Raw genomic sequence first — 99,711 nt, 5'->3', positions numbered from 1 at the left:
AATAAAAAGACTAGTCATTCAATGACTAGTCTTTTTTGTTTCTAAAAATTACAGCGTGAATTTAACTTTTAAATTATGTTACACTATAGTGGATTCATTTAATTTTTGTTATAAAAGTTCTTTTTGACGTTGTAAGAAACTTTTTTCGAACTGGAGGCTGCATTTTGGGTAAGAAATCAAAAAAAGTACTGTATGAATTACAAGAAAATGAAACAATCGCAAGTTGTTTAGATCGGATGAAAAAAGATGGGTATATGCCCGTTCGACGAATGGAAAAGCCTATTTTTGAAGAAAAAGAAATAAATGGTAAAAAGGACTATGTTCCGGTAAAGCAACAGATTGTTTTCGAAGGGAAAAGTCTCTAAATACGAACATTTTAATGATAAAAATAGTAAACATTCGATTTTTAGGTTGACTTTTTTCTAGTTTGGCTGTTATTATTAAGTTGTCAATTGAGATATCCGAAACCTCATATAATAGTGGGAATATGGCCCACGAGTTTCTACCCGATGACCGTAAATCATTGGACTATGAGGAGAGTACAATTACTAAATAGGTAAACATGATTCCTTTTCAAAAGGAATGTTGATACATGAAACCTAGGGTAGTTGTGGCTTTCCTTTAGTGAGCCATAACTTACCCTAGGTTTTTTTATAACGTGAAAAAGGAGCTTTTATTCATGAATGTAAAAGTTGCTGTTGTAATGGGCAGTCAGTCAGACTGGAGCACTATGAAATATGCGTGTGACATTTTAGATGAATTAAATATTGAATATGAAAAGAAAGTTGTATCAGCACATCGAACGCCGGATTATATGTTTGATTATGCTGAAACTGCTAAAGAACGAGGGATTAAAGTTATTATTGCTGGCGCTGGTGGCGCTGCTCACTTACCTGGTATGATTGCTGCAAAGACAATTTTACCTGTAATAGGTGTACCCGTTAAATCAAGTAACTTAAACGGCTTAGATTCACTTTTATCGATTGTTCAAATGCCAGGCGGCGTACCGGTAGCTACAGTAGCTATTGGAAAAGCTGGTTCTACGAACGCTGGGTTGCTAGCAGCACAAATCTTAGCAACACAGGATCCAACGTTAAGTGATCAACTTGAAAATCGTAGAGAGTCTATTAAATCATCTGTGTTAGAAAGTAGTGATCAACTTGTCTAATTTACTTATACCTCCTGGTAAAACAATTGGAATCGTAGGCGGTGGACAGCTAGGAAGAATGATTGCACTATCTGCTAAAGAAATGGGTTATTACATTGCAGTGCTTGAACCAACAGAGGATTCTCCTTGCGGTCAAGTAGCAGATATTAAAGTCATTGGCAACTATGATGATAGAAAAGCGGTTGAACAGCTTGCTGAAGTGTCAGATGTCATCACTTATGAATTTGAAAACGTTGATGTTGAGATGATGAAATGGCTAGAAACAAAATGCTACGTGCCACAGGGCAGTCATTTACTAGCCGTTACACAAAATCGTCGTTTAGAAAAAGAAATGATTACAAACCTTAATCTAGATGTTCCTGATTACGCAATCGTTACGACTGAAGAAGAACTTTTAAAAGCTGTCGAAACAATTGGTTATCCATGTGTCGTAAAAACTTGCCGAGGCGGATATGACGGTAAAGGGCAAGTTCTAGTGAAAAATGAGAATAATATTCGTGAAGCAGCTGAGCTATTAGCACAGTCGGAATGTATTGTAGAACAGTGGATGAACTTAGATAAAGAAGTATCAGTTATTGTACACCGCAATGCAAAAGGCGAAACGGTATGTTTACCAGTAGCTGAGAACATTCATAAGCATCATATTTTGCACCAAACGATTGTTCCGGCACGTATTACAGCAGATCAAGAAGCGAAAGCTCTTCAGTATGCGCAAGAAATAGCAAAAGGATTAGATTTAGTTGGTACATTAGCAGTTGAGATGTTCCTAACTGAAGAAGGTCAGCTTTATATAAATGAAATGGCACCTAGACCTCATAATTCAGGTCATTATTCAATCAATGCTTGTGATCTTTCTCAATTTCAGCAGCATGTAAGAGCCATTTGTAACTGGACCCTAGCACAGCCGACTTTATTAAAACCTGCTGTTATGGTTAACCTATTAGGGGAACATATTGAGAACACAATGGCAAAAATCGAATGTTTAGATGATATGCACTTACATTTGTACGGAAAAAAAGTTGCAAAAGAGAAGAGAAAAATGGGACATATCACGGTATTAGCTGATAAGATAGATGAGGCGATAGAAAAAGCCGAATCTCTAGGAATTTGGGAAAGAACGGAGGAAGTAACAACATGATTGAACGTTATACGAGACCAGAAATGGCAGCTATTTGGACAGAAGAAAATAAATTTAAAGCTTGGTTAGAAGTTGAAATTCTAGCTTGTGAAGCATGGTCAGAATTAGGACATATTCCGAAAGAAGATGTGAAGTTAATTCGTCAAAATGCATCTTTTGATATTAACCGCATCAATGAAATTGAACTAGAAACGCGTCATGACGTAGTAGCTTTCACTCGTGCAGTATCTGAAACGCTTGGTGAAGAGCGCAAGTGGGTACACTACGGTTTGACTTCAACTGACGTAGTTGATACAGCTCTATCTTATTTATTAAAGCAAGCTAATGAAATCTTGCTAAGTGACGTAGAGCGCTTTGTAGAAGTACTAAAGGAAAAAGCTCAAGAACATAAGTATACGGTTATGATGGGACGTACGCACGGTGTACACGCTGAGCCAACGACATTTGGTTTGAAAATGGGATTATGGTATGAAGAAATGAAGCGTAACCTAGAGCGTTTAAAACGTGCTGCAGCTGAAGTAGAATTCGGTAAAATGTCAGGAGCAGTTGGAACGTTCGCTAACATCGATCCTTTCGTTGAAAAATACGTATGTGAGAAGTTAGGAATTTCACCAGCACCAATCTCTACACAAACATTACAGCGTGACCGTCATGCACACTATATGTCAGTACTAGCGTTAATTGCGACATCTATTGAGAAATTTGCAGTAGAAGTTCGCGGTCTTCAAAAGAGTGAAACACGTGAGGTTGAAGAGTACTTTGCAAAAGGTCAAAAAGGATCATCTGCAATGCCTCATAAACGTAATCCAATCGGTTCTGAGAACGTAACGGGACTTGCTCGCTTAATTCGCGGCTATATGGTTACAGCTTATGATAATGTACCGCTTTGGCATGAGCGTGACATCTCTCATTCATCGGCAGAGCGTGTCATCTTACCTGATGCAACGATTGCTTTAAATTACATGTTAAATCGTTTTGCAAATATTGTTAAAAACTTAACAGTATTCCCTGACAACATGAAGCGCAACATGGATCGTACACTAGGGCTAATTTACTCACAGCGTGTACTGTTAACACTAATCAATAAAGGCATGGTACGCGAAGAGGCATACGACTTAGTACAGCCAAAAGCAATGGAAGCATGGGAAACGCAAGTTCCTTTCCGTTCTTTAATTGAAGGCGAAGAGCGCATTACTCGCCACTTATCACCAGAAGAGATTGAAGATTGCTTCGATCATAAGCACCATTTAAAAAATGTAGATATGATTTTTGAACGTTTAGGTCTTTAATAAAAAAGGCAAGGCACGTCCTTGCCTTTATCTAAGAACGTGTATCTGAATATTCTGTATGTAGAGGTGACAGCATGGAAAAGCAAGAGTTACTTTATGAAGGAAAAGCGAAAAAAATTTACGCTACTGATGAGCAAGATGTATTGTGGGTTGCTTATAAAAATGAAGCTACAGCATTCAACGGTCAGAAAAAAGCAGAGATTAGCGGAAAAGCACAGTTGAACAATCAAATTAGTAGTTTACTATTTTCAATGTTACATGAGCAAGGGATTACAACTCACTTTGTGAAGCAGCTTTCAGATCATGAACAAGCGGTGAAGAAAGTAGAAATTGTTCCGCTTGAAGTTGTTGTACGAAATGCTACAGCAGGAAGCCTTGCGAAGCGAATTGGCGTAGAAGAAGGTATTCGTTTTGAACAGCCAATCGTTGAACTTTACTACAAAGATGATGCGCTTGGTGATCCATTAATTCTTGCAGAACATGCGATTTTCCTTAAGGCTGCAACTCAAGAAGAGATTGATAGTTTAAAGGCACAAGCACTTCAAATCAACGAAGTATTATCGAAATTTTTCAAAGATAAAGATATTTTCTTAGTGGATTTTAAATTAGAATTCGGCCGTACTTCTCAAGGCGACATTATTTTAGCGGATGAAATTTCACCTGACACTTGCCGCTTCTGGGATGTTCATACGAACGAAAAATTAGATAAAGATGTATTCCGCAGAGACTTAGGCGGTTTAACAGAAGCATACGAAAAAATCTTACAGCGAATCGGAGGATAACCCAACCATGTATAAAGTAAAAGTATTTGTCACATTAAGAGAAAGTGTATTAGACCCTCAAGGAGTAGCCGTTAAAAATTCATTGCACCGTATGTCTTATGAAGAAGTTCAAGAAGTACGCATCGGTAAATTTTTAGAGCTAACAATCGACAGCACAGATTCATTAGATGAACGCGTAAAAGAAATGTGTGAAAAGCTTTTAGTTAATACAGTAATTGAAGATTACCGTTACGAGGTTGAGGAGGTTGTCGTACAGTGAAATTTGCTGTAATTGTTTTTCCAGGATCAAACTGTGACGTAGATATGTATCATGCTATCAAAGATGAGCTTGGTGAAGAAGTAGATTACGTTTGGCACGATACAGAATCATTAGATCAATATGATGGTATCCTACTTCCGGGTGGTTTCTCATATGGAGATTACCTTCGTTCAGGTGCTATCGCTCGCTTCTCAAATGTAATGGACGCTGTAAAAAAAGCAGCAAGTCAAGGAAAGCCAGTACTAGGTGTATGTAACGGATTCCAAATTTTATTAGAAGCAGGATTACTGCCAGGTGCTATGCGCCGTAATGAAAACTTAAAATTCATCTGTAAAACAGTGAATTTGAAAGTAGCTAATAACGAAACAATGTTTACAAATGCTTATGGCAAAGATGAAGTAATTGCTATTCCAGTGGCACACGGTGAAGGCAACTACTATTGTGATGAACAAACGTTACAAAAATTGATTGAAAACAACCAGATTCTTTTCCAATACGCAGGTGATAATCCAAACGGAAGTCTTCAAGATATTGCAGGGATTACGAACGAAACAGGCAACGTATTAGGAATGATGCCTCACCCAGAAAGAGCGGTAAGCGATCTTTTAGGAAGCGCGGACGGACTTAAATTATTTCAATCAATCGTAAAGCAGTGGAGGGAACAAAATGTCGTTACTTCTTGAACCAAATGTAGAGCAAATTAAAGAACAAAAGTTATATCGAGATATGGGATTAACAGACGAAGAGTTTGCAAATGTAGAGCAACTGCTTGGTCGTACTCCTAACTATACAGAAACAGGCTTATTCTCTGTTATGTGGTCAGAGCACTGTAGTTATAAAAACTCTAAGCCTGTACTGAAAAAATTCCCTATCACGGGTGAAAAAGTATTACAAGGTCCTGGTGAAGGAGCTGGTATCGTTGATATTGGTGACAACCAAGCCGTTGTATTTAAAATCGAAAGTCATAACCATCCATCAGCGATTGAACCTTATCAAGGAGCTGCAACTGGTGTAGGTGGTATCATTCGTGACGTCTTTTCAATGGGAGCAAGACCGATTGCACTTTTAAACTCTTTACGTTTTGGTGAATTAACATCTCCAAAGGTTCGTCATTTGTTTGAGGAAGTAGTAGCGGGAATCGCAGGTTACGGTAACTGTGTAGGAATCCCAACAGTAGGCGGAGAAATTCAGTTTGAAGCTTCATATGAAGGAAATCCACTTGTTAACGCTATGTGTGTTGGTTTAATTAACCACGAAGACATTCAAAAAGGTCAAGCTAAAGGCGTCGGCAACACGGTGATGTACGTAGGAGCAAAAACGGGACGCGACGGTATCCACGGTGCTACATTTGCTTCTGAAGAGCTATCTGATCAGTCAGATGAAAAGCGCCCTGCTGTACAAGTAGGAGATCCATTTATGGAAAAACTTCTTCTTGAAGCTTGTTTAGAGCTTATCAAGTGTGACGCTTTAGTTGGTATTCAAGATATGGGTGCTGCGGGCTTAACAAGTTCTTCAGCAGAGATGGCAAGTAAAGCAGGTTCTGGTATTGAAATGAACCTTGATCTTGTACCTCAGCGTGAAACAGGTATGACACCATATGAAATGATGCTTTCAGAATCTCAAGAGCGCATGCTCATCGTTGTTGAAAAAGGCCGTGAAAATGAAATCGTCGAAATCGTTGAAAAATACGGATTAGAAGCTGTTTCAGTTGGTCACGTAACCGACGATAAGCGCCTTCGTCTAACTCATAGCGGAGAAGTAGTAGCAGATGTTCCTGTAGATGCATTAGCAGAAGATGCACCGGTATACCACAAGCCATCTCAAGAACCAGCATACTATCGTGAGTTCCAAGAGCAATCAGCATATGCTCCTACTGTTGAAAATCACAGTGATATGTTAGTAACGCTTTTAAAACAGCCTACTATTGCAAACAAAGAGTGGGTTTACAACCAATATGACTATCAAGTGCGTACAAACACAGTTGTATCTCCTGGATCTGACGCGGCGGTTGTTCGTGTACGTGATACAAATAAAGCATTAGCGATGACAACAGACTGTAACTCTCGCTATTTATATCTAGACCCTGAAGTAGGCGGCCGCATTGCAGTGGCAGAAGCTGCTCGTAACCTTGTATGTTCAGGTGCACAGCCTCTTGCGATTACAGACTGCTTAAACTTCGGTAACCCTGAAAAACCAGAAATCTTCTGGCAAATTGAAAAAGCAACAGACGGTATGAGCGATGCTTGCCGTGAGCTATCGACTCCGGTTATCGGTGGTAACGTATCTCTGTACAATGAAACAAAAGGTGAAGCAATTTACCCAACTCCTGTTATCGGAATGGTTGGTCTAATCGACGATATCGACCATATTACAACTCAATATGCGAAGCAAAAAGATGACTTAATCTATGTTATTGGTAAAGCTGAAGCAGAATTTGCAGGTACTGAGCTTCAAAAAGTACTAGAAAACGGTACGGTATTCGGCCGTTCACCTAAATTAGATTTAGCAGTTGAAAAAACACGTCAAGATCAGCTTCTTCAAGCAATTCGTGAAGGTGCAGTTCAATCTGCTCATGATATTGCAGAAGGAGGATTCGCAGTAGCCCTAGCTGAAAAAGTGATGAACGGCAGCGGGTTAGGCGTAAACGTAACGGTAGACGGTGAAGCAACAGCAGAACTATTCAGTGAAACACAATCACGCTTTGTCGTAACGGTTTCACCAGAGAATAAAGAAAAATTCGAAATGCTTGTACAAGATGCAACATTAGTAGGACGCGTAACAGAAGACGCAACATTAACTGTTAAACATCAAGAAAATGTTCTTGTTCAATTATCAGTTGAAGAATTAACTACTGCTTGGAAAGGAGCGCTTCCATGCTTGCTGAAATCAAAGGCTTAAACGAAGAATGTGGCGTATTCGGTGTATGGGGACATGAAAATGCAAGCCAAATTGCTTATTACGGTTTGCATAGCTTGCAGCACCGCGGACAAGAAGGCGCTGGTATTGCTGTAACAGACGGTGAAAAAGTAACAGTAATGAAAGGTGTTGGTCTTGTTAACGAAGTATTTGGCCACGGAGAGTTAGAGCAACTAAACGGTAAAGCAGCAATTGGACACGTTCGTTATGCAACAGCTGGAGGCGGAGGGTTTGAAAATGTTCAACCCCTTCACTTCCGCTCTCATAGCGGAAGCCTTGCGTTAGCTCATAATGGAAACTTGGTTAATGCAAATGCATTAAAGCATCAGCTGGAAAACCAAGGGAGTATTTTTCAATCAACATCTGATACAGAAGTACTGGCTCATTTAATTAAACGAAGCGGCTATGAAGATATGAAAGATAAAGTGAAAAATGCTTTATCTATGGTTAAAGGCGCATATGCATTCGTTATTTTAACAGAAGATACAATGATGGTTGCACTCGACCCTCACGGACTGCGTCCGTTGTCAATTGGACGATTAGGTGATGCTTATGTAGTAGCTTCTGAAACATGTGCATTTGATATTGTTGGAGCAGTTCATGAGCGTGATGTAGAGCCTGGTGAATTACTCATTATTAACGATGAAGGTATTCAATCAGAACGTTTCACATTAAACGTAAACCGCGCCATTTGCAGTATGGAATATATTTATTTCTCAAGACCAGATAGCAATATTGATGGAATCAATGTTCACTCTGCTCGTAAAAACCTTGGGAAACAACTTGCAGTTGAGTCACCAATTGAAGCAGATGTTGTAACAGGCGTTCCGGATTCAAGTATTTCAGCAGCAATCGGTTTTGCAGAACAGTCCGGGATCCCATACGAATTAGGTTTAATTAAGAATCGATACGTAGGCCGTACATTCATTCAGCCTTCACAAGAACTGCGTGAACAAGGTGTAAAAATGAAGCTGTCTCCCGTACGTAAAATTGTAGAGGGTAAGCGTGTTGTCATGGTAGATGATTCTATCGTTCGCGGCACAACAAGCCGTCGCATTGTTCGTATGCTTCGAGAAGCAGGAGCAACTGAAGTACATGTACGCATCAGTTCACCACCTATTAAAAATCCATGTTTTTATGGAATTGACACGTCGTCATCCTCTGAGCTAATCGCTGCTACGCGCTCTGTTGAAGAAATTCGTGAATTGATTGAAGCTGATTCACTTGTTTTCTTAAGCAACGAAGGGTTAGTAGATGCAATCGGCAGACAGTATGAAGGCAACGGCGGACAGTGTATGGCATGTTTCACTGGAAAGTATCCAACTGAAATTTATCCAGATACTGTACACCCTCATGAAAAGGTAACTTGTTAGTTTTAACGTAAAAAAGGAGTGACAACATGTCATATTCATATAAACAAGCTGGAGTTGACTTAGAAGCAGGATACGAAGCTGTTTCACGTATTAAAAAGCACGTAGAACGCACTGCTCGTGCAGGTATTATGGGAACAGTCGGCGGCTTTGGCGGAATGTTCGATTTATCTACATTGAATTTAAAAGAGCCTGTTCTTGTTTCTGGTACAGATGGAGTAGGAACAAAATTGAAACTTGCTTTTCAAATGGATAAGCATGACACAATCGGTGTGGATGCGGTGGCCATGTGTGTAAACGACGTGTTAGCACAAGGAGCAGAGCCTCTTTACTTCTTAGATTATATTGCTTGCGGCAAAGCAGTTCCTGAAAAAATTGAATCGATTGTGAAAGGAATTGCAGACGGCTGTGAACAATCCAACTGTGCGTTAATTGGCGGAGAAACAGCTGAAATGCCAGGTTTATACGAAGAAGATGAATATGATCTTGCAGGATTTACAGTAGGAGCAGTAGAAAAGTCAGAAATTATTACTGGAGATGAGATTAAAGCTGGACAGCTGTTGATCGGTATCTCATCTAGCGGTATTCACAGCAACGGCTACTCTCTTGTACGTAAAATTGTTGATGATCAAGGATTAAATCTTCACGAAACTTACGCTGGTTTTAATGAAAAGCTCGGAGTTGAGTTATTAACGCCAACAAAAATATACGTGAAGCCAGTCCTAAAAGCATTACATGCAGCTAAAGTTGCAGGTATGGCTCATATTACTGGAGGCGGATTTGTTGAAAATATCCCTCGTATGCTTCCTGAAGGTTTAGGTGTAGAAATTGATTACGGTTCTTGGCCAATTCCATACGTGTTTGATTTCCTTGAAGAGCAAGGCAAGCTAGACCGTAAAGAAATGTTTGAAGTATTCAACATGGGAATCGGATTTGTTTTAGCTGTTGAACCTGAAGATATGAATAAAGTCATTGAAGCAATTGAAAACGAAGGCGAAAAAGCATTTGTTATCGGACGTGTAAACGAAGGAACAGGTGTTGAATTTGCTGGAGGGACGTTTGCATGATAAATATTGCAGTGTTTGCTTCTGGAAACGGCAGTAACTTTCAATCCATCTATGAAGCAACTCAGTCAGGTCGATTAAAAGCAAATATTGCGCTTGTTGTTTGTAATAAACCGGATGCATACGTAATTGAACGAGCAAAAGCATGTGGAATACCATGCTTTGTTTGTTCGCCTAAAAACTATGAAAATAAAGAAGCGTATGAAGCAGCCATTCTTGCAGAGCTTACATCAGCTAAAGTAGAATTTCTTGTTTTAGCAGGATATATGCGATTAGTTGGTTCGACGTTGCTTAAGCCATACAAAAATCGTATTGTTAATATTCACCCTTCGCTTTTACCTGCATTTCCTGGGATTGATGCTATTGGTCAAGCTTTTGATGCAGGAGTAAAAGTGATTGGAATTACCGTGCATTTTGTAGATGAAGGCATGGATACAGGACCAATTATTGACCAGCAGGCTATTCGCATTGAAAAAGGCGATACAAGGGAAACAGTTGAGGCCCGTATTCATGAAATTGAACATCAATTTTATCCCGCGGTACTGAATGAATTATTTGAACAAGCCGCAGTTAAATAAATAGGATGGAACCTTGTCAAAAAAGTTTTAATCCTTTACTATGGTAGAGTAGTAGTGAAAGAAAGATTTTAAATGAGAGATCGGATCAGGAGGAGTTTACAAAATGACAGCAAAACGCGCGCTTGTTAGCGTATCTGATAAAGAAGGTATTGTTTCATTTGCACAAGAATTAAAGGACTTAGGAGTAGAAATTATTTCAACTGGCGGTACGAAGCGTACCCTAGAAGAAAACGGCATTGACGTTATCGGAATCTCTGAAGTAACTGGTTTCCCAGAAATTTTAGACGGCCGTTTAAAAACATTGCATCCTAACGTTCACGGTGCTTTATTAGCGTTACGCGATAATAAAGAGCATCAAGCTCAAATGAAAGAGCATAATATCTCGCCAATCGACTTTGTAGTTGTAAACTTATATCCATTTAAAAAGACAATTGAAAAAGAGGATGTAACGCTTGCTGAAGCGATTGAGAATATTGACATCGGTGGACCTACAATGCTTCGTTCAGCTGCGAAAAACTATCGTTCTGTCTCAGTTGTAGTAGATCCAAGCGATTACGCAACCGTAGTAGAAGAGTTAAAAGCGGATGGCAATGTTTCATTTGAAACCAACCAACGATTAGCAGCAAAAGTATTCCGTCATACGGCAGCTTATGATGCATTAATCGCTGAATACTTAACAAACATTACAGGTGAAACAACTCCTGAGAAATTAACAGTAACGTATGAGCGCGTTCAAGGCTTACGATACGGAGAAAACCCTCACCAACAAGCTTCTTTCTATAAAAAGCCATTAACACAAAAAGGTTCTATTGCAACAGCTACGCAGCTGCATGGAAAAGAGTTATCATACAATAATATCAACGATGCAAACGCAGCTCTTCAAATCGTAAAAGAATTCAAAGAGCCGGCTATCGTAGCGATCAAACATATGAATCCTTGCGGTGTAGGTGTGGGTGAAACAATTGCTCAAGCTTATCAAAAAGCATACGAAGCGGATCCTACATCTATCTTTGGCGGCATCGTAGCAGCTAACCGTCCTATCGACCGCGAAACGGCTATTCAGTTAAAAGAAATCTTCTTAGAAATCATCATTGCTCCTGCGTTCGATCAAGAAGCATTAGATGTATTAACAGCTAAGAAAAACCTTCGTTTACTAACGATAGAGCTTGATGAAAAAGCAGAAAAAGAAGCTTTCTTAACATCTGTAAAAGGCGGCGTGCTTGTTCAGGATGAAGACGTATTTGGATTTGATGATGCAACGATTACTGTTCCAACGAAACGTGAGCCAACAGAAAAAGAGTGGGCAGATTTAAAATTAGCATGGAAAGTTGTTAAGAATGTTAAGTCTAATGCTATTGTACTTGCAAAAGATGACATGACAATTGGCGTCGGGGCTGGTCAAATGAATCGTGTAGGCGCTGCAAAAATTGCAATTGAACAAGCTGGTGAAAAAGCACAAGGTTCAGCTTTAGGTTCAGATGCGTTCTTCCCAATGGGCGATACAGTAGAAGCAGCAGCTAAAGCAGGAATCACAGCTATTATTCAGCCGGGCGGATCAATTCGTGATGAAGAGTCAATTGCAAAAGCAGATGAATACGGCATTGCAATGGTATTTACAGGCGTAAGACATTTTAAACATTAATGAGGTGAAGAACGTGAATGTTTTAGTTATTGGAAAAGGCGGAAGAGAGCATACAATTGCATGGAAAGCTTCAAAAAGTCCACTTGTTAACGAAGTGTTTGTAGCACCAGGAAACCCAGGCATGAGAGATGTGGCAACGATTGTACCAATCGATGAAAGCAGCCAAGAAGAGCTTGTGCAGTTTGCAAAAGAAAACAAGATTGGATTAACAATTGTTGGACCAGAGAATCCGCTAATTGAAGGCATTGTTGATCGATTTGAACAAGAAGGTCTTCCAGTCTTTGGACCGCGCAAACAAGCAGCGATGATTGAAGGAAGCAAAAGCTTTGCAAAAGAGCTCATGAAAAAGTATGATATTCCAACCGCAGCGTATGAAACATTTACGTCTTACGAGGAAGCAAAAGCATATGTGGAAAAGCAAGGCGCTCCAATTGTTATTAAAGCAGACGGCTTAGCAGCTGGTAAAGGTGTAACTGTTGCTCTAACAGTAGAAGAAGCCGTAGATACATTACGTGATTTTCTAGTTGACCAAAAATTTAAAGAAGCAAGTGCAAAAGTAGTTGTAGAAGAATTTTTGGATGGTGAAGAATTTTCATTAATGGCATTTGTACGCGGTACAAATGTATATCCAATGGTAATTGCACAAGATCATAAGCGTGCTTTTGACGGCGATCAAGGTCCGAACACAGGAGGCATGGGAGCTTACTCTCCTGTTCCGCAAATCAGTGATGCAGAAGTACAAGAGGCTGTAAAAAACATCTTACTTCCAATGGCTAAAGGATTAGCTGAAGAAGGCTGCGAGTATACAGGAATTCTATATGCTGGTCTGATTCAAACACAAAAAGGACCAAAAGTGATTGAATTTAATGCGCGTTTTGGAGATCCTGAAACACAGGTTGTACTGCCGCGTATGAAAAGCGATTTAGTCGATGTGCTTCTTCGCATTTTGAAAGAAGAAAAAGTAGAAATTGAATGGGATGACGAAGCGGCTATCGGAATTGTATTAGCAGCAGCAGGCTACCCAGAAGATTATCAAAAAGGTGCGCCAATTAACGGGTTGGATGCGATTAGTGAAGACGCGCTTGTTTTCCACGCTGGTACAGCTTTAGAAAACGACACATACGTTTCAAACGGCGGCCGCGTTCTATTAGTAGGTGCCAAAGGAGCAACCCTTCAAGAAGCGCAGCAAGAAGTATACAAACAAATGGCTCATATCGATGTAGAAAAAGGCTTTTTCTATCGCAAAGACATCGGCCATCGTGCATTAACAAAAGCAGCTTTAAAATAAAAAAGGAGAGCTCCGGCTCTCCTTTTTACTTTATGAAGGATTATACGTTTCTTCGTTTCCGTTTGGATGGTGTTCATGTTCATCATGTTTTTGACATGAATCATATGCGTACGTAAGGGGACAAAAACGCGTGATGCCTTCTGCAACTTTTAAAGCGCCCATTAACCCTAAAAAGATGTATGAATCTTTGTACGGTCTGCGAGATAAACGAGATGTTGTCCAAGAAAGAAGGGTAAAGCCCAGCGTAAGTCGAATTAATGCGTTAACAATGCCGATATTTGGTTTCATGTTTTATCACCTTTATTCATAAAATTAATAACAGTTTCTGAATGCGTTTACATCACGGATGTGTTACGATAAAAATACATAGTAAATTAGGGGGAATTTAGCATGCCGGAACAAAGATACCGCTGGAAAAGCAAACATATTAGACAGCAGCTTTTAGTATTAAACGGTCAAAAAGCACCAACTATTGTCTTAAAAGATGCAACATATTTGAACGCTCGAATGAAGCAGTGGAAAAAAGCACATATTTGGGTTTACCAAGATCGTATTGTATACGTTGGCTCAGAGATGCCTAAGCACACAGACGCTTCTACAGAGATTATAGACTGCAGTGAGAAATATGTGGTTCCTGGGTATATTGAGCCGCATGTTCACCCGTTTCAGTTATATAATCCCCAGACTTTTTCCCAATATGCAGCCAAGCACGGAACAACGACTTTATTTAATGATAATTTAATTCTTGCTTTACAGCTTGAACAAAAAACGGCATTTTCATTGATTGAAGAAATGAAAACGTTACCACAATCACTGTATTGGTGGTGCAGGTTTGATTCGCAGACAGAAATTGATGAAGAGGCTGATATCTTCTCACATACAAACATTACTTCTTGGCTACAAAATGAAGCTGTCTTACAAGGAGGCGAACTGACAAGTTGGCCGAAGCTTTTAGACGGAGATGATTTAATGCTTCATTGGGTTCAAGAGACAAAGCGGATGAGGAAGCATATTGAAGGACATTTCCCGGGAGCGTCAGCATTTACCTTGGCAAAAATGAAATTGCTCGGGGCAGACAGCGATCATGAGTCTATGACAGGGGAAGATGTTGTTGCTCGGTTAACGCAAGGCTATGACGTTGCTTTGCGCCACTCTTCAATTCGGCCAGATTTGCCAAAATTGCTGCAGGAGTTAAAAAAGCTGCAGGTAGATTATTTTGACCATATTACGATGAATACAGACGGTTCTCCGCCTTCTTTTTACCGAAACGGCGTGTCAGATATGTTAATTACATTAGCTATTTCAGAAGGAGTTCCCGTGTTAGATGCTTATAATATGGTGTCTGTAAATATTGCCCGCTATTACAACATGGAACATTTGCATGGGCATGTAGCAACAGGCTGTGTGGCTAATATTAATATTTTAGAAGATCCTATGCGGCCTACCCCGGTATCTGTACTAGCAAAAGGAAAGTGGATGAAAAAAGAAGGCAAAGAACAAGCATTAGCCTCGGTAGAATTTCCTTGGGAAAAGTTTGGTTTTTCACCGTTAAAGTTAGACTTTGATTTAACGATGGACGATTTTCAATTTTCAATGCCAGTAGGCGTCAAAATGAAAAATGCTGTTATTATGGAGCCGTATTCAATTCACTTAAATGTAAGCGGAGATGTATTAACCTCTGATCATGATGAAAGCTTTTTAGTGCTGGTGGACCGAGAAGGCAAGTGGCGCATCAATACGCTGTTAAAAGGATTTGCGACAAATGTATCGGGAATGGCGAGTTCGTTTTCAAATACAGGTGATTTTATTTTAATTGGAAAATCGAAAAAAGATATGATGTGTGCATTCAAACGTATGAAAGAAATTGGCGGCGGTATCGTTATTACAGAAGGTGAGAAAGTAGTATATGAACTGGATCTTACGTTAAAAGGAGTCATGTCGAATCTGCCGATGGAAGAGCTAAGTAAACGAGAGGTGGAACTCAAGAAAGTGCTGGGTGAGCGAGGATACAAACACGATGATCCTGTCTATTCACTGCTATTCTTTTCGTCTACACATTTGCCTTATATTCGTATCACGCCAGTAGGAATTTATGACGTTATGAATAAAAAAGTACTTTTTCCGTCTATAATGCGTTAAAATATAAAAGTATCAAAGGAATTTGAAATTTGTATGAAATTGGCTGTCTTCATACAGAATGAATGTATGTGCAAATAAATATAGAAACTGTATTTTATAGATAGAAATAACCAGTAAAGAAAGCCAATGATAAAGGAGTTCGATACGATGCAAATCAACAAACTACGAGGAAAAGAATTAGATCAGCTATTTCAAGCGATTTTATCATTAGAAAACATTGAAGAATGCTATCAATTTTTTGATGACCTATGTACAGTTAATGAAATTCAATCATTAGCACAGCGCTTAGAAGTGGCAAGAATGCTAAGAGAAGGCAACACGTACCATAAAATTGAGACGGAAACTGGAGCAAGCACAGCGACTATTTCCCGTGTTAAACGCTGCTTGAATTATGGAAGCGATGCGTATCAAATGGTGTTAGAACGCCTTCAAGAAGATTCAAATCAAAAGTAAAGCGTATGGCTGAAGCAGCCATACGCTTATTTTTTTAATTAAAATTGAGTTGCTTCTTCAATGATATTTTTAAGGTCGCTAATTGCTACACGTTTTTGTTCCATTGTGTCGCGGTTACGGATTGTTACTTGATTGTCTTCTAATGAATCGAAGTCGAATGTAATACAGAACGGCGTACCGATTTCATCATGGCGACGATAACGTTTACCGATTGAACCAGCATCATCGTAGTCAATCATAAAGTATTTTGCTAAATCTTCAAAGACAGCGCGAGCTTCGTTAGAAAGCTTTTTAGAAAGTGGTAATACAGCAGCTTTAAATGGTGCTAAAGCAGGGTGAAGCTGCATCACTGTACGAGAAGAGCCGTCTTCTAACGTTTCTTCTTCATACGCATCAATCATATAAGCTAATGTTACACGGTCAGCGCCTAAAGAAGGCTCGATGCAGTAAGGTACATAGCGTTCGTTTGTTTCTTGATCAACATATTGGAAGTCTTCTCCAGAGTGTTCCATATGCTGCTTTAAGTCATAGTCTGTACGAGAAGCTACGCCCCACAGTTCGCCCCAGCCGAATGGGAACTTATATTCAAAGTCTGTTGTTGCATTACTGTAGTGAGAAAGTTCATCATCATCATGGTCGCGAAGACGAACGTTTTCTTCTTTCATACCAAGAGAAAGAAGCCATTTGTTACATGTTTCTTTCCAGTAGTTAAACCACTCTAATTCAGTGCCTGGTTTACAGAAGAATTCAAGTTCCATTTGTTCAAATTCACGCGTACGGAATGTGAAGTTACCAGGTGTAATTTCGTTACGGAAGCTTTTACCCACTTGGCCGATACCGAATGGAAGCTTTTTACGCATTGAGCGCTGAACGTTTTTAAAGTTTACGAAAATACCTTGAGCTGTTTCAGGACGAAGGTAAATTTCATTTGTTGATGTTTCAGTTACACCTTGGTGCGTTTTGAACATTAAGTTAAATTGACGAATTTCAGTGAAGTTAGCTGAACCACACTCAGGACACGTAATTTCGTGTTCTTTAATTAAGTCAGCCATTGCATCAAATGAAAGACCGTCCACGATCATTTCAATGCCTTTTTCTTGAAGTTTTTCTTCAATTAATTTATCGGCACGGTGACGAGCTTTACAATCCTTACAGTCGATCATTGGGTCATTAAAGTTTCCTAAGTGACCAGAAGCTTCCCATGTTTTTGGATTCATTAAAATCGCCGCGTCTAAACCAACGTTGTATGGAGATTCTTGAATGAATTTTTTCCACCATGCTTTTTTAATATTGTTTTTTAATTCTACGCCAAGCGGGCCGTAATCCCATGTATTTGCAAGACCGCCGTAAATTTCAGAACCTTGAAATACAAAGCCGCGATGTTTGGCGTGAGATACGATTTGATCCATTGTTTTTGACATTCTAATTCCTCCTGTAAATGGTAGTAATTCAAGCGAAACAAAAAGAGCGGGTACAAAAAAACTCTCGTCCCTGGGCATATCAACAATATGCCCAGGGACGAGAGTTTTTTCCCGCGGTTCCACCCTGGTTGATACAAAATGTATCCACCTTCGTCTGTATATACTCCAGATTGCCTTTTCCTTAAATCATTCTCTAGGCTCCCACCGTCCCTAGTTCGCTTTATGAAGAGGATTTAAGTACTATTGATCCTTCAGCGTATATCATATGAATTTTAGTAGCTATATATTAGCATATCCTATGCAGAGAAACAATAACCTTGTGCAAAATGGGCTTTTTTTGTGATGTTTTCTTTCAGAATTTGAGGATAAAACCGCATCTTTTATACATATTTTTTGAAAACAAAAAACGTGATGAAAAGTTCGGTTTTCCTTTCATTTCACCCTCCTAGTTTTGTTATAATGAACAAATGGACGAGCGCGAACTTTTAAGTGTAAAGATAAGTGTAAAGAAATGGAGGAGCATATATGTATGATATTAAAGAGTGGAGACATGTCTTTAAATTAGATCCTAATAAAGAGATTTTAGATGCAGATTTAGAGAAAATTTGCGAATCTGGCACGGATGCGGTTCTTGTCGGAGGGTCTGACGGAGTGACTCTAGACAATGTGCTGCAGCTGTTAATGCGTATTCGCCGCTACACGGTGCCGTGTGCGCTAGAAGTATCAACCATTGACTCTGTAACACCTGGTTTTGATTCTTATTTCATTCCGACCGTTTTGAACAGCAAGGATCCAAAGTGGATTGTTGACTTACATCATGCGGCGATGAAGGAATACGGAGAGATTATGGATTGGGATGAAATTTTTGTAGAAGGATACTGCGTACTTAACCCTGAAGCAAAAGTAGCTGCGCTAACGGAAGCGAAAACAGATTTGGAGGCAGAAGATGTTGTAGCGTATGCTCGCATGGCTGAACGCATGTTTCATTTGCCCGTTTTCTATCTAGAATACAGCGGAACATATGGAGACCCTGCATTAGTGGCAGAAGTGAAAAATTCGCTAAATGAGACGAAGTTATTTTACGGCGGGGGTATTGAGACAAAAGAGCAAGCGAGTGAGATGGGGGAGCTTGCCGATACGGTTATTGTAGGAAATGTTATTTATACAAATTTATCGGAAGCATTAAAAACTGTAAAAGCGGTAAAAAAGAATATTGCACAATGAAAAATAAATAAAGTAGAATAGAGAATATATGTTCGATATAGGCGGTGAAAACGTGAATTTTTTAAGTGAAAAATTATTAACAGGATTAAACCCTCAGCAGCAAGAGGCAGTTAAAACGACTGACGGACCATTATTACTTATGGCCGGTGCAGGAAGTGGAAAAACACGTGTATTAACGCATCGAATTGCGTTTTTAATGGCGGAAAAAGAAGTTGCACCTTGGAATATTTTAGCGATTACCTTCACAAACAAAGCAGCTCGTGAAATGAGAGAGCGTGTGGCAAGTATCGTTGGCGGAGTGGCAGAAGACATTTGGATTTCAACGTTCCACTCGATGTGCGTGCGTATTTTACGAAGAGATATTGATCGTATTGGTTTTAATCGTAACTTTACGATTTTAGATTCAACGGATCAGCTGTCCGTTATTAAAAACATTTTAAAAGATCAAAACATCGATCCAAAAAAATTCGATCCGCGTTCGCTATTAGGAAGCATTAGTTCAGCTAAAAATGAACTGAAAGTAGCGGAAGAATTTGATAAAACAGCAGCGGGACCATATGAAGAAGTTGTAAGCAAAGTCTACAAAGAGTATGAAAAGCGTTTAAAGAAAAACCAAGCGCTCGATTTTGATGATTTGATTATGACAACGATTCAGCTATTTAAACGAGTTCCTGAAGTGTTAACTTACTATCAGCGCAAGTTTCAATATATTCATGTGGACGAGTATCAAGATACAAACCATGCACAATATATGTTGGTTCGCTTGCTAGCTGCACGATTTGAAAATGTATGCGTAGTAGGGGATTCAGATCAGTCTATTTACCGCTGGCGCGGGGCTGATATTACAAATATCTTGTCATTTGAAAAAGATTACCCAAAAGCCAAAACCATTTTGCTTGAACAAAATTATCGTTCAACGAAAACGATTTTGGCTGCGGCAAACGGCGTCATTGCAAATAATATGAATCGTAAAGTGAAAAACTTATGGACGGAAAACGATGAAGGCCAAAAGATTTATCATTACCAAGCAATGAGTGAGCATGATGAGGCACAGTTTGTAGCACGTAAAATTAAAGAAGCAGTAGACAGCGGAAAGCGTAAATACAGCGATTTTGCCATTTTGTATCGTACAAATGCACAGTCTCGTGTGATGGAGGAAGTGCTGTTAAAATCCAATATTAATTATACAATTGTCGGCGGCATTAAGTTCTATGACCGCAAAGAGATTAAAGATTTGCTTGCGTACTTGCGCTTAATTGCCAACCAAGATGATGACATTAGCTTAGCTCGTATTGTGAACGTTCCAAAGCGCGGAGTTGGAGCTACTTCAGTCGATAAAGTGGCCAATTACGGAAACGTTCATGACATTTCTATTTTCAAAGCGCTGGATGAAGTAGAATTAATGGGGTTAACAGGAAAAGCAACAAAGGCCCTTCGTGATTTCCAATCGATGATTTCGAACTTAGCTCAAATGCAAGACTATATGTCTGTAACAGAGCTTGTGGAACAGGTATTAGAAAGAACAGGGTATCGTGAAGCGCTTAAAGTGGAAAAAACAATTGAAGCACAAAGCCGCTTAGAGAATATTGATGAGTTTTTATCTGTCACAAAAACGTTTGAAGAAGCAAGCGAAGATAAAAGCTTAGTAGCATTTTTAACGGATTTAGCCCTTGTTGCTGATATCGATAAGCTTGACGACGAGGAAGAAGAAGAGAACGAACAAGTGATTCTTATGACGCTTCACTCAGCAAAAGGTCTAGAGTTCCCGGTTGTTTTCCTAATGGGTATGGAAGAAGGTGTATTCCCTCATAGCCGATCGTTATTTGAAGATAATGAAATGGAAGAAGAGCGACGCTTAGCCTACGTAGGAATTACACGTGCTGAACAAGAATTGTATTTATTAAATGCTCAAATGCGTACACTATTTGGTAAAACCAACGTTAATCCAAAGTCGCGCTTCATTGGAGAAATCCCAAGTGAACTTGTGGAATCTTTAAATGAAACGATGCGCAAACCTGCTGCTGGTCGTTCAGGGGCTTCAGCTTCGCCGTTTGCAGCGCGCCGACAAGCGGCCGTGGCAAAAACGAAGCTTGTATCAACGGGCAGTGAATCAATTGGATGGAGCGTTGGAGATAAGGCCGAGCACAAAAAATGGGGAATTGGTACAGTTGTAAGTGTAAAAGGAGAAGGAGATTCAAAAGAATTAGACATTGCTTTTCCTAGTCCTACAGGTGTAAAAAGACTGCTTGCTAAATTTGCCCCGGTTACGAAAGTGTAATCGTGAAAAGGAGCTAGAATATGGAGTTTGAAACAGCAAAATCACGCGTTCAAGAATTACGTGACGTATTAAATCAATATGGCTATGAATATTATGTGTTAGATCAGCCATCTGTTCCAGATGCAGAATACGATAAATTAATGAATGAGTTAATTGAAATAGAAGAATCATTTCCAGAATTAAAAACAGCTGACTCACCTACTCAGCGCATCGGCGGCCAAGTGCTCGATGCGTTTGAGAAGGTTCAGCATCAAACGTCTATGCTAAGTTTAGGAAATGCATTTAATGAAGAAGACCTTCGAGATTTTGATCGCCGAGTGCGCCAAGCCGTTGAAGACGAGTTTTCTTATGTATGTGAACTTAAAATTGACGGCCTTGCTGTATCTCTTCGCTATGAAGATGGATACTTAGTGCTGGGTGCTACGCGCGGAGATGGTACGACGGGTGAAAATATTACTGAAAACTTAAAAACAATTCGATCGATTCCACTGCGAATTAAAGAACCGTTATCAATGGAAGTTCGCGGAGAAGCATTTATGCCGAGGAAATCATTCGAAGCACTTAATGAAGCAAAAATGGAAAGAGATGAAGTGCCGTTTGCTAACCCCCGTAACGCAGCTGCTGGCTCACTGCGTCAGCTAGATCCTAAGATTGCGGCAAAACGTAATTTAGATATCTTTGTCTATGCCATGACTGATACAGGAGAATTAGAAATCGACTCCCACAGCGAAAGTTTAAATCTGCTCGATGATCTTGGATTTAAAACAAATAAAGAAAGACAGACGTGTGAAACCATTGACGACGTAATTGCTTATATCGAAAGCTGGCAAACGAAACGTCCAGAATTATCTTATGATATTGATGGCATTGTTATAAAAGTAGATTCATTTGATCAGCAGGCTGAGCTTGGCACAACGGCCAAAAGTCCACGCTGGGCTATTGCTTATAAGTTTCCTGCTGAAGAAGTTGTAACCAAGCTTGTAAATATTGAGCTGACGGTAGGCCGGACAGGTGTCATTACGCCAACAGCTATTTTGGAGCCCGTTCAAGTAGCAGGTACGACGGTACAGCGTGCGTCTCTTCACAATGAAGATTTAATTCGTGAAAAAGACATTCGCATCGGCGATTATGTCGTGGTGAAAAAAGCAGGAGATATTATTCCTGAAGTAGTGAATGTGATTGAAGAGAAGCGAACGGGAGAAGAGCAAGAATTTACGATGCCTACTCACTGCCCGGAATGTGAAAGTGAACTGGTACGTTTAGAAGGAGAAGTGGCGCTTCGCTGCATTAATCCAAGCTGTCCTGCTCAAATTCGTGAAGGACTTATTCATTTCGTGTCCCGCAATGCGATGAACATTGATGGACTTGGTGAAAAAGTTATATCACAATTATTTCGCGAACAGTTAATTAAAGATGTAGCGGATATTTATACGCTGACAAAACAGCAGTTAATCGAGCTTGAGCGCATGGGTGAGAAATCTGCTGATAATTTGATTGCGGCCATCGAAGCCTCTAAAGAAAATTCGCTTGAGCGTTTGCTTTTTGGTTTGGGCATTCGTCATGTCGGAGCAAAAGCTGCAAAGACGTTAGCTCAGCACTTTGAAACCATAGACAAGTTAACAAAAGCAACGTATGATGAATTAGTGGCAATTAATGAAATTGGTGCCAAAATGGCTGATGCTATTGTCGCTTACTTTACACAAGAAGAGGTTCAAGAACTTATACATGAATTAAAAGAGTATGGAGTAAACCTTACATACAAGGGACCCAAGCTTGTAAGTGTAGAAAATGTAGATTCTGTTTTTGCTGGTAAAACCGTTGTATTAACAGGTAAGCTTGAACAGCTATCTCGCAATGAGGCAAAAGCACAAATTGAAGCACTTGGCGGTAAAGTCACAGGAAGCGTAAGTAAAAAGACAGACCTTGTTGTGGCAGGGGAAGAGGCTGGTTCCAAACTGACAAAAGCTAACGAGCTTGAAATTGAAGTATGGGATGAAGCAAGGCTACTTACGGAATTAAATAAATAAGAGGTGTGTGTAGTTGAAAAAGATATTGTTACTTTCTCTTGCGGTCATGCTTGTAACTTCAGCGTGTGCACCGAATCTTTCGGACGATAAAGAGACTGTTCAACAAACCAACAACAAGAAAGAAAAAGCAGTTATTCCGAAGTATAGTATTTCAGATGATTATTACCGAACAATTCTTCCATTTAAAGCGGGAGTGGCAAGAGGCTTAGTCGCAGCAAACTTAAACAATCGCTTGGATGCGCAAGAATTTGAAACAGGCTTAATGCGCTTATCGACAGATAGCTATTCTCCGAAAAAATATGTGTATCAAGAAGGCCAGTACCTTGATAAAGATACTATTCGCTCATGGTTAAGCCGTAAGCTGAGTGATAAACAGTTTAAAGATCTTCAAAGCAAAGCAAAAGATGATACGGCGAAAAAGAAGCTTAAAAACAATGGGTTAAACCCAATCGATACAGAAAAAGGCGATTTGAAAACTCGCAACGAAACAAGTCCAATGTACTTAGCGAACATTACTGAGCAAGACTACCTTATTCAAGACGGAGACGACAAGGTAAAACTTGGAGGCGTCACAATTGGCCTGGCGATGAATTCTGTTCATTATTATACAGAAGAAAATGGCTATGCTCGTGAAGTGAAGCTTACGAATAAAGAGATTGAAGCCCAAGGAAAGCAAATGGCAGATGAGATTGTTAAGCGTATGCGCGACATCAAAGGCTTAGAAAATGTGCCAGTTCGAGTAGCGCTATTCAAACAAAGTGCTAAGTCCTCTTTAACACCGGGTAACTTTATAGCTGTCGGAAATGCAGGTTCAAATGATACGGCCGTTGGCAGCTGGGATAATTTAGATGAGCAATATTATTTATTCCCATCATCAGATGCAACAAAAGATCACCGAGATGATGCGATGAAATTTGATGAGTTTAAAGCACAAATCGAAGACTACTTCCCGAACTTTACAAGCGTAGTAGGGAAGGGGTATTACAAAGATGGACAGCTTCAAAAAATGACGATTGATATTCCCGTACAATTTTACGGAAAAGGTGAAATTGTAGGATTTACTCAGTACGTTGCTGGTTTAATGCTTGATCATTTCCCTTCATATATGGAAACGAGTATTTCTATTAACTCAGTAAGCGGACCGGAAGCTCTCATTGTTAGAAAAGCAGATGAAGACAAGCCGTTCGTTCATATTTACGAAGAGTAAGCAAAAAAGACACTGCTCAAGCAGTGTCTTTTTCTAATTCTATTAAATTGCCTCCTATGAAGGAATGGCGTGAGAATTTTGTCTTGTAAACTTAGCAAGATAATAAGCAGCAAATGCAAATGCATCTTGTTCGGTTGTCCGCTCTTCATACGGGCGCTTTTTATCCAGCTCAAACTCTTTCTGATAATAAGGGATGTGATCTTGAATATAATGACGCAGCTCGTGAAAAATGGTTTCGACAAGCGGGAGGTAGTCATCAAACTTAAAAATAAATATAATGCCGACTTCTCGCCAGTAGACGCCTGATGCAAACTGAAGGTATTCTGCTTCTTCTTCTCCAAGAGCAGAGACAATTTTATTGGCTTCGCATGAATCACAAAAAATTATAGGAATATGAAAGGCTTTATTTAAACAAGCAAAAACATCTTTTTGCAAGGTGGGCAAATCCCACTTGAATTCTTCATCTAATACAAACCATCTTCCGTTTTGCTGATACACAGGGCGCTGGTGGATGACTGACTGTATAAGTATTTTATTCAATTTTTATAGCACCTCTTTTACGGTAAAGTAGTTATTCGTTTTCTTTACTTTCCCAAAGACTAGTGAAATTAAAACATGGTGGTGTGTTCATCTGAAGCATGTTTCTCTTTCTATCTATCTTTTCTAAAAAGAAGGTTATTTTATACCTATGCAAGAGAGAAATATTTTATGACGAAGGAAAAGTATGGAATGTTGTTTGAATGAAATAGATTTGGTATAAAATAGAAGTGATAAATGTAAGCCCTGTCTTGTCTGGCGGGGTTTTTAATATTTTAGGAACTAGTCTCAGAAATGTTGCCTGTTGCTAGTGAAGTTTGGTATTATCAGTATATTGTAGTGGGACGAATATTCGGAGGTGAAGGAACATGTCAAGAATTTCTGTTGATCAAGTGAAACACGTTGCAAACTTAGCGAGACTTGCGGTGACGGATGACGAAGCAGAACTATTTACAAAACAATTAGATGCTATTATTACATATGCAGAACAATTAGATGAGTTAGATACTACAAATGTAAAACCAACTTCTCACGTATTGGATATGAAAAACGTAATGCGTGAAGATAAGCCAGCTAAAGGCTTACCAATTGAAGACGTAGTAAAAAATGCGCCAGACCACAAGGATGGCTACATTCGAGTACCAACTATTTTAGAATAAGGAAGGAGGCTTTACGATGTCTTTATTCGATCGTAAACTTTCAGAACTACATAGCCTTTTACACAAGAAAGAAGTACGTGTACAAGATTTAGTAGACGAATCATACAAACGTATTAATGAAGTAGATGATAAAGTAGGTGCGTTCTTAGCGCTTAATGAAGACAATGCTCGTGCTTATGCAAAAGAGCTAGATGAAGCATTACAAACAAAAGATGAATTTGGCCTATTATTTGGTATGCCGATCGGTGTAAAAGATAATATTGTCACAAAAGATTTACGTACAACTTGCTCTAGTAAAATTCTAGCAAACTTTGATCCGATTTATGATGCAACAGTTGTTCAAAAATTGCAGGCAGCTGAAGCGGTAACAATCGGTAAATTAAATATGGATGAATTCGCAATGGGTTCTTCAACTGAAAACTCAGGTCTTCAGTTAACGCGCAACCCATGGAATTTAGATTATGTACCAGGTGGATCTAGCGGTGGTTCAGCTGCAGCTGTAGCAGCAGGCGAAGTTCCGTTTTCTTTAGGTTCTGATACAGGTGGTTCAATTCGTCAGCCAGCTGCTTACTGCGGTGTTGTCGGATTAAAACCAACATATGGTCGCGTATCTCGTTACGGATTAGTAGCATTTGCATCTTCTTTAGATCAAATCGGACCGATCACAAATTCTGTTGAAGATAATGCATACTTACTTCAAGCAATTTCAGGCGTAGACCCAATGGATTCTACTTCTGCTAATGTTGATGTACCGGATTATGTATCTGCTTTAACAGGTGACGTAAAAGATCTTAAAATTGCTGTTCCAAAAGAATACTTAGGCGAAGGTGTGGGCGAAGAAGCTCGCCAGTCTGTTTTAGATGCACTAAAAGTGTTAGAAGGACTAGGCGCGACTTGGGAAGAGGTATCGCTTCCACACTCTAAATACGCATTAGCTACGTATTATCTATTATCTTCTTCTGAAGCGTCTGCTAACTTATCTCGTTTTGACGGCGTTCGCTACGGATACCGTACAGATAATGCTGAGAACTTAATCGAAATGTACAAGCAGTCTCGAAGCGAAGGCTTTGGAAACGAAGTAAAACGCCGTATCATGCTTGGAACATTTGCGTTAAGCTCTGGTTATTATGATGCTTACTACAAAAAAGCACAGCAAGTACGTACGTTAATCAAGCAAGACTTTGAGTCTGTATTTGAAAACTATGATGTTATCATTGGACCAACTACACCAACTCCATCATTCAAAATTGGTGAGAAAACAGATGATCCATTAACAATGTATGCAAACGATATTTTAACAATCCCAGTAAACCTTGCTGGAGTACCTGGTATTTCTGTGCCTTGCGGCTTATCAAATGGATTGCCATTAGGGTTACAAATTATCGGTAAGCATTTCGACGAACGCACAATCTATCGTGTTGCTCATGCATTCGAACAAGCAACTGAGCATCATAAAGCGAAACCAGCACTGTAAGGGGTGAGATAAAGATGAACTTTGAAACGATTATTGGTCTTGAAGTACACGTTGAGCTTAAGACAAAATCTAAAATTTTCTCAGCAAGTCCAAACGCATTTGGTGCGGCTCCAAATGCTAACACAAGTGTAATTGACTTAGGTTATCCTGGCGTACTACCTGTGTTAAACAAAGAAGCAGTTGATTTTGCAATGAAAGCAGCGCTTGCGCTAAACTGTGAAATCGCAACAGATACAAAGTTTGATCGTAAAAACTATTTCTATCCGGATAACCCAAAAGCTTATCAAATCTCTCAATTTGATAAACCAATTGGCGAGAACGGTTGGATTGAAGTAGAAGTTAAAGGTGAAACGAAGCGCATTCGTATCAACCGACTTCATTTAGAAGAAGATGCTGGTAAGTTAACGCATACAGGCGATGGCTATTCACTAGTAGACTTCAACCGTCAAGGTACACCTCTAATTGAGATTGTATCGGAAGCAGATATGCGTTCTCCTGAAGAAGCATATGCTTATTTAGAAAAACTAAAATCAATCATTCAATATACAGGCGTATCTGACTGTAAAATGGAAGAAGGTTCACTTCGCTGTGATGCCAATATTTCTTTACGTCCAGTTGGACAAGAAGAGTTTGGTACAAAAGCTGAGTTAAAGAACTTAAACTCATTTAACTATGTGCGCCGCGGTCTTGAACACGAAGAAATTCGTCAAGAAAAAGTGTTATTGTCTGGTGGCTTAATCGAGCAGGAAACACGCCGTTTTGATGAGTCTACGGGTGAAACAATTCTGATGCGTGTAAAAGAAGGATCTGACGACTACCGCTACTTCCCAGAGCCTGATTTATTAGAATTATACATCGACGAAGAGTGGAAAGAACGCGTTCGTGCTTCGATTCCTGAACTTCCAGATGCTCGTAAAAAGCGCTATGTAGAAGAGCTTGGCTTACCTGCTTATGATGCAATGGTATTAACGCTAACAAAAGAAATGTCTGATTTCTTTGAAGCAACGCTTGCTGCGGGCGGAGATGCGAAGCTATCTTCTAACTGGTTAATGGGTGAAGTTTCTGCTTACTTAAACTCAAACCAAAAAGAACTTTCAGATGTAGCATTAACACCTGAAGGCCTAGCTGGTATGATTCAATTAATTCAAGAAGGTACAATTTCGTCTAAAATTGCGAAAAAAGTATTCAAAGAGTTAATTGAAAATGGCGGAGATGCAAAGAAAATTGTAAAAGAAAAAGGTCTTGTACAAATTTCTGATGATGCAACTTTACGTAAATTCGTAACAGATGCATTAGATGCAAACCCTCAATCTATTGAAGATTTCAAAAATGGTAAGGATCGTGCAATTGGCTTCTTAGTTGGTCAAATTATGAAAGCTTCAAAAGGCCAAGCGAACCCACCGATGGTTAATAAAATTCTTTTAGAAGAAATTAATAAACGCTAAATTTGATAACTAAATGTGAGGTGGGTATCCATCTCACATTTATTATGAGTAAGGGCGATCGCGCTGAAGGTATGAATAAAAACCGAAACGTGAATATTGTATATCAAGGTTAATTTCTTTATAATATGTTTGTTCATGCCCCCTCTTGTTGATGATGTAATGTGAGGGGGCATTCTTTCACTGATAAAAGTAGGCAAAGATTTGTGACAAATTATCATTATTAGGATGATGAATATGAAAAGAGCGAGAATTATTTATAACCCGACATCGGGCCGTGAAATTTTTAAGAAAAACTTACCGGAAGTTTTGCAAAAGCTAGAGCAAGCAGGATACGAAACATCTTGTCATGCTACAACTTGCGCTGGCGATGCAACAGAAGCTGCCAAAGTAGCAGTAGAGCGCCGCTTTGACGTTGTAATCGCAGCCGGTGGAGACGGTACCATCAATGAAGTCGTAAACGGTATTGCCGGACAGGACTATCGTCCGCAGCTAGGTATTATTCCTGTTGGAACAACCAATGACTTTGCTCGTGCCATTAATGTTCCGCGTACAATTGAAGGCGCTGTTGATGTTATTGTAGAAGGCGTAACGAAGCCAATTGATTTAGGCTGTGTAACAAACGACGGAGAAACGCATTACTTTGTAAATATCGCCGGAGGCGGCCGTTTAACTGAGTTAACGTATGAAGTGCCAAGCAAGTTAAAAACAATGCTTGGACAGCTAGCTTACTATTTAAAAGGTATGGAAATGCTTCCTTCTATTAAACCAACATCTGTTGAAATTGAGTATGATGGAAAATTCTTTGGCGGCGAGATTATGTTCTTCCTCGTTTCCTTAACGAACTCAGTCGGCGGTTTTGAAAAGCTGGCACCAGATTCTTCTTTAGATGACGGCATGTTTGATTTAATTATTTTAAAGAAAGCAAATTTAGCTGAATTTATTCGAATTGCGACACTTGCGCTGCGAGGAGAACATATCAATGATCCTCACATTATTTATACAAAAGCGAACCGTGTTAAAATTCATACGAATGATAAAATGCAGCTAAATCTAGATGGCGAGTACGGAGGGTTATTGCCTGGGGAATTTGTAAACTTATATCGCCATGTAGAAATCTTTGTTCCAAAAGCAACAGCTGAATTGATGGAAAAAAATGGGATCGCCTAATTGCGATCTTTTTTCATGCTTTTCTTTGTTTGGCTTTCGCTCTTATGGTACAATCAGTTCAGCATTTTCAAATGACTAAAAGGATGTAACGATAAATGGAAAAATTAAAACCACCTGTAGAAAAAAATGAATATATAGATGTTGCGTTTGAAGATTTAACGCATGACGGAGCGGGTGTAGCGAAAGTGAACGGATTTCCTATTTTTGTTCAAAATGCGCTGCCTGGCGAAAGCGGCCAAGTAAAAATCATTAAAGTAAAAAAAGGCTATGCATTTGGCAAGCTCATTAAGCACCATACAATTAGTGAGCAGCGTGTTGAAGCACCCTGTCCGGTCTACAAGCAGTGCGGAGGCTGTCAGCTGCAGCATGTAAGCTATGAAGGGCAGCTGCAATTCAAGCAAAAGCAAGTAAAAGACGTCATGGCGCGAATTGGTCATTTACCTGACGTTCCGGTACATTCGACGTTAGGAATGAACGATCCTTGGCGCTATCGAAACAAAGCTCAAGTTCCCGTAGCAGAGCGAGAAGGCGGGTTGGTCGCTGGGTTTTATCAGCAGCGAAGCCACGACATCATTAACATGGATGCCTGTTTGATTCAGCAGCAGGCAAATGATGATGTTGTTCAAGCTGTTAAATCAATCTGTGAAAAGCATGGGGTTTCTCCTTACCAAGAACAAAAGCATAAAGGATCGCTTCGTCATATCATGGCGCGCTACGGACTTGTAACGGGTGAAATCATGGTTGTCATTGTGACTCGTACAGCTGAGCTGCCAAACAAAAAGCGTATTATAGAAGACATTATTGAAGCCGTGCCGAACGTGAAATCAATTGTTCAAAATGTAAACAACAAGCGCACGAACGTCATTTTAGGGAACCAAACGAACGTACTTTGGGGCGAAGAATATATTTACGACTATATCGGCGATGTTAAATTTGCCATTTCAGCAAAATCATTCTATCAAGTAAACCCTGAGCAAACGAAAGTGCTTTATGATAAAGCGCTTGAGTATGCAGATTTAACAGGAGAAGAAACGGTCATTGACGCGTATTGTGGAATTGGAACAATCTCGTTATTTCTCGCTCAAAAAGCGAAAAAAGTATATGGCGTTGAAATCGTGCCTGAAGCGATTGAAGATGCAAAGCGCAACGCTGAGCTAAACGGTATTCACAATGCAGAATTCGAAGTAGGCGAAGCTGAAGTCGTCATTCCAAACTGGTACAAACAAGGCATCAAAGCGGACGTCATCGTCGTAGACCCGCCGCGAAAAGGATGCGACGAAGCTCTTTTGAATACCATCATTGACATGAAACCGAAAAAAGTTGTCTATGTTTCATGCGGACCAGCAACTCTTGCGCGTGATCTAGCTATTCTAGAAAAAGGCGGCTATGAGACGGTTGAAGTTCAGCCTGTTGATATGTTCCCGCATACGACGCATGTGGAGAATGTGGCGGTGCTTACATTAAAATAAGAGGACTTTATAAAACCCACTATCACTGGGAATGGTAGTGGGTTTTATATTGGCTTTTATTTTTAATACAGTACGGAATCTGCTAAAAAATTTATAGAGAAACAAATAAAAGCAAATATAAATGGGAGTAAAAAGATTCCTAAATATACATAAGGCAAAATGGAGGAAGCAAATTGATTACGTGGGAAACGGATGAAAAAGAGGTAAGTTTAGAAACCATTTGATGTAGAAAAAGCATGGGATGTATTATTTCCAATCGACTTTATTGAATGTGTAACAAAGTATCATGATATTAAATACTAGCTAGTTGATGGTATTTACCCATTTGGAGATGACATAGCGGATAATCATGTATGTTTTGACTACCGTTCTAACTCTCAGCGGCCTATTATCGTTTTTATAGATCATGAACTAGCATAAGAGAATCCTGAAAGCGGTATGTTTTTCGTCGCCCATTCACTTGAAGAATTTATTAATGGTCTATATGAAGAAGAATAAAATTAAAATAACTTTCCATCAAGAGGCTGGGACAAAAGTATTTTAACCCAAGTAAAAGACGAACCATTAATCAACATGTTTGATTCGTGGTTTATTTTTTTGTTAGGGCAAATAAGTGTCGTCTGTTTCGTTCCTTCTAGCAGTTGATTGGAGGGCAAGGCGAAGACTCCTGCGGGAAAAGCGGAGCAGGTGAGACCCCGCAGGAGCGCAAGCGACGAGGAGGCTCAGCGGCCGCCCGCGGAAAGCGAAGTCTTGCACGGAAATCAACTGCGGTTCCATACAAGCTCATCTATACTAGTTGTTCGCCTTTAATTTAGATTCATTTCATTATGATGTCTCAACCTCTTTTAGGTTAAATAAGTACGGAAAAGGTAAAGTTAGCATTTCTATACCAAAAGCAGCAAAAGCTTGATATAAAAGCATTATCCGCTTGTATGTCCGTTTTATTTTGCCGTTTGTCCACCCCACCAACACAGCAAATTTCTGAATATACTTTTTTTAAGGTTTTCAATATTTTAGGAATTATAATAAAGAAGCAATAAATGAAAACATTATATTTGTGGTAAGAGGTGAAGGGACATCATGTATAGAGCAATTGCTATTATAGCAGGTTCTGTGTTAATTGGATTTGCATACAATTGGTTTTTAATCCCCCATAAAGTGCTAAGCAGCGGTATTAGCGGTATTGCTATGATTATAGGAATTTTAACGCCTGCAAGCACGGGAACAATGAATTTTTTGTTGAATTTACCCCTTTTAATTATTGGTTTTATGAAGTTAGGAAAGCGGTTTGTCTTACATACGCTGCTGTCCGTTGTGGCTTTATCAATTGCTTTATACGTGATTCCCTTGAGAGCTGTTAGTACAGATCCTATTCTGTCAGCTGTTTTTGGAGGAGTTTTAACTGGAATTGGCGTAGGGTTTGTTTTTCGTCAGTCAGCTTCGACAGGTGGATTTGATATTATTGCGATGCTTCTTACGCATAAAAAAGAATTTCCTCTTGGCGCTATATTATCAGCGATGAATGCCGTAGTTGTATTTGTTTCAGGCTTCTTTGTGAATTGGGACGCGGCTTTATATACGATGCTTTCGATTTTCGTCACAGGAAAAGTAGTGGATGCGATTCATACTCGCCATATTAAGCTCACGTTAACCATTATTACGAGAAAAGGCGAAGAAATGAAGCAGCAGCTTCTTACCAATTTAGTGCGCGGCGTGACGTTAATGAACGGTGAAGGAGCTTATTCAAGAGAAGACCGTAAAATATTAATGACGGTGATTTCACGCTATGAGCTTGCAAACCTCAAGCAGTTAATTCAATCGGTTGATCCTGAAGCTTTCGTAAATATTACAGAAACGGTAGAAGTAATGGGGCTGTTTCGACGGGATGCTTATTAATATATTTGTTATTTCAGCGCCGATTTATGATAAATAGCCATTTTTATAGTATAAAAGTTATAAAAAAAGCCTTAAGAGTAGTTCTTGAGGCTTTTTTTGCGTAAAATATGAGTAAGAAAATATCGTGTATGAAAAGTATAAAAAAGGGAATTTGATAGAGTACATAAAATATTGACATCAAAAAGGAGAGACTATATGACGGTAGAATATCAGTTAACGAAAAAGAAATATTACGAAACGTTTATGCAAGAAAATGAAAATCAGCCGCCTGTAAAAGTCCTTGGACAAGCTTACTACGAAGAGCAGCAAAAAGAGTGGTACGACTTATCGCTCATTCGCTTAGCACAGGGAGAAATATACTTCCATAATCAAGATTTCGAGTCCGCGATTTATAAGTGGGAGAATGTAGATGGTGAATTTAAGCTGTGGGCGAAGAAAAATACAGCCGACGCGCATTATGAATTAGGGTTGTCTACTCAAGCTGAAGAGCTTTACCTATCCATTGAAACAGATTCAAAAGTATTGAAAGCTGAAATAGCGCTAAAGCTGTTTTTACTTTATACGGATCATAATAATATTGGACGAGCTTATGAAGTCATTAACGAGCTGGTTGCTTCTCAGCCGGATTATCCAAACGTCACGGCGATTGCACGCAGATTTTATGAAGAGCAAGAAGATTTTAACAGCGCAGTGGAGCTTGCGGTAGATGAGTGTATTCGTACGGAATCGCTGAATTGGTTTGCGATATTAAAGACTTATGTAGATAAAGGATATACAGCAAACTTTATCCCGAACTATTTTTATCAAGTGATGATTGCATTTTACAAAGTAGATCAAGTGTATTTCAAACAGCTTGTCTCAGCTTTATGGAAACAATATAAGAGCCAGCCTCCTTATCTTGCTTGGATTAAAACCATCAATGATATTTTCTTGAATATTGAAGTTGGCCTCTATGATTATTGGCAAGAGATTTCAACTCTTTATCAAGAAACGTACACCGACTTAATGGAAAGTGACCATTCTGTAAAAGAATTGCATGAAGTCATTCCAAACGTATTGACAAATTGGCTTAAAATTACAAATAAGTCACGTGCATTATTTCCGTCTGCAGCCGTGCTTTCATGGAATGAAAAATTTCCATCAACTATCGATACAATCACCATCGAAAATGCGGGCAGATTAATTTTTGAGGCGCGTAACGACATTGATGGTCTCGAATATCACTACAAGCTTTGCCATGGCATTATTAAATGGGCCAATGAAAATGGCTTAGAAGTGGGACACACATTTAAATGGTGGGTAGATTTTCTATTAGATGCTCATACGACACACTTATTAATTACAGGAACAAATGCCGCAACTTCGTCATTTGTGGGATCGATTACAGAAGAAAAGGTACCGCAAAATCACGAAACAACCTTTGTGTTCATTCATGATGATGAAGAATCCATCCAGCAAATCGCTGATCAAGAAATCATTCCGATGGAAACGATTGATGGAGCGGAACAATCTCCTGATCATGCACTTGTAGAAGTGAAAAAACCTTTTGCGTTCCTTGATAAGCATAATTGTTCATGCATTGTGACGCCAAGCTTTACAGAACAAGAGGCACGTGAGCAGGATGCATTTAAATATGCTCCTTTAGCAGATGGTTTACTGTTTGTGCTTGATGCAAAAGAATCGCTGCTTGATGAAGAAAGAGAATTATTGCTGGAGATTAAAGAGCATGCGCCAAATACGCCCGTTCATTTTGTCATTAACAATATGGACAGTCTTTATAATCAAGCAACACTTGAGCGAATTACAAAAGAATTTGAAGCAAGCATTGGAGCTGATTTCCCGCAGGCACATGTATTAGCCTATACGCCTCACTACGTCTCGAGTCAGCACCACGGAGACTTGGCTCAGTTTATTAAAGCTAATTTCTATTATGATCCAAACGACGTTGGAGTAGAAGAGCGTGCGCGCAGACTGCTGTTCTTCATTCAAAACATGCTAAAGAGCTTAGTGGAGAAGAGAAATCAAACAGAAAATCATTTGATCGAAAGTATTAAATGGAACGAAGATATGCTTGTGCGATTAAATGGCTTCTTGCATCGAGTGGATGACTTAGAACAAGAAAAAGCAAGCAGTATTGTTTCGGCTTATCACGGCATCAAAGAGGATATTAGCAAAAAGCTAAAAAATAAAATTACCTCGTTTACTCAAAAAGTCTTCAGAATTAGTGAAGGAAGACAGTGATTTTAGTACGGTTCATATTGAGCTGAATAAACAAATGAATATGCGCGTGGAAGAGCACTTGCAGCAAGATGTCCTACCTAAGTTCCGCATTTCTTTAAAGGACTGGATTGCTACATCAAATGAAGAGCTGATTGCGAGTCAAGTAGATATTGAAGAAGTAGCAGAGTCATTAAATAAGATGTACAATGAGCAAAAATTAACGTTAGCCTGCGATTTTAAAGTGCTGGACGACTGGCGCCGCGACGTTAATCGTATGGCTAATCGGGTTCAGCTGGATGAAGAAAATATTTTACTTCGCGTTAATCCAACGCAGCTCTTGTTAAAAGGAGCAGGAAAGCTGTTTTCTTCCATTCTTCAAAACCAAACGCTGCTTTATAATCAATATAAAAAGTACATTGAAAGTCAAGACTATCAAGATATTACAGAATCTATGCTGGCCAAGTTTTTTATGCAGTTTAATTTATTTGAGAAAAATTTAGAAGTTGATATTGAACTATTCTTTGAAAAGCCAAAAGAGGTTTTAAAAGAAACGATTGAAGAAACACAGGCGCATATTAATGAAAATCAAGACGTGTTAAGTCATATGAAAGCCAATCCTGAAGCTTACTATGATCCGTTAACATTATTCCAGCTTCGCTTGCGTCAGTATGAGTTAATGGTTAAAGCTACAGAAGAAGTACACTACAACGTATAAAAGGTGGAGCAGGATGTATTTAACGATAAAAGAAGCAGCAGAGTATCTATCTTTTCCTGAAGAATATGTGCAGAAATTGATTCAAGAAGGAAAAGTACGAGCTATATTTGATGGTGAAAACTACTTATTAAATAAAGAGCAGTTTAACACCCATTTAGAGCAAATGGAAAAGTACAAAAAACAAATTGAAGAATACTTAAATGAGCCTATCCCTGAAGATATGGACGTAAAAGATGAAGATTGAAGGCAGAAGCAGAAAACAGATGTTTTCTGCTTTTTTCTTTTGGAGTGAAGGTGTTAAAAAAGGTAAGATATGAAAGAAATGTCGAAAAAAGTTGGAATTTCGTTAAAGATGTAGTCTTTTTAGATGCTTTTTTTATATAATGAAAGTATGCTAAACAAAAAGGAGAAGGTCTATGCAACGATCAAGACAGTTAAGGCTGATTTTATTGCTTGCCCTGATTGTTGTCGCTTTGTTTTTAATTATTATTATTTCGAAAACACATGGGATTATAAGTCAGCAAACGACAAAAAAAGTAGAACACACAAGCGTTGCAATTCTCACCTCTGATGTACTGACGGATCAAAGCTGGGGCAGTCTAGCTTATAAAGGAAAAATCAACATTGAGCAGCAGTATCCTGTTTCGGCTCAAGTTATTAGCGAAGTAAATACGAACCAAAAAATGAAAGAAGCTGCTGAAAAAGTTATTCAAAAAGGGACAAAAGTCGTAATTGGACATGGAAGAGAATTTTCTACCGTTTTTACAGAACTAGCTCCTAAGTATCCTCATGTTCATTTCGTCACCATTCACGGTACTTCAATGTATAAAAACCAAACTGTATATACATTTGATCAAACAAAAATAGAGCACCTGGCAGGCACGGCAGCTGCCATGAAGACAAAAACGAAAAAAATTGGATTACTCGATACATTTGCAAAAGAAAAAAACCTAGGATTTGAACAAGGAATCAAAGCGTATGATTCATCGATTGCTTTTTATTATCGAGTTGTAAACAGCCGAGACGATGGAGCAAAAGCAGTAAAGCTGCTCCGTGAGTTAAAAGATCAAGGTGTCGATATCGTCTATGCTAAAGGAAATTCGTATAATCAAGAAGTTATTCAAGAAGCGAAAACACAAGGAATGTACGTAATAGGGTATTTAGATGATCAGGCGTACATGGGTAGGTCTGTTATTTTAACAAGTGTGATAAATGATGTTCCTCAAGCTTACAACGTGATTATGAAAGACTATTTCAGTAAAAAAGGTCTTCCATCTGGAGAAGTCAAACTTGACGCCAGGGACGGTGTTTATAAACTAGCGCCTTTTGGACCGATGTACAGTAAACGGGAAAAACAAATTTTATATTCGAAAGTTAGAATGTCTACACAGCCGAAGTAACTATGAAAAAGAAAGAGATGATTATGAATCAATTATTTCGCAACATGTCATTTCGTAGCCAAATATTAACGATTCTTCTTTTGATTACATTTATGTTAAGCGGGTTCTCTTTAGTTTTAGTGCATGCCATTGATAAAATGAATCATGTAAGCAACGAAATTAAAGATGAAGATGTTCCTCAAATGGTGTGGCTTTCTTATTGGGAAGAGCAGCTGAACATAAAAGAATACATTGTGAAAAATAATCTAAAGAACCCCACTGTCTCTTTGATAGAAGAATATCAATCATATGATACAAGAGTTATTGAAGACAATGAAAAGTATAAGCAGCCTGTGCCAAAATCGTTGATTCCACTGAAGGAAAAAATTGAGCTGCTTGATTTTAAGATTTCTAATAACGTGCAGGGACTGCTGAAGTACGGAGATATAGAGGGAGCAAAAGAGTATCTTAATAGAAATTATTTGCCGGATCTGCATCAGATAAAAAAAGATATTAATAGTTCAAAAGAAGAGACGGTTGATTCACTTGATACACTATCAGATACACTGTCTGTTATTATTAAAGATTCATTAATTTTACTATTGATTTTAACAGTAAGTGCTATTGTGGCTTCTCTTTATGTTTCTTATCGTATGAGTGCAAGCCTTACGAAACCAATTGAACAAATGATTGAAAAAGTGAATGACATTGCAGACGGAGAATACGGTCTTGTTCTTCAAGACACAAAGCAAATTGAGCTGAAGCAGCTTTCGGCTTCTATCAATCAAATGTCGGTTAGTTTAGAAGATTCATTTTGGAAAATCATTAAAGATAAAGCGTATCGCCAGCAGATTTTAAATTCACTGCCTGTTGGAATTATCACAATGGAAGATGAGACAAATAGTATATTTGCCAATACCTCAGCAAAGCAGTTTTTAGATCTCGACGAAAAGGATATTTGCGGGTATATGGAGGAATGTCCTGAATATAATACTGAATTTTGGAGCATGTTGAATTCGGGAGAAATTCACGAAAATAAAAAAGTGTTATTTGGAACGAAAAAGACGTGCTATTGCTTTTTAGTCTCTCAAACGCAGCTGTTTAATGAGAAGAACGAGAGCATCGGAAGAATTTTTTATTTTATTGATATATCGGATACCGAAGAATTAGAAAAGCGAATGCATCAGTCTGAGAAACTTGCCCTGGTTGGAGAAGTGGCAGCCGGAGCTGCTCATGAGATTCGTAATCCTCTTGCCGTGATTCATGGATTTATATCTCTTATGAATCAGTCTCTTTCTGATGAGGAGAAAAAGCGTTTTTACCTGCCTCTGCTTATGAAAGAGCTAGAGAGGATTAATTACATCATTGAAGAAATGCTGTTGTTATCAAAACCAGGGACTCCGGTAATGAAAAAAGTCAGCATGCAGGATATTATTAATGAGCTATTGCCTTTGATTACTCACTCAAGTAAATTTACAGAAAAAGATAAGCTTATCTTTGATGTGAAACTGCAGCCGCATATACTAAAGGTAGATGAAAAACAAATCAAACAAGTTCTTCATAATTTAATTCGAAACAGTATGGAAGCTATGGATGGAGAAGGAGTCATTACAATCTACTCTCAGGTTCATGATGATAATTATTATCTGTATATTGAAGATAATGGAAAAGGAATTCCTTTGCATATGCAGCAGTCGCTGTACCAGCCGTTTTCCACTTCAAAAGATAGTGGAACAGGTCTTGGTCTGCCAATTGCTCAGCGTATTCTAGAAAGCCACGGAGGACAGATTAAATTATTATCTACTTCTTCCCGCGGCACAGTTTTTGTTATTAAACTTCCTCTACATTAAGAAAACAGCCTCAAAAGGGCTGTTTTTTTAATGTGCTGTTAAAATAAGAGGACCGTTTTTCGTAATCGCAAGCGTATGTTCAAATTGAGCGGATAATTTACCGTCTGTTGTACGAGCAGTCCAACCGTTTTTATCCATTTTAGAATGCCATGTACCAGCGTTTACCATTGGCTCAATTGTAATAACCATACCTTCTTTTAAACGTGTACCTTTGCCAGCTTTTCCGTAGTGAAGAATTGTAGGCGCTTCGTGCATGGTATTTCCAATTCCGTGTCCTGTGAAGTCACGTACCACAGAGAATCTTTCACCTTCTACATAGCTTTGAATAGCGTGGCCGATGTCACCTGTACGATTTCCTGGCTGTGCTTGCTCGATTCCTTTTAAAAGCGCTTCGTATGTAACATCTACTAGACGCTGTGCTTCGTCTGAAATGTCTCCAACGGTATGAGTCCATGCGGAATCTGCTAAGCCTCCGTTTAAATTTACAACCATATCAATGGTTACAATATCCCCGTCTTTTAACGGTTTAGTTGTTGGGAAACCGTGGCAAATTTCATCATTTAAAGAAGCGCACGTTGCATATTGATATCCTTTGTATCCTTTTTGTTCCGGCGTTGCTCCGTGCTTTGCTAAGTACTCTTCAACAAATGTATCAATTTGCATTGTTGTTATGCCTGGTTTGATCATTTTAGCGATTTCTTTATGACAAGAAGCTAATAGTTTACCTGCTTCGTGCATTAAATTAATTTCGCGTTCACTTTTTAATGTGATCATTGTTGTTCACTCCTTTTTTGATGTAACTTTAAGAAAAAAGTTGAGCAGCGGTTATAGCGATGAAAGTCGACTATTCATCAGTTGATTCTTCTTTATTTGAAAATCTAAGAAATACAGGAACCGTCTGCTATTGGGCGATATAAAATCATCCTTAATCATAACGCCCAATAGTAGGAAAATGCAAGATGCAGGCTTAAAAAGGAAGGGTTTGACGATAGGCATGTAGGGAAAACTGATAAATGAACGTTGAATTGGAGCATTCTCTATAACAAATGCGGTATGATATAGTAAAATAAATGAAACAAAACAATTCTTTAGGAGGGGTATAGGAAAATGAGTGAACATGGAAAATTTATTGGATTTGCAGGTACATATACAAAAGCAGGCAGTGAAGGTGTCTATACATTTACTTTAGATACGAAGGCTAAAAAGATTGTAGAAGTAAAAGCCGTGGCTAAAATTGAAAATCCTACATACTTAAATGCAAGCAAAGACAACAAACATCTTTATACAGTTATTAAAGAAGGAGAAAAAGGCGGAGTAGCTGCTTTTAAGGTTGATCCAAACACGGGGCAACTAAAGTTTGTAAACAAACAGCTGCTAGACGGCGCGCCTCCTTGCTACGTTTCAGTGAATGAAGATAATACGCTTGTTTTATCTGCTAACTTTCATAAAGGGAGCGTTGAGACGTATTCTGTTAATGAAGAAACAGGAGAAATTGAATATGTAGCATCCGTAGTGGAACATCCTCATTCAGACCTCAAAAAAGGACAAAAAGGAAAACCACACGTACACTATGCCGATTTTACTCCTGGAGAAAAGCACGTGGCCGTTGTGGACTTAGGTATTGATGAAATCGTGACATATGAAGTGGAAGAGAATAAATTAAAAGAAGTCAACAGCCTTTCTACATCCGTTGGTTCGGGCCCTAGACATTTAACGTTCCATCCAAATGGCCGCTATGCCTATGCCATGACAGAATTCAGCTCTGAAGTTTTATTTTTAACTTATGACGAAAGCAAAGGAAGCTTTACTCAACAACAAGCTAATTTAGCGATCCCGGCTGATTTTACAGAAAATAATCAAGGGAGTGCGATCCACATTTCTTCAGACGGCCGCTTTGTCTATGCAGGAAACCGCGGACATAACTCAATTGCAACATTCAAAGTAGATCAGGATTCTGGACAGTTAACATTTGTAGAATGGACAGGCACTGAAGGCGACTGGCCGCGCGATTTTGTTTTGGATCCAACCGAACAATTTATTGTGGCGTCTAATCAAGAGACAGGAAACTTGGTGCTGTTTGAAAGAGACCAAGAAAGTGGAAAGCTAACGCTTCTTCAATCTAACGTTACGGTTCCAGAAGCTGTGTGCGTAAAGTTCCTCCATTATAAGTAATCGATGTAGACAATAAAGCATAATCAAAGAACGATTATGCTTTATTGTCTAGACCTAAGCGCCTGTCACTTCCCTTGCGGGTTTAGTGCCATCCGCTTAGGTGAACCTTTGAGGGAATAGTCAGGTAGTGTGTGTTTCTTAGCATCCTTTATAATCTATCTATATATGGAAGAAAAGCCCTTTTGGAGGGCTTTTTTTTCTGGGATTATAGTAGAATGAAGAGAGAAAGCATGAAAGGCTGAGGTGATAAGTGTGGAAAATATATGTGAGTATCCAATTGTACAGGCTCCCATGGCAGGAGGAGTTTCGACGCCTAAACTAGCTGCAGCGGTATCTAATAGCGGAGGGCTAGGGTTTTTAGCTGCGGGATATAAAAATGCGTGTGAATTGGAGCAGGAAATTATAGAGATGCACTCACTTACGAAAAAACCTTTTGGAGTGAATCTGTTTGTTCCGACAAATGAAAAAGTAGCAGTTGATACACTTGATTGTTATCAAAAAGAACTGTCAAAAGTAGCTGAATATTTGGAGTGTCAAGTTGGTATACCAAAGAATGATGATGATGAATGGAGCGCCAAGCTCGACATCATTCAAAAACATCGAGTACCTGCTGTGAGCTTTACATTTGGGTGCCCGGATCGAGAGGTTGTAGCAAGTTTAAAAGGAATTGGAAGCCGTGTTTTCGTTACGATTACAACACCTCAAGAAGCCGAAGTGGCTTTGAGAGCAGGAGCGGATGCGCTATGTTTGCAAGGCATTGAAGCCGGTGGCCATCGGTCTACTTTTTTAGAGAGTTCGATGGACTATCCGCTTATGAATTTGCTAAAAGAAGTTCGCTCAATCACTAAAAAGCCATTGATTGCTGCGGGAGGGTTGATGACGGGGTCTGACATCAAGCGCGTGCTACAAGAAGGAGCTTCTGCTGCACAGTTAGGTACGGCTTTTATTTGTTGTCCAGAAAGCGGAGCGAGTGCTCTTCATAAAGAAAGCATTCTTCAAAAGCGTTTTAATGAAACAGGTATCACATGCGCTTTTACAGGGAAGCGTGCTAGAGGATTTGTGAATTCTTTTTTTATTTCCTATGATAAATCGGCACCATCCGCTTACCCTCATATTCATTACATGACAAAGCCTATTCGAACAAAAGCTACAAGAATGAATAATCCAGAGTACACTTCTTTGTGGGCAGGAACCGGGTTTGCGATGGCAAAAGAACTGCCGGCACATCTTATTGTGGAAGAGCTTGTACAAGAATTAAATAAATGATGAGAATTACGGAGTTGCTTGTTTTAAGTACAAGCAGCTTTACATAAAGAAGGTGAATTCATAGTGCAAAACAAATTTACAATTGGGCAAATGGCCAGACTGCACGATATTCCGATTAAAACACTTCGTTATTATGATGAAATTGGTCTATTTGAGCCTCATGAAGTTGATCCGCAAACCGGATATCGTTATTATACGTTAGAACAATTTAAGAAATTAGATATTATTGTCTATTTAAAGCTTATGGGAGTTCCGTTAAAAGAAATTAAAAGAAAGATGGAGCACAGCAGCTTGGATGAATTTATTGAAACCTTAGCGGAATATCAGAAGGTAACAAAAGAAAAAATTCGTCACCTTCAAAGAGTGAATGCGCAGTTAACAACTCGAAGGAGGGAATTAGAAAAGACGAGACATATTAACCAAATAGGAGTCCCATTCATCAAACACCTTCCTTCTCGTGAAGTTGTGCAAGTAAAAGCGGAGGTAGGTACGTTAGACGGGACTGAAAGTGTTCTCCGTGATTTAAAAAAGAAAATCAGCCATATTACTCCGATTATGATTGGAAAAGTAGGATTTATGCTGTCGGTGGAAAACACCCAAAAACACCAATTTACAGATTACGATGGCATTTTTTTATTAGTCGAAAGCGATATTTCTTTTAAGCATGAGCTCGTTACGTTAATACCTGAAGGTGATTACGCATCTATTTATATGAGAGAAAAGAGAGATACCACAGGAGTCTATTACGATACGTTACTAAGCTTTATCCATGCGGAAGGATACAAAGCAGAAGGTCCTTTCTTAATTCGGCGGATTGTAGATTCATTTATTTCTCATCATGAAGAAGAGCGGCTGACGGAAATTCAAATTCGAATTACGTCTTGACTATCCAGTAGCTGGAGGGTTTAATATGAGACTATTGTAAAACCGCTGAAGGGAGAGACAACAATAGATGAATCAGCAAAGTATTTCCCAAGGAATGTCTTTAAGCCGAGGAAATCGAATTTTATTTATTTTAATCTTGGGCTCACTAAGCGCATTTGGGCCGTTATCAATCGATATGTATTTGCCAGCGCTGCCGACGCTTGCGAAAGAATTGCATACTTCAGCTTCTTTAGCACAGGTCAGTCTAACGTCTTGCTTATTGGGCTTGGCATTTGGGCAAGTGGTAATGGGGCCATTCAGTGATATCCGCGGAAGGAAAAAGCCGCTTGTAGCAGCATTAATCACTTATGCGGTTGCCTCTGTTTTATGCGTGTTTGCGCCTTCTATTTGGATTTTTATCGTTTTACGATTTATTCAAGGCATGGCGGGAGCAGCAGGAATGGTTATTTCAAGAGCAAGTGTGCGAGACTTGTTTTCAGGTTCGGATTTAACAAAGTTTTTCTCCATGCTTATGCTCGTAAATGGTTTAGCTCCTATTTTGGCTCCGGTTGCCGGTGGTCAGCTGCTGACGGTCATGTCGTGGCGCGGAGTATTTGGCGTGTTAGCTGTAATTGGTGCACTAATGTTTTTTGCCGTTTTATTTGGCTTGAAAGAAACGCTGCCGGCTGAACGCCGTAAAGAAGGTGGATTAACAGAAGTACTGCGTACATTTGGCGTATTGCTAAAAGATGGTGTCTTCGTGGGATATGCGCTGGCGCAAGGTTTTATTATGAGCGCTATGTTTGCTTATATCTCAGGTTCTACGTTTGTTCTTCAAGACATTTATGGACTGTCTCCGCAGATGTTCAGCTTTGTTTTTGCTATTAACGGTTTTGGTCTCATTATAGCTACTCAAGTGACAGGACGTTTAGCGGGTAAAGTAAAGGAAGCTACTCTTCTTGTGTATGGATTGCTTCAAGCAGCCGTTGGAAGCGTGCTTTTAGTGGCTGTGATTGCTACTCACACGTCCGTTATTTTGGTCTGCATCTTGCTTTTCTTTGTTGTATCAAGCGTAGGAATTGTGAATACAACCGTTTTTTCACTTGCTATGCAAAATCAAGCTTCTAATGCAGGGAGTGCTTCAGCGCTTCTAGGATTGCTGCCGTTCTTGCTCGGAGCAGCCGTAGCCCCTCTTGTTGGACTTGGAGGAGGGCAGAATGCTCTGCCGATGGGCATTGTGATTATGGTCTGTGATTTATTAGCATTAGGTGTGTACATGACGTTAGTCAGACGGAAAACTGCATCATAAAAAAGCTACTTGGCTCTCAACAGCCAAGTAGCTTTTTTTAGTTATTGAGCTTTGTGCTCGTTCTTTTCAAACGGCATTGTGACACCGAGTTTTTGAATTTCTTTTTTTGCATTTTCTAAAATAGTCTCGGCTTTAGCTTTTGTTTCAGCATCTAAACCATTGAGAAAATCTTTCTTTTTAGCAGGAAGTTGAACACCAAGTTCTTTTAATTTGGCTTCAGCTTGTTCCTTAGTCAGGGTGCCGTCGCGAAGCTGATCCATAATAGCTTTGGCTTTTTTCTTAGTGGCTGCATCGAGATTGCTAAAAGGGTCGCCTTTATGTTCAGGAAAATTAACGCCAAGTTCTTTTAATTTGGCTTCAGCTTGTTCCTTAGTCAGGGTGCCGTCGCGAAGCTGATCCATAATAGCTTTGGCTTTTTCCTTTGTAGCCGCATCTAAATTGCTGAAGGGGCCTTCTCTGTGCTGAGGTAAGCTTACGCCGAGTTTCTGTAAATTTTCCTGTGCTTTTTTCATAATATCATCAACTTTTTGTTGTGTTGCATCATCCGTATTTGTTGTAATGCCATTTGTTCGCTCTACAACTGTTGAAGAGCTTGTTTCATTTTTGCTTGCTGCAAATGCCGTGGAGTTTGCAGCGGCCATAACTCCTAGTGTTAAACCGCTTGCCATGATATAACCGAATAGTTTCTTTTTCATGCTGTTGTCACTCCTTAAAAGTTATAGGGGTGTGGTACAGAGCTGTCCACAATTGTTAATGTAACCACCAATAGTGAAAAAATGGTGAAAATAGATAAAAAACGAAAAAATATAGACGTTTGTTGAACACTACGGCTCTTTTATTGGATAACAAAATGAAATTCGATATGATTTTATTTAAGTAACAGCAAAAAAGAATGGAGATTTTATATAGATGAACGTTCGTAAAAAATTGGCAATAGCTTTGATAGTTGCGATAGCGGTAAGCCTGTTATTTTTGTTTCGCGATGAGTTGAAGCCGGGTCCAACGTTAAAAGATTTTTCAGGAGCAACTGAGTTACATCCTGTCGTAGAAGAAAAGAAAAATAAACTTGTTCAACAAGCAAACGACCAAGGAATCTCGATTGTAATTACGGAAGGTTTCCGTTCAAAAGAAGAACAAGATAAGCTTTATGCAAAAGGCAGAACGGAAGAAGGTAATATTGTGACTTATTCAAAGGGCGGGCAGTCTTATCATAACTATGGATTAGCTATTGATTTTGCTATTCGGTTGAAAGATGGACGAGTTGTTTGGGACATGGAATATGACGGTAATCATAACAATCAATCTGATTGGATGGAAGTTGTAGATATCGCAAAAGGTTTAGAGTTTGAATGGGGAGGAGATTGGCAAGGTTTTAAAGACTATCCGCATTTTCAAATGAATCCGGAAAATATAAAAGACCACACACGCTAATAAAGCGTGTGTTTTTTTAGAGGGGTAATATAATTTCACTATATTTATGTCAGAACCTCTAACAAGAATAGAAGCTTGTATTTACTTTTTTTATTAATTTACCGTCAAGGGAATTAGGTATATCAATATAATAAAATTATAGGTAAATAATTAGAAAGAGGGGTGATTAGAGAGAACTGCTCCATAAAAATGAAAGACAATTCGTATAAAGATATGCGTTAACTAATATAATCTATTGATTAAGCTTATACAAGTACCTTCAGCCTAGCGAACGTATGCTTACATATCGGCAAATGCCAACAAAACCTTTTATTTTTCTAGCATATTTTATTTGAAGATAGTTCATTTTGATTACAAAAAAGAGATAATTTGTCAACTGTTGACTTTGCTTTAAGGGTAAGAATATAATTTTTAACATATTTTAAATATTTTAAAAATTTAAATATTTATTGTTGTTCGCAGATTAGGAGGAGGAAAATGATTGTTTTTGACGGAGTGAACAAGTATTACGGTGATTTTCACGTATTAAAAGATATCAATTTAACGATTAAAAAAGGGGAAGTTGTCGTCGTAATTGGGCCGTCGGGTTCGGGTAAAAGCACGATGCTGCGATGTATAAATTATTTAGAAACAATATCTAACGGACAATTGACGGTAAATAATATATTGGTAGCGGATAAAAAAACAAATATTAATAAACTGCGCCGCAATATAGGTATGGTGTTTCAGCATTTTTATTTATATCCGCACAAAACGGTTTTAGAAAATATTACTTTAGCACCTATGAAAGTACTGGGACAGTCGTCAGAAGAAGCTAAGAAAACAGCTCTATACTATTTAGATAAAGTAGGAATCGGTGAAAAAGCCAACGCCTACCCATCCCAGCTTTCAGGCGGTCAGCAGCAGCGTGTAGCGATTGCGAGGGGACTTGCGATGAAACCAGAGATTATGCTTTTTGACGAGCCTACCTCTGCCCTTGATCCAGAAATGATTGGAGAAGTGCTGGATGTCATGAAAACATTGGCTAAAGAAGGAATGACGATGGTCGTTGTAACTCATGAAATGGGGTTTGCGAAAGAAGTAGCAGACCGGATTGTATTTATGGATCAAGGAAAAATCTTAGAAGAGGCAACTCCGGCTGAGTTTTATGAAAACCCGCAAGAAGAAAGGGCACGTTTATTTCTTAGCCGTATTTTAAATCATTAATTGTTTAATAGGGGGAGTATAATATGAAGAAATCAAAAACGTTTTTAAAGGCAGCTGTGCTTTCATTAGCAGCGGCTATGATGTTAGCGGCTTGTGGAGGGAAAAGTGAAGAAACGAGTGGATCATCAGCTAAAAAAGATGCGCTCACTGAAATCAAAGACAGAGGGAAAATTGTCATTGGAGTTAAAAATGATACGCGTTTATTTGGCTTGAAGAATCCAAAGACGGGTGAAGTAGAAGGTTTTGATGTTGATATTTCTAAGCAGCTGGCTAAAGAGATTTTAGGAGATGAAAACAAGGTAGAATTTAAAGAAGTTACGTCCAAAACAAGGGTTCCTCTTCTTCAAAAAGGAGATATTGACGCTGTTGTTGCGACAATGACTATTACAGACGAACGTAAAAAAGAAGTAGATTTTACGGATGTATATTTCCAAGCCGGACAGTCTCTGCTTGTGAAAAAAGGCAGTAAAATTAAAAGCATCGATGATTTGAAGAAAGGTACTAAAGTGTTGGCTGTTAAAGGATCAACTTCAGCTATTAATATTCGCGAAAAAGCACCAGAGACAACGGTATTAGAGTTTGAAAACTATGCAGAAGCATTTACCGCTTTAAAATCTAAGCAAGGAGATGCTTTAACAACTGATGATGCTATTCTTTATGGAATGGCTGATGAAGATCCTTCTTATGAGTTAGTAGGAAAGCCGTTCACAGAAGAGCCTTATGGCATTGCTGTGAAAAAAGGAAACAAAGAGCTTGTAGATGCATTAAACGATGCGCTTAAAAAGATGAAAGACTCTGGAAAATATGATGAAATTCACGACAAGTGGATCAAACAATAAGCGTACAGTTTTCTTTTCTCAGGATGAGCAGCATTATGCTCATCCTGCTTGTTTAGTTGAAAGGAGGAAGAAAATTGTTGGATTTTTCAATTCTGACGAACAATATGGATCTTTATTTAGAAGGTTTTAAGTACACCATTATCGCCAGTCTGATCGCTTTAGTGGCCAGTTTTGTACTTGGTACGATCATTGCGGTAATGCGAATAGCCCCTCTCAAAATAGTAAATGTAATTGGTACGGTCTATGTAGAGTTCATTCGAAATATTCCACTCGTGGTTATCGTCTTTTTTATTTTTATTGTGGCAGGAATCAGCGGTACAGCAGCTGGAGTGCTGGGACTAACTATTTATACGGCAGCTTTTATAGCCGAAGCCATACGAGCAGGAATTATGGCTGTTCCGAAAGGGCAGCTTGAAGCGGCTCGTTCATCTGGCCTTACGTACGGTCAGGCGATGCGGTTCATTATATTACCTCAAGCGATTAAAATCGTCATTCCTCCTCTTGGGAATCAATTTATTAATTTAGTAAAAAACTCATCCGTGTTAGGGATTGTTGCTGGCTTTGATTTAATGTATCAGGCAGATCTCGTTTCCTCTCGAACTTACGTAGTGTTTGATGTGTATATTTTTGCGGCTCTGTTCTATTTGGTTTTAACCATTCCGTTGAGTTTAGGAGTTGGTTATCTTGAGAAACGTCTTGGTAAAATAAGCTGAAAGGAGTGAAAGTGATGGATTTTATGGGTGCTTATTCTCCTGATCACCTTTCCTTCTTAATGGAAGGGTTTTGGGTCACTTTAAAAGTAGCATTTATTTCAATTGTATTAAGTTTTCTTATTGGCAGTATAGTAGGTATTTTAAGGTATGCTCGTATTCCCGTTTTGTCTCATGCGCTTGCTTTTATCGTAGAAATTATCCGGAATTTGCCGCTGCTTTTAATCATCTTTTTTACATACTTTGCTTTACCTGAGATCGGAATTGATATGGAAATTACGTCAGCAGCGATTGTGGCCCTCACTGTATTTGAATCTGCTATGATTTCAGAGATTATCCGAAGCGGATTAAAATCAATTGAAAAAGGACAAATTGAAGCAGCTCGTTCATCAGGTTTAAACTATTATCAAACGCTTCGTTTCGTTGTGCTGCCACAAGCTTTGCGACGAATGGTACCTCCTTTAGTTAGTCAATTCATTTCATTATTAAAAGATACATCGCTTGCAGTGGTCATCGCACTTCCTGATTTGCTCCACAACGCTCAAATTATTTACGGACAGAAACAAAGTTACGTGGTGCCGATGTTTTTGATCATCGCCATGATGTATTTTATTGTGAATTATGCTTTATCAATCATTGCACGAAAATTAGAAGTCAAAAGAGTATAGAGGCTCTTTTGACTTTATTTTTGGAAAATAAATAACATTGACAATGTATCGATTCAACGCATAAAATGACTAAAGTAACAGTGGTTAAACGGAATCATTTTCATTCATTATATAGAAGAAAAAAACAGTGTTGGTAAAACCCCTACTGAACATCCGGTAGGGGTTTTTGAGCAAGAAGTGATTTGGTTAAACTAACACGTAAAATAACCAGAAGGGACGGGCATCATGGAAAAACAAGATCAAAATTTAAAAAAAGGTCTGTTGCCTCGTCATGTGCAGCTCATTGCACTTGCCGGTATGATTGGGACAGGAATTTTTAAAGGTAGTGCTGATACGCTCGGTATTGCAGGACCAAGTGTTGTACTAGCGTATTTATTTGGCGGTCTTATTTTATTTATTGTAATGACAGCACTAGCGGAGATGGCAATTGTCTATCCGAATATGAACGTACAAAATTTAGTGCATAAGGCATTTGGTACGCAAACTTCTTTTATTGTAGGATGGCTGTACTGGGTGAACTGGATTGTCGTGACAGTTGTTGAACTGCTTGCGGGAGGAAGCTTTTTGAAGTTTTGGTTCCCTTCTGTACCTCTTTGGCTCTTAAGCTTTCTCTGTGCAGTGCTGATTGTAGGGATGAATTTATTTCAAGTGAAGTATTACGGAGAAATTGAGTTTTGGTTTGCGGGTATTAAAGTAATTGCTCTTACCGCTTTTATCATCTTGGGAGCTTTTATTTTATTCGGTGTGATTCCGAGTGAAGTGCAAAACCCTTGGGCAAATTATACGGCTCATGGAGGCTTTTTCCCTCACGGCATGAGCGGTGTGCTAAGTGCCTTTTTAATTGTAATGTTCTCTTACGGCGGAGCTGAACTAATTGGTGTGGCCGTAACCGAAACAAAAGATGTAAAAAATGTGTTACCGAAAGTAATCAAAGGCACAGTATGGCGAGTAATTGGTTTTTATATTTTGCCTATTTTAATTATTTGCGGCCTTATGCCTTGGAATTCTGTATCAGGGCAAGAGAGTCCGTTTGTGCAAGTGTTTAGTATCACCGGACTTCCGGGTGCGGCTCATATTATGAACTTTGTTTTATTGACGGCCGTTTTATCAGCAGCGAATTCAGGCATGTATGCAACGTCTCGTACGCTCTATGCTATGGCTCAAAGCGGAGAAGCGTCAAAGCGCTTCTTGAAAGTTTCGAAAAACGGTATTCCGATTAATGGGTTGATGACTACAGCTGCTTGTATTTTAATAGGTGTGTTTTTAGCCTATAAAACGCCGGATAATGTAATTAGTTATTTAATGACTATTCCTGGCTTCACGATTATTCTTATTTGGGTAAGCATTTGTTTAGCTCAATTAAAGCTGCGTAAAGGGTATAAAGAAAAGCCGTTTTTCGCATTAAAGTGGTTCCCTTATACAACGCTTTTTGCAACAGCGGCACTGCTTGTTATTTTTGTATCGTTCATGTTTAACAAAAACAATGTGATTGGATCAAGCGTATGTGCGGTTATCTTAGTCGTACTCCTTATTTTTTCATTTATTAATAAAAGCCGAAAAGAAAAAAAGTTTGAAGTATAGCAAAAAGGCAATATACTAGAAAGACGAGGGTAAAGACTTGTCTTTCTTTTTTTGCGGAAATTTCTGCATCACGTTACATATTTCTAGATGAAATGTTTAGTTAAATAAATAAAGGATGAGGACTACAATGGAATCAAATAATGTATTAAAAACAAACTCAAAGAAGAAATCAAAGCACTTAGCCACGATTTCTTTGGCGATTATGGGAGTGGGCTTCGTTGCCACAATGCCTTTTGGTGATTCAATTTGGGGTCGGTTGCTTCAAGGTGGATTCGAAGCTGGATTAGTCGGCGGCTTAGCGGATTGGTTTGCCGTTACGGCTCTTTTTCGTCACCCTTTAGGCATTCCTATTCCGCACACTGCGCTGCTTCCTAAAAACAGACAGCGTATTACAAGAGGGTTAGTCTCAACGCTTGAAAACGACTGGCTGTCAAAGGAAAGCATTCAAGAAAAAGTAAAAAGAATTGCGTTTACAAAACGTTTGCTTCCGATTGTTCGAAAAGGCGTTCATTCGGAAACGATTCAACAAAAAGGAACAGCACTGCTTGTTGATGCGATTAATCGTGTGGATACAGACAAAGTAGTTCCTATTATTGAAAAAGAGCTTAAATCATCGCTTTCAGCAATAGAGTTAAAACCTATCGTGCATTCGATTGTCGGAGAAGTGGTGAAAAATCAGTATGATGAAAAAGCGCTTGATGTTCTTTTGAATAAAGGAGAGAGCTGGATTCAAAAAGAAGAAACGCAGTATCAGCTCGGAAGTATTGCTAAAAATGCGCTGGATAATATTGAGCTTGACGGTATTTTACAATTTGCTCTAAAATCATTTCAAAGTATGATTAACGAAGAGAAGCTAGGGTCTATTTTGCAAAATCTACTGCTTTCTATTACAGGTCGTCTTCGTAACGAAGATGATGAATACCGCCTTGCTTTGGTAAATGGAATTAGAAAAGAGCTGAAAGGCTTGGAGCAGAATGAAGAACTTCTTGAAAAATTAGAAGCATGGAAACAAAAAACGATTAATGAATTAAATGTAACGAATAAATTAACAGAAATCGTCGATAAAATGAAAGCGAAAGTGACGGCATTCATTGAAAGCCCTGAATTTATGAAAAGCTACGCCGTTCCTTACGTGGAGAGCTGGCTGAATGCTCTTGAAGCGGATGCACAGCGTCAAGAAGCAATTGATACGACCATTCAAAAGCAAATCATGAGCTTTGTAGAAGATAATCATTCGAAAATTGGACAGCTTGTTCAAGAAAACTTAGACAAGTTAGATGATGAAACGCTTGTTGATATGATGGAAAACAATGTCGGAAAGGATTTGCAGTGGATTCGAGTGAACGGCGCTCTATGTGGATTCTTGATTGGTATTGTGTTAACGGTTATTAAATTAGCGGTATAAAAAAGCACGCTCCTTTTGGAGCGTGCTTTTTCTATTAATCATCTATTTCTACACTGATTACCTCACCGTTTTTGGCATCTACTGAAACAGTTGCCTCACGTTTAGCGGCTGTGTCAATTTCAATTTCATATACTAAACGGTCGTTTTCTTGGTCTAAATCCGTTTCATTGACGGTTCCTTTAGCACTCTTTAAAGCTGTTTTGATTGCTTGATCTAATGAAATAGCAGGGGAAGCGTTTTGGAGATTCTCTTCTTTCTCATCTTCATCGTCTTTTTGATCTTCATCAAATTCAATGATTTTACCGCTGTTGCTGTCAATATCTACATCGTATTCTTTATTACCTTTTGTGATGTCTACTTCATATTGTTTAACGCCGTCATCTACGGCTAATTGGATATTTGTAATGTCACCGCCGTCTGTTTTTTGAAGAGCAATGTCTTTTGCCTTTGCTTCTTCAATCGTTGTGGTTTGCTTCTTGTCATTGCTTTTTGGCTGATCTGTCATGGCATATGCACTTGCACCTAATCCACCGACTAATACTGCACTGGCTAAAACGGTTGTAATAACTTTCATATGTTACGGCCTCCTTAGTTTGTTGTTAAGACTATCTTAGCCAATGAACTTTAAAGGAAAAGAAGAAGAAGTTTAAAATTTTCTTAGAAATAAATAAAGGTGTATAAAAAAAGCACAGCTTTCCGCTGTACTTTTAATCGTCGTCATTTTCATAGGTGATGGAATCTACATGCCCAGAGTAAGCATTTATCATCACTTTAGCTTCTCTTGTTTTGGACTGATCAATTTCGACTTCGTAGAAGGTCTGATCTTCTTCCTCTTCTATTTCAACTGAGGAAAACGTTCCTTTTACTTTTTGTAAAGCAATATCTCTTGCTTGTTCCATTGAAATGAGAGGCTCGTCGGATGTAGGAGAAACTGGTGGCTGCTCGCTCTTTTTTTGTTCTTCTTCTGTATCATTTTTAGTTTGAGTAGACGTTTGTTTCTCTACTTTTTGTTTGATTAATGACTGGACTTCTCCATTTTCTCCATTTACTGTGATGTGGTATGGAATATCATCTTTAAGCAAAGTGATTCGATAAATCGGTTCATCATCTTTTTGAGAAAAGCTTGCATTTTCAATCGTGCCGCCGTATTTCTGCTGAATCATACTGCTGACGTCAGATTCGGATAAAATAGTATCAGATCGATTCATTGCTTTTGCGATTCCGTAAAAGCAAGCTGAGCCAACGGCAAGAAAGATAAGTATAAAAAGCACCGTTTTCTTCATACATTCACCTCCAGTATCTTAAAAAGTAGTATAGCAGGCAATTCTTAAAAATCTCTAAGAAACGGTGAGAAATTAAAGAGGAAAGCAAACCGTTACGGATGTCCCTTTTCCTTCATCGCTGCTAATCTCAATACGTCCGCTATGGGCTTCTACAATCTTTCGAGCAATGGATAATCCGAGTCCTGAACCACCAGTTTCTCGATTTCTTGCTTTATCTACGCGAAAAAAGCGTTCGTACACGTTTGATAAGTCTTCTTTTGGAATACCAATTCCTTGATCTGTGACCGTAATCATAAAGCTTTCGTTTCTTGCTATAGTTACTTCTACCGCTTTTTCACTATATTTAATGGCATTATCTAACAGGATGTATAGCAGCTGCTTTAACCGTTTTTCATCGGCTGTTACAATTGGATGATCAGTTTTTACGCTTAAATAAATGGTTCGTTCAAAGGCTTGTTCTAGATGCTTGATTGTTTGTGTACATATGGCGGCCGCATCTACGTGTTCCATGTGAAGCTCCCACTGAGATTCATCTTTCGCGAGTACCAACATTTGAGACGTAAGCTGTTTCATCCGCAAAGACTCCGAGTGAATGGCTTCGATGGCTTCTTCTAAAATGTCTGGCCGCTTCATTCCCCAGCGTTTTAGCATATTGGCATAGCTTTCTACCACGGTAAGGGGTGTTTTTAATTCATGAGAAGCATCCGATACAAACTGCTCTTGCTTTTTATAGTTTTCCTCTAATAAATCCATCATATTATTGAAGGTATTGGCCATTTGATCTAACTCGTCTTTAGAAGAAGAAGAAAGGTCAATTTTTTTGAACGTGCGAGACACTTGAATCTCTTCCATAGTATGAATAAGAGATTTGATAGGCAGCAAAATAATTTTACTTAAAAGCCGTCCCGCAAATATAGTTGGAATCAATATAACAAGAGAGGCAATAAGCAAGATAAATTTTAACGTCTGTAAAGATTGTTCCACGTCTTCGAGTTGTTCCGTGACTTCCAAAGAAACGACTTCACCGTTCGTCCAAATGACGGGAGTATGTGAAATCGCGTATAGATGGCCGTCGTCTTCTTTGATTGTTGTTTGTTCATTTGAATAATAGGAATAAGGCAGGGCCTGAAGCTTTTTCGTTTGATCAGTAACGGATACAACTAAAGGGCTGCCCGACTTAGGTAAAATACGAATCATTCCGTTAGGAGGCAAATAAGCACGAAGCAAATTGGATTGTTTAACTGTCGAACTTGTTTGTTTGAGACCATTTGTTACGTTGCTTGTTTCTGCTTGCAAACGTTCAATTGCATTGTCTTCCATGGTTTTCTTGAAAATAAAGTAAACCGAACTGTTTGCAATTACTAGCAGAATAAAAAGCAGCGCAGTTGATGTAAGGATAATCTTTGTTTGCAGTTTCATGAGCTACTCCTTAAGCATATAGCCAACGCCGCGCACTGTTTGAATGTAGGGTATTGAAAATGGAGCATCAATTTTTTTGCGCAAATATCGAATGTATACGTATACAATATTCGTGTCTCCGTAGTAATCGAATCCCCATACGTTTGTAAGAAGCTGTTCAAAGCTTAGCACTTGATTGTTGTTTTGAAGCATATAGACAAGCAAATCATACTCTTTCGGAGTCAGCTCAATGGCTTTATTTTCACGCGTGACTTCTCGCGTTTTTTCGTTAACCACTAAATTGCCTAGTTGGAGAGCGGCCGTTTCTTGTTCAGCAGGCGATGTTGATGCAGGATGGCGAAGCCATACGCGAATGCGTGCAAAAAGCTCTTCAATTTGAAAAGGCTTTGTAATGTAGTCGTTCGCTCCTAAATCTAGTCCGCTTACCTTATCAGGAAGGGCGTCCCGAGCCGTTAATAAAATAACGGGCGTTTGATCATCATTTGTTCGAATACGACGAAGTACTTCGAGACCGCTCAGTTCAGGAAGCATCACATCTAAAAGCAGCAAATCCCAATCGTGTTCTTGAAACTCTGCTAACCCTTCCGTCCCTGTATAAGCCATGCCCGTTTCGTACCCTTCGTGTTCAAGCTCGAGCTGAATCAAACGAGCAATTTTGCGCTCATCTTCTACAATTAAAATTCTGCCTTTACTCAAAAAAATTCCCCCTTGTGTCTATGTATAGTTGCGTACATTATAGCACGGGGATGATTGAGGTGTATAAAAGCAGCTGGAGTTTAGTCCGGCTGCTGATTGGTTGAAAGAGGAATATGCAGGGTAATGGCAGTTCCTTGGTGAAGAGTAGATTTCACTTCGATTTGCCCTTTATGAAGTTCGCAAATGGCCTTTGCGATGCTCATGCCAAGTCCAGCACCTTCTGTTTTTTCGGTTGTATTTGTGCCGCGGTAATAGCGGTCAAATAAATTTTTCTGCGTTTCTTCATCCATTCCAATTCCATCGTCTTGAATCATAATTAAGATGTGGTCATTTTTTATGGCCGTCGAAATTGTAATAGTGGTGTTATCAGGGTTATGCTTAATAGCATTAAAAATTAAATTATCAACCATTCGCTCAAACCAGCGCGTGTCAGCTTGAATAAAAGGTTGAAGATGAACAGGCACATAAGAGAATTGAACATTTTTAATGGTTCGATCGTTAACGAATTTTAAAACAATATGCTGAAGTAATTGATGAACGTCCACTTTTTTTGTTTCTAAGACAACGACATTATTTTTAAGCTTAAAGGCCAGTGAAAAATCTTCTACAAGCCCCACCATATACTCACTTTTGTCACGCAGCGTTTGGCCAATTTCTTTTAGCTCTTCTTCGTCCCAATTGTAATGGCCGCTTTCCAGCATATGCCCATATCCTTGAATTGTTGAAATAGGTGTCCGCAAATCATGAGATATTCCCGTCATCCATTCTTCACGAGTGGTCTCTAGCTGCTTTCGTTCTTTTTCAGCCAAGCTAAGCTGCTCTGCCATCTCATAAAAGGCTGTAATTACTTCTGAATAGAGGCGATATTGAAAACGTACTTTTCCATTCTTCCGAAAGACGCGCTTCCGCTCTTTTTCTGTTAGCACTTCTGAATAGTTTCCGCTTCCCATACGTCCGAGCCAGCTGGTGAAGAGAAGTAAGGGCCCGCCGTAGCGAAAAGCGTTCCAGATTGAAATAGATATAGTTGCTAAAAGAACTGAAGCAGTAACAACAACTGCGCCAATTACTAGTTTTCTAATAATTGAGTAGTCAGAAATAGTTTGATGTTTGTTAGGGGTATGAAAAATCCATGAATAATTTTTCTTTGAATCATGAAAAATTGTAGCTGTAGATTCATATTTGTCTTTTTCAATTTTTCGGGAAATAATGTCTAAAGGCTCATACTGCTGTTTTGTTTTGGGCATTCGAAAGGAAGAGATAACTTTGCCTTGGTTGTTAATAACTTGCAGAGAAGCATCCTTACTTAATAACTGCTTTTCCAATTGAGGTACTTTTTCAGTTATTGGAAGGCCGCCTTGGCTGTAATTTTTATATAAATCGTATAACTGGTCTTTTAATTCATTTTTATAGCCTAGTATGTAGTATGTGGGTTGTACAAGAAACGTATCCAGTTCTGTGACGATATGATAGTCTCGAAATTTTTTCTGTTTTTCAATATCGAGAAGTTGATTAATTGTATAATGTTTAGGGATATTTTTAGGAGTATTAACTTCTCCAATTACATCTCCTTTTTTGTTTACCACTTGATACCATAGGTTTTCACTTTTAATTTCTTTCGTTAAATCTTTCGGTATAGTAGCTTTTCCATTTTCAATAACTGTATCAGTCGTTAACATGCTTAGGGAACCTGTAGGAAAGTCTCTTCTTATATCTTGATTTGTAAGATATACAGCTATAAATATAAAACAACAAAAAATAACACAGCAAATGCAAATAGAAGTCATAATAAACTGAAACGAAAAATGAAAGGTCAATCTTCTTTTAATTGATTTCATAGTGCTTTTCCGGTCACTAATTTATATCCAAGCCCTCGTACTGTAACTAAATGTTTTGGGGTGCTGGGGTTATCTTCGATTCTTTCTCTGATTCTTCGAATATGTACGGTTACCGTATTATCGTCTACGAACTGGTTATATCCCCAGACGGCTTCAAGCAGCTGTGATTTAGAAAGAACAATATTCATATTTTTACAGAAATGAAGGAGCAGCAAAAATACTTGTGCGGGGCAAGCAACCGTTTGACCATCTACAATGAGCTCTCCAGCGGATTCATCTATGATAAAACGATCAAACTCATAGCGATTTGAAGGCTGTGATTCCATTTTTACAGGATTTCTTTCGGTCAGCGCTTGTTTTCTGCGCAGTCGTGCTTTAATTCGTGCCGCAATTTCTAAAGGGTTAAATGGCTTGGTTACGTAGTCGTCTCCGCCCATGGCGAAACCTGTTAACACATCCAAGTCAGATACTTTGGCTGTTATGAACAGGATATATGCGTTTGAGAGCTCACGAATTTTAGGACAAATATCAAATCCGCTTTTATCGGGAAGCATGACGTCCAACAAAATAATATCAATCGTTTTATTATGTAAAACATCTAGCGCTTCTTGAGCGGTGTGAGCTTTATAGATTTGGTTGAATCCTTCTTTTTTTAATACTGTCTCCAACATTTTGACAATAGCAATTTCATCATCAACTAGCAATATAGATGCATCTTCCAATATAAATCACCTCTGTTTCATTTCATACGTATTCGATTTTAGCATAAGAACATTACGAAAAGATTAACAAAATTGGAAAATGTTAAAGAAAAGATAATCTCCCGTTTATTTTCTTGAAAACTTCATTTCATATACTAAATATACAGACACATAGTAAAGGAGTTAAAAGGATGAGTAATGATTTTAGGCGAGTTAAAGTAATTGATAGTATGAGAGGATTCAGCTTGTTTGGTATTTTACTAGCGAATATGCTGATTTTTCAATATGGTATTTACGGAAAGGATATGATTCATCTCTTCTCGCTATCACCAAGTGATTCAGCAGCCTATGTCTTTTTAAAAGTCGCGGTAGAAGAAAGTTTTATGCCAATCTTTACTTTTTTATTTGGCTATTCAATGGTGAAGATGAAAGAAAGCTTAGAAAGAAGGCAGTTAGGAGTAAAAAGGCATTTCTTTCGCCGCTTTCTTCTGCTTCTAGGGTTTGGCCTGCTGCATGGAGTACTTTTATGGGAAGGAGATATTCTTACGTTTTACGGAATGATGGGGATATTTTTATTAGTTTTCTTTTTAAACCGTAAAGCTAAAACGCTGTTGGTATGGGCATCAATTTTGTTGATTCTGACCGGAGCGGCTGGTTACGGTTCATTACACGATAACATGTATCTTCTTAGTGATAAACAAACGCTTACCACATACGTAAAAGATACGATTCATGTGTATGGAAGTGGAACTTATGAACAAATTAAAGACCACCGCAACAATGTTGATCCGATGAATATAGCAGGATATAAATTTGCTTTTGCCTTCTTGTTTACACCATTTATAATGGGTGCTTTGTTTTTGTTTGGTATGTATGCGGGGAAGAAAAAGTGGTTTTACGACGTTTCAGCTAATCAAAAACAGTATGGCCGTTGGGCGGCCGTGTTGGTTCCGCTTAGCTTGCTGTTAAAAGGAACTATGTACGTATGGCCAGATGCTAATTGGGCTGGTTCTACACATATGTTAGGTGGGAGTCTCTTATCTCTTGGTTATATTGCAGGCTTTGCTTGGCTATATGCGAAATACGAGAAGTCATTTTTGATGAAGGCTTTTGAAAGCGTAGGCAGGATATCGCTTAGTAATTATTTAATGCAAACGGTTATATGCACGACGATTTTTTATGGTTATGGATTAGGTTATTTCGGAAAGCTCGGCATGATTGCAGGGGTTTTTGTCTGCATAGGTATTTACGGAATTCAGCTTATCGGCAGTTATATGTACGTGCAAAAATTTAAAACTGGACCGGTGGAAAAGCTGCTGCGCATATGGACAAATTTTTCTTGGAGTGGAAAGCCAAAAGAGAAAAAAACTTTACCGTCAGAAGTAAATCATCCTTTTGTTGGATGATAGCAGTCAAACTTATGTCAAAAGGAGATTTTAAAAATGTGGGCCATTAGTATAAAAGAGTTTCAAAGCTTATTTAAAAGCATTAAATCAATTATCGTTATTATAATCGTATGCGGTGCTTCCTATGGAATAGCCCATATAGTCAGTCAACTTGGAGGTCAACTGACGAGCGCACAGATTCGAGATGGAGCCAACGGGGGAATTTTGGCGATGCTTCTCGGGTTCGGACCTCTGTTTATTTCAAGTCTTTCTCATAATGTTATTAATCAAGAAATTAAAACAAGGACGGCAAGGTTTTTAGTTACTAAAACATCAAGAGAGCGTATTGTACTAGGGAAATTCTTAGGTATTTGTTGTTTCTGGCTCGTTTGTATCTCTCTTTCATTTCTATTGATTGCGTTTATTTCGCATCATTTTTCTTTTTATATATTTTTAGAGTGCCTACTATTCACTATGTGCATGATTTCATTTGTATTAATGCTTTCAGCTTTGCTGCCAAACCCAACTCATACTATGTTTTTATCAATTATTTTATCGTTTGTTCTACCGGTACTGAGTGGATGGAGCATATTTTCATCAAAAGCGTACATTGCATGGTTTAAGTATGTGACACCCTACTACTATTTAAAGTTGGAGAAAGGGTATCTAACAGTTCTTCTTATTTTTGCAGCACTTTGTTTATGTACGGCACTTTGGAGTTTTAAAAGGAGAGAAGTATAATATGTATGCTATAGAAACAAGTAAATTAACTAAAAAGTATGGATCTAAAACAATTGTTAACAGTATTAATTTACAGGTACCACAAGGAGAAATTTACGGATTTTTAGGGAGAAACGGAGCAGGGAAGTCTACATTTATTAATATGCTTACCGGCGTTTCATTTCCTTCAGCAGGAGAATTTACGCTGCTGGGACAGAGTGATATTGATTTAGAGCTTCAGAAGAAAATAGGTGTGCTTCCTGACTATGCTAACTTTTACGATGAGATGACAGCGCTCAATCATTTGCGCTATTTTTTAAAGATAAATGGCCATCGTTTTTCTAAAGAACACTGTAGTGATGTACTGAAGAAAGTAGGATTAGAAGGACATGACCATCAGAAAGTTGGAAAGTTTTCATTTGGAATGAAAAAGAAGTTAGGAATTGCTCAAGCAATTATAACAGATCCAGATCTTATATTTTTAGATGAACCAACTTCTGGAGTAGATATTGAATCTGCTCTCCACATTCATGAATTAATAAGAGAACTTCAAAATCAAGGCAAGACGATTTTTATGACGTCTCATAATTTAAATGAAGTTGAGAAGATTTGTACACGCGTAGCGATTATGAAAAATGGGGTTATTTTAATAGAAGGGACAATGGAAGAACTGCGCTTTCAATACCAAGCGAAAAAAACGGTGATGATTAAACATGATCCTTACCCAAGCAGCCATAAAGAATATATTCAACAGTTTTTCCGTACGGTGAGTCCGGACGTGGAATACCATCACACGTACACAAAAGTGATGCTTCAAAAAGAGAGAAATATCCCTCTGATTATTCGCGAATTGATTCAATGCGGCATCGATATTTATCAAGTTCACGTAGAAGAACCTTCTTTAGAAGAAATCTTTTTGCAAAAAAACATTGTGGATCATTCACAGGTAAGTTAATGGGCAAAAGTCCGTTGGCTTACTACTCATCCTGAATACGTTATTTATAAATATCAGTTAGGAAGCCTCTGACAAAAACATGTTCATTTTCGCAAGAAACTGATAAGATAGCTAATGACATTTAAAAATAAGAAAGGATTTCGATTATGTTATCAGCTATTAATTCAGTAGACTATGCCATTTTCCATGCGGTGAATCAGTATGCCTCGCATGTGAAGTTTGTAGATTCGCTAATGGTATTCTTTGCAGATTATGCCCAGTATGTACTTATCGTTTTACTCGGCTTGTTTTTACTTATTAATAAAAACGGCAGCCGTGTTGTAGCATTTCAAGCTTTATGTGCTTGTGCCACAGGAGTCATTATCAATAAAGTGATTAGTTTATTTGCTTATCGAGATCGTCCGTTTATCTCTCACCACGTGAATCAGCTCATTGATCACGCCGCGAATTCTTCATTTCCAAGCGATCATGCTACATCTGCATTAGTTATCACTTTTACCATTTGGCTGCATTTCAAACGTTCAGGACGCATGTGGGTTTTCATGGGTGCACTCATTGCATTTTCACGCGTATGGGTTGGCGTTCACTATCCATTCGATGTGTTAACAGGAGCTATTTTAGGCTGTGTGCTGGCGCTGTTTATTCATTATGTTATTTTTAATACGAAAATCATGAGAGCTATTACTAATCTGTCTATTTTTCGAAAATCAGCTTATGACGGGCAGTCTCAATATTATTAAGAAAAAGTCGCAAATACGCGGCTTTTTTTATTGGGAAATTTTTAATGTATTTAATACTTGTTTTTTAAAATTAAATTTTGTACAATTAAATTACAGAAACGATAAATAAAAACATCTAATAAAATTACTAAAAAAGAGGAGAGATTTATACATGAAAGCTTTATATGAAACAACAGTTGTTAACACAGGTGGAAGAACAGGAGAAGTTCACTCTTTAGATAACATCTTTAACTTAGACGTGGCAACACCGCCAGCGCTTGGTGGAGAAACAACGACAGCAACAAACCCAGAGCAGCTATTTGCAGCCGGATACAGCGCTTGTTTCAACAGCGCGTTAGAATTTATGCTGAAAAAACATAACGTAGAAATTAAAAGCAGTGAAGTAAAAGCTACGGTTCAGCTGCTTCCAGATAAAGCTGATCAAGGAGTAAAAATTGCTGTAGCGCTTGAAGCTCATATCGAAGGCTTAGATTTAGAAACAGCGAAAAAGTATGTAGACCTAGCTCACTCATACTGCCCGTATTCAAAAGCAATCAGCGGTAACGTAGACGTAACGGTAGAAGTAGTTTAATTGCTTTAAAAAGCCCTGCTAAGCATGTAAAGCTTAGCAGGGCTTTTTTATTTGAATTTTCTCTATTCATTTGTAAGGAGTACTAGTATAATGAGGAAGAAAATGAATCATTCGCACAGTTTAGGTGCTCTTACATAGAGTAAGAGGTAACAGGGAATCGAGTGCAAATCTCGAGCGGTCCAGCCACTGTAAGCAGGGAGTTTTCTATCATATCGTCACTCAAAACGGGGAAGGCGGTAGAAAATGATGATCTCAAGCCAGGAGACCTACCTATTCTGTACACTTGACTCTTCTAGGAAAGAGGCGGTGTATCAAGGTACGCAGTGAGCAATTGCTGTTTATTTTCATATGCCGACACATCCTCAATTTCTATAGAATTGAGGCTTTTTTACGTTTTATTTTAAAAAAAGGAGTGTAGGAAATGGAAGGTTTATCAGTTTTTTTACTTGTCTTTTTATTAGGAATCAGGCACGGATTGGATGCAGACCACTTAGCTTTTATTGACGGCCAGACCCGATATAATTGGCGAATGGGCAGCCGTTTTGCCCCGTGGGTTGGAACGCTGTTTTCACTAGGTCACGGAGGGATGGTGGCCGTCACGGCCGGGGTGCTGGGCGTGGTGATGAAGAATTTTACATTTCCATCGTATTTCGATCATTTTGCATCTTGGGTATCCATTATCTCCCTCTTTCTAATCGGGACATTAAACACATATCATTTGCTTCGAACTAAAAATAAAGAAGAAGAGTTTCAGCTGAGCGGGTTAAAAGGGAAGTTTATCCCGAAAATCGCAAAAGGAACAACGAATCCTTTTTTAATTATTCTTGTAGGAGCATTGTTCGCTTTAGCAGCTGAAACGGTCAGTCAAACGGCCGTGTGGTCTCTAGCTGTAGGGAACGCAGGCAAGTATACGCCGCTTTTATTAGGACTAGTATTTATGTTTGGAATGATGCTGACAGATACAATCGATTCACTGATTGTACATAAAATGGTGAATGAATCGAGTAAGTTTGGGCAATCTGCTTCTCGCTTGATGGGCTGGGTTATTGTTGTCCTCGCATATGGTGTGTCATTCTATTTAGCATTCACTTTCTTTAACCCATGGGCTGAAGTAAACTTTGAAATGGTTGGCGTTATTCTATTTATTTTTTTAGTGTCTATGTTTATTTTTGTTAGTGTGAAGTCAAAAGGAAAAAATATCAAAATAAATATCAATTAATAAAATGAAAGCTTTAATCTGTTGAAGATTGAAGCTTTTTTGTATAAATTTGTTGAAGTTTATGGCTATTTTCCGTCGGTTATGAATAAGTTAAAGTATTATCTGTATTTAAAGGATGGAAAATTGTCTGAAAACCATTATAATTAAGGATAATTTAAGAACGTTATGTGAAACGTAGAACATACTTATACGTACAATAAATAAAAGCAGTGAATGCACAAGCAGCAGGGGTTGTTTGGAGGAGGAATTGATTTGAGTCAGGTAATGGTAGAACAAAGCGTATTTAGTTATTTAAAAGAACACGAACAAGAGATGCTCGAAGATCTAGTGGGATTTGTGAAAAAAGAATCACCATCTTACAGTAAGGAGTTAGTGGATCAGTGTGGAATGTATTTAACGGAGCTGTTTCAAAAGCGTTTAGGGATAGGGTATGAAATCATAGAAAAAAAAGAAGTAGGAAACCACTTGAAATTTACGATTGGGGAAGGAGAAAAGCAGCTTTTAATTATCGGTCACTTTGACACAGTATGGGAAAAGGGAAGGCTGAGCTTGAGAACAGAAGGAAACAAGCTTTATGGTCCGGGAATTTTAGATATGAAAGGCGGCATTGTGCAATCTATATGGGCGATTAAAGCAATTCAAGAACTTGGCTTAGCACTGGATAAAAAAATTGTGTTTTTCTGCAATTCAGATGAAGAGATTGGGTCGATTTCTTCTAAAAAATATATTGAAGAAGAAGCACAAAGAAGTGAAGCGGTGCTAGTAGCGGAACCGGCGGTGGCGGGTTCAGGTGCGTTAAAAACGTCGCGCAAAGGAGCGGGGATCTTCACCGTAAAAGTATGGGGACGAGCAGCACACGCGGGTAATCATCACAAAGAAGGAATCAATGCCATTGAAGAACTGGCGCGCCAAGTGATTTTTCTGCAGAGCTTAACTGATTATGAAAAAGGTACAACGGTAAACGTTGGGACGTTTACCGGAGGCAGCGGTACAAATGTAGTTCCGGAGTATGCAGAAGCGCACGTGGACTTACGTGTTTCTACCGAAGAAGAAGCCGAGCGCATGACGGATATTATTTTAAATTTAACACCTATTTTAAAAGGGATTAAGCTAGAAGTAACGGGAGGCATGAACCGTCCTCCGATGGTGAAGTCTAAACAAACGGAAGAGTTATTTGAATGCGCTCAGTCAATCGCGGCCAAACTCGGGATGAAATTGGAAGAAGCAGCTGTGGGCGGCGGAAGCGACGGGAATTTTACAGCGGCCATTGGCGTTCCCACGTTGGATGGATTAGGAGCATGCGGAAAAGGAATACATGCGGAATATGAACATATTCAAATTGATACGCTGTCCGAGCGTTCTTCTTTATTTGCGAATTTGCTGCTGCAAATATAAAAAAAGCCCGCCTCAAAAGGCGGGGACTAATCTGAAAGCTTATAGTGGGAGAGTATAAGTTTTCTTTTTTACTTACTGCTTTCTTCTTGAAGAGAAAAGGCAGTTTCTTTCTTTTTGAATACCACTCCATCAAGAGCAAGGAACTGGCTTCCTGCAAGGAACAAGTGAGCAGACATGGCAATTAAAGCGATATCAAACTCAAACCCGCCAACAAATCCGCTTTTAAGCTTGGCTGTGAAAATAGCGCCAAGCATAACGGCTACAAATAAAGCAGCTACGACTCTTGTTGCTAGACCAAGAATAATAAGGACCCCACCTACAAGTTCAATCGTTGCAACAATGTAGGCCATAAAACCAGGGATTCCTAAGCTATCAAAGAACCCTACTGTATTTTCAATCCCGCCCTGCCATTTTTGAAAACCGTGTACTAAAAATGTAAAACCTAATACTAAACGAATAATAAGTGAACCAATTTCGACGTTTTTATTCACTTTACTTCCTCCTTTAAGTTTATTTAATTAAACACTACGTTATGTAGTGTGAAAGCCCGAAAAAAGAAATATAGCCATTAATTTAGAAACTCTTTCTTATTTGGATAATTTTACAACATTACAAACATCACACTACACATTGTAGTGTGATGTTTGTCCTCAGTCAAGTGAAAATATGAAATTAGATCATTTGGCATACAAAAGTTTCCTAAAGGGAACTTGAAAAATCCTTTAATTATGTACAAGTTAGTCCCTTATTTTCAATCTTATTCTCCAACATGCTATACTGATGGCGGAGGTGTTACGATGCGTTTAGAAAATAAAAGAGTTATTGCGCTTGTTAGTGCAGACTTTGAAGACCTAGAACTATGGTATCCAGTGATGCGTCTTCGAGAAGAAGGAGCAGAAGTACATTTAGTTGGAGAAAAAGCAAATGAAACGTACATGGGGAAATACGGTGTTCCAGCCGTATCGGACTACGCGTTTACAGATGTTGATCCAGCTGAATATGACGCTATTTTAGTACCTGGAGGCTGGGCGCCGGATAAGCTGCGCCGCTACCCTGAAGTAATTGAAATGGTTCGTCATATGGACGAACAGCAAAAGCCAATCGGTCAAATCTGCCATGCAGGATGGGTATTAATTTCTGCAAAAATCTTAGATGGCCGAAACGTAACAAGTACGCCAGGAATCAAAGATGATATGGAAAACGCGGGAGCTATTTGGCATGATGAAGCAGTCGTAATCGACGGCCACATCATTTCAAGCCGCCGTCCGCCAGACCTTCCACCTTATGCAAAAGCATTTGCGGATGTACTAGCAGAGCAATAAGAAAAAAGCCGAAACCACATTGGTTTCGGCTTTTTTATAAGATCCGCTAAAAAAAAGAAATGATAAAGTAAATAAAAAAGTATCATTAAAAAAGCGAGCAGATGCATCTGCTCGCTTTTGTTCGTGTTTCTTATCAGTAACTTGCTTTTTGCAAGTGTAAAAACAAAATGATTACTTTCTTTATAAAATCCATGATTACGGTTTTTGTATGTTTCGTTGTTGTTAGGGCACAATTAGCATTGATTGTGCTTGCATGGATTTCATCCATTGCCGCGGTTTGTTTTTCCACATGATCGATTAACCTAAACGACGCAAGCCCTACCTCTCTTGCATCCTTACGGCTCCGAAGCCGATCCAGTGTGAATAAGTTTTGTTCAAAGACATGTGTCGAATGCCAGTATTTTTACCTTGCATTGTACGATACATCCTTTCAAGTTACTTTCACTATGTCCAGCTCTTAAAGAAAAGCCAGAAATCTAAATATAACACCTCAGTTGATCTATGTCAAATAGAAAATGTGATTTTTTCACGTGAAACAATTGCAGCTAAAACATGGTTAAGTAAAGGGATATCTTTTTTATATGGAAGAGTTTTTTGATACGATAAGTTAGAGGAATCCTAGAGGAGGATGAAAAATGAACAAAAACAAACAGTTTCGAAATGATGTATTGAGCAGTGTAGAATCATTAACATATGAACAATTAAATCAGCAGCCAGCATCTAATACATGGAGCGTTATGCAAGTATTGGAACATTTATATTTAATGGAGCGCATGATTGTTTCACGTGTAAAGGATCAGCTAGAAAACGGTGTAGATCAGCCGACTGAAGATAAGCCGTTTCATTTAGCGGTAGACCGTTCGCGAAAAGTAGATGCACCGGCTCAAGTTACGCCTTCAAATGAAAAGCAGACATTAGAAGAAATGAAGAATAAGCTGGCAGAATCAAGAGCGGCTTTAGTAGAGTTAGAAGAAACAGCAAGTGAAGACAAGCTAAAGCAAAAATCGTTTCCACATCCTGTGTTTGGGTTAATGGATTTAAAGCAATGGATTGATTTTATTGGCTATCATGAAAAGCGCCATCAAGAACAAATAGAAGAAATCAAAACAGCAATTGGTGCATAAAAAAACAGGCATTCCGCCTGTTTTTTTATTTTTGGACCAAAATAGGATAGTCCGACATCATCCAAATACCAACACTGTATGTTTGGGGATTATGGTTCCCCACGGTAGAACCTGTTTGAATCGTAAACGAGAGTTGCAGAGGGTCTTGATCGTAATAAATCGTTTGCTTGGTGGAAGGGGAATAAAGTCGCTTCGGAGGGATTTTAGGAACCGTATCCGTCGTGTTAACAAAACAGCGGCTATTTGAAACAAGATTTGTGTATGTTTGAACGAATTGAGGATCACCTACTCGGGGAGCTCCGTAGTTGTACATTGTAACTTCCGGAAAAGATGCGTTTGTGGCGACATCTAAGGCATGAAGAGCAGCGAGTGCACCACCTAGGCTATGCCCCGTTATATAAAGTGGCTTGGGGGTAAGGGACTGATACGTTTCAAAAATTTCATCGCGGCATGATTCGTAAACGGCTAAAAAACCTTCGTGGACGAGCCCTGCTTGTTGATTGTATGGATAAGGGCGCTGCCTAATGCGAGCATCAGCAATCCAATCTGCCTCAGATTGAGTTCCGCGAAAGGCAATTACAATAGAGTCATCAGATTCTAAAATAAAACCAAACCATTCTTGCACCCCTACGGCAGAAGCTTTAAACGATTTAATAAGCCGGTAGCCTTCAGGTACATCAAATGTGCCTCCCTGTGCGTATTGCTTATAAGCTAAAACGCACGCATAAAGAAGGTCTAGAGCTAAAGAACGATAAAATAAAGGCTCTATTCTCATCATTGTTTTCACACCTTCTAATAGAAAATAACTTCTATAGCCTATGTGTTCGTGAGAAGAAAGGTGCAAATATCTCTTTTTTGAAAACTATAATTATAGAATGTAAACGGTTTATCTTTGGATATTTTTGAAGATTTTATAACGTTTTTTGTGTATTTTAACTAAAAATAAAGTTTTAATTTAGAGTTTTATTGTTAAAATTTATAATTTAACTTATAATTTAAAATAATCTGAATTAAAAATAAGGGGGTTATCGTTTGGAGCAATTTGTAACGAGTTTGAATAATGTGCTATGGAGCACACCTGTTATTTATGGATGTCTTGCGATTGGCTTGTTCTTCTCAATTTTAACGAGGTTTTTACAGGTTAGACACTTAAAAGACATGATCATGCTGATGTTTCAAGGTAAAAGTTCAGAAGCAGGAGTTTCTTCCTTTCAAGCATTGTCTTTAGCACTGTCAGGACGAGTTGGAACAGGAAATATTGCTGGAGTTGCGACAGCTATCGCGTTTGGAGGTCCAGGAGCTGTATTTTGGATGTGGGCAGTTGCTTTTATTGGTGCTTCTAGTGCATTCATCGAATCAACACTTGCTCAAATTTATAAAGTTAAGCAAGATGGCCAATATCGAGGTGGTCCAGCGTACTACATTGAAAAAGGAACAGGTATGAAATGGTATGGCATTTTATTTGCCATTGCAGCACTTGTTGCGATGAGTATCTTAATGCCGGGCGTTCAGTCCAATTCCATCGCGCTTGGCATAGACAATGCATTTGGTGTTAGTCCAACGGTTACAGCAGTAGGATTAGTTATTATTCTTGCTTTTATTATTTTTGGAGGCGTTAAGCGTATTGCAGGGGTAGCCCAATTCGTTGTACCTTTTATGGCGCTTGGGTATATTATTTTAGCTCTTATTATTATTGCCATGAACATTTCCGAGTTGCCGGGAGTTATCGCTCTTATTTTTAAAAGTGCTTTTGCATTAGATTCTGCTTTTGGAGGAATTGTTGGGTTAGCTGTTTCTTGGGGAGTTAAGCGCGGCATTTATTCAAACGAAGCAGGACAAGGGACAGGACCTCATGCAGCAGCTGCAGCAGAAGTTTCACACCCGGCGAAACAAGGCCTTGTACAAGCTTTTTCAGTTTATATTGATACACTGTTCGTTTGTTCAGCAACAGCATTTATGATTTTATTCACAGGCATGTACAACACGGAAGGACCGGGAGGTTCATTTATTATTTCAAATTTACCGGGTGTAGAAGCAGGGCCTGGATTTACACAAGCTGCTATTGAAACAGTGTTGCCGGGATTTGGAGCTGGCTTCGTGGCAGTTGCTCTATTCTTCTTCGCGTTTACAACGATCATGGCTTATTATTACATTGCCGAAACAAATATTGCTTATCTAACTCGTGGAAAGAACGGAAAGTGGGCTATGTTTGCATTAAAGCTTGTCCTGCTGGGAGCTACGTTCTACGGGTCAGTTAAACAAGCATCACTAGCTTGGGCATTAGGTGATGCGGGACTTGGTATTATGGTATGGCTAAATTTAATTGCCATTTTAATTTTAGCAAAGCCTGCATTAGTCGCATTAAAAGACTATGAATCCCAAAAGAAACAGGGGATAGATCCTGTATTTGATCCTGTTAAACTAGGAATTAAAAATGCAGATTACTGGGAGAAAGAATATAAGAAAGATGAGTCACAGGTTTCGTAAACAAGAAAATCCTCACATATGTGAGGATTTTTTTATGAAGAAAGCGAGACAGGCGAATTGTTTAAGTTATAGCGTTCCTTCAAAAGATGAATACGGTGTAGCTCTTCAAGAAGGTGGTGAATTGCAAGCAGTTCGTACAGCATTGTTGTCTCTGTTGAAAAAGGCTGATCCACTCTGTTTTCTTCCTGCTTATGTGCCCAAAACCTTTGTTTTAAAGTTAAAATAAGCGTTTGATGCTGAAAAGAGCTTTTATATTGTTCATTTTGTAAGACGTTATGAAAGGAAGTGAAAGTGTCCCATATCACTTGATGTCTTGCACTTTGCAGCTGATGGGCAGGCAAATAAATTAAATTACCAATATGGTAGACAAGCTGCCGCATAAGAGAAAGTTTCTTATATTCATAGTGAAATTTTCTCATAGCTGTATGAGTGAAATGATGAAACTTCCATTCTTTTCGCTGGTATTCACAAAGCGTCTCAATTTTTTCAATTTCAGCAGAAAGGTGTTGAAATTGAAGCTTTGTTTGTTTATGGCAAGCATGTACTTGGGAAAGTTCACTTCCTCTTTGCTGTAAGACGCTACTCATTTGTTTTGAGAGATTTTGAATTTTCCTCGTAATAATCGGTGTATAATTAGGAGGAAGAACGATGATATTCACAAGTGAAGAAGTAAGCAGCCCAATACTAGTGGTCGCTAGGCGAATTAAAAATGATATGAAATAATGGTCGTGCACAATCGTCAGCATAGCTACTCCTGTTAGCGTGGCAACGAGTGTTCCAGCATGTAAACGCAGTTTATAACAGGATATAATAGTAGAAACGGCAACAAGCATATAGGTAAGCGGCGTTACCCCTAAAAGAAATGTATAAAGCATGGCAAAAGCCGCTCCGATTGCTGAAGCAGGAAAGCGGATAAACGCTTTTTTGATAGAGTCGGCAGCGGTTGGTTCAATCGTAACAATAGCTGTAATAACAGCGAGCATATAAGGCCAGCCAATAGATTGGCAGATGAGTGCAGTCAAAAAGACGGCAATGCCTGTTTTAATAATACGACCGCCTAAAAAATTTAATTTTTTTATGTTAATCATTATGCATACCTTCTTTAAAAAAGTTAGTATTTTAATTATAAGGCATATTAAGGTGATAGGAAAACCTGTCTTAAAAACTAGCTTTCAAAAAACGAATAAATATACTATAATTTGTTTAAATATTTAAAAGGAGAGTACCACTAATGAAACAATTAATAAATGAAGCAATTAATAAATTACAAGATACATTTTATGATGTAAGCAAATATATTGGACAAAACCCTGAGCTTGGTCACGAAGAATTCAAAGCGTGCAAAGCATTAACGGATGTTTTAAAAGAACAAGGGTTCACAGTTGAAATCGGTACATGTGACTTGCCAACAGCTTTTACCGCTGTTTATGACAGTCAAAAGCCAGGTCCATCGATTGGATTTATGGCTGAGTACGATGCTCTGCCAGATCTTGGACATGCATGTGGACATAACTTAATTGGAACCATGTCAATCGCAGCTGGTATTGGTCTTAGTAAAGCGGTGGCGGAAACAGGCGGTAAAATATACGTATACGGAACACCTGCAGAGGAAACACGAGGCGGCAAAGTAACGATGGCTGAACAAGGCATTTTTAATCATTTAGATGTAGCTATGATGGTACATCCTTATTACTGTCACCAAAAAAGCGGGCGTTCTCTTGCGATGGATGCCATTCAGTTTGAGTTCTTCGGAAAATCTGCACATGCAGCTGCTGCCCCTCATGAAGGAATCAATGCGCTAGACGGTGTATTGCAAACGTTCAATAGCATTAATGCGCTTCGCCAGCATGTGAAGCCGGATGTACGTATTCACGGAGTAATTACAGAGGGCGGCAAGGCGGCCAACGTTGTACCGGATTATGCAGTAGCACAATTTTATGTCCGCGCTTCAACTCGTGCATATGTAGATGAAGTGACAGAGAAGGTGAAGGCATGTGCAAACGGCGCTGCTTTAGCCACGGGAACAAAATTAAAAATCTCAAACTATGAGTTTTCTTATGATGATATGCAAACGAATCAAACATTATCCGATGTCTATACAAATAATCTCATCTCATTAGGCGTGAGCGAACAAAGCATTACGGAAGACCAAGGCGATCATGGATCTTTAGATATGGGGAATGTCAGTCAGGTTGTTCCGGCTATTCATCCGTATATTCAAATTTGTGATGATTATTTTGTTTGTCATACGCACGAATTTAGAGAAGCAGCTTTAAGTGAGCAAGGAAGAGAAGCAATGATACTCGGGGCAAAAACAATGGCATTAACAGGGTATGACGTATTAACAAATCAAACGCTGCTCCAAAAAATCAAAGAAGAATTTAATGCTACAAAGTAAGAGATAATGATAAAACCATACTAAATAATACGCTTGCAGTCGCAAGCGTATTATTTAGTATGAGAAGTGGGACTGAATGGTTTGAAAAATTTGGCCGTGGCGCTGTTCATCGCTCGCAGCTCGAACAATGCGGCTTTGAATTCGAGCATTTGTGATTCTTCTAGCGATTGATTGATAAAATGGAACGGTTTCTACTTCATCTTTAATGGATTCAGAGACCCCTTCTTGAAAAGTATTTGGCAGTTTTATGTTTAATGAAATCTGTGGGTAGCTGCCTGATAAATCATAATAGGCTTTAGAAAACCAGTCAAAGTGTTTAATTTCATCCTGCCGAATACCTAATATAGCTTGTTGAACCTGATTATTAGGAGCCAGCTCTGCTAGGCGTGTATAGTAGTGAATAGCGGAAAACTCATCATTTACAGCTTTGTTTATATCTCTTAAAAGCTGTTCGTCTAGTCTTGTATCATCTTCCCAATATTCTTCATGCCGGGAGTGAAATTCATACATATGGATATACCTCCTCACCGTTTTGTTCTCTTGTCGTCACCATCATCGTATGTATAGACAACAAAAGGCGTACATTAAAAGAAAAAAGTTTAACAAAATGGTAAAAAGGGTATGTGCAGAGAATAGTATCAAAAAAGACAGAGGTTATCTTATGATTAAAATTGTAGCTAAAACCAAAGAAGGATCTATTAAAGAGATAGAAATGAATGAGATCCGTTCAAGCCATGACTTTCAATGGTATTGGGTTGATTTTTACAATCCCACCGAGGAAGAAAAAAAGCAGCTTGAACAATTTAATTTTCATCCTTTAGCAGTTGAGGACTGTTTGAATCAAGGTCAGCGAGCTAAATTTGAGTTGTATGATGAGCATTATTTTTTAGTCTATTATGCACTTCATAAAGAAGAGCTTGAGCACTTAGAAGTATCTGCGTTTGTAGGAGATAACTTTTTAGTCACTTACCATATGGATAAGCTAACGAGCGTGGCTAGGGTGTGGGAGCTTATCAAAAAAGATCCTGAGGCTACCGAAGATGGAACATGGGATATCATGTATGAACTCTTAGATCATACCGTTGATGAATATTTCCCTGTGCTTTATAAATTTGAAGATCACATAGATGATATTGAAGACAATGCAAAAGACGAACCTATGGATGAATTAATGAGGCAGCTTTATGACATCCGAAGTGATTTGTCACGAATGCGCCGCATTTTAAACCCCATGAGAGATTTAATGTATCGTATTATGTCAACTAATGCGTTAAAAGCAAAAGAGCAGGTTCGCTATTTTAATGATATTTATGACCACCTATTAAATATGATTGAAATTATGCAGGCAAGCAGGGATTTGTCAAATGATATTAGAGAAAGCTTTATGTCGATTAATTCGGATCGTATGAATTCAATCATGTTTACGCTAACGCTTATGTCAGCTATTTTCTTACCGTTGACGTTTATTGCTGGCCTCTATGGCATGAACTTTTCATATATGCCGGAACTGACGGGAAAATATAACTATTTTATTGTACTGGGCATTATGATTGGGCTTGTAGGCGTAATGGTCTTTGCCTTTTATAAAATGGGATGGTTCAAATACAGAAAAGGACCTAAACTATAAAGTAGATTGTTAACCTTCCTGTATAAATGTTAATCAACTCAGTAAAAATGAAATTAAATAAGCGAAGATCTTATCTGGCTCTAGATAAGATCTTTTTCTTGTGCTATAAACAAGAAAAGCAGGGAAGCGAGGGAAGAATGTGAAACAGGGAAGAATGGGGCTGCGAAGCATCACGGTGTTGCTTGTATGCATGGTGGTGATTCTATCGCTATTGTTGACGGATTTATTAGTTAGCAGTTCAATTGGAAAAAATATTCGAGATCAACAGGCTGAAAAAGCTCGGACTATTGCTACAATTATTTCAGAATCAACGAACGTGAAAGAAGGACTAGAGACAAAAACACCTCAGTCAATTCAGGAGTTTACTAAACGAATTCGTAAAAAATCAAGCGTCTTGTTTATCGTTGTTATAGATATGAATGGAATTCGCCAATCTCACCCAGATCCTAAAAAGATAGGAAAGAGGTTTGCCGGAGGCGATGAGCAAAAATCATTGCACGGGAAATCTTATGTATCTGTATCAAAAGGAACGCTTGATAAATCTCTGCGCGCTTTTGCACCCATCTATAATGAGAAAAATCAACAAATTGGCGCAGTAGCTGTGGGGATTTCTTTGAATAATGTAAATGAAGCCATTAGAGATGGGCATCGTCGAATTGTTTTAGGTTCATTAATTGGTTTACTTGTAGGCGTTCTTGGTGCTATTTTATTAGCGAATTACATAAAGAAAATTTTATTTGGCTTGGAACCTTCTGAAATTGCTAAAATTCTAGAAGAGAGAAGCACTATGCTGCAGTCGGTTCGTGAAGGAGTGATAGCTGTTGATAAAGAAGGTAATATTACACTTGCTAATCGTTCTGCACGCCGCTTATTTGTTAAAGCAGGATTAGCACCAGAGCCAATCGGTTTGTCTATTCGAGAGTATATGCCCACCTCCAGATTGGACGACGTTTTGTCTACGGGGGAATCCCATTATGATGAAGAGCAAGTCATAAATGGAGTAGCCATTGTAGTTAATAGGGTTCCGCTAGTGGTAAACGAAGAGATTGTAGGGGCACTTTCTACGTTTCGGGATAAAACAGAAGTTAATATCTTAGCAGAACAGCTAACAGGTGTTAAAATGTATGTGGAAGCGCTTCGAGCACAATCGCATGAATTTATGAATAAACTTCATGTGATTTTAGGAATGGTGCAGATGAATTATTATGATGAGCTAAAAACGTATATTCATCAGCTTGTTAATCACCGTGTCGATGAATCTAGTTCAGTGACTAAATCTATTAAAGATCATGCGTTGGCAGGGTTTCTAATGGGCAAAATGAGTTATGCTAGAGAGGAAAGCGTAGAACTGACGTTTTCCGCTGATGAAGTTATTCCAGAACCTTCAGATCCACACGTTACTCATCATCTCATTACCGTTATTGGAAATTTAATTGATAATGCAATTGATTCAGTTTGTCATCAAGCCTCTAAAAAAGTGTCCGTTATGCTTGTGTATAAAAACAATAAACTTACGATTCAAGTCACGGATACAGGCTGCGGCATTCCTTCCGATACAATGAATCAGATTTTCAAAAAAGGCTTTTCTACAAAAGGAACGAGCAGAGGGTTTGGGCTGCATTTAGTGAAGCAAACGATTGATGAACTAGGTGGCCAAATCGTCATTGACTCATTTATAAATAGCGGTACCACATTCTATATTGATATTCCGTACGAAACAAGGAGAGATCAAGTTGATTAAAGTATTAATTGTTGAAGATGACCCAATGGTTGCTCAGTTTAATCAAAAGTACATTGAAGAGATAGAGGGGTTTACAGTAGTCGCTGTTGCTCATTCGGGTCATGAAGCCTTAGTGAAGGTAAATGAACATCAAGTTGATTTAGTGCTGCTTGATATCTTTATGCCTGGGCAAAACGGTTTGAGAGTTTTACAAGAGATTCGAACAAAACAAGAGGAAATAGACGTCATTTTTATCACCGCTGCTTCGGATGCCCAAACGATTCAGCAAGCTTTACGCTACGGAGCGATTGATTATTTGATTAAGCCTTTTACATTTGAACGCTTTTATCAAGCACTTTCGGCTTACAAACAAACATTTCGTACGTTAAAACAGCAACCTCAGCTTAATCAACAGGAATTAGACGGGCTGCTGTCTAATAAAAAAATAAAAGAAGCTCCGGTAGAGCCGTTGCCTAAGGGTCTAACGACAGGAACATTAGAAGTCATCGTAGAAGCCATTGTGCATCTTAAAGATTATCCTTTTTCAACCGATGATGTGGCTGAAAAAACGGGAATTTCAAGAGTGTCTATTCGGAAATATTTAAAATTTCTAACAGATATAGGTCTTCTTGGAGAAAGAATGACTTACGGCACAATAGGACGTCCTGTGTATGCGTACTTATACAATGAACAAAACCGTCACTTGCTGCATCACTACCTCGTTGATTTTGAAAAATAAAAAGATCGATCTGTCAGAGAAGTACGCTGCTATTTTGTCGGTGTGAGAATATTTTACTGTAGAGTGCCAGTGCTTTAAGTGGTATGGTTGGTAATAACAGAGTAAAAAAACAAGTCGTTTGACTGAAAAGAGGTGGTTTCTTGATTGAAAGCATAGAACGCTTGACTAAACTACTGTTATCAGGGAATCAAGATGAAGCTTGGAATATTGTGTGGAAAAAAAGACAGCAGGGTTTCGACACATTTTATATTTTTCAGCAATTCATTTCAGTATCAATGGCTCAAATCGGTATGATGTGGGAAGAAGATGAAATTTCAGTGGCTGATGAACATTTAGCTACTACTACCTGTGACTATGTTTTGTCACGCTATCAATTGTGTATAAGACAAGAAGTTATTAAAAATGAAAAAAAAGGTCTGTTTTTGTGTATAGAAAATGAACAGCATTTTTTAGGTTTAAAAATGATTGCCATTCTCTTTGAGGAGCACGGATGGCAGACGAAACTTTTAGGAGCAGATTCTCCGCTTTTACATGCAACGCACGCTGTTGAACAATGGAAACCTGATTTAGTAGGAATCTCGTTCAGTTTAACTCATCATATAGAAAAAGCAAACGAATATATAGAAGGATTACAAAAGACCAAACATCAGCCGCTTATTTTAGTTGGAGGCCGAGTAGTTTCAAACTATAAGTTTCCTCTTGTTCAAACGAATCAAGTTCGATTTATTGCACAGCTAGAGGAGTTGAAAGAACTTTTTCATTATCAATCAATTAGGGGGATTAAGGTTGTCGACTATTAAATATGCTCCGCTTCCTGTTTTTATTATGGATGAGGAAATGAATATTCTAGCGCAATCTGATGAAGCAGCCGCTTTATTCGGAGAGGTTCAACATTTTTTAGAAATTGTTGACGAAGATAGTCAGAACAAAGCTAGAAAACGATTAGGGAAGAAGGAAAAAATAAAAACAGAATTAGTCATGCATTCGCGTAAAGCTAAGATGTCTCTTTATACAGTGAATTGCAAATGGGAGCAAGATAAGGCGCATGTAATATGTGTAGAGGAAGATTCTCAAATTAGAATTCTCTCAGAAAAAATCGAACAACATACAGCGCGTTTATCTGAAACTGACTTAGAACTGCTGCTGCAAAAAGAGCGATTAGAAAAGGCCATGAACCGAGTTATAGAGCTGTCGGGACCGTTTATTCATTTATCGAATAACATGGTGCTTATACCTCTGTTTGGCGATTTATTTGAGGAAGTCATCATGAAAAATGAACATCGGCTGCTCAGACAAATAGATGAGGAAACGGTTGATCGAGTTATCATTGACTTTAATGGAATAGGTCAAATTGATGAACGAGGTGTTGCAGCCCTAGAACATTTAATATGGGAATTTCAGCTAATGGGCGTACAGATTTATTTAACAGGTGTGACACCCGATCATAGTCAATGGCTTCACCAGTATCATTTTCAAGCAAATGTAAAATCTATTAGTAACCTAGGTCAGGCCATTCATCAATTTTTTACAACGGCATGAAATGGCTACAAAAAGTGAACACTTCATATAAAGGCAATAAGACAGGGGATCAATACTGATAAACAGGTGATTAAAATTTGGTGAAACACGCGCGTAAAGTAGCTTTAAGAATTTCAATTATATATATCATTATTGGCGCTGTATGGATCTTGATATCTGATAATATATCTAGAACATTAGCGCAAGGTCGTTTTGAAGTATATATTTTTTTTCAACAATACAAAGGTTGGTTTTTTATTTTAGCTACGGGGATTATTTTGTATGGGTTGGTATATAGGAGAGCTTATAAACTAGTGGAGTCCCAGCAAGAGCTTGTAGTGAAAGAACATGAACTTCAAACGAGCAATCAGCACTATCAATCTTTGTTCAAACACAATCCTGATGGCGTTTTTGAAATAAGTAAAACGGGTGAAGTTCTTCTTGCTAATCCAGAAGGTGAAGCAATCGTAGGATACTCCAGTGAAGAATTGCAAAAGATGAAACCTTCAGCTCTTATCGCAGCTGAAGAGTTTGATATGTGTAAAGAGTATTTTAAAGAAGTGCTAAATGGTAAAGGTGCTAAGTTCGAAATGAATGTTATCAATAGAAAGCGAGAAAGACGGTTGCTTAGGTGTTCTTTGCTTCCCATTATCGTTCATAAGCAGGTAGTAGGTGTATTTATGATTGCACGCGATATTACTACATACCGTCAAGATGAAGAGCTTATGATAACCTCGGAAAAAATGTCGGTTATTGGCCAAATGGCAGGTGCCGTAGCACATGAAATTAGAAACCCGCTTACTTCTTTAAAAGGTTTTGTACAGGTTATGCAAGCCTCTAAGGAAACAAATGACACATATTTAGATATCATGATGTCTGAAATCGACCGCATCAACTTAATCTCCAGTGAAATGCTCATTCTTGGAAAAAAGCAGCATGTATCTTTTGAAAAGACCAATTTATGCGAGATTTTAAAGCAAGTTATTACGCTAATGGAAGCGCAGGCCAATTTAAATAATGTTTCTATTTTATTGAAAGAAACAGCCAAAAGACCTATTTATGTTTCGGCTGATGCAAATCAGTTGAAACAAGTGTTCATCAATGTGATCAAAAACGGTGTAGAAGCTATTATTGAGAAAGGTCATATTACAATAACAGTTGAAGAAAAAGATACACGAGCATTGATTCACTTTGAAGACAATGGAATCGGAATGAGCCAAGAGAGGATTGAACAAGTAGGGACGCCGTTTTATTCTACAAAAGAAGCTGGCACCGGCTTAGGGCTGGCCGTGTGTTACAAAATCATGGAGCGTCATCAAGGTACCATGCATTTTAAAAGCGGTAAAGGAAAAGGGACAACGGTTACTATTGATATGCCAATTATAGAACGAAACAGCCGCTTCTCGTAGTTCAGAGAGGCGGCTGTTTTCTTGAAAAAGAGGAAGTAAGCAGCTGAGCCCTTTGCGTCCGGATCCATATAGGGCATAAAACCTCCTTCTTATACAAGTTTTCGTCCATAATAAAGAGGATCATATTGTTTTCTATAGAAGCAATAGTGTATCATAGTTGAAGCTATGTATATTGATGTAGAAAAGTTAAGGCCACAACCGATTTTTCTACTGACGGATTGACGGGGTCCCTTGGGATAAGGAAGGTTTATTTATAAATAGAAATTAAGGTCAGTATTAACGCACATGGCCACTGATACATTCGTTTAATTGAAATGAAAAAAATCGTTTATAATATCGAGAAAAGCATGGAAAAGGAGATAGATATGGGCCAGTTTATAGAGACTTTACAGCCTTTTTTACAAGAGGCGTGGAAAAAAGCAGGGTTCAATGAGCCTACTGCCATTCAAACGAAAGCTATTTCAGAGATTTTAGCTAATAAAGATGTAATAGGAGAATCCCCAACGGGAACAGGAAAGACACTGGCATATTTGTTGCCTGTCTTACATCGCATTCAGCCGGGACCATCTCATATTCAAGCGGTTATTTTAGCATCTTCCCATGAATTGGTTATGCAAATTCACGGTGAAATTCAAACTTGGTCACAGGGAAGCGGTATTTCAAGCGCTGCGTTTATTGGCGGAGCAAATATGAAACGGCAATTAGAAAAACTCAAAAAACGTCCTAATATCATTGTTGGTACGCCAGGACGTTTGAACGAATTAATTAAAATGAAGAAATTAAAAATGCACGAAGTCAAAACAATTGTGATTGATGAAGCGGATCAATTGTTTGTACCTGAGCATGTTCAAACGGTTCAACAGATTGTAAAAATGGCGTTAAGTGATCGTCAAATCCTAGTCTTCTCAGCTACTGTATCAGAACGTACCAAATCGCTGGCGAAAGACATGATGAACCACCCTCTTGAAATAGAGGTAGGAAGAGATGAACTCCCAGCTTCGAAGGTAGAGCATGTATACATTAAAAGTGAAGCTAGAGATAAAGTGGACGTGCTTAGAAAACTAGTTCGTCAAGAACAAATGAAAGCTTTAGCCTTTTTTAAAGGGATCGATACTCTGATCGAGTTTGAAGAAAAATTAACATTTAAGCGTGTAGAAGCAGGCTCTTTACACAGTGAAACGAAAAAAGAAGATCGTGCTACGACGATTAAAGGGTTTCGAAAAGGAGATTTCCCTGTCTTATTAGCAACGGATGTCGCAGCTAGAGGATTGGACATTAAGGGATTGACGCATGTAATTCACATCGATGTTCCTCAAGATGCAGATCAATACGTACATCGCTCAGGTAGAACAGGAAGATCGGGAGCAGAAGGTACAGTCATTTCTCTTGTCACTGAACGAGAAGAGCGAAACTTAAAACAAATCGCACGTGAACTTCAACTTACATTAGCGAAAAAAGAGCTTTATATGGGCGAAATCGTCGATGAAGGAACAAAAGAGCAGTCTCGTACAGCTAAAAAACCTTCAAAAAAGCCATTTAACAAGAAAAAGAAACAAAAAGGTCGAATGTAAACTAGGTATTCTGCCTTTTTACAACAGCAGTGTCACAACCTAAAAAGCAACGTCTACTGCTTTATTACAGCAGCCTGGCGTTGTTTATTTTCTCTATTTCACCTGTATAAATAAGTAAAAAAAGAGAAATGTAGATATTTTTTCCTAGGTATGAAAATAGTTTGAATGATGGATTTTGTTTTTTGTAACCTTATTTTAACATTACTTTAAGAGACTTCTAATAAAAGAGGAAGAAGGACGTGGGGACATTTTATGGATGCAATTGATGATCTCTTTGACGACATAGAGCGAAGAAGAAAAAGCAAAGAATATAGTCGAGATGCAGATCAATTAGAATCATATTTACATGAAGTTCAACGTATCATGGAATTTCTTGAAGAAGGTATCTATCTGTTTCAAAATTCGCACCAACAATATGCGTCAGATTGGTCAGGGCGTTCTAAGAGCTCATATGAGGATATTTATAATGATATTACGCAATCCACTTTTCATCTGTACGACGTAAGGGATGAATTGTTTCAAACTTTACGCTTAGAAATTTCACGATTAAGAGAGTTAGCATCGGCGTAATAAATAACATTATCGACTCACTCCTTTAGAAAGTGAGTCTTTCCGTATAGGCTTAAAAATGTTTGGATGATGACTGAAGGCTTACAAGAGATAGGGGGACGGACATACATGGAGATAAAAGTAAATCCAGAAGTGCTGCAGACATTTGCAGAGCGAATTCAGCAGTCTCATTCACAGACCGCTGATGCACTTCAAAAACTAAGCTGGGAAGCTACAAATCTACATTTCTTGTCTGTTGCAGATATTGATAAAGTGCTGGACTTGCAGGAAGAGTTACAGCATATGATTCGCAAACTTGATTCGCTAACGGAAAATGCACATTTATTAGTAAAAGACACTGCAGAGCAAATGAGAAAAGCAGATGGAGAGCTAGAAGGCTCTTCAGGCTGGACGGAGTTTTGGTCGAGCGTATGGAGTGATGGGAGCGCCCATTCACAAGATACGTGGAATGACATAAAGAACTTAAAAGAATGGAATACGTATGACAATATGCATAGAACGATTGAAAAACCTCTAGGTACTCTTAATGTTATGTGGAATTCGCTTTCTATGTCTTGGGAAGAAAAAGTAGTGAATGGTTCTACATGCAGTCGAACGGAATTTTTTACTTATGGCGTTATTCAAATGGGATTGGGCATTTTAAGTCAGGAGATGAATTCTTCAAACATTATGTTTAGTGACAGCACAGAGGAAGTGAAGAGAGAATGAATGAAGTATATGATGGCGCTGGAAGTGAAATGCTACAGTTCCTTACAGGGTTGTCTCAGCAATGAAGTATACATTTAACTTATTAGAAAAATCGTTAATTGAAGCAATGAAAGATAATAAAAAAATTGCTCAATTTTATAAAACTTTAATGAATAGCAATTTATGGCTAGTTGTTAGCTCAGAGCATGTAGCATCAGATATATTAATTGCAGACCACTACGTTCAGACGATGAAAAGTGCGGCGTATCGATATTTACCTGTTTTTTCGTCAAAATATCCGATTGAACAGATGCTAAAAGATGAAAAGACCGTATGCGTATCATTTAAGGATATGCTGCCTGTATTAAATGAAGAAATAGCGATATTACTTAATCCTGACACGCCTCTCTCAAAATTATTCATCCCGGAAGAAATAAGAATGTTAAAAGAAGATCAAAATTATTTTAAGCAGTAGCCAAGGCGATAACAAGCGCATGTGCTTTTTCCAAGCATGTCTGAATCTTAAATAAATAGGATATATATAGGCAGGGCCTTAAACAGGCTGCTGCTTTTTTATTACTAGTAAATAGTTCTATAGATAATGAGAAGAAATGTAATTTAATAGTCTTATAGTTTTTATTTTCCTTTAAATAGGTACCTATAGATCAGATGGAAAAGGTTTAAATGAGAACAAAATCTTGGTTGTTCAGGTTTTATTTGCATTTTTTAGGGGTATTTGTAGATACATATTCTCATTTTTGGAGGCTTTTGCAAGTAACCTTTGACCTTATCACTAGAGTTTCTTACAATAATAGTAAATATATAAACCGAAGGAGAGATATGTATGTCAGGAATTATTCGCGTAACACCAGCAGAGCTTCGCGACATGGCAGGTCGCTATACTAACGAAAGCGGTCAAGTTCAAGAATTAGTAAGCCGTCTTGATACAATGAAAAATCAACTTCAAGATATGTGGGAAGGTGCTTCAAGCGAAGCGTTTGCTGCTCAATACGAAGAATTAAAACCTTCTTTCGTTGAAATGTCTAACCTGCTTACAAAAATCGCTAAGCAATTAGACGACTCTGCAAATGTTCTTGAAGATACAGATAACCAAATCGCTAGCCAAATCCGCGGTTAACTTCATCTAATAATCTAAGTGAAGTAATAAAAGGAGCGCCCCATTCTCAAAAGATGAAGGCGCTTTTTCTATGTTTTGAGGTGATGAAACCCTATGTATATAGAAGTAACAGTAGACTTAAAGCACTATACAGGTGATCGGTTCGATTTGCGACTATCAAACTATCATTCAATCAAAAAAGTAGTCGAGATCGTTTGGCAAGCTAAAAAGATTACTCAATCACCAAAGGACGGTGCGTGGATACGTATTTCAAATAAAAATCTTATTTTCTCGGGAAATGAGACGATGATTAACTGCGGAATTACCACAGGTGATTGTATCGAAATTCTCTAAAGGAGTCTATTAGAATGTCAGAGAAGAAACCGACTTACTTAGAAGAACAGCTCGAAGCTGTAATGACACGTCATAATAATGAATATACGTTTGTTTTTCAAAAAGAAAAAATTAGACTTGATCGTTCTATTGAAATTGAAATGTTAAAGGATGTAAACACGGCTTTTCAAAAAGAAATCATGATGAGCGATGATGAACTTAAAATAACAATTAAGCCTACCTCTGAATTTCAACCTTTTACAGCATTAAGGGGAAAAGAAGAACAGCAAAAGTGGCTGTTTGCAGATCAGCTTATCAAAAAGGTAAAGCAGCATTCTTTTTCAAGGCTGCATTTGTTGATTTGTCCAGAAAATATCATTTTTGATAAAAGTTTAAGTTCTGCTTTTTTACATTATGGAGTGAAAGAAAGTTTACCTCCTTATGAGCCTAACGAGGAACAAAGCTTTCAGGAGTTAAAGGCTACGATAGCAGCGGCCGTTGACTCATCGCATACATTTGAACAGTACTTTAAGTTATATGAGACCTTGCAATTAAAAGAAGACGCTAAAAAAATAATGCATATCAGCAATGAGGAAGAGTTGAGTCAATTTGTTCAGCATAAGCTAACCCAAATTGAAAAACATCAAAAGACACTTGTTCAACTTCCTCAAAAGCGCTGGACCATTTTTAAGTTTTCGTCTGTCGGTATACTTGTCTTATTAATTCCAGCTCTTATTTATACTTTTTATTCTTACTTTTTTGCTCAGCCGAAACAAGAAGCATTTGTAGAAAGCAACGAATACTTTCTTGAAAAAAACTACAGCAAAGTAGTCGATACACTTGAAGATTACGATATCGAAAGCATGCCTAAAATTGTGCAATACGAAATAGCAACTTCCTATCTTGTTAATGAAAAGTTAGGAGAGGAGCAAAAAGCAAATGCTTTAAAGACTATTACGCTTCAGTCAGATCCTCAGTACTTTGCCTATTGGTTTTACATTGGCCGAGGAGACAACAAAAAAGCGCTAGAAGTTAGCAGGTTGTTAGAAGAACGCTCGTTAATTATTTATGCACTAATGAAATACGAAGGTCAGCTAAAGACAGACAACGATTTAGCGGCTGATAAAAAGCAAGAAGAGCTTGATAAAGTAGCGAATGAACTTGAAGAATTTAAGAAGGAAAATGATCAGCAAGAAGCGGAAGCAGCCAAGCAGCAAGAAGAGAAACAGACTGAGGAAGCACAGGCGGCCAAGCAGCAGGAAGAAGAACAGAAAGCTGCAGAAACCGAGAAGAAGAAACAAGAAGAGCAGAAAAAACAGCAGGAAGATCAATCGAAGTAGGGAGGTAGTTGTATGAATATGCTTTGGATAGTTAGTGGGCAAACGTATCAGCAGCTGCCTATAGATTTTAAAACCTTTCGCCAAGCAACGGTTGGAAACACTCAGCATCAAACGTTTACTTTTTCCTATCCGTTTGAGAAAGGGCAAATGACGCTGTCATCTGAAAAGAACGGCCGGCTCTTGATTTCCTACGGAGAAGAAAGGATAGCAGAGCTATCTGTTTCTGAGTCGTTTGTATGGCGAGAACAAGGACAGGCTTTAACCTTTGCCCTTACAGAGACGGCTGTTAAAGAAGCTGTCTATTATATTGATTACGGATCAGAAGTCTCGTTTTCCACAAGTGATGAAGCAGCTGATGTGTATCAGCAGAAAGAAAAGTATGTAGTAGAGCCAAAAGAAGGATTTTACTTATCAAAGATAAACGGGAAGTGGAAGGTCTTTTATAACCAAGAACGGCTTTATCTTAATGGACACCGAATAGAAGAGAATAGGAACCTTCAGCCCGGAGATCTTATTTTATGGTCTTCTATGACGATTCAATTGATCGAAAAAGATTTGCTGAAGATTCAAAGCTACTATGATTATGCATCTAAGCTTCCGGCTACGGCACAACCTATTTCTGAAATGAAAAAGAAGTACCCGGTTTATAGACGGACACCGCGCATGATATATGATTTGCCTAATGATAAGGTGAGCTTGTCCTTTCCGTCTCAAGACAATGATGAAAATAACCGAAGCTTATGGCTTACCATTTTACCCCCATTAGTCATGCTTTTAGTCATGGGTACGGTATCGATTATTCAGCCCAGGGGAATTTTTATTATTATATCTGTCATGATGTTTACGACCACGCTGATTGTATCTACCGTTCAATATTTCAAAGATAAAAAACAGCGCAAGAAGCGCCAAGAGCGCCGTCGTCGAATTTATACAAAGTACTTAGAGAACAAGCGCGAGGAATTACAAGAACTAGCATCAGTTCAACGAGATGTATTATCTTATCATTGTCCTACGTTTGAACGAATGAAATATTTAACAGAACAGATTTCCGATCGAATTTGGGAACGAACTATAGAAAGCAGTGATTTCTTACAGGTGCGTCTTGGAAAAGGAACAGTTCCTGGAAGCTACCAAATTTCTTTAAATAGCGGAGATATGGCTAATCGAGAAATTGATGATTTGCTTGAGCAGTCTCAGCACATGGAAAAGGTCTATCGAGAAGTCAAAAATGCGCCTGTTACCGCTCACTTAGGTTTAGGCTCTATCGGTCTGGTAGGAAAGATGAAGACGGTGAAGAGTGAACTGCATCAGCTTGTAGGACAGCTGGCATTCTCCCACAGTTATCATGATGTGAGATTCGTATTCATTTTTGATGAAGAAGAATATAAAGAGTGGGAATGGATGAAATGGCTTCCTCATTTTCAGCTGCCTCATTCTTTTGCAAAAGGCTTCATTTATAATGAACAAACGAGAGATCAGCTTTTATCTTCTATTTACGAAATGCTGAGAGAACGCGACTTAGATGAAGCAAAAGGAGAAGGGGTTTTCTTGCCGCACTTTGTTTTTATTATTACGAATCAGCAGCTAATTGCAGATCACGTTATCTTAGAGTATTTAGAAGGATATCATCCTCATCTTGGGTTCTCTACGATATTTGCGGCAGAGACGAAAGAGAGCTTAACGGAGCATGTTCACACACTCGTTCGTTATATTAACGAATCCGAGGGGGATATATTAATTCAAAAGCAAAAAGCTGTGAATATTCCATTTCAGCTTGATAAACACACGCTTGATTATAATGAAAGATTTGCAAGGATGCTGCGGACATTGGATCACCAAGTTGGCATGACCAACTCAATTCCAAATAGCGTTTCATTCTTAGAATTATTTAAAGCAAGAGAAATTGGTGAGCTGGATATCGTGCAAAGGTGGCACAGCAATGAATCAGCTAAGTCGCTAGCCGTTCCAATTGGTTTAAAAGGAAAAGAAGATATTGTGGAACTAAATCTTCACGAAAAAGCTCACGGCCCTCATGGATTACTTGCAGGTACGACGGGGTCAGGGAAAAGTGAATTTTTACAAACGTACATTCTTTCTCTAGCGGTGAATTTCCACCCCCATGAAGTCGCATTTTTACTGATTGACTATAAAGGGGGAGGAATGGCTCAGCCGTTTAAAAACATGCCTCACCTGCTTGGAACCATTACAAATATTGAAGGAAGTAAGAATTTTAGTACAAGAGCCTTAGCTTCTATTAAAAGTGAATTAAAGCGACGCCAACGCTTGTTTGATAGATATGAAGTCAATCATATTAATGATTATACAGATTTATATAAGCAAGGTATGGCAGAAGAACCTCTGCCTCACTTATTCTTAATCTCGGATGAATTTGCTGAGTTAAAAAGTGAAGAACCAGAGTTCATTCGCGAATTAGTCAGCGCGGCGCGAATTGGACGCAGTCTAGGCGTTCATTTAATTTTAGCAACACAAAAGCCAGGCGGTGTTATTGACGATCAAATTTGGAGTAATGCGCGCTTTAAAGTAGCGTTAAAAGTCCAAGATGCCGCTGATAGTAAAGAAATCTTAAAAAATGCAGACGCTGCTTCTATTACGGTGACGGGTCGAGGCTATCTGCAGGTTGGAAATAATGAAGTGTATGAACTGTTTCAGTCAGCTTGGAGCGGCGCGCCGTACATGGAAGATACGTATGGAGCTGAAGATGAAGTAGCCATTGTAACGGATCTCGGGTTGATTCCTTTATCTGATGTATCTACTCAGCAGACGTCATCTAAACAAGCGGAAGCAGAAATTGATGTTGTGGTGCAAAAAATCGAACAAACGCAGCGGGAACTAGGTATCAAAAAATTAAATAGTCCATGGCTGCCCCCTCTTAAAGAGAGATTGCTTCGCAGTGAGTACAAAGAGAAGCGAGACGGCGTATTCCCAATTGGCTTGATTGATGAACCTGAAAAGCAAAGTCAAACGGTATATAACTATCAGCTGATGGACGATGGGAACATTGGTATATTTGGTTCGTCAGGATATGGTAAATCGTTTACAGTCATGATGTTACTTCTTAGTCTAGCTGAAAGACAGAGCCCGGAGCAGCTTCATTATTACATTTTTGACTTTGGAAACGGTACGCTGCTGCCGCTTCGTCAGCTGCCTCATACGGCAGACTATTTCTTAATGGATCAAATGCGTAAAATCGAAAAATTCATGACGATTATCAAACAAGAAATCGCAAGGCGAAAGCAGTTATTTCAACAGCAGGAAGTTAGCAATATCAAAATGTATAATGCTCTAAGTTCAGAAGAGCTTCCTCTAATTTTCATCACAATTGATAATTTTGATCTGGTCAAAGAAGAAATGCAAGATCTAGAAATGCAGTTCACACAGCTTGTGCGTGACGGCCAGTCTTTAGGAATTTATATGATCTTTACCGCGACGCGCGTGAATTCTATTCGTCAGTCACTTATGAATAACTTGAAAACGAAAGTGGTTCATTATTTAATGGATCATTCAGAAGCGTATTCTATTTTAGGACGTACGCCGTATGCGCTAGAGTCTATTCCAGGCCGGGCTATTATCAAAACGGATCAACCTTATTTTGCTCAGCTGTTTTTACCTGCGGAAGGAAAAGATGATTTTGAAATTTTTGATGCAGTTAAGCTGCACATTCAACGATTAAAGAATCAATATGCTGATGCTATTCTTCCGGAGCCGGTGCCAATGCTGTCATCGAAACTTGTACTTGCCGAGTTTATGACGGACAGAAGAGTTATTCGGGAAAAAGGAGTTATTCCTCTTGGGTTAGATGAAGAGTTTGTTCGACCGGTGCATATGAACTTTACGAAAAATAAGCATTGCATCGTCATGGGGCAGACGCAAAAAGGAAAGACAAATGTAGTGAAAGTCATACTGCAAACAGCGCTTGAACAAGGTGTGAAGCAAATCGGACTATTTGATTCGGTTGACCGTGGTTTATCAAGCTATGCAGCTGAAGAGCGAGTTGTTTACATGGAAACAAAAGAACAAATCGTCGACTGGCTTGACCTAACCGAAGAACGATTGCAGCGACGTGAAAATAAGTATTTGGAAGCAGTGCAGGAAGGAACAGTACACAGCCTTTCATTTGCCCCGATCATGCTTGTAGTAGACGGATTTGTACGATTCCAGCAAAACTTAGACAGCGTCTTGCAGGATCGCATTACAAAATTGATGAAAAATTATAGCCACCTGGGCTTTAACTTGATTGTTGCAGGGAACAACAATGAGTTTTCAAAAGGATTTGACGCGTTAACAACAGAAGTGAAGCAAATTGGCCAAGCCGTGTTGTTGATGAAGAAAACAGAGCAAAGCTTATTTACGCTTCCTTATGACCGAAAAGAAGCCGACGTTAATCCTGGCTTCGGTTATTATATTAAAAGTGGAAAAGAAACAAGAATTCAAATCCCGCTATGTGTAAGTGAAAGGAAGATCTTAACATGACCGAACAGCGTAAGTATACACTTAAAGTCATATTAGCTGTTGTTTTAATTTTGGCTCTTCCTTCTTTCTTTTTCCAGTATATTGGAGACAACCCGCTGCAAGTCACAGAAAACTCAACAAGAACGATTGCGGTTGTTAACGAAGATAATGGAGTAAAAGAAAACAGTGAAAAAGCGATAGAATTTGGAGAAAAAGTGACTCCTCTTTTACAGGAGGGGTCGGATTATCAATGGACCGTGCTTGGACGAAGCGCAGCTACAAGCGGTTTACAGAATGGGAAATATGATGCGGTTATCTATATTCCCTCGACTTTCTCACAAAATATTTTATCGTATCAGGAAAAAAAGCCAGAAAAAGCCACTTTGGAATACAAAGTTCAAAGTCAGCTTAACGCAGTTAATAAGGAAAAAGTAGTAGGGGAATTAGAAGATGCTACTACAAAGGTTAATAATGAAATGTCCTCTTTGTACTGGAGTTATGTATCACAGGAAGTAGATAAGGTACGCGGACAGTTCGATAAAATTCTAAATAAAGAAATCGCCTTTCAAAAAACAATGGTCGCTTTTTATAAACCGAATTCAAAAGATTTAGCAGGTGAATTAAATGATCAAAAGAAAATTCTTCAGCAAATCCAAGATAATGTAAATAAAGCAGAAAAAGGTTCTAGCGATAGACAAGGCGACGTAGAACAGGTTGAAAAGAATTTAAACAGCTTCATTGAATATGTAGATCAATATCAAACATATCAAGAAACACAAAAACAAATGCTTGAAAAAACGCAGGCTCAAAGCGTCGCTGCGATTCAACAAGGGTTGTCTTCCCTTGAATCTAATCAGCCAAGCTCTAAGCAAAATTTTAATGAGCAGGCCAATCAAGTGTTTAGTGGCTTATCTTCCATTCAACAGCAGCTGGATGAAAATCAAAAAGCCGTTGGAGAACTTGGAGATCAACAAGCGGATAACGTCAGTGAACAAGAAAAAGCTCTGCAAGATTTGAACGGCCAAATAGTCAGTTCATACAAACAGCAGTCTGAGCAAACAACCCTAAACCAAATTGAAAGTAAGCTAAAGCCGCTTCGTGCGCAGCTAGAGACAGCTTCATCAAATGAGGGTGGCGGAGACTCAACGAATCCAGGAGAAAGTGATGGAACTCAGCCAGACCCTAATCAAGGCGGAGAGGCGCCAACGGACCCTGGGAAAGGTGACGGAACTCAGCCAGATCCTAATCAAGGTGGAGAGACGCCGACGGATCCTGGAGAAGATGATGGAACTCAGCCAGATTCCGGTCAAGGCGAAGGAACGTCAGAACCAATTCAAGTGGATTTATCTCAGCAAACAGCAAAGCTTGATGATATATCAAAAGGGCTTGAAGACTTAGAACAGCAGCTCCAAGGAATGGTAAATGAAACACCTGAAGCGCCTGAGACACCTGAAGCGCCTGAGACACCTGAAGCGCCTAAGACACCTGAGGGACCAGAAACGCCAGAAACGACTGAAACACCGGACACATCAGGTACATCCAATGCTGTGAAAAGTGCGCTTGAAAAAGTAGCTAATCTGAAAACACAGGTACAGGCAGTCAAAGATGAGCTGCAAAATGTAACCGTTCAGCCTGAAACTTCAGGAGAAAATACGGATGCGCTGAAGCAGAAAATTGCCAGCTTGGAAGCAGACGTTGAGTCTTTGACAGCACAGAAAAACAAAGCAGAGAAAGACTTAGAAGAAGCAACCAAGTCGTCGAGCAGTCAAATTGCTAAGCTTCAAGAAGAAAATGAACGATTAAAAAAAGAGAATGAAAAGTTGAAAGAAGGCGGCAAAAAGCCTTCTAAAGGTAGTGTGGATGTAGAGAATCTCATCACGATGATTACAAACAAAGAAGATAAAATCTTATCTTCTCCAAATCTTTCAGCTTCTCGAAAGGAAAAGCTGAGCAATACATTCTCAGGTAAGATTAAAACCAGCAGTGCCGAAGATCTGCTAAAGTACTACGGTGATTTATCGCAGTATGATTTGACTTTAGCTCAAGTAGGAAATACAGACATACAGAACAGCGTCCTTAACAATGACTCTATTAAAGGAAGTTTGCAGCAGGCGTTAGCTGGAACCGTCTCTTCTCAAGACGCGCGTAAGCAAATCCAACAAAACCTGTCTTTAACAAAAGAAGAGTTAGCACAGTTTCAAAGTTCAGTGCAAGATTTTGCTGATCAATATGGACAAACAGTTGATGCTGAACAAGCATCTATTATGGAAGAGCTATCAGCTATTCAAGAAAAAGCAAATGCAATGAATCAAGAGCTTCAATCTAGCGCAGGTGAAGATCAAGCATTAGAAAAGAAAGAAGCTCCGGACGTAACAGGCTTAATGACGCTGCAGCAAAGCATGGGTCAAGAGTTGAAGGGAATGAACGAACTCATTTCATCTTTAGATGAAAGACAAGCTAATGTTGTCACATACACAGATGAATTGCAGAAGCGTGTAAATGAAGTCCAGGATAAAGCTGACACGCTTAACAGCAAATGGGCCCAAAACGTGGATTCAACGAAATTGGTACGCGGCCAGGTATACCGTTTGTTAAATAATACATTAGTAGATGGACAGAATAATGATTACGTTTATCATTATTTAGCGAATCCCCTTCAAGTAAGCGGTGAAGTGCCAGCTGAAAAAGTAAAAGAGGTTCCACCGGTTGTCATTTTGGTTATTATCTTAATCAGCAGCTTACTAATTGGCTATTTCAGTCAATACTACCGACATGCACCTATGCTTGTAAAAGGTACGCTGTTTGGATTATTGAATTTGATTGTAGGGTTAATGGTAAGTATCTTTAGCCTTAATATTTATTCGTTATCGGGAGACAGGGCAATGGAATGGTCAATCTTTACGATCGTCTTATTGCTTGCTTCATCTACAATCGTACGTATTGCTTTCTTATTAGGAAGCTTCGCTGGATGGGTGACGACAGTAGGGTTGATTTTATTTTATATTACCCCGCTTCTTAACTTATCTATGCCAAACTTTAATTACGAAGATCCAGTATCTAAAGTATATATGTCCATTCAATATGATACGCAGTCTCTGTTTGGACAGGCGCTTATTGTATTACTGGGGATGACTGCCGTTTTAAGTGTTCTGCCATCTATTATTCGTGCTTTAAAGACGACTAAAGAGGTTGAAAATGATGAAACCTATAGTGCTTAATAAGAAGATTGGAGGTATTGTTCTTATTTTTTCACTTCTTTGTTTTCCTATAGCAGCATCGGCTGAAGCCGATGACGGAAACGTTGAAGAGATTAAACCAAATGTATATAAAGATGATCCGATTAACTTGGACCCCGAATCTTTGCTAGAAAATAAAAAAGAAGTAGGAAATATTCCGGAGGAAATAAAGGATCTTACATTTGAAAAAGAGGAAGATGCAGAGAAAGAGAGCTTAAAAGAAGGCCTTTTTGCGAACGCATCAGCTGAAGAGAATACGATTTCTGCGAAAGCAAAAGAATATAACTTGTTTTCTTCTAAAAACACTTCCTACAAGAAAGGTCGGACAGAACAAACTGCTTCTGAAAAGTCATCAGACCTACAATGGTTTTATTTATTATTGATTGGTGTGGGGGTTGTTGTATTATTTGCGGTTTTAATACCGCGCGTTAGCCCTCAGCCTTCTGTGAAAAAATGAAAAAACCTCGCTGTTAATCAACAGCGAGGTTTTTGCGTATAGACGTAACTTTACAGGCGGCGGAAGCCTTCTTCAAACAAATAATCTTCTGCTTCTTCGTAAGATAGAAATGCTGCCTCTAAATTCAAGCCAGAATAAATATTCCACAGGTCATCTTCATGAACAAGTAAAAGCGTTGCATTATCTGGACCGTTCCAGCGCTGTTCATTTCCATTCCCTACAATAGCTTCTTCTCTAGCTGTATCAGGAAGGGTAGACAAAGATTCAATAGAAGCTTCAATAATTGAGCGAAGCTCTTCTTCAGTATAATCACGGATATTCACAAGACCTTTGTCATTTGTTTCATATCCTTTTAAAAACCCTGCATATACAAATCCATTTCCGTTAGGATGCAGATGATGCACAACAACCGTTTTATCGTACACGCTTTCTTCATAATGAAAATTCACGCGTCCTAAAGATACATCTTTTCGATGCAGCTCTGGAAACGCTGAAATAATAGCTAATTTTTCGTCAAAACTAAGCATAGACAATCCTCATTTCTATTTAAATCATTTCATTTTCTGAAATGGTATAAGCTCTTTTACGATTCGGTTGATTATACCATATATAAAGAAAGACACATAATGCTTTTTCCAGTGTGGACTTTTAAAAATATAATCCTTCGCATAAAGTGGCCGGCACTGTAAAGAAGAACACATCTTTTTCACTATAAAACTTAACAAAAAACAGGCAGGGAATTCACAGTGAAAAAATAATATAAAGAGGTGGAAGGAAACGAGTTTTCAAACCTATCATTAGGAGGAATAAAAAAGTGAGATTATATGCTCTGTGTAAAAAAACATGGGTAATGTCCCTGCTTGTTTTTGCTCTTGCAGTGAGCTTAACTCCTGTTAGTCAAGCAGCCGCATCTTTATCTGTGTCACAAGCTCTTGAAAATCAAAACAACAGTGTACAAGCTGTTAAAGGATATGTAGTAGGTCAACCTACAGGCACATCTACAGTTATTACGAGCAATTACCCAAACGATTATGCACTTGCTCTTGCTGACAGTGCAAATGAAACCAATACAGACAAGATGGTGTACGTTCAAATTCCTTCAAATTTGAGAAGTACATTTGGACTTCAAAGTCACTCAGAGTTAAAAGGGAAAAGTCTTACTGTTACGGGCACACTCACTCCTTATTTTTCACACCCAGGAATAAAATCAATTACTTCTATTAGTACAGAAACAGGAGGAACTGATCCGGCGCCAGATCCCACAGAGCCAACCGTTCCAGTAGAAGACTATTATCGTACCGCAGCTGGAAAAACAGGAAATACCTTAAAGACAGAGCTTCATAACATTATTGATCATCACACAGAACTGTCTTATTCAGCCGTATGGGAAGCTTTAAAGAAAACGGATGAAGATCCAGCTAACGCAAATAACGTTATTTTGCTCTACACGGGGCGTTCACAGGCTAAGAGTACAAATGGAGGCGGAGTGGACGATTGGAATCGTGAGCACGTCTGGGCAAAGTCTCACGGGGATTTTGGAACAGCTATGGGACCTGGAACAGATCTTCATCATTTACGTCCAACCGATGTGTCTGTAAATGGCACGAGAGGAAACTTAGATTTTGATAACGGAGGGAAGGAACATAGCGAAGCACTCGGAAATTATTTTGACAGTGATTCATGGGAACCTCGAGATGAAGTAAAAGGTGATGTGGCTCGTATGCTGTTTTATATGGCCGTGCGCTATGAAGGCGATGTAAGTGATGAGCCTGACTTAGAACTTAATAACGCAGTGAATAATGGCACTGCTCCTTATCATGGGAAATTATCTGTGCTTCTTCAATGGAACGCCCAAGACCCAGTAGATGATCGAGAACGACGCAGAAATGATATTATTTATTCAGACTATCAGCATAACCGCAATCCATTTATTGATCACCCTGAATGGGTAAACGAGATTTGGAACTAATAAAGAAGGCGTCCTGGCAGGGCGTCTTTTTTTATAAAAGAAAAAGGAAAAAACCAGGATCCGCCGAATACCTATAGGTGATTTTGAAAAATGGAGGGAAGATATGAAAAAGCTATGTAAAAAAGGGTTGGCTTTCGTTTTAATGATTATTTTTGTTAACGCTTTCATTTTGAATCCAATTAACGGAGCAGCTGCCGTAGATGGAAAATCAATGAATCCAGGTTACAAAACCTACTTAATGGCGCCTTTAAAAAAGGTAACAGACTATACAACATGGGAAGCGTTTGAGAACGATTTACGCAAAGCGAAACAAAATGGATTTTATGCAGTGACAGTAGACTTCTGGTGGGGAGATATGGAGAAAAACGGCGATCAGCAGTTTGATTTTTCCTATGCGCAGCGCTTTGCTCAAGCTGCTCGTAATGCAGGTATAAAGATCGTTCCTATTATTTCTACTCATCAGTGCGGCGGTAATGTTGGAGATGATTGTAACGTTCCGCTTCCGTCTTGGGTATGGAACTTAAAAAGTGATGACAGCCTTTACTTTAAATCTGAAACAGGTACGATAAATAAAGAAACGCTAAGCCCGCTTGCAACTGACGTTATTTCTAAACAATACGGAGAGCTCTATACGGCATTTGCGCAAGCGTTAGCACCTTATAAAGACGTGATTGCTAAAATCTATTTATCCGGAGGCCCTGCAGGTGAAATTCGTTATCCATCCTATACAGCAGCAGACGGAACCGGCTATCCGTCTAGAGGGAAATTTCAAGTGTATACGAACTTCGCCAAAAGCAAGTTTCAATCATATGCTTTGACTAAATACGGTTCACTCGCCGGCGTTAATCAGGCATGGGGAACCAATTTAACCTCTGCATCGCAAATTTTACCGCCATCAGATGGCTATCAGTTCTTAAAAGATGGTTATTCAACAGCTTATGGAAAAGATTTCTTAGCATGGTATCAAGGGGCTTTGGAAGATCACACAAAACGTATTGGACAGTTAGCTCATCAGGCTTTTGATGCCACCTTTAACGTACCAATCGGTGCAAAAGTGGCAGGAATTCATTGGCAGTACAATAATCCGACGATTCCTCATGCTGCAGAAAAACCTGCTGGATATAATGATTACAATGCGCTTTTGGACGCGTTTAAAACAGCTAAATTAGATATAACGTTTACGTGCTTAGAAATGACGGACAGCGGAAATTATCCGGAATATTCTATGCCAAAGACGCTTGTACGCCAAGTAGCAGGTATTGCGGATGCAAAAGGAATTGTTTTAAACGGGGAAAATGCTTTGACTATAGGCAGTGAAGATCAATATAAAAAAGCAGCGGAAATGGCCTTTAACTATAATTTTGCTGGATTTACTTTGCTTCGTTTCTACGATGTCATTAACAATGATACGCTTATGGGGCAATTTAAAAATACGCTGGGCGTTACACCAGTTGCGCAAACGGTTGTAGTAAAAAATGCGCCAACTACGGTAGGAGAAACGGTTTATATTGTTGGAGACAGAGCTGAGCTAGGTAAGTGGGATACGTCCATTTATCCAATTAAATTAACATACAATTCATCTACAGCCGATTGGAGAGGCACCGTTTATTTTCCTGCCAGTCAAAGTGTTCAATTTAAAGCAATCGTGAAGAGAGCTGATGGATCGTTAAAAGCATGGCAGCCTGCACAGCAATATTGGAGCGTGCCGTCGGCAACAACGACTTATACGGATAATTGGTAAAACAAAGCCGCATAGCAAATGCTATGCGGCTTTGTTTTGAACATAAAAATTATTTCCAATTCGTTTGAATAAATTCATCCCGGCCGGACTTAGCGCGGTCTTCTTTATAGTGCTTTGGATTTTTCTTGTGGAAATCTTGGTGATACTCCTCGGCTTCATAAAACGTAGAGGCAGGAAGAATGCTTGTGACGATTGGTTTTTTAAAACGTCCGCTTTCTGCGATCCCTAGCTTTGTTTCTTCAGCTGCTTGTTTTTGGCCGTCGTTATGGTAAAAAATTGCTGTTCGATACTGCGAGCCGCGATCTTGGAATTGACCTCCATCATCTGTTGGATCGATTTGCGGCCAATAAAGATCTAATAAACGTTTATAGGGAAACACTTCAGGATCAAATGTGATTTGAACCACTTCGTAGTAACCGCTTGTGCCAGATTTCACTTGCTCATAAGTAGGGTTATCCACAGTTCCCCCCATATATCCTGATACAATGCCGTGAATACCTTCTAGCTCTTCAAAAGGTGTAACCATACACCAGAAACATCCACCTGCAAATGTAGCTTTTTCCATACGTAATCCCTCACTTACTCCGTTGTTATGAAGGGTATTATATCAAATTTATATTGAAACAGCTAGAAAAGGGTTTGTAGGTTGTGTAAAAGTTGTGGATATTTATGTTTATCCACAGCTTTTACACAATAAACTCGGCTGCTTTGAAGATTGAAAAATGAAGGAGAGAATAAAGAAAAAATGATAGAATAGATAAGATGTATATATCGATTTAGAAGGGATTGCGCGACAGCATTACAATTTACGCGCAGTACTTTAGAATGCTGATAGCATCTAGATAAATAAAATTAGTATGTGAGTAATAAGAGGTAAGAAGCAGCATATTCGCGCTGTTAAATAAATATACAAAGATAATAGGAGAGTTGAATATGTTACAAGATAATCTCATCCTAGAGCACTATGGATTAAACGAGTTAAATTTTGATACGATCAAAAGCTACCGGGATCGATTTGCTGAAGTAAAACCAGCTCATCCTTGGAATGCACTTGAAACAAAGGAGTTTTTATACAAAGTAGGAGCTTGGGGAAAGGTTAGAGATACCCATAAAGAGGGAGTCACACTCGCAGGCCTACTTTTATTCAGTGAAGAACGGATTATCACAGAAGTTTTACCACAATACTTTTTAGAATACCGGGAAAGTAAAGGGAACGAAGAATGGACAGAGCGCTTTACCTCTCAAGACGGGACGTGGTCAGGAAATATTTTTGATTTTTATTTTCATATTCATGAAATTGTTCGTAATAGCGAACCTCAGCCGTCAATCGCTTCCTCTTTAACAGAAGTTTTGATTAATATGCTTATTCATGCAGATTATAATGGCGAGGGCGGCGTTATTTTAGAAAAGCAACCTTCTCATTACGTTTTTTCTAATCCAGGTCTTTTGTTAGTACCTACAGATTCAGTTTTTAGCAATACCGTTAGTCAGCTTCGAAACCCAAATATCGTTAAGCTATTTAGTTTACTAGGGCTATGTGAACGTTCGGGCTCTGGTTTGAAAAAAGTAAAGCAAAATTGGAGCCTGCATCATTATAAAACGCCGGCTATTGATCAAGATGTTTCTATGCATCGTACAGTGGTCATGTTATCTCTGTCCACTCAAGAAAGACAGGTAAGTTCTTCTGAAAAAGACACTTATAATACGTCTATAGATGATTCGGGAAATAATTTTAAAGATGTCGAAAAATATCAAAATACACCTGAAAACGATGTCGAAAAAGACTCCTATAATAAAAACGAGTACTCCTATAATAAAGAATTAATAGAGGAGTTAAAGTCATACAATAACGATGTTAATTCCTTGAATAAGGAAGATAACTACTATAATAACGAGAGTGACTTATACAATAACGATGTTAACTCCTATAATAATAATCATAACTCCTATAATAATGAACAAGGAGAGAATTCTTCTAATTTGGTAAATGTAGAGAATATTGATACGAAGCTATGGGATATTGCAGCGCTGGCTCGTGAAAAAAAACGGCTTTCGCCGAATCAGATGGAACATATTATTCTTGAGTTATGTAAAGAAAAACCGCTCATGCTTAAAGAGTTTGCTTATTTACTAGAAAGAACGCCGGATGGAGTACGTAATAATTATTTAACAAAGCTATTACGAAAAGGACAATTACAGTTGAAATATCCAAATCAGCCAAACCATCCAAAACAGGCATATTTATTTAATAAGAAAGATATAGAGAAATAAATCAAGCAACCGATAGAACGTATAGAGATTAAGCTGCAAAAAATTGATAAGGAGGAGTTTGCTAAAAGCTACAGATTTAAGGGGGAAATTCACCATAAAGTTGTGCCAAGCTGTCAGACTCTCTTTATATGAGTTCTGGCTCGTATAAAGGAGGAAAAAGAGTGTGAAAAGCAAGTGCGTT

At 38.7% G+C, this 99,711-nt stretch carries 90 protein-coding genes and 2 riboswitches (1 of these 92 only partly in view); of the genes, 73 read left to right on the top strand and 17 right to left on the bottom strand.

Annotated elements, in window-relative coordinates:
• The first annotated feature begins 164 nt into the window (after nt 1–164).
• The 13 genes from N178_RS10305 (at nt 165) to purD (ending at nt 13,494) form a co-directional block, all read left to right on the top strand.
• Nucleotides 165–365: an NETI motif-containing protein gene (locus N178_RS10305; RefSeq protein WP_016762769.1), complete on the top strand. Its 201-nt coding sequence runs from the start codon at nt 165–167 to the stop codon at nt 363–365.
• An 84-nt stretch (nt 366–449) separates the two neighbouring features.
• Nucleotides 450–551, top strand: a riboswitch (purine riboswitch).
• Between the two features lie 128 nt (nt 552–679).
• The gene (gene purE, locus N178_RS10300; RefSeq protein WP_045292055.1) at nt 680–1,168 is read left to right on the top strand and encodes a 5-(carboxyamino)imidazole ribonucleotide mutase; all 489 of its coding nucleotides are present in this window, start codon (nt 680–682) and stop codon (nt 1,166–1,168) included.
• Nucleotides 1,161–2,306, top strand: coding sequence for a 5-(carboxyamino)imidazole ribonucleotide synthase (gene purK / locus N178_RS10295; RefSeq protein WP_016762770.1), 1,146 nt, complete (start codon nt 1,161–1,163; stop codon nt 2,304–2,306). Before purE ends, purK begins: the two co-directional genes overlap by 8 nt.
• On the top strand, nt 2,303–3,595 hold the full coding sequence (purB, locus tag N178_RS10290) for an adenylosuccinate lyase (protein ID WP_013055036.1): 1,293 nt from the start codon (nt 2,303–2,305) through the stop codon (nt 3,593–3,595). The genes purK and purB overlap by 4 nt, the downstream gene beginning before the upstream one ends.
• A gap of 74 nt (nt 3,596–3,669) precedes the next feature.
• Entirely contained in the window at nt 3,670–4,377 is a 708-nt protein-coding gene (gene purC / locus N178_RS10285) for a phosphoribosylaminoimidazolesuccinocarboxamide synthase (RefSeq protein WP_028412531.1), read from the top strand.
• Between the two features lie 7 nt (nt 4,378–4,384).
• Entirely contained in the window at nt 4,385–4,636 is a 252-nt protein-coding gene (gene purS / locus N178_RS10280) for a phosphoribosylformylglycinamidine synthase subunit PurS (protein WP_014461938.1), read from the top strand.
• Complete coding sequence (gene purQ, locus N178_RS10275; protein WP_045292054.1) at nt 4,633–5,319, top strand: phosphoribosylformylglycinamidine synthase subunit PurQ; 687 nt, start codon at nt 4,633–4,635, stop codon at nt 5,317–5,319. The genes purS and purQ overlap by 4 nt, the downstream gene beginning before the upstream one ends.
• Complete coding sequence (purL, locus tag N178_RS10270; protein WP_045292053.1) at nt 5,303–7,534, top strand: phosphoribosylformylglycinamidine synthase subunit PurL; 2,232 nt, start codon at nt 5,303–5,305, stop codon at nt 7,532–7,534. The genes purQ and purL overlap by 17 nt, the downstream gene beginning before the upstream one ends.
• Complete coding sequence (gene purF / locus N178_RS10265) at nt 7,510–8,925, top strand: amidophosphoribosyltransferase (RefSeq protein ID WP_013055041.1); 1,416 nt, start codon at nt 7,510–7,512, stop codon at nt 8,923–8,925. Before purL ends, purF begins: the two co-directional genes overlap by 25 nt.
• 26 nt (nt 8,926–8,951) lie before the next feature.
• Nucleotides 8,952–9,989 carry a phosphoribosylformylglycinamidine cyclo-ligase gene (gene purM, locus N178_RS10260; RefSeq protein WP_045292052.1) on the top strand — a complete coding sequence of 346 codons (1,038 nt, stop codon included), beginning with the start codon at nt 8,952–8,954 and terminating at the stop codon, nt 9,987–9,989.
• On the top strand, nt 9,986–10,564 hold the full coding sequence (purN, locus tag N178_RS10255) for a phosphoribosylglycinamide formyltransferase (RefSeq protein WP_014461934.1): 579 nt from the start codon (nt 9,986–9,988) through the stop codon (nt 10,562–10,564). The genes purM and purN overlap by 4 nt, the downstream gene beginning before the upstream one ends.
• Before the next feature lie 103 nt (nt 10,565–10,667).
• Complete coding sequence (gene purH, locus N178_RS10250) at nt 10,668–12,206, top strand: bifunctional phosphoribosylaminoimidazolecarboxamide formyltransferase/IMP cyclohydrolase (protein WP_045292051.1); 1,539 nt, start codon at nt 10,668–10,670, stop codon at nt 12,204–12,206.
• A 13-nt stretch (nt 12,207–12,219) separates the two neighbouring features.
• Nucleotides 12,220–13,494, top strand: a complete 1,275-nt coding sequence (gene purD, locus N178_RS10245; RefSeq protein ID WP_045292050.1) for a phosphoribosylamine--glycine ligase — start codon at nt 12,220–12,222, stop codon at nt 13,492–13,494.
• A 30-nt stretch (nt 13,495–13,524) separates the two neighbouring features.
• On the opposite strand, the gene N178_RS10240 is transcribed toward purD, so the two are convergent.
• Nucleotides 13,525–13,782, bottom strand: coding sequence for a YgaP family membrane protein (locus N178_RS10240; RefSeq protein ID WP_016762773.1), 258 nt, complete (start codon nt 13,780–13,782; stop codon nt 13,525–13,527).
• Between the two features lie 102 nt (nt 13,783–13,884).
• On the opposite strand from N178_RS10240, the gene N178_RS10235 reads away from it, so the two are divergent.
• The gene (locus tag N178_RS10235) at nt 13,885–15,633 is read left to right on the top strand and encodes an adenine deaminase C-terminal domain-containing protein (protein WP_045292049.1); all 1,749 of its coding nucleotides are present in this window, start codon (nt 13,885–13,887) and stop codon (nt 15,631–15,633) included.
• Nucleotides 15,634–15,780: 147 nt separating this feature from the next.
• On the top strand, nt 15,781–16,086 hold the full coding sequence (locus N178_RS10230) for a YerC/YecD family TrpR-related protein (RefSeq protein ID WP_013055048.1): 306 nt from the start codon (nt 15,781–15,783) through the stop codon (nt 16,084–16,086).
• A 38-nt stretch (nt 16,087–16,124) separates the two neighbouring features.
• On the opposite strand, the gene N178_RS10225 is transcribed toward N178_RS10230, so the two are convergent.
• Nucleotides 16,125–17,507, bottom strand: coding sequence for a glycine--tRNA ligase (locus tag N178_RS10225; protein ID WP_013055049.1), 1,383 nt, complete (start codon nt 17,505–17,507; stop codon nt 16,125–16,127).
• Nucleotides 17,508–18,032: 525 nt separating this feature from the next.
• Here N178_RS10225 and pcrB point away from each other — a divergent pair.
• The 4 genes from pcrB to N178_RS10205 are packed head-to-tail and all read left to right on the top strand — an operon-like array spanning nt 18,033 to nt 24,243.
• The gene (pcrB, locus tag N178_RS10220; protein ID WP_045292048.1) at nt 18,033–18,731 is read left to right on the top strand and encodes a heptaprenylglyceryl phosphate synthase; all 699 of its coding nucleotides are present in this window, start codon (nt 18,033–18,035) and stop codon (nt 18,729–18,731) included.
• Nucleotides 18,732–18,783: 52 nt separating this feature from the next.
• Nucleotides 18,784–21,009 carry a DNA helicase PcrA gene (pcrA, locus tag N178_RS10215; RefSeq protein ID WP_028412524.1) on the top strand — a complete coding sequence of 742 codons (2,226 nt, stop codon included), beginning with the start codon at nt 18,784–18,786 and terminating at the stop codon, nt 21,007–21,009.
• 20 nt (nt 21,010–21,029) lie between these two features.
• Nucleotides 21,030–23,036, top strand: coding sequence for an NAD-dependent DNA ligase LigA (gene ligA / locus N178_RS10210; protein WP_045292047.1), 2,007 nt, complete (start codon nt 21,030–21,032; stop codon nt 23,034–23,036).
• Nucleotides 23,037–23,049: 13 nt separating this feature from the next.
• Complete coding sequence (locus tag N178_RS10205) at nt 23,050–24,243, top strand: CamS family sex pheromone protein (RefSeq protein ID WP_045292046.1); 1,194 nt, start codon at nt 23,050–23,052, stop codon at nt 24,241–24,243.
• Nucleotides 24,244–24,297: 54 nt separating this feature from the next.
• Here N178_RS10205 and N178_RS10200 read toward each other — a convergent pair whose 3' ends face one another.
• The gene (locus N178_RS10200; RefSeq protein ID WP_045292045.1) at nt 24,298–24,783 is read right to left on the bottom strand and encodes a DUF3920 family protein; all 486 of its coding nucleotides are present in this window, start codon (nt 24,781–24,783) and stop codon (nt 24,298–24,300) included.
• A 365-nt stretch (nt 24,784–25,148) separates the two neighbouring features.
• Between N178_RS10200 and gatC the strand changes: the two genes are divergently transcribed.
• From gatC to N178_RS10150, 12 genes are all read left to right on the top strand, one after another.
• The gene (gene gatC, locus N178_RS10195; RefSeq protein WP_013055055.1) at nt 25,149–25,439 is read left to right on the top strand and encodes an Asp-tRNA(Asn)/Glu-tRNA(Gln) amidotransferase subunit GatC; all 291 of its coding nucleotides are present in this window, start codon (nt 25,149–25,151) and stop codon (nt 25,437–25,439) included.
• Nucleotides 25,440–25,455: 16 nt separating this feature from the next.
• The gene (gene gatA, locus N178_RS10190; protein WP_045292044.1) at nt 25,456–26,913 is read left to right on the top strand and encodes an Asp-tRNA(Asn)/Glu-tRNA(Gln) amidotransferase subunit GatA; all 1,458 of its coding nucleotides are present in this window, start codon (nt 25,456–25,458) and stop codon (nt 26,911–26,913) included.
• Nucleotides 26,914–26,927: 14 nt separating this feature from the next.
• The gene (gene gatB / locus N178_RS10185) at nt 26,928–28,358 is read left to right on the top strand and encodes an Asp-tRNA(Asn)/Glu-tRNA(Gln) amidotransferase subunit GatB (protein WP_045292043.1); all 1,431 of its coding nucleotides are present in this window, start codon (nt 26,928–26,930) and stop codon (nt 28,356–28,358) included.
• Between the two features lie 234 nt (nt 28,359–28,592).
• Nucleotides 28,593–29,525, top strand: a complete 933-nt coding sequence (locus tag N178_RS10180; protein ID WP_045292042.1) for a diacylglycerol kinase — start codon at nt 28,593–28,595, stop codon at nt 29,523–29,525.
• A gap of 95 nt (nt 29,526–29,620) precedes the next feature.
• On the top strand, nt 29,621–30,994 hold the full coding sequence (rlmD, locus tag N178_RS10175) for a 23S rRNA (uracil(1939)-C(5))-methyltransferase RlmD (protein WP_045292041.1): 1,374 nt from the start codon (nt 29,621–29,623) through the stop codon (nt 30,992–30,994).
• 641 nt (nt 30,995–31,635) lie between these two features.
• On the top strand, nt 31,636–31,809 hold the full coding sequence (locus tag N178_RS27000) for a hypothetical protein (protein ID WP_169746662.1): 174 nt from the start codon (nt 31,636–31,638) through the stop codon (nt 31,807–31,809).
• 265 nt (nt 31,810–32,074) lie between these two features.
• Nucleotides 32,075–32,890 carry a YitT family protein gene (locus N178_RS10170; RefSeq protein ID WP_013055060.1) on the top strand — a complete coding sequence of 272 codons (816 nt, stop codon included), beginning with the start codon at nt 32,075–32,077 and terminating at the stop codon, nt 32,888–32,890.
• Between the two features lie 195 nt (nt 32,891–33,085).
• Nucleotides 33,086–35,131 (top strand): GTPase domain-containing protein, encoded by a 2,046-nt coding sequence (locus N178_RS10165; RefSeq protein WP_237758437.1) that lies wholly within the window; start codon nt 33,086–33,088, stop codon nt 35,129–35,131.
• A 34-nt stretch (nt 35,132–35,165) separates the two neighbouring features.
• The gene (locus N178_RS27515) at nt 35,166–35,825 is read left to right on the top strand and encodes a hypothetical protein (protein WP_237758436.1); all 660 of its coding nucleotides are present in this window, start codon (nt 35,166–35,168) and stop codon (nt 35,823–35,825) included.
• A 13-nt stretch (nt 35,826–35,838) separates the two neighbouring features.
• Nucleotides 35,839–36,069, top strand: a complete 231-nt coding sequence (locus N178_RS10160; protein WP_013055062.1) for a helix-turn-helix domain-containing protein — start codon at nt 35,839–35,841, stop codon at nt 36,067–36,069.
• A gap of 172 nt (nt 36,070–36,241) precedes the next feature.
• Nucleotides 36,242–37,225 (top strand): BMP family ABC transporter substrate-binding protein, encoded by a 984-nt coding sequence (locus N178_RS10155; RefSeq protein WP_045292040.1) that lies wholly within the window; start codon nt 36,242–36,244, stop codon nt 37,223–37,225.
• Between the two features lie 23 nt (nt 37,226–37,248).
• The gene (locus tag N178_RS10150; RefSeq protein ID WP_045292038.1) at nt 37,249–39,054 is read left to right on the top strand and encodes an ATP-binding protein; all 1,806 of its coding nucleotides are present in this window, start codon (nt 37,249–37,251) and stop codon (nt 39,052–39,054) included.
• A 27-nt stretch (nt 39,055–39,081) separates the two neighbouring features.
• On the opposite strand, the gene map is transcribed toward N178_RS10150, so the two are convergent.
• Nucleotides 39,082–39,828 (bottom strand): type I methionyl aminopeptidase, encoded by a 747-nt coding sequence (map, locus tag N178_RS10145; RefSeq protein ID WP_045292037.1) that lies wholly within the window; start codon nt 39,826–39,828, stop codon nt 39,082–39,084.
• Between the two features lie 333 nt (nt 39,829–40,161).
• On the opposite strand from map, the gene N178_RS10140 reads away from it, so the two are divergent.
• The 4 genes from N178_RS10140 to N178_RS10125 all read left to right on the top strand — a co-directional run bounded on the left by N178_RS10140 (nt 40,162) and on the right by N178_RS10125 (nt 44,665).
• On the top strand, nt 40,162–41,226 hold the full coding sequence (locus N178_RS10140) for a lactonase family protein (RefSeq protein ID WP_045292036.1): 1,065 nt from the start codon (nt 40,162–40,164) through the stop codon (nt 41,224–41,226).
• Between the two features lie 252 nt (nt 41,227–41,478).
• Entirely contained in the window at nt 41,479–42,492 is a 1,014-nt protein-coding gene (locus N178_RS10135; protein WP_080890168.1) for a nitronate monooxygenase, read from the top strand.
• A 63-nt stretch (nt 42,493–42,555) separates the two neighbouring features.
• Nucleotides 42,556–43,377, top strand: a complete 822-nt coding sequence (locus N178_RS10130) for a MerR family transcriptional regulator (protein ID WP_045292035.1) — start codon at nt 42,556–42,558, stop codon at nt 43,375–43,377.
• Between the two features lie 67 nt (nt 43,378–43,444).
• Nucleotides 43,445–44,665, top strand: a complete 1,221-nt coding sequence (locus tag N178_RS10125) for a multidrug effflux MFS transporter (RefSeq protein WP_045292034.1) — start codon at nt 43,445–43,447, stop codon at nt 44,663–44,665.
• A gap of 41 nt (nt 44,666–44,706) precedes the next feature.
• Here the strand turns inward: N178_RS10125 and N178_RS10120 are convergent, their stop codons facing one another.
• A complete protein-coding gene (locus tag N178_RS10120; protein WP_045292032.1) occupies nt 44,707–45,360 on the bottom strand; it encodes a hypothetical protein in 654 nt (217 codons plus the stop codon).
• 214 nt (nt 45,361–45,574) lie between these two features.
• On the opposite strand from N178_RS10120, the gene N178_RS10115 reads away from it, so the two are divergent.
• The 7 genes from N178_RS10115 to N178_RS10085 all read left to right on the top strand — a co-directional run bounded on the left by N178_RS10115 (nt 45,575) and on the right by N178_RS10085 (nt 52,505).
• Complete coding sequence (locus N178_RS10115) at nt 45,575–46,096, top strand: M15 family metallopeptidase (protein ID WP_045292031.1); 522 nt, start codon at nt 45,575–45,577, stop codon at nt 46,094–46,096.
• A gap of 477 nt (nt 46,097–46,573) precedes the next feature.
• Nucleotides 46,574–47,302 carry an amino acid ABC transporter ATP-binding protein gene (locus N178_RS10110; protein ID WP_028410185.1) on the top strand — a complete coding sequence of 243 codons (729 nt, stop codon included), beginning with the start codon at nt 46,574–46,576 and terminating at the stop codon, nt 47,300–47,302.
• Between the two features lie 23 nt (nt 47,303–47,325).
• On the top strand, nt 47,326–48,141 hold the full coding sequence (locus tag N178_RS10105) for a transporter substrate-binding domain-containing protein (protein ID WP_025752892.1): 816 nt from the start codon (nt 47,326–47,328) through the stop codon (nt 48,139–48,141).
• Between the two features lie 74 nt (nt 48,142–48,215).
• Nucleotides 48,216–48,854, top strand: coding sequence for an amino acid ABC transporter permease (locus N178_RS10100; protein ID WP_045292030.1), 639 nt, complete (start codon nt 48,216–48,218; stop codon nt 48,852–48,854).
• A 14-nt stretch (nt 48,855–48,868) separates the two neighbouring features.
• On the top strand, nt 48,869–49,519 hold the full coding sequence (locus N178_RS10095; RefSeq protein WP_045292029.1) for an amino acid ABC transporter permease: 651 nt from the start codon (nt 48,869–48,871) through the stop codon (nt 49,517–49,519).
• 225 nt (nt 49,520–49,744) lie between these two features.
• Nucleotides 49,745–51,100, top strand: a complete 1,356-nt coding sequence (locus N178_RS10090) for an amino acid permease (RefSeq protein ID WP_045292028.1) — start codon at nt 49,745–49,747, stop codon at nt 51,098–51,100.
• A 127-nt stretch (nt 51,101–51,227) separates the two neighbouring features.
• Nucleotides 51,228–52,505 carry a DUF445 domain-containing protein gene (locus N178_RS10085; RefSeq protein WP_045292027.1) on the top strand — a complete coding sequence of 426 codons (1,278 nt, stop codon included), beginning with the start codon at nt 51,228–51,230 and terminating at the stop codon, nt 52,503–52,505.
• Nucleotides 52,506–52,539: 34 nt separating this feature from the next.
• On the opposite strand, the gene N178_RS10080 is transcribed toward N178_RS10085, so the two are convergent.
• The 6 genes from N178_RS10080 to N178_RS10055 form a co-directional block, all read right to left on the bottom strand.
• Nucleotides 52,540–53,079 carry a PepSY domain-containing protein gene (locus N178_RS10080; RefSeq protein ID WP_045292026.1) on the bottom strand — a complete coding sequence of 180 codons (540 nt, stop codon included), beginning with the start codon at nt 53,077–53,079 and terminating at the stop codon, nt 52,540–52,542.
• A 133-nt stretch (nt 53,080–53,212) separates the two neighbouring features.
• The gene (locus N178_RS10075; RefSeq protein ID WP_045292025.1) at nt 53,213–53,788 is read right to left on the bottom strand and encodes a PepSY domain-containing protein; all 576 of its coding nucleotides are present in this window, start codon (nt 53,786–53,788) and stop codon (nt 53,213–53,215) included.
• Between the two features lie 72 nt (nt 53,789–53,860).
• Complete coding sequence (locus N178_RS10070) at nt 53,861–55,207, bottom strand: HAMP domain-containing sensor histidine kinase (protein WP_045292024.1); 1,347 nt, start codon at nt 55,205–55,207, stop codon at nt 53,861–53,863.
• A gap of 3 nt (nt 55,208–55,210) precedes the next feature.
• On the bottom strand, nt 55,211–55,903 hold the full coding sequence (locus tag N178_RS10065; protein WP_045292023.1) for a response regulator transcription factor: 693 nt from the start codon (nt 55,901–55,903) through the stop codon (nt 55,211–55,213).
• Nucleotides 55,904–55,983: 80 nt separating this feature from the next.
• Nucleotides 55,984–57,579: a sensor histidine kinase gene (locus N178_RS10060; RefSeq protein ID WP_237758435.1), complete on the bottom strand. Its 1,596-nt coding sequence runs from the start codon at nt 57,577–57,579 to the stop codon at nt 55,984–55,986.
• A 155-nt stretch (nt 57,580–57,734) separates the two neighbouring features.
• Nucleotides 57,735–58,460: a response regulator transcription factor gene (locus N178_RS10055; protein WP_045292021.1), complete on the bottom strand. Its 726-nt coding sequence runs from the start codon at nt 58,458–58,460 to the stop codon at nt 57,735–57,737.
• 170 nt (nt 58,461–58,630) lie between these two features.
• Between N178_RS10055 and N178_RS10050 the strand changes: the two genes are divergently transcribed.
• The 7 genes from N178_RS10050 (at nt 58,631) to N178_RS10020 (ending at nt 65,424) form a co-directional block, all read left to right on the top strand.
• Complete coding sequence (locus N178_RS10050; protein WP_045292020.1) at nt 58,631–59,845, top strand: DUF418 domain-containing protein; 1,215 nt, start codon at nt 58,631–58,633, stop codon at nt 59,843–59,845.
• A 27-nt stretch (nt 59,846–59,872) separates the two neighbouring features.
• Nucleotides 59,873–60,565: an ABC transporter permease gene (locus tag N178_RS10045; protein WP_272946321.1), complete on the top strand. Its 693-nt coding sequence runs from the start codon at nt 59,873–59,875 to the stop codon at nt 60,563–60,565.
• A gap of 1 nt (nt 60,566) precedes the next feature.
• The gene (locus N178_RS10040) at nt 60,567–61,499 is read left to right on the top strand and encodes an ABC transporter ATP-binding protein (RefSeq protein ID WP_045292018.1); all 933 of its coding nucleotides are present in this window, start codon (nt 60,567–60,569) and stop codon (nt 61,497–61,499) included.
• A 146-nt stretch (nt 61,500–61,645) separates the two neighbouring features.
• Nucleotides 61,646–62,239: an undecaprenyl-diphosphatase gene (locus N178_RS10035; protein WP_045292017.1), complete on the top strand. Its 594-nt coding sequence runs from the start codon at nt 61,646–61,648 to the stop codon at nt 62,237–62,239.
• 151 nt (nt 62,240–62,390) lie between these two features.
• Nucleotides 62,391–62,810, top strand: coding sequence for an organic hydroperoxide resistance protein (locus N178_RS10030; protein WP_045292016.1), 420 nt, complete (start codon nt 62,391–62,393; stop codon nt 62,808–62,810).
• A gap of 105 nt (nt 62,811–62,915) precedes the next feature.
• A riboswitch (cobalamin riboswitch) is annotated at nt 62,916–63,098 on the top strand.
• Nucleotides 63,099–63,231: 133 nt separating this feature from the next.
• Nucleotides 63,232–64,029, top strand: a complete 798-nt coding sequence (locus tag N178_RS10025; RefSeq protein ID WP_045292015.1) for a HoxN/HupN/NixA family nickel/cobalt transporter — start codon at nt 63,232–63,234, stop codon at nt 64,027–64,029.
• A gap of 231 nt (nt 64,030–64,260) precedes the next feature.
• Nucleotides 64,261–65,424: a M20 family metallopeptidase gene (locus tag N178_RS10020; RefSeq protein WP_045292058.1), complete on the top strand. Its 1,164-nt coding sequence runs from the start codon at nt 64,261–64,263 to the stop codon at nt 65,422–65,424.
• A gap of 68 nt (nt 65,425–65,492) precedes the next feature.
• On the opposite strand, the gene N178_RS10015 is transcribed toward N178_RS10020, so the two are convergent.
• On the bottom strand, nt 65,493–65,915 hold the full coding sequence (locus N178_RS10015) for a DoxX family protein (protein ID WP_045292014.1): 423 nt from the start codon (nt 65,913–65,915) through the stop codon (nt 65,493–65,495).
• A 306-nt stretch (nt 65,916–66,221) separates the two neighbouring features.
• Here N178_RS10015 and N178_RS10010 point away from each other — a divergent pair, with 306 nt between their 5' ends.
• Both N178_RS10010 and N178_RS10005 read left to right on the top strand, forming a co-directional pair.
• Complete coding sequence (locus N178_RS10010; protein WP_025752860.1) at nt 66,222–66,746, top strand: type 1 glutamine amidotransferase domain-containing protein; 525 nt, start codon at nt 66,222–66,224, stop codon at nt 66,744–66,746.
• A 635-nt stretch (nt 66,747–67,381) separates the two neighbouring features.
• Nucleotides 67,382–67,870 (top strand): DinB family protein, encoded by a 489-nt coding sequence (locus N178_RS10005; RefSeq protein WP_045292013.1) that lies wholly within the window; start codon nt 67,382–67,384, stop codon nt 67,868–67,870.
• Between the two features lie 25 nt (nt 67,871–67,895).
• Here the strand turns inward: N178_RS10005 and N178_RS10000 are convergent, their stop codons facing one another.
• The gene (locus N178_RS10000; protein ID WP_052942384.1) at nt 67,896–68,648 is read right to left on the bottom strand and encodes a lipase family protein; all 753 of its coding nucleotides are present in this window, start codon (nt 68,646–68,648) and stop codon (nt 67,896–67,898) included.
• A gap of 254 nt (nt 68,649–68,902) precedes the next feature.
• On the opposite strand from N178_RS10000, the gene N178_RS09995 reads away from it, so the two are divergent.
• Complete coding sequence (locus N178_RS09995) at nt 68,903–70,357, top strand: alanine/glycine:cation symporter family protein (protein ID WP_045292012.1); 1,455 nt, start codon at nt 68,903–68,905, stop codon at nt 70,355–70,357.
• Nucleotides 70,358–70,389: 32 nt separating this feature from the next.
• Here the strand turns inward: N178_RS09995 and N178_RS09990 are convergent, their stop codons facing one another.
• The gene (locus N178_RS09990) at nt 70,390–71,445 is read right to left on the bottom strand and encodes an aromatic acid exporter family protein (RefSeq protein ID WP_045292011.1); all 1,056 of its coding nucleotides are present in this window, start codon (nt 71,443–71,445) and stop codon (nt 70,390–70,392) included.
• A 143-nt stretch (nt 71,446–71,588) separates the two neighbouring features.
• Here N178_RS09990 and N178_RS09985 point away from each other — a divergent pair, with 143 nt between their 5' ends.
• Nucleotides 71,589–72,755 carry a M20 family metallopeptidase gene (locus tag N178_RS09985; protein ID WP_045292010.1) on the top strand — a complete coding sequence of 389 codons (1,167 nt, stop codon included), beginning with the start codon at nt 71,589–71,591 and terminating at the stop codon, nt 72,753–72,755.
• A 54-nt stretch (nt 72,756–72,809) separates the two neighbouring features.
• Here N178_RS09985 and N178_RS09980 read toward each other — a convergent pair whose 3' ends face one another.
• Nucleotides 72,810–73,265, bottom strand: a complete 456-nt coding sequence (locus tag N178_RS09980) for a ferritin-like domain-containing protein (protein WP_045292009.1) — start codon at nt 73,263–73,265, stop codon at nt 72,810–72,812.
• Between the two features lie 151 nt (nt 73,266–73,416).
• Between N178_RS09980 and corA the strand changes: the two genes are divergently transcribed.
• The 16 genes from corA to essA all read left to right on the top strand — a co-directional run bounded on the left by corA (nt 73,417) and on the right by essA (nt 93,549).
• A complete protein-coding gene (corA, locus tag N178_RS09975; protein WP_045292008.1) occupies nt 73,417–74,382 on the top strand; it encodes a magnesium/cobalt transporter CorA in 966 nt (321 codons plus the stop codon).
• A 154-nt stretch (nt 74,383–74,536) separates the two neighbouring features.
• Nucleotides 74,537–76,123, top strand: a complete 1,587-nt coding sequence (dcuS, locus tag N178_RS09970) for a DcuS/MalK family sensor histidine kinase (RefSeq protein ID WP_045292007.1) — start codon at nt 74,537–74,539, stop codon at nt 76,121–76,123.
• The gene (locus N178_RS09965; protein ID WP_045292006.1) at nt 76,116–76,841 is read left to right on the top strand and encodes a response regulator; all 726 of its coding nucleotides are present in this window, start codon (nt 76,116–76,118) and stop codon (nt 76,839–76,841) included. Before dcuS ends, N178_RS09965 begins: the two co-directional genes overlap by 8 nt.
• 140 nt (nt 76,842–76,981) lie before the next feature.
• Complete coding sequence (locus N178_RS09960) at nt 76,982–77,641, top strand: cobalamin B12-binding domain-containing protein (protein ID WP_045292005.1); 660 nt, start codon at nt 76,982–76,984, stop codon at nt 77,639–77,641.
• Entirely contained in the window at nt 77,628–78,380 is a 753-nt protein-coding gene (locus tag N178_RS09955; RefSeq protein WP_045292004.1) for an STAS domain-containing protein, read from the top strand. The genes N178_RS09960 and N178_RS09955 overlap by 14 nt, the downstream gene beginning before the upstream one ends.
• A gap of 80 nt (nt 78,381–78,460) precedes the next feature.
• Nucleotides 78,461–79,768 (top strand): ATP-binding protein, encoded by a 1,308-nt coding sequence (locus N178_RS09950; RefSeq protein ID WP_237758439.1) that lies wholly within the window; start codon nt 78,461–78,463, stop codon nt 79,766–79,768.
• A 365-nt stretch (nt 79,769–80,133) separates the two neighbouring features.
• Nucleotides 80,134–81,339: a DEAD/DEAH box helicase gene (locus N178_RS09945; protein ID WP_045292002.1), complete on the top strand. Its 1,206-nt coding sequence runs from the start codon at nt 80,134–80,136 to the stop codon at nt 81,337–81,339.
• A 252-nt stretch (nt 81,340–81,591) separates the two neighbouring features.
• Nucleotides 81,592–81,909: a hypothetical protein gene (locus N178_RS09940; protein ID WP_013055102.1), complete on the top strand. Its 318-nt coding sequence runs from the start codon at nt 81,592–81,594 to the stop codon at nt 81,907–81,909.
• Nucleotides 81,910–82,017: 108 nt separating this feature from the next.
• Nucleotides 82,018–82,617, top strand: a complete 600-nt coding sequence (locus N178_RS09935) for a WXG100 family type VII secretion target (RefSeq protein ID WP_045292001.1) — start codon at nt 82,018–82,020, stop codon at nt 82,615–82,617.
• 61 nt (nt 82,618–82,678) lie between these two features.
• Nucleotides 82,679–83,071 (top strand): SseB family protein, encoded by a 393-nt coding sequence (locus N178_RS09930; protein ID WP_045292000.1) that lies wholly within the window; start codon nt 82,679–82,681, stop codon nt 83,069–83,071.
• Between the two features lie 369 nt (nt 83,072–83,440).
• Nucleotides 83,441–83,734: a WXG100 family type VII secretion target gene (locus N178_RS09925; protein WP_013055105.1), complete on the top strand. Its 294-nt coding sequence runs from the start codon at nt 83,441–83,443 to the stop codon at nt 83,732–83,734.
• A gap of 93 nt (nt 83,735–83,827) precedes the next feature.
• On the top strand, nt 83,828–84,067 hold the full coding sequence (gene yukD, locus N178_RS09920) for an ESX secretion system protein YukD (protein ID WP_045291999.1): 240 nt from the start codon (nt 83,828–83,830) through the stop codon (nt 84,065–84,067).
• Between the two features lie 14 nt (nt 84,068–84,081).
• The gene (gene essB, locus N178_RS09915; RefSeq protein WP_045291998.1) at nt 84,082–85,386 is read left to right on the top strand and encodes a type VII secretion protein EssB; all 1,305 of its coding nucleotides are present in this window, start codon (nt 84,082–84,084) and stop codon (nt 85,384–85,386) included.
• Between the two features lie 12 nt (nt 85,387–85,398).
• Nucleotides 85,399–89,877, top strand: a complete 4,479-nt coding sequence (essC, locus tag N178_RS09910; protein ID WP_045291997.1) for a type VII secretion protein EssC — start codon at nt 85,399–85,401, stop codon at nt 89,875–89,877.
• Nucleotides 89,874–93,074 carry a type VII secretion protein EsaA gene (esaA, locus tag N178_RS09905; RefSeq protein ID WP_045291996.1) on the top strand — a complete coding sequence of 1,067 codons (3,201 nt, stop codon included), beginning with the start codon at nt 89,874–89,876 and terminating at the stop codon, nt 93,072–93,074. The genes essC and esaA overlap by 4 nt, the downstream gene beginning before the upstream one ends.
• Entirely contained in the window at nt 93,052–93,549 is a 498-nt protein-coding gene (essA, locus tag N178_RS09900; RefSeq protein ID WP_045291995.1) for a type VII secretion protein EssA, read from the top strand. The genes esaA and essA overlap by 23 nt, the downstream gene beginning before the upstream one ends.
• Nucleotides 93,550–93,599: 50 nt before the next feature.
• Here essA and N178_RS09895 read toward each other — a convergent pair whose 3' ends face one another.
• On the bottom strand, nt 93,600–94,076 hold the full coding sequence (locus N178_RS09895) for a hypothetical protein (protein ID WP_045291994.1): 477 nt from the start codon (nt 94,074–94,076) through the stop codon (nt 93,600–93,602).
• A gap of 287 nt (nt 94,077–94,363) precedes the next feature.
• On the opposite strand from N178_RS09895, the gene N178_RS09890 reads away from it, so the two are divergent.
• Both N178_RS09890 and N178_RS09885 read left to right on the top strand, forming a co-directional pair.
• A complete protein-coding gene (locus N178_RS09890) occupies nt 94,364–95,518 on the top strand; it encodes an endonuclease (RefSeq protein ID WP_045291993.1) in 1,155 nt (384 codons plus the stop codon).
• A gap of 103 nt (nt 95,519–95,621) precedes the next feature.
• Nucleotides 95,622–97,259, top strand: a complete 1,638-nt coding sequence (locus N178_RS09885) for a family 14 glycosylhydrolase (protein WP_045291992.1) — start codon at nt 95,622–95,624, stop codon at nt 97,257–97,259.
• Nucleotides 97,260–97,308: 49 nt separating this feature from the next.
• On the opposite strand, the gene msrA is transcribed toward N178_RS09885, so the two are convergent.
• Entirely contained in the window at nt 97,309–97,824 is a 516-nt protein-coding gene (msrA, locus tag N178_RS09880) for a peptide-methionine (S)-S-oxide reductase MsrA (RefSeq protein WP_045291991.1), read from the bottom strand.
• 368 nt (nt 97,825–98,192) lie between these two features.
• On the opposite strand from msrA, the gene N178_RS09875 reads away from it, so the two are divergent.
• Nucleotides 98,193–99,530: an ATP-binding protein gene (locus tag N178_RS09875; RefSeq protein ID WP_045291990.1), complete on the top strand. Its 1,338-nt coding sequence runs from the start codon at nt 98,193–98,195 to the stop codon at nt 99,528–99,530.
• 163 nt (nt 99,531–99,693) lie between these two features.
• Nucleotides 99,694–99,711, top strand: partial view of an amidase gene (locus N178_RS09870; protein WP_237758434.1) — the 5' portion only. The gene runs 777 nt beyond the window's last position; 18 of the gene's 795 nt are visible here — the first part of the coding sequence; it begins with the start codon at nt 99,694–99,696; the stop codon falls past the right edge of the window.

The sequence above is a fragment of the Priestia aryabhattai B8W22 genome (assembly GCF_000956595.1).
GTDB classification, from domain to species: Bacteria; Bacillota; Bacilli; order Bacillales; family Bacillaceae_H; genus Priestia; species Priestia aryabhattai.
The sequence above is the reverse complement of the archived record's forward strand: the minus strand, read 5'-3'. Positions and strand labels throughout refer to the sequence as shown.

What these genes read in the sequence shown, in the direction of transcription:
- purN (WP_014461934.1), top strand. Translation starts at nt 9,986, where the DNA reads ATGATAAATATTGCAGTGTTTGCTTCTGGAAACGGCAGTAACTTTCAA.
- N178_RS10050 (WP_045292020.1), top strand. Translation starts at nt 58,631, where the DNA reads ATGAGTAATGATTTTAGGCGAGTTAAAGTAATTGATAGTATGAGAGGA.
- N178_RS09990 (WP_045292011.1), bottom strand. Translation starts at nt 71,445, where the DNA reads ATGATTAACATAAAAAAATTAAATTTTTTAGGCGGTCGTATTATTAAA.
- N178_RS10160 (WP_013055062.1), top strand. Translation starts at nt 35,839, where the DNA reads ATGTATTTAACGATAAAAGAAGCAGCAGAGTATCTATCTTTTCCTGAA.
- N178_RS09940 (WP_013055102.1), top strand. Translation starts at nt 81,592, where the DNA reads ATGGATGCAATTGATGATCTCTTTGACGACATAGAGCGAAGAAGAAAA.
- N178_RS10165 (WP_237758437.1), top strand. Translation starts at nt 33,086, where the DNA reads ATGACGGTAGAATATCAGTTAACGAAAAAGAAATATTACGAAACGTTT.
- purB (WP_013055036.1), top strand. Translation starts at nt 2,303, where the DNA reads ATGATTGAACGTTATACGAGACCAGAAATGGCAGCTATTTGGACAGAA.
- N178_RS10170 (WP_013055060.1), top strand. Translation starts at nt 32,075, where the DNA reads ATGTATAGAGCAATTGCTATTATAGCAGGTTCTGTGTTAATTGGATTT.
- N178_RS09985 (WP_045292010.1), top strand. Translation starts at nt 71,589, where the DNA reads ATGAAACAATTAATAAATGAAGCAATTAATAAATTACAAGATACATTT.
- N178_RS09925 (WP_013055105.1), top strand. Translation starts at nt 83,441, where the DNA reads ATGTCAGGAATTATTCGCGTAACACCAGCAGAGCTTCGCGACATGGCA.
- N178_RS10115 (WP_045292031.1), top strand. Translation starts at nt 45,575, where the DNA reads ATGAACGTTCGTAAAAAATTGGCAATAGCTTTGATAGTTGCGATAGCG.
- gatC (WP_013055055.1), top strand. Translation starts at nt 25,149, where the DNA reads ATGTCAAGAATTTCTGTTGATCAAGTGAAACACGTTGCAAACTTAGCG.
- N178_RS10070 (WP_045292024.1), bottom strand. Translation starts at nt 55,207, where the DNA reads ATGAAACTGCAAACAAAGATTATCCTTACATCAACTGCGCTGCTTTTT.
- N178_RS10085 (WP_045292027.1), top strand. Translation starts at nt 51,228, where the DNA reads ATGGAATCAAATAATGTATTAAAAACAAACTCAAAGAAGAAATCAAAG.
- N178_RS27515 (WP_237758436.1), top strand. Translation starts at nt 35,166, where the DNA reads ATGAATATGCGCGTGGAAGAGCACTTGCAGCAAGATGTCCTACCTAAG.
- purM (WP_045292052.1), top strand. Translation starts at nt 8,952, where the DNA reads ATGTCATATTCATATAAACAAGCTGGAGTTGACTTAGAAGCAGGATAC.
- N178_RS10240 (WP_016762773.1), bottom strand. Translation starts at nt 13,782, where the DNA reads ATGAAACCAAATATCGGCATTGTTAACGCATTAATTCGACTTACGCTG.
- N178_RS10060 (WP_237758435.1), bottom strand. Translation starts at nt 57,579, where the DNA reads ATGTTAACGACTGATACAGTTATTGAAAATGGAAAAGCTACTATACCG.
- N178_RS10125 (WP_045292034.1), top strand. Translation starts at nt 43,445, where the DNA reads ATGAATCAGCAAAGTATTTCCCAAGGAATGTCTTTAAGCCGAGGAAAT.
- N178_RS10035 (WP_045292017.1), top strand. Translation starts at nt 61,646, where the DNA reads ATGTTATCAGCTATTAATTCAGTAGACTATGCCATTTTCCATGCGGTG.
- purF (WP_013055041.1), top strand. Translation starts at nt 7,510, where the DNA reads ATGCTTGCTGAAATCAAAGGCTTAAACGAAGAATGTGGCGTATTCGGT.
- N178_RS10030 (WP_045292016.1), top strand. Translation starts at nt 62,391, where the DNA reads ATGAAAGCTTTATATGAAACAACAGTTGTTAACACAGGTGGAAGAACA.
- N178_RS10090 (WP_045292028.1), top strand. Translation starts at nt 49,745, where the DNA reads ATGGAAAAACAAGATCAAAATTTAAAAAAAGGTCTGTTGCCTCGTCAT.
- essA (WP_045291995.1), top strand. Translation starts at nt 93,052, where the DNA reads ATGATGAAACCTATAGTGCTTAATAAGAAGATTGGAGGTATTGTTCTT.
- N178_RS10010 (WP_025752860.1), top strand. Translation starts at nt 66,222, where the DNA reads ATGCGTTTAGAAAATAAAAGAGTTATTGCGCTTGTTAGTGCAGACTTT.
- purE (WP_045292055.1), top strand. Translation starts at nt 680, where the DNA reads ATGAATGTAAAAGTTGCTGTTGTAATGGGCAGTCAGTCAGACTGGAGC.
- N178_RS09930 (WP_045292000.1), top strand. Translation starts at nt 82,679, where the DNA reads ATGAAGTATACATTTAACTTATTAGAAAAATCGTTAATTGAAGCAATG.
- N178_RS09980 (WP_045292009.1), bottom strand. Translation starts at nt 73,265, where the DNA reads ATGTATGAATTTCACTCCCGGCATGAAGAATATTGGGAAGATGATACA.
- purS (WP_014461938.1), top strand. Translation starts at nt 4,385, where the DNA reads ATGTATAAAGTAAAAGTATTTGTCACATTAAGAGAAAGTGTATTAGAC.
- ligA (WP_045292047.1), top strand. Translation starts at nt 21,030, where the DNA reads ATGGAGTTTGAAACAGCAAAATCACGCGTTCAAGAATTACGTGACGTA.
- N178_RS10235 (WP_045292049.1), top strand. Translation starts at nt 13,885, where the DNA reads ATGCCGGAACAAAGATACCGCTGGAAAAGCAAACATATTAGACAGCAG.
- N178_RS10110 (WP_028410185.1), top strand. Translation starts at nt 46,574, where the DNA reads ATGATTGTTTTTGACGGAGTGAACAAGTATTACGGTGATTTTCACGTA.
- N178_RS10080 (WP_045292026.1), bottom strand. Translation starts at nt 53,079, where the DNA reads ATGAAAGTTATTACAACCGTTTTAGCCAGTGCAGTATTAGTCGGTGGA.
- rlmD (WP_045292041.1), top strand. Translation starts at nt 29,621, where the DNA reads ATGGAAAAATTAAAACCACCTGTAGAAAAAAATGAATATATAGATGTT.
- N178_RS10230 (WP_013055048.1), top strand. Translation starts at nt 15,781, where the DNA reads ATGCAAATCAACAAACTACGAGGAAAAGAATTAGATCAGCTATTTCAA.
- N178_RS10025 (WP_045292015.1), top strand. Translation starts at nt 63,232, where the DNA reads ATGGAAGGTTTATCAGTTTTTTTACTTGTCTTTTTATTAGGAATCAGG.
- dcuS (WP_045292007.1), top strand. Translation starts at nt 74,537, where the DNA reads ATGGGGCTGCGAAGCATCACGGTGTTGCTTGTATGCATGGTGGTGATT.
- yukD (WP_045291999.1), top strand. Translation starts at nt 83,828, where the DNA reads ATGTATATAGAAGTAACAGTAGACTTAAAGCACTATACAGGTGATCGG.
- essC (WP_045291997.1), top strand. Translation starts at nt 85,399, where the DNA reads ATGAATATGCTTTGGATAGTTAGTGGGCAAACGTATCAGCAGCTGCCT.
- N178_RS10075 (WP_045292025.1), bottom strand. Translation starts at nt 53,788, where the DNA reads ATGAAGAAAACGGTGCTTTTTATACTTATCTTTCTTGCCGTTGGCTCA.
- esaA (WP_045291996.1), top strand. Translation starts at nt 89,874, where the DNA reads ATGACCGAACAGCGTAAGTATACACTTAAAGTCATATTAGCTGTTGTT.
- N178_RS09935 (WP_045292001.1), top strand. Translation starts at nt 82,018, where the DNA reads ATGGAGATAAAAGTAAATCCAGAAGTGCTGCAGACATTTGCAGAGCGA.
- N178_RS10120 (WP_045292032.1), bottom strand. Translation starts at nt 45,360, where the DNA reads ATGAAAAAGAAACTATTCGGTTATATCATGGCAAGCGGTTTAACACTA.
- N178_RS10040 (WP_045292018.1), top strand. Translation starts at nt 60,567, where the DNA reads ATGTATGCTATAGAAACAAGTAAATTAACTAAAAAGTATGGATCTAAA.
- pcrB (WP_045292048.1), top strand. Translation starts at nt 18,033, where the DNA reads ATGTATGATATTAAAGAGTGGAGACATGTCTTTAAATTAGATCCTAAT.
- N178_RS09895 (WP_045291994.1), bottom strand. Translation starts at nt 94,076, where the DNA reads ATGCTTAGTTTTGACGAAAAATTAGCTATTATTTCAGCGTTTCCAGAG.
- N178_RS09945 (WP_045292002.1), top strand. Translation starts at nt 80,134, where the DNA reads ATGGGCCAGTTTATAGAGACTTTACAGCCTTTTTTACAAGAGGCGTGG.
- N178_RS10000 (WP_052942384.1), bottom strand. Translation starts at nt 68,648, where the DNA reads ATGATGAGAATAGAGCCTTTATTTTATCGTTCTTTAGCTCTAGACCTT.
- N178_RS10140 (WP_045292036.1), top strand. Translation starts at nt 40,162, where the DNA reads ATGAGTGAACATGGAAAATTTATTGGATTTGCAGGTACATATACAAAA.
- purH (WP_045292051.1), top strand. Translation starts at nt 10,668, where the DNA reads ATGACAGCAAAACGCGCGCTTGTTAGCGTATCTGATAAAGAAGGTATT.
- purC (WP_028412531.1), top strand. Translation starts at nt 3,670, where the DNA reads ATGGAAAAGCAAGAGTTACTTTATGAAGGAAAAGCGAAAAAAATTTAC.
- gatB (WP_045292043.1), top strand. Translation starts at nt 26,928, where the DNA reads ATGAACTTTGAAACGATTATTGGTCTTGAAGTACACGTTGAGCTTAAG.
- msrA (WP_045291991.1), bottom strand. Translation starts at nt 97,824, where the DNA reads ATGGAAAAAGCTACATTTGCAGGTGGATGTTTCTGGTGTATGGTTACA.
- N178_RS10150 (WP_045292038.1), top strand. Translation starts at nt 37,249, where the DNA reads ATGAATCAATTATTTCGCAACATGTCATTTCGTAGCCAAATATTAACG.
- N178_RS10155 (WP_045292040.1), top strand. Translation starts at nt 36,242, where the DNA reads ATGCAACGATCAAGACAGTTAAGGCTGATTTTATTGCTTGCCCTGATT.
- gatA (WP_045292044.1), top strand. Translation starts at nt 25,456, where the DNA reads ATGTCTTTATTCGATCGTAAACTTTCAGAACTACATAGCCTTTTACAC.
- N178_RS09885 (WP_045291992.1), top strand. Translation starts at nt 95,622, where the DNA reads ATGAAAAAGCTATGTAAAAAAGGGTTGGCTTTCGTTTTAATGATTATT.
- corA (WP_045292008.1), top strand. Translation starts at nt 73,417, where the DNA reads ATGATTAAAATTGTAGCTAAAACCAAAGAAGGATCTATTAAAGAGATA.
- map (WP_045292037.1), bottom strand. Translation starts at nt 39,828, where the DNA reads ATGATCACATTAAAAAGTGAACGCGAAATTAATTTAATGCACGAAGCA.
- N178_RS10105 (WP_025752892.1), top strand. Translation starts at nt 47,326, where the DNA reads ATGAAGAAATCAAAAACGTTTTTAAAGGCAGCTGTGCTTTCATTAGCA.
- N178_RS09875 (WP_045291990.1), top strand. Translation starts at nt 98,193, where the DNA reads ATGTTACAAGATAATCTCATCCTAGAGCACTATGGATTAAACGAGTTA.
- N178_RS10005 (WP_045292013.1), top strand. Translation starts at nt 67,382, where the DNA reads ATGAACAAAAACAAACAGTTTCGAAATGATGTATTGAGCAGTGTAGAA.
- N178_RS10225 (WP_013055049.1), bottom strand. Translation starts at nt 17,507, where the DNA reads ATGTCAAAAACAATGGATCAAATCGTATCTCACGCCAAACATCGCGGC.
- N178_RS10095 (WP_045292029.1), top strand. Translation starts at nt 48,869, where the DNA reads ATGGATTTTATGGGTGCTTATTCTCCTGATCACCTTTCCTTCTTAATG.
- N178_RS10180 (WP_045292042.1), top strand. Translation starts at nt 28,593, where the DNA reads ATGAAAAGAGCGAGAATTATTTATAACCCGACATCGGGCCGTGAAATT.
- essB (WP_045291998.1), top strand. Translation starts at nt 84,082, where the DNA reads ATGTCAGAGAAGAAACCGACTTACTTAGAAGAACAGCTCGAAGCTGTA.
- purL (WP_045292053.1), top strand. Translation starts at nt 5,303, where the DNA reads ATGTCGTTACTTCTTGAACCAAATGTAGAGCAAATTAAAGAACAAAAG.